General features: G+C 52.7%; 98 protein-coding genes, 1 tRNA gene and 1 pseudogene (1 of these 100 only partly in view). 64 read left to right on the top strand and 36 right to left on the bottom strand.

The genetic code is table 11. The annotated features are described in order from the left end of the window. The 6 genes from msbA to PU683_RS16705 all read left to right on the top strand — a co-directional run. Positions 1–340: the 3' end of a lipid A ABC transporter ATP-binding protein/permease MsbA gene (msbA, locus tag PU683_RS16730; RefSeq protein WP_277173435.1), read on the top strand. Its footprint begins 1,409 nt before the window's first position; only the last 340 of its 1,749 coding nucleotides appear in the window; its start codon lies off the left edge, out of view; the stop codon is at positions 338–340. Then, positions 337–1,314, top strand: a complete 978-nt coding sequence (gene lpxK / locus PU683_RS16725) for a tetraacyldisaccharide 4'-kinase (protein ID WP_277173433.1) — start codon at positions 337–339, stop codon at positions 1,312–1,314. The genes msbA and lpxK overlap by 4 nt, the downstream gene beginning before the upstream one ends. Before the next feature lie 45 nt (positions 1,315–1,359). Beyond that, positions 1,360–2,592, top strand: coding sequence for a winged helix-turn-helix domain-containing protein (locus PU683_RS16720; protein WP_277173431.1), 1,233 nt, complete (start codon positions 1,360–1,362; stop codon positions 2,590–2,592). 50 nt (positions 2,593–2,642) lie between these two features. Beyond that, positions 2,643–2,825, top strand: a complete 183-nt coding sequence (locus PU683_RS16715; RefSeq protein WP_277173429.1) for a Trm112 family protein — start codon at positions 2,643–2,645, stop codon at positions 2,823–2,825. Continuing rightward, on the top strand, positions 2,822–3,571 hold the full coding sequence (gene kdsB, locus PU683_RS16710; RefSeq protein WP_277173427.1) for a 3-deoxy-manno-octulosonate cytidylyltransferase: 750 nt from the start codon (positions 2,822–2,824) through the stop codon (positions 3,569–3,571). Before PU683_RS16715 ends, kdsB begins: the two co-directional genes overlap by 4 nt. Before the next feature lie 134 nt (positions 3,572–3,705). Next, a complete protein-coding gene (locus tag PU683_RS16705; RefSeq protein ID WP_277173425.1) occupies positions 3,706–4,599 on the top strand; it encodes a YcbJ family phosphotransferase in 894 nt (297 codons plus the stop codon). Here the strand turns inward: PU683_RS16705 and elyC are convergent. Next, positions 4,576–5,355 (bottom strand): envelope biogenesis factor ElyC, encoded by a 780-nt coding sequence (gene elyC, locus PU683_RS16700; protein WP_277173423.1) that lies wholly within the window; start codon positions 5,353–5,355, stop codon positions 4,576–4,578. The genes PU683_RS16705 and elyC overlap by 24 nt on opposite strands. Before the next feature lie 118 nt (positions 5,356–5,473). Between elyC and cmoM the strand changes: the two genes are divergently transcribed. From cmoM to PU683_RS16665, 7 genes are all read left to right on the top strand, one after another. Beyond that, positions 5,474–6,268 carry a tRNA uridine 5-oxyacetic acid(34) methyltransferase CmoM gene (gene cmoM, locus PU683_RS16695; RefSeq protein ID WP_277173421.1) on the top strand — a complete coding sequence of 265 codons (795 nt, stop codon included), beginning with the start codon at positions 5,474–5,476 and terminating at the stop codon, positions 6,266–6,268. Continuing rightward, entirely contained in the window at positions 6,261–7,583 is a 1,323-nt protein-coding gene (gene mukF / locus PU683_RS16690) for a chromosome partition protein MukF (RefSeq protein ID WP_277173419.1), read from the top strand. Before cmoM ends, mukF begins: the two co-directional genes overlap by 8 nt. Then, positions 7,564–8,268: a chromosome partition protein MukE gene (gene mukE / locus PU683_RS16685; protein ID WP_277173417.1), complete on the top strand. Its 705-nt coding sequence runs from the start codon at positions 7,564–7,566 to the stop codon at positions 8,266–8,268. Before mukF ends, mukE begins: the two co-directional genes overlap by 20 nt. Continuing rightward, positions 8,268–12,716, top strand: coding sequence for a chromosome partition protein MukB (mukB, locus tag PU683_RS16680; protein WP_277173415.1), 4,449 nt, complete (start codon positions 8,268–8,270; stop codon positions 12,714–12,716). Before mukE ends, mukB begins: the two co-directional genes overlap by 1 nt. Before the next feature lie 181 nt (positions 12,717–12,897). Next, entirely contained in the window at positions 12,898–14,703 is a 1,806-nt protein-coding gene (ldtD, locus tag PU683_RS16675; RefSeq protein ID WP_277173413.1) for a L,D-transpeptidase, read from the top strand. A 188-nt stretch (positions 14,704–14,891) separates the two neighbouring features. Continuing rightward, positions 14,892–15,440: a peptidoglycan L,D-endopeptidase MepK gene (gene mepK, locus PU683_RS16670; RefSeq protein WP_277173411.1), complete on the top strand. Its 549-nt coding sequence runs from the start codon at positions 14,892–14,894 to the stop codon at positions 15,438–15,440. Positions 15,441–15,466: 26 nt separating this feature from the next. Next, a complete protein-coding gene (locus PU683_RS16665; protein WP_277173409.1) occupies positions 15,467–16,114 on the top strand; it encodes an MBL fold metallo-hydrolase in 648 nt (215 codons plus the stop codon). 49 nt (positions 16,115–16,163) lie between these two features. Here the strand turns inward: PU683_RS16665 and PU683_RS16660 are convergent, their stop codons facing one another. From PU683_RS16660 to pncB, 4 genes are all read right to left on the bottom strand, one after another. After that, complete coding sequence (locus PU683_RS16660; RefSeq protein WP_277173406.1) at positions 16,164–17,354, bottom strand: amino acid aminotransferase; 1,191 nt, start codon at positions 17,352–17,354, stop codon at positions 16,164–16,166. Positions 17,355–17,540: 186 nt separating this feature from the next. After that, positions 17,541–18,629, bottom strand: a complete 1,089-nt coding sequence (locus PU683_RS16655; RefSeq protein WP_277173404.1) for a porin — start codon at positions 18,627–18,629, stop codon at positions 17,541–17,543. 605 nt (positions 18,630–19,234) lie between these two features. Beyond that, complete coding sequence (gene asnS, locus PU683_RS16650) at positions 19,235–20,635, bottom strand: asparagine--tRNA ligase (RefSeq protein WP_277173402.1); 1,401 nt, start codon at positions 20,633–20,635, stop codon at positions 19,235–19,237. Between the two features lie 159 nt (positions 20,636–20,794). Continuing rightward, positions 20,795–21,997 (bottom strand): nicotinate phosphoribosyltransferase, encoded by a 1,203-nt coding sequence (gene pncB, locus PU683_RS16645; RefSeq protein WP_277173400.1) that lies wholly within the window; start codon positions 21,995–21,997, stop codon positions 20,795–20,797. A gap of 263 nt (positions 21,998–22,260) precedes the next feature. On the opposite strand from pncB, the gene pepN reads away from it, so the two are divergent. Beyond that, positions 22,261–24,873, top strand: coding sequence for an aminopeptidase N (pepN, locus tag PU683_RS16640; RefSeq protein ID WP_277173398.1), 2,613 nt, complete (start codon positions 22,261–22,263; stop codon positions 24,871–24,873). A 127-nt stretch (positions 24,874–25,000) separates the two neighbouring features. On the opposite strand, the gene ssuB is transcribed toward pepN, so the two are convergent. The 5 genes from ssuB to ssuE are packed head-to-tail and all read right to left on the bottom strand — an operon-like array spanning position 25,001 to position 29,251. Beyond that, the gene (ssuB, locus tag PU683_RS16635; protein ID WP_277173396.1) at positions 25,001–25,777 is read right to left on the bottom strand and encodes an aliphatic sulfonates ABC transporter ATP-binding protein; all 777 of its coding nucleotides are present in this window, start codon (positions 25,775–25,777) and stop codon (positions 25,001–25,003) included. Next, positions 25,774–26,562 (bottom strand): aliphatic sulfonate ABC transporter permease SsuC, encoded by a 789-nt coding sequence (gene ssuC, locus PU683_RS16630; RefSeq protein WP_277173394.1) that lies wholly within the window; start codon positions 26,560–26,562, stop codon positions 25,774–25,776. Before ssuC ends, ssuB begins: the two co-directional genes overlap by 4 nt. A gap of 7 nt (positions 26,563–26,569) precedes the next feature. Then, positions 26,570–27,715: an FMNH2-dependent alkanesulfonate monooxygenase gene (ssuD, locus tag PU683_RS16625; RefSeq protein WP_277173392.1), complete on the bottom strand. Its 1,146-nt coding sequence runs from the start codon at positions 27,713–27,715 to the stop codon at positions 26,570–26,572. After that, positions 27,712–28,683, bottom strand: coding sequence for a sulfonate ABC transporter substrate-binding protein (locus PU683_RS16620; RefSeq protein WP_277173390.1), 972 nt, complete (start codon positions 28,681–28,683; stop codon positions 27,712–27,714). The genes ssuD and PU683_RS16620 overlap by 4 nt, the downstream gene beginning before the upstream one ends. Next, positions 28,676–29,251: an NADPH-dependent FMN reductase gene (ssuE, locus tag PU683_RS16615; protein ID WP_277173388.1), complete on the bottom strand. Its 576-nt coding sequence runs from the start codon at positions 29,249–29,251 to the stop codon at positions 28,676–28,678. Before ssuE ends, PU683_RS16620 begins: the two co-directional genes overlap by 8 nt. Positions 29,252–29,500: 249 nt before the next feature. Between ssuE and pyrD the strand changes: the two genes are divergently transcribed. Both pyrD and zapC read left to right on the top strand, forming a co-directional pair. Continuing rightward, the gene (gene pyrD, locus PU683_RS16610; protein ID WP_277173386.1) at positions 29,501–30,511 is read left to right on the top strand and encodes a quinone-dependent dihydroorotate dehydrogenase; all 1,011 of its coding nucleotides are present in this window, start codon (positions 29,501–29,503) and stop codon (positions 30,509–30,511) included. Between the two features lie 167 nt (positions 30,512–30,678). Beyond that, complete coding sequence (gene zapC / locus PU683_RS16605) at positions 30,679–31,221, top strand: cell division protein ZapC (RefSeq protein WP_277173384.1); 543 nt, start codon at positions 30,679–30,681, stop codon at positions 31,219–31,221. On the opposite strand, the gene PU683_RS16600 is transcribed toward zapC, so the two are convergent. Beyond that, entirely contained in the window at positions 31,218–32,327 is a 1,110-nt protein-coding gene (locus tag PU683_RS16600; RefSeq protein WP_277173382.1) for a YcbX family protein, read from the bottom strand. The genes zapC and PU683_RS16600 overlap by 4 nt on opposite strands. A 100-nt stretch (positions 32,328–32,427) precedes the next feature. Between PU683_RS16600 and rlmKL the strand changes: the two genes are divergently transcribed. The 6 genes from rlmKL (at position 32,428) to rmf (ending at position 40,361) form a co-directional block, all read left to right on the top strand. After that, on the top strand, positions 32,428–34,536 hold the full coding sequence (gene rlmKL / locus PU683_RS16595; RefSeq protein WP_277173380.1) for a bifunctional 23S rRNA (guanine(2069)-N(7))-methyltransferase RlmK/23S rRNA (guanine(2445)-N(2))-methyltransferase RlmL: 2,109 nt from the start codon (positions 32,428–32,430) through the stop codon (positions 34,534–34,536). Positions 34,537–34,548: 12 nt separating this feature from the next. Beyond that, positions 34,549–36,456 (top strand): ABC transporter ATP-binding protein, encoded by a 1,908-nt coding sequence (locus PU683_RS16590; RefSeq protein ID WP_277173378.1) that lies wholly within the window; start codon positions 34,549–34,551, stop codon positions 36,454–36,456. A gap of 11 nt (positions 36,457–36,467) precedes the next feature. Next, the gene (gene pqiA, locus PU683_RS16585) at positions 36,468–37,739 is read left to right on the top strand and encodes a membrane integrity-associated transporter subunit PqiA (protein ID WP_277173376.1); all 1,272 of its coding nucleotides are present in this window, start codon (positions 36,468–36,470) and stop codon (positions 37,737–37,739) included. Continuing rightward, the gene (pqiB, locus tag PU683_RS16580; protein ID WP_277173374.1) at positions 37,729–39,369 is read left to right on the top strand and encodes an intermembrane transport protein PqiB; all 1,641 of its coding nucleotides are present in this window, start codon (positions 37,729–37,731) and stop codon (positions 39,367–39,369) included. Before pqiA ends, pqiB begins: the two co-directional genes overlap by 11 nt. Next, a complete protein-coding gene (gene pqiC, locus PU683_RS16575) occupies positions 39,366–39,938 on the top strand; it encodes a membrane integrity-associated transporter subunit PqiC (protein WP_277173372.1) in 573 nt (190 codons plus the stop codon). Before pqiB ends, pqiC begins: the two co-directional genes overlap by 4 nt. Positions 39,939–40,193: 255 nt before the next feature. Further along, positions 40,194–40,361, top strand: a complete 168-nt coding sequence (gene rmf / locus PU683_RS16570) for a ribosome modulation factor (protein WP_023481470.1) — start codon at positions 40,194–40,196, stop codon at positions 40,359–40,361. Positions 40,362–40,431: 70 nt separating this feature from the next. On the opposite strand, the gene fabA is transcribed toward rmf, so the two are convergent. Beyond that, positions 40,432–40,950: a bifunctional 3-hydroxydecanoyl-ACP dehydratase/trans-2-decenoyl-ACP isomerase gene (gene fabA, locus PU683_RS16565; RefSeq protein WP_023481591.1), complete on the bottom strand. Its 519-nt coding sequence runs from the start codon at positions 40,948–40,950 to the stop codon at positions 40,432–40,434. A gap of 84 nt (positions 40,951–41,034) precedes the next feature. Then, complete coding sequence (locus tag PU683_RS16560) at positions 41,035–42,780, bottom strand: Lon protease family protein (protein ID WP_277173368.1); 1,746 nt, start codon at positions 42,778–42,780, stop codon at positions 41,035–41,037. A 182-nt stretch (positions 42,781–42,962) separates the two neighbouring features. Here PU683_RS16560 and matP point away from each other — a divergent pair, with 182 nt between their 5' ends. Continuing rightward, positions 42,963–43,415 (top strand): macrodomain Ter protein MatP, encoded by a 453-nt coding sequence (gene matP, locus PU683_RS16555; protein WP_277173366.1) that lies wholly within the window; start codon positions 42,963–42,965, stop codon positions 43,413–43,415. Between the two features lie 87 nt (positions 43,416–43,502). Here the strand turns inward: matP and ompA are convergent, their stop codons facing one another. Both ompA and sulA read right to left on the bottom strand, forming a co-directional pair. Then, positions 43,503–44,552 carry a porin OmpA gene (gene ompA, locus PU683_RS16550; RefSeq protein WP_277173364.1) on the bottom strand — a complete coding sequence of 350 codons (1,050 nt, stop codon included), beginning with the start codon at positions 44,550–44,552 and terminating at the stop codon, positions 43,503–43,505. A gap of 367 nt (positions 44,553–44,919) precedes the next feature. Continuing rightward, positions 44,920–45,429 carry an SOS-induced cell division inhibitor SulA gene (gene sulA / locus PU683_RS16545; protein ID WP_277173362.1) on the bottom strand — a complete coding sequence of 170 codons (510 nt, stop codon included), beginning with the start codon at positions 45,427–45,429 and terminating at the stop codon, positions 44,920–44,922. A gap of 216 nt (positions 45,430–45,645) precedes the next feature. Between sulA and PU683_RS16540 the strand changes: the two genes are divergently transcribed. Continuing rightward, positions 45,646–46,266, top strand: a complete 621-nt coding sequence (locus tag PU683_RS16540) for a TfoX/Sxy family DNA transformation protein (protein ID WP_277174319.1) — start codon at positions 45,646–45,648, stop codon at positions 46,264–46,266. Here the strand turns inward: PU683_RS16540 and yccS are convergent. Together yccS and PU683_RS16530 are read right to left on the bottom strand one after the other, a co-directional pair. Continuing rightward, complete coding sequence (gene yccS / locus PU683_RS16535; RefSeq protein ID WP_277173360.1) at positions 46,263–48,389, bottom strand: YccS family putative transporter; 2,127 nt, start codon at positions 48,387–48,389, stop codon at positions 46,263–46,265. The genes PU683_RS16540 and yccS overlap by 4 nt on opposite strands. A gap of 16 nt (positions 48,390–48,405) precedes the next feature. Then, positions 48,406–48,852, bottom strand: a complete 447-nt coding sequence (locus PU683_RS16530) for a YccF domain-containing protein (protein WP_277173358.1) — start codon at positions 48,850–48,852, stop codon at positions 48,406–48,408. Between the two features lie 122 nt (positions 48,853–48,974). Between PU683_RS16530 and helD the strand changes: the two genes are divergently transcribed. Beyond that, positions 48,975–51,029: a DNA helicase IV gene (helD, locus tag PU683_RS16525; protein WP_277173356.1), complete on the top strand. Its 2,055-nt coding sequence runs from the start codon at positions 48,975–48,977 to the stop codon at positions 51,027–51,029. A 2-nt stretch (positions 51,030–51,031) separates the two neighbouring features. Here the strand turns inward: helD and mgsA are convergent, their stop codons facing one another. After that, positions 51,032–51,490, bottom strand: a complete 459-nt coding sequence (gene mgsA / locus PU683_RS16520; RefSeq protein ID WP_042716960.1) for a methylglyoxal synthase — start codon at positions 51,488–51,490, stop codon at positions 51,032–51,034. A gap of 136 nt (positions 51,491–51,626) precedes the next feature. Here mgsA and PU683_RS16515 point away from each other — a divergent pair, with 136 nt between their 5' ends. Next, positions 51,627–52,040 carry a CoA-binding protein gene (locus tag PU683_RS16515; RefSeq protein ID WP_277173353.1) on the top strand — a complete coding sequence of 138 codons (414 nt, stop codon included), beginning with the start codon at positions 51,627–51,629 and terminating at the stop codon, positions 52,038–52,040. Between the two features lie 27 nt (positions 52,041–52,067). Here PU683_RS16515 and hspQ read toward each other — a convergent pair whose 3' ends face one another. Both hspQ and rlmI read right to left on the bottom strand, forming a co-directional pair. Next, positions 52,068–52,385 (bottom strand): heat shock protein HspQ, encoded by a 318-nt coding sequence (gene hspQ, locus PU683_RS16510; RefSeq protein WP_277173351.1) that lies wholly within the window; start codon positions 52,383–52,385, stop codon positions 52,068–52,070. A 60-nt stretch (positions 52,386–52,445) separates the two neighbouring features. After that, positions 52,446–53,636, bottom strand: coding sequence for a 23S rRNA (cytosine(1962)-C(5))-methyltransferase RlmI (gene rlmI / locus PU683_RS16505; protein ID WP_277173348.1), 1,191 nt, complete (start codon positions 53,634–53,636; stop codon positions 52,446–52,448). Positions 53,637–53,727: 91 nt separating this feature from the next. Between rlmI and yccX the strand changes: the two genes are divergently transcribed. After that, positions 53,728–54,009 (top strand): acylphosphatase, encoded by a 282-nt coding sequence (gene yccX, locus PU683_RS16500; protein WP_277173346.1) that lies wholly within the window; start codon positions 53,728–53,730, stop codon positions 54,007–54,009. On the opposite strand, the gene tusE is transcribed toward yccX, so the two are convergent. Both tusE and yccA read right to left on the bottom strand, forming a co-directional pair. Beyond that, positions 54,006–54,335, bottom strand: a complete 330-nt coding sequence (tusE, locus tag PU683_RS16495; protein WP_277173344.1) for a sulfurtransferase TusE — start codon at positions 54,333–54,335, stop codon at positions 54,006–54,008. The two genes, yccX and tusE, sit on opposite strands and share 4 nt — an antisense overlap. Positions 54,336–54,423: 88 nt before the next feature. Further along, positions 54,424–55,083 (bottom strand): FtsH protease modulator YccA, encoded by a 660-nt coding sequence (gene yccA, locus PU683_RS16490; RefSeq protein WP_277173341.1) that lies wholly within the window; start codon positions 55,081–55,083, stop codon positions 54,424–54,426. Between the two features lie 269 nt (positions 55,084–55,352). Here yccA and PU683_RS16485 point away from each other — a divergent pair, with 269 nt between their 5' ends. After that, positions 55,353–56,981: an ABC transporter substrate-binding protein gene (locus PU683_RS16485; protein WP_277173339.1), complete on the top strand. Its 1,629-nt coding sequence runs from the start codon at positions 55,353–55,355 to the stop codon at positions 56,979–56,981. A gap of 140 nt (positions 56,982–57,121) precedes the next feature. Beyond that, positions 57,122–57,209 (top strand) — tRNA-Ser (locus PU683_RS16480). Between the two features lie 126 nt (positions 57,210–57,335). Here PU683_RS16480 and PU683_RS16475 read toward each other — a convergent pair. From PU683_RS16475 to ecpA, 7 genes are all read right to left on the bottom strand, one after another. Next, positions 57,336–57,815 carry a hypothetical protein gene (locus PU683_RS16475; protein ID WP_277173337.1) on the bottom strand — a complete coding sequence of 160 codons (480 nt, stop codon included), beginning with the start codon at positions 57,813–57,815 and terminating at the stop codon, positions 57,336–57,338. After that, the gene (locus PU683_RS16470) at positions 57,808–58,671 is read right to left on the bottom strand and encodes a transcriptional regulator (protein ID WP_277173335.1); all 864 of its coding nucleotides are present in this window, start codon (positions 58,669–58,671) and stop codon (positions 57,808–57,810) included. Before PU683_RS16470 ends, PU683_RS16475 begins: the two co-directional genes overlap by 8 nt. Positions 58,672–58,957: 286 nt before the next feature. After that, positions 58,958–59,680 carry a fimbria/pilus periplasmic chaperone gene (locus PU683_RS16465; RefSeq protein ID WP_463322654.1) on the bottom strand — a complete coding sequence of 241 codons (723 nt, stop codon included), beginning with the start codon at positions 59,678–59,680 and terminating at the stop codon, positions 58,958–58,960. Then, positions 59,625–61,268: a fimbrial adhesin EcpD gene (gene ecpD / locus PU683_RS16460; protein ID WP_277173331.1), complete on the bottom strand. Its 1,644-nt coding sequence runs from the start codon at positions 61,266–61,268 to the stop codon at positions 59,625–59,627. Before ecpD ends, PU683_RS16465 begins: the two co-directional genes overlap by 56 nt. Next, on the bottom strand, positions 61,258–63,789 hold the full coding sequence (locus PU683_RS16455; RefSeq protein WP_431190948.1) for a CS1-pili formation C-terminal domain-containing protein: 2,532 nt from the start codon (positions 63,787–63,789) through the stop codon (positions 61,258–61,260). The genes ecpD and PU683_RS16455 overlap by 11 nt, the downstream gene beginning before the upstream one ends. A 16-nt stretch (positions 63,790–63,805) precedes the next feature. After that, on the bottom strand, positions 63,806–64,474 hold the full coding sequence (locus tag PU683_RS16450; protein WP_277173329.1) for an EcpB family pilus assembly chaperone: 669 nt from the start codon (positions 64,472–64,474) through the stop codon (positions 63,806–63,808). Positions 64,475–64,528: 54 nt separating this feature from the next. Next, positions 64,529–65,110, bottom strand: coding sequence for a common pilus major fimbrillin subunit EcpA (gene ecpA / locus PU683_RS16445; protein ID WP_277173327.1), 582 nt, complete (start codon positions 65,108–65,110; stop codon positions 64,529–64,531). A gap of 764 nt (positions 65,111–65,874) precedes the next feature. Here ecpA and PU683_RS16440 point away from each other — a divergent pair. The 18 genes and pseudogenes from PU683_RS16440 (at position 65,875) to PU683_RS16355 (ending at position 86,688) form a co-directional block, all read left to right on the top strand. Then, positions 65,875–66,941, top strand: a pseudogene (locus tag PU683_RS16440) (DDE-type integrase/transposase/recombinase). 451 nt (positions 66,942–67,392) lie between these two features. Then, positions 67,393–70,131: a filamentous hemagglutinin N-terminal domain-containing protein gene (locus tag PU683_RS16435; RefSeq protein WP_277173325.1), complete on the top strand. Its 2,739-nt coding sequence runs from the start codon at positions 67,393–67,395 to the stop codon at positions 70,129–70,131. A gap of 48 nt (positions 70,132–70,179) precedes the next feature. Further along, positions 70,180–71,838 (top strand): ShlB/FhaC/HecB family hemolysin secretion/activation protein, encoded by a 1,659-nt coding sequence (locus PU683_RS16430; protein WP_277173324.1) that lies wholly within the window; start codon positions 70,180–70,182, stop codon positions 71,836–71,838. Between the two features lie 4 nt (positions 71,839–71,842). Next, positions 71,843–72,226, top strand: coding sequence for a holo-ACP synthase (gene acpS / locus PU683_RS16425; protein ID WP_277174318.1), 384 nt, complete (start codon positions 71,843–71,845; stop codon positions 72,224–72,226). 18 nt (positions 72,227–72,244) lie between these two features. Continuing rightward, positions 72,245–73,000 (top strand): SDR family NAD(P)-dependent oxidoreductase, encoded by a 756-nt coding sequence (locus PU683_RS16420; RefSeq protein ID WP_277173322.1) that lies wholly within the window; start codon positions 72,245–72,247, stop codon positions 72,998–73,000. A gap of 3 nt (positions 73,001–73,003) precedes the next feature. After that, the gene (locus tag PU683_RS16415; protein WP_277173320.1) at positions 73,004–73,561 is read left to right on the top strand and encodes an ApeI family dehydratase; all 558 of its coding nucleotides are present in this window, start codon (positions 73,004–73,006) and stop codon (positions 73,559–73,561) included. Between the two features lie 4 nt (positions 73,562–73,565). Next, positions 73,566–73,847: an acyl carrier protein gene (locus tag PU683_RS16410; RefSeq protein WP_277173318.1), complete on the top strand. Its 282-nt coding sequence runs from the start codon at positions 73,566–73,568 to the stop codon at positions 73,845–73,847. Positions 73,848–73,877: 30 nt separating this feature from the next. Then, positions 73,878–75,035, top strand: coding sequence for an aminomethyl transferase family protein (locus PU683_RS16405; protein WP_277173316.1), 1,158 nt, complete (start codon positions 73,878–73,880; stop codon positions 75,033–75,035). Between the two features lie 98 nt (positions 75,036–75,133). Beyond that, positions 75,134–77,692: a beta-ketoacyl-[acyl-carrier-protein] synthase family protein gene (locus PU683_RS16400; RefSeq protein ID WP_277173314.1), complete on the top strand. Its 2,559-nt coding sequence runs from the start codon at positions 75,134–75,136 to the stop codon at positions 77,690–77,692. A 4-nt stretch (positions 77,693–77,696) separates the two neighbouring features. Next, positions 77,697–78,923, top strand: coding sequence for a beta-ketoacyl synthase N-terminal-like domain-containing protein (locus PU683_RS16395; RefSeq protein WP_277173312.1), 1,227 nt, complete (start codon positions 77,697–77,699; stop codon positions 78,921–78,923). Beyond that, positions 78,920–79,912 carry an ATP-binding protein gene (locus tag PU683_RS16390; RefSeq protein ID WP_277173310.1) on the top strand — a complete coding sequence of 331 codons (993 nt, stop codon included), beginning with the start codon at positions 78,920–78,922 and terminating at the stop codon, positions 79,910–79,912. Before PU683_RS16395 ends, PU683_RS16390 begins: the two co-directional genes overlap by 4 nt. Next, a complete protein-coding gene (locus tag PU683_RS16385; RefSeq protein WP_277173308.1) occupies positions 79,909–80,616 on the top strand; it encodes an ABC transporter ATP-binding protein in 708 nt (235 codons plus the stop codon). Before PU683_RS16390 ends, PU683_RS16385 begins: the two co-directional genes overlap by 4 nt. Before the next feature lie 40 nt (positions 80,617–80,656). Then, complete coding sequence (locus PU683_RS16380) at positions 80,657–81,256, top strand: hypothetical protein (RefSeq protein WP_277174317.1); 600 nt, start codon at positions 80,657–80,659, stop codon at positions 81,254–81,256. An 11-nt stretch (positions 81,257–81,267) separates the two neighbouring features. Then, positions 81,268–82,566 (top strand): ABC transporter permease, encoded by a 1,299-nt coding sequence (locus tag PU683_RS16375; protein ID WP_277174316.1) that lies wholly within the window; start codon positions 81,268–81,270, stop codon positions 82,564–82,566. 13 nt (positions 82,567–82,579) lie between these two features. Further along, positions 82,580–83,347 carry an outer membrane lipoprotein-sorting protein gene (locus tag PU683_RS16370; protein WP_277173305.1) on the top strand — a complete coding sequence of 256 codons (768 nt, stop codon included), beginning with the start codon at positions 82,580–82,582 and terminating at the stop codon, positions 83,345–83,347. Beyond that, positions 83,344–84,732 carry a hypothetical protein gene (locus PU683_RS16365; protein ID WP_277173303.1) on the top strand — a complete coding sequence of 463 codons (1,389 nt, stop codon included), beginning with the start codon at positions 83,344–83,346 and terminating at the stop codon, positions 84,730–84,732. Before PU683_RS16370 ends, PU683_RS16365 begins: the two co-directional genes overlap by 4 nt. 11 nt (positions 84,733–84,743) lie before the next feature. Beyond that, complete coding sequence (locus tag PU683_RS16360) at positions 84,744–85,676, top strand: ACP S-malonyltransferase (protein ID WP_277173301.1); 933 nt, start codon at positions 84,744–84,746, stop codon at positions 85,674–85,676. A gap of 10 nt (positions 85,677–85,686) precedes the next feature. After that, positions 85,687–86,688, top strand: coding sequence for a hypothetical protein (locus PU683_RS16355; RefSeq protein WP_277173299.1), 1,002 nt, complete (start codon positions 85,687–85,689; stop codon positions 86,686–86,688). 57 nt (positions 86,689–86,745) lie between these two features. On the opposite strand, the gene PU683_RS16350 is transcribed toward PU683_RS16355, so the two are convergent. Further along, positions 86,746–87,330: a helix-turn-helix transcriptional regulator gene (locus PU683_RS16350; RefSeq protein WP_277173297.1), complete on the bottom strand. Its 585-nt coding sequence runs from the start codon at positions 87,328–87,330 to the stop codon at positions 86,746–86,748. A gap of 367 nt (positions 87,331–87,697) precedes the next feature. Between PU683_RS16350 and PU683_RS16345 the strand changes: the two genes are divergently transcribed. After that, positions 87,698–89,080, top strand: coding sequence for a diguanylate cyclase (locus PU683_RS16345; protein WP_277174315.1), 1,383 nt, complete (start codon positions 87,698–87,700; stop codon positions 89,078–89,080). A 1-nt stretch (position 89,081) separates the two neighbouring features. Here PU683_RS16345 and PU683_RS16340 read toward each other — a convergent pair whose 3' ends face one another. Next, complete coding sequence (locus PU683_RS16340) at positions 89,082–89,975, bottom strand: AraC family transcriptional regulator (protein ID WP_277173295.1); 894 nt, start codon at positions 89,973–89,975, stop codon at positions 89,082–89,084. Positions 89,976–90,137: 162 nt separating this feature from the next. Between PU683_RS16340 and PU683_RS16335 the strand changes: the two genes are divergently transcribed. Further along, positions 90,138–90,854: an SDR family oxidoreductase gene (locus PU683_RS16335; RefSeq protein WP_277173293.1), complete on the top strand. Its 717-nt coding sequence runs from the start codon at positions 90,138–90,140 to the stop codon at positions 90,852–90,854. Positions 90,855–90,998: 144 nt separating this feature from the next. Further along, positions 90,999–92,243, top strand: coding sequence for a bifunctional glucose-1-phosphatase/inositol phosphatase (gene agp, locus PU683_RS16330; protein ID WP_277173291.1), 1,245 nt, complete (start codon positions 90,999–91,001; stop codon positions 92,241–92,243). 41 nt (positions 92,244–92,284) lie between these two features. Here the strand turns inward: agp and PU683_RS16325 are convergent, their stop codons facing one another. Then, on the bottom strand, positions 92,285–92,512 hold the full coding sequence (locus PU683_RS16325; RefSeq protein ID WP_023481800.1) for a YccJ family protein: 228 nt from the start codon (positions 92,510–92,512) through the stop codon (positions 92,285–92,287). An 18-nt stretch (positions 92,513–92,530) separates the two neighbouring features. Next, complete coding sequence (gene wrbA, locus PU683_RS16320; RefSeq protein WP_277173289.1) at positions 92,531–93,127, bottom strand: NAD(P)H:quinone oxidoreductase; 597 nt, start codon at positions 93,125–93,127, stop codon at positions 92,531–92,533. Between the two features lie 399 nt (positions 93,128–93,526). Here wrbA and PU683_RS16315 point away from each other — a divergent pair, with 399 nt between their 5' ends. Both PU683_RS16315 and rutR read left to right on the top strand, forming a co-directional pair. Next, on the top strand, positions 93,527–93,712 hold the full coding sequence (locus PU683_RS16315; RefSeq protein WP_187802049.1) for a con-10 family general stress protein: 186 nt from the start codon (positions 93,527–93,529) through the stop codon (positions 93,710–93,712). Between the two features lie 149 nt (positions 93,713–93,861). Further along, complete coding sequence (gene rutR / locus PU683_RS16310) at positions 93,862–94,521, top strand: HTH-type transcriptional regulator RutR (protein WP_431190947.1); 660 nt, start codon at positions 93,862–93,864, stop codon at positions 94,519–94,521. On the opposite strand, the gene PU683_RS16305 is transcribed toward rutR, so the two are convergent. Beyond that, positions 94,518–94,913 (bottom strand): lysozyme inhibitor LprI family protein, encoded by a 396-nt coding sequence (locus PU683_RS16305; protein WP_277173284.1) that lies wholly within the window; start codon positions 94,911–94,913, stop codon positions 94,518–94,520. The genes rutR and PU683_RS16305 overlap by 4 nt on opposite strands. A gap of 413 nt (positions 94,914–95,326) precedes the next feature. On the opposite strand from PU683_RS16305, the gene PU683_RS16300 reads away from it, so the two are divergent. The 6 genes from PU683_RS16300 (at position 95,327) to PU683_RS16275 (ending at position 102,104) form a co-directional block, all read left to right on the top strand. Next, positions 95,327–96,310: an autoinducer 2 ABC transporter substrate-binding protein gene (locus tag PU683_RS16300; RefSeq protein ID WP_277173282.1), complete on the top strand. Its 984-nt coding sequence runs from the start codon at positions 95,327–95,329 to the stop codon at positions 96,308–96,310. Between the two features lie 107 nt (positions 96,311–96,417). Then, complete coding sequence (locus PU683_RS16295; RefSeq protein ID WP_277173280.1) at positions 96,418–97,917, top strand: sugar ABC transporter ATP-binding protein; 1,500 nt, start codon at positions 96,418–96,420, stop codon at positions 97,915–97,917. Next, entirely contained in the window at positions 97,910–98,896 is a 987-nt protein-coding gene (locus tag PU683_RS16290) for an ABC transporter permease (RefSeq protein WP_277173278.1), read from the top strand. Before PU683_RS16295 ends, PU683_RS16290 begins: the two co-directional genes overlap by 8 nt. A gap of 1 nt (position 98,897) precedes the next feature. After that, positions 98,898–99,851 (top strand): ABC transporter permease, encoded by a 954-nt coding sequence (locus tag PU683_RS16285; RefSeq protein WP_277173276.1) that lies wholly within the window; start codon positions 98,898–98,900, stop codon positions 99,849–99,851. Positions 99,852–99,867: 16 nt separating this feature from the next. Further along, entirely contained in the window at positions 99,868–101,505 is a 1,638-nt protein-coding gene (locus PU683_RS16280; RefSeq protein WP_277173274.1) for an FGGY-family carbohydrate kinase, read from the top strand. Positions 101,506–101,555: 50 nt separating this feature from the next. Beyond that, complete coding sequence (locus PU683_RS16275; RefSeq protein WP_431190964.1) at positions 101,556–102,104, top strand: SIS domain-containing protein; 549 nt, start codon at positions 101,556–101,558, stop codon at positions 102,102–102,104. A 135-nt stretch (positions 102,105–102,239) separates the two neighbouring features. Here the strand turns inward: PU683_RS16275 and putA are convergent, their stop codons facing one another. Then, positions 102,240–106,199, bottom strand: a complete 3,960-nt coding sequence (gene putA / locus PU683_RS16270) for a trifunctional transcriptional regulator/proline dehydrogenase/L-glutamate gamma-semialdehyde dehydrogenase (protein ID WP_277173270.1) — start codon at positions 106,197–106,199, stop codon at positions 102,240–102,242. A 418-nt stretch (positions 106,200–106,617) separates the two neighbouring features. Here putA and putP point away from each other — a divergent pair, with 418 nt between their 5' ends. Both putP and PU683_RS16260 read left to right on the top strand, forming a co-directional pair. After that, positions 106,618–108,126 (top strand): sodium/proline symporter PutP, encoded by a 1,509-nt coding sequence (gene putP / locus PU683_RS16265; protein ID WP_277173269.1) that lies wholly within the window; start codon positions 106,618–106,620, stop codon positions 108,124–108,126. A 99-nt stretch (positions 108,127–108,225) separates the two neighbouring features. After that, complete coding sequence (locus tag PU683_RS16260) at positions 108,226–108,654, top strand: DUF3574 domain-containing protein (RefSeq protein WP_277173267.1); 429 nt, start codon at positions 108,226–108,228, stop codon at positions 108,652–108,654. A gap of 38 nt (positions 108,655–108,692) precedes the next feature. Here the strand turns inward: PU683_RS16260 and PU683_RS16255 are convergent, their stop codons facing one another. Continuing rightward, complete coding sequence (locus PU683_RS16255) at positions 108,693–109,877, bottom strand: NupC/NupG family nucleoside CNT transporter (RefSeq protein WP_277173265.1); 1,185 nt, start codon at positions 109,875–109,877, stop codon at positions 108,693–108,695. A 283-nt stretch (positions 109,878–110,160) separates the two neighbouring features. Between PU683_RS16255 and efeU the strand changes: the two genes are divergently transcribed. The 4 genes from efeU (at position 110,161) to phoH (ending at position 114,777) form a co-directional block, all read left to right on the top strand. After that, positions 110,161–110,994, top strand: coding sequence for an iron uptake transporter permease EfeU (gene efeU / locus PU683_RS16250; protein ID WP_277173263.1), 834 nt, complete (start codon positions 110,161–110,163; stop codon positions 110,992–110,994). Positions 110,995–111,043: 49 nt separating this feature from the next. Continuing rightward, positions 111,044–112,171, top strand: coding sequence for an iron uptake system protein EfeO (gene efeO, locus PU683_RS16245; protein WP_277173261.1), 1,128 nt, complete (start codon positions 111,044–111,046; stop codon positions 112,169–112,171). A gap of 2 nt (positions 112,172–112,173) precedes the next feature. Beyond that, the gene (efeB, locus tag PU683_RS16240) at positions 112,174–113,457 is read left to right on the top strand and encodes an iron uptake transporter deferrochelatase/peroxidase subunit (RefSeq protein WP_277173259.1); all 1,284 of its coding nucleotides are present in this window, start codon (positions 112,174–112,176) and stop codon (positions 113,455–113,457) included. Positions 113,458–113,988: 531 nt separating this feature from the next. Further along, positions 113,989–114,777, top strand: coding sequence for a phosphate starvation-inducible protein PhoH (phoH, locus tag PU683_RS16235; RefSeq protein ID WP_023481530.1), 789 nt, complete (start codon positions 113,989–113,991; stop codon positions 114,775–114,777). The last annotated feature ends 566 nt before the right edge of the window (positions 114,778–115,343 follow it).

Raw genomic sequence — 115,343 nt, 5'->3', positions numbered from 1 at the left:
CGATACCATCATTGGTGAAAATGGCGTGCTCCTCTCCGGTGGTCAGCGTCAGCGCATCGCTATCGCGCGCGCGCTGCTGCGTGACAGCCCGATCCTGATCCTTGATGAAGCGACCTCTGCACTGGATACCGAGTCCGAGCGCGCCATTCAGGCGGCGCTGAACGAGCTGCAGAAAAACCGTACCTCAATGGTCATTGCGCACCGTTTATCGACCATTGAACAGGCCGATGAAATTGTGGTAGTAGAAGATGGCCGCATTGTCGAGCGCGGCAGCCACGCCGAGCTGCTGGCGCAGCGTGGGGCATACGCGCAACTTCATAAGATGCAGTTTGGCGAATGATTGCGCGCATTTGGTCCGGTGAATCCCCGCTGTGGCTGTTGCTGCTGCCGCTCTCCTGGCTCTATGGACTGGTGAGCGGTGCGATCCGTTTTGCTTATCGCATCGGATTAAAAAAAGCCTGGCGCGCGCCGGTGCCGGTGGTGGTGGTTGGTAACCTGACGGCGGGCGGCAACGGTAAAACCCCGGTGGTTATCTGGCTGGTTGAGCAGCTCACGCAGCGCGGTGTCCGCGTTGGCGTGGTTTCACGCGGCTACGGTGGTAAGGCCGAACGTTATCCGCTCCTGTTGACGCCTGAAACTTCAACAGCGCAGGCGGGAGATGAGCCCGTTCTGATCTATCAGCGTACCGGCGTGCCGGTGGCGGTTTCGCCGGACAGATGCGAGGCGGTCAACGCTTTATTGTCGCAGCATCCGCTGCAGCTGATCGTCACTGACGATGGTTTACAGCACTACCGGCTGGCGCGTGATAAAGAGATTGTGGTGGTGGACGGCGTGCGGCGCTTCGGCAACGGCTGGTGGCTGCCGGCCGGTCCGATGCGTGAACGCGCGTCGCGCCTGAAAAGCGTCGATGCGACAATCGCGAACGGTGGCATGCCGCAGGCTGGCGAAATCGCCATGCGTTTGCGCCCGGGTCTGGCGGTCAACCTGCTGACGGGTGAACGCCGTGCGGTAAACGAGCTTGGCCAGATTATAGCGATGGCCGGGATTGGTCATCCTCCGCGCTTTTTCGCCACCCTTGGCGAGTGTGGCGCGACGCTGAAGCGCAGCGTGGCGCTGGCGGATCACCAGGCGCTGGCGCAGAAGGATGTTGATGCGCTGCTACAGCCCGGGGAGACGCTGGTGATGACGGAAAAAGATGCCGTGAAATGTCGTCCTTTTGCACAGGCTAACTGGTGGTATCTGCCGGTCGATGCAGAGCTTGCCGGCGACGCGGCCGAAAAATTATTGCTGGATCTGCTCACTCTGGTGCGCTGAGGATAGCTGCCTCGGCTGCGCCCTGTTTAATTAACAGGAACGCCTATGTCTGTGCCGCAACTTTCGCTTACCGCCGCTCGCCATCTCCATCTCGCCGCGCAGGGCCTGCTGCGAAAACCCTCCCGACGTGCGAAACCGGACGATATTATCTCGACCATCCGGCGCATGTCGCTGCTGCAGATCGATACCATTAATATTGTCGCCCGTAGCCCTTATCTGGTGTTATTCAGCCGCCTCGGCGCATTTGAGCCGCACTGGCTGGATGATGCCCTGCGTAACGGGGAGCTGATGGAGTACTGGGCGCATGAGGCCTGCTTTCTGCCACGCGAGGATTTTGCCCTCGTCCGTCACCGCATGCTGGCGCCCGACAAGATGGGGTGGAAGTACCGCCAGGCGTGGATGCATGAGCACGCGGCTGAAATCGAGCAGCTTATCGCGCACATTGAAGCGCATGGCCCGGTGCGCTCCGCAGATTTTCAACATCCGCGCAAAGGTGCCAGTGGCTGGTGGGAGTGGAAACCCCATAAGCGTCACCTTGAAGGGCTGTTTACTGCCGGAAAAGTGATGGTCATTGAGCGGCGTAATTTTCAGCGTGTCTACGATCTGACGCAGCGCGTGATGCCGCACTGGGACGATGTGCGCGATCTGCTCTCGCAGGAGCAGGCCGAAGCCATCATGCTGGAAAAGAGCGCCCGCAGCCTTGGGCTATTTCGTGCGCAGTGGCTGGCGGATTACTATCGCCTGCGTCGTCCTGCAGTGACAGAGGCGCTGGCGCAGATGCAAGAAGCGCAAACCATTCTACCGGTCAATGTTGAAGGGCTCGGCCCGGCCTGGCTACATACCTCTCTGCTGCCGCTGCTGGAGCAGGCGCTGGCGGATAAGCTGACCGCCACCCACAGCGCGGTGCTTTCGCCGTTCGATCCGCTTGTCTGGGATCGCAAGCGTGCGGAACAATTATTCGACTTCAGCTACCGGCTGGAGTGTTATACCCCGGCACCGAAGCGGCAATATGGCTACTTTGTCCTGCCTCTGCTGCACCGGGGACGGCTGGTCGGGCGGATGGATGCGAAAATGCACCGCAAAACCGGTGTGCTCGAGGTGATTGCGCTGTTTCTCGAAGAGGGCGTTGCACCGTCGCTTCAGCTGGAGAGAGATTTACAGCGTGCGATCACTGACTTCGCGCGCTGGCAAGGTGCGCGGCGCATTACGTTTTCACGTCTGCCCGATGGCCTGTTTTCATCATCGCGTGCCGGTCTGGAGATAGACGCGGCGTCATAATTGCCTATGATAAGTTCAATCTGCTCATCATCGGTTTCTCAGGAGGAAAGATGGATCACCGTTTACTCGAAATAGTTGCCTGCCCGGTCTGCAACGGCAAACTCAATTACACCCAGGATAAGCAGGAGCTGATCTGCAAAGCCGACAGCCTGGCATTCCCGGTACGCGAAGGCATTCCGGTGCTGCTGGAAAACGAAGCCCGCGCCTTAACCCCAGAAGAGAGCCGTCCATGAGCTTTGTGGTGATCATCCCCGCGCGCTACGCCTCGACGCGCCTGCCGGGTAAGCCGCTGGTCGACATCAACGGTAAACCGATGGTGGTGCATGTGCTGGAGCGCGCCCGCGAATCTGGCGCAGAGCGCATTATCGTTGCCACCGACAATGAAGAGGTGATGGCAGCAGTGCAGGCGGTCGGCGGCGAAGTGTGCATGACCCGCGCCGATCACCAGTCCGGCACCGAGCGACTGGCTGAAGTGGTTGAAAAATGCGGTTTCAGCGATGAGACAGTGATTGTTAACGTGCAGGGCGATGAGCCGATGATCCCGCCAGCGATCATTCGCCAGGTCGCAGACAATCTGGCTGCGCGCCGCGATGTGGGTATGGCAACGCTAGCCGTGCCGATCGAGAGTGCGGAAGAGGCCTTTAACCCGAATGCGGTGAAAGTGGTGATGGATGCGCAGGGCTACGCGCTCTACTTCTCCCGCGCGACCATTCCGTGGGATCGCGACCGTTTTGCCGCCTCGCGTGAGACCATCGGCGACAGCTTCCTGCGTCATATCGGCATCTACGGCTATCGCGCCGGCTTCATCCGCCGTTATGTCAGCTGGCAAACCAGCCCGCTGGAGCAGATCGAGATGCTCGAGCAGCTGCGTGTGTTGTGGTACGGCGAAAAAATCCACGTCGACGTGGCAAGCGTGGTACCCGGCACCGGTGTCGATACGCCAGACGATCTTGAGCGCGTCCGCCAGGCGATGCGTTAATCCTTTCATCCCCTCCGGCCGGAGGGGATTTGCTGTATCTCGTCAAATATTCACCCTGATTTGATCTCATTGGGGTGACATCTTCCGGTATGGCGCTCATTATAAAAGCAGTCGTTTTTGTAGGGGCATTTGCTATGGAACAACTTCGCGCCGAGTTAAGTCATCTCTTGGGAGAGAAATTAAGCCGCATGGAGTGCGTCAGTGAAAAACCTGATTCGGCGCTCTGGACTCTGTATGACAGCCGGGGAAACCCGATGCCGCTGATGGCAAGAAGCTTTTCCACACCGGGGCTGGCACAACAGCTGGCGTGGAAAATCTCTATGCTCGCCCGCAGCGGTACGGTGCGCATGCCGGTGGTTTATGGCGTGATGACTCATGAAGAGCATCCTGGTCCTGACGTGTTGCTGATTGAACGCCTGCGCGGCGTTCCGGTTGAAGCGCCCGCCCGCACGCCGGAGCGCTGGGAGCAACTTAAAGATCAGATCGTCGAGGGGCTGCTCGCCTGGCATCGTCAGGATAGCCACGGTTGCGTGGGTACCGTCGACAGCACCCAGGAGAATATCTGGCCCTCCTGGTACCGACAGCGGGTCGAAGTGCTCTGGACCACTCTCAACCAGTATCAAAACACCGGTCTGACGATGCAGGATAAGCGTCTGCTGTTTCGCACCCGCGAATGCCTGCCCGCGCTGTTCGAAGGATTCAACGACAACTGCGTGCTGGTGCACGGCAGCTTTAACCTGCGCAGCATGCTGAAAGATGCCCGCAGCGATCAGCTGCTGGCGATGGTCGGCCCCGGCATAATGCTGTGGGCACCGCGCGAGTATGAGCTCTTCCGCCTTGTGGATGGCCCGCAGGCAGAAGGGTTGCTGTGGCACTATTTACAGCGTGCGCCGGTTGCCGAGTCCTTTATCTGGCGGCGCTGGCTCTATCTGCTGTGGGACGAAGTGGCGCAACTGGTGAATACCGGGCGATTCAGCCGCGCCAATATCGATCTGGCGTCGAAATCACTCCTCCCCTGGCTGGCCTGAGCTGCCTTTTAACCATTGCCAGATGCGCCCCAGCGTCTCATACCCCACCCGGTCGCTGTGCATCAGCCACACCGGTGAGGGGATCGCGCGCTCCCAGGGGTTAAGCGGTGAGTCGATGGCCAGCTGATTTGCCGGCGCGGGCAGCGGTTTTAACCCGACGTGCTTAAAGAAGATCATTGCCCGCGGCAGATGCGAGGCGGAGGTGACCAGCAGGAAAGGCGCATCGCCAATCGCCTGCTTTACCGCCGCCGCTTCCTCTTCGGTATCCTTGGGTTGATCAAGCGTGATGATATCGCTACGCGGCACGCCAAGGCTCTCGGCAACTCTGGCACCCGCTTCTGCGGTGCTGACCGTGTTAGTAATGGCCGCCGCGCCGGTAAAGATCATTTTGGCACCAGGGTTGGCCCGCCATAAGCGGATCCCTTCATTGAGCCGCGGCAAGCTGTTACCGATCAGGTTAGAGCTTGGCGCCCAGCTCTCATTCCACGTATAGCCGCCGCCCAGCACAACGATGTACTGCACCCGCTCGCTACCGTGCCAGGTCGGGTAGCTCTCCTCTATCGGTTTGAGCAGGCGATCCGCCACCGGCTGAATGCTTAAAAGCAGCAGCATCAGCCAGCCGACGCTGATAAACACCTTGCCGGTCTTCTGCCAGCGGCTAAACCAGACCAGCGCAATTCCAGCCCCGATAACTAAAAGTAAAAGCGGCAACGGCAGCATCAGGCCACCAACGATTTTTTTCAGTGTGAAAAGCACTGTATCCGTCTCCTTTTTGAGCATACAGCAGGCGATTTCCGCGGATCTTACACCAGATAGGTTCATTATCGGCACGGCTGTGACAAAATAGCGCTTTTGCCAGGAGCGTAGGGCGGCTATGCAGGATCGCAATTTCGACGATATCGCCGAGAAATTCTCGCGCAACATTTACGGCACGACAAAAGGTCTGCTGCGTCAGGCGATCCTGTGGCAGGATCTTGATATATTACTGGCAGAAATGAATGACGGCCCGCTGCACGTGCTTGACGCGGGCGGCGGAGAGGGGCAAACGGCGATCCGTATGGCGCAGCTTGGCCATCATGTGACCCTCTGCGATGTGTCGCAGGAGATGCTTAAACGCGCGCAGGCTGCGGCAGAAGAGAAAGGCGTCAGCGGTAACATGCATTTTGTACACTGCCCGGTTCAGGATATCGCTCAGCATTTGGCATCGCCGGTTGATCTGATATTGTTCCATGCGGTTCTTGAATGGGTCGCCGATCCTCTCGCCGTGCTGCAAACATTGTGGACGGTATTAAGGTCGGGCGGCGCGCTGTCGCTGATGTTTTACAATGCCGACGGCCTGCTGATGCATAACATGGTGGCAGGGAACTTTGATTATGTGCAGGTGGGCATGCCGAAGCGGAAGAAGCGTACGCTCTCCCCGGATTACCCGCGTGCGCCCGCCGAGGTTTACCGCTGGCTTGAGCAGATTGGCTGGCACATCACCGGCAAAACCGGTGTGCGTGTCTTTCATGACTATCTGCGCGACAAAACTCAGCAGCAGCGCAGTTTCGAGATGCTGCTGGAGCTGGAAACCCGCTACTGCCGGCAGGAACCCTATATTAGCCTCGGCCGTTATATCCACGTGACAGCCCGTAAGCCGCAAATCGATGGAAGGACAAACGATGAGTGAATTTTCCCAGACAGTCCCCGAACTGGTTGCCTGGGCCAGGAAAAATGATTTCTCCATCTCGCTGCCGGTCGACAGGCTCTCCTTTTTGCTGGCTGTCGCCACCCTTAACGGCGAACGACTTGATGGCGAAATGAGCGAAGGCGAGCTGGTGGATGCCTTTCGTCATGTGAGTGAAGCGTTTGAGCAAACCAGCGAAACCGTTAACCAGCGCGCGAACAACGCCATTAACGATATGGTGCGCCAGCGTTTGTTGAACCGCTTTACCAGCGAGCAGGCAGAGGGCAACGCCATCTACCGCCTGACGCCGCTGGGCATCGGTATTACCGATTACTATATCCGCCAGCGCGAGTTCTCCACGCTGCGCCTCTCAATGCAGCTCTCGATTGTGGCAGCCGAGTTGAAGCGCGCCGCCGATGCGGCAGAAGAGGGCGGGGATGAGTTTCACTGGCATCGCAACGTCTTTGCGCCGCTGAAATACTCTGTTGCAGAGATTTTCGACAGCATCGATCTCACCCAGCGCATCATGGATGAGCAGCAGCAGCAGGTGAAAGATGATATTGCCCAGTTGCTGAACAAGGACTGGCGCGCCGCCATCTCCAGCTGTGAGTTACTGCTCTCTGAAACCTCCGGTACGCTGCGCGAATTGCAGGATACGCTCGAAGCGGCCGGGGATAAGCTGCAGACCAACTTGCTGAGCATCCAGGACGCGACGATGGGACGCGACGATCTCGAGTTCCTCGATCAGCTGGTCTTTAACCTGCAAAGCAAGCTTGACCGCATTGTTAGCTGGGGACAGCAGTCCATCGACCTGTGGATCGGTTACGACCGTCACGTGCATAAATTTATCCGTACCGCGATTGATATGGATAAAAACCGCGTCTTCGCCCAGCGTTTGCGTCAGTCGGTACAGACCTATTTCGATGCGCCGTGGACGTTGACCCACGCCAGCGCTGACCGCTTACTGGATATGCGCGATGAAGAGATGGCGCTGCGTGACGAAGAGGTGACCGGTGAGCTGCCGACGGAGATGGAGTTCGAAGAGTTTAACGAAATACGCGAACAGCTCGCGGCGCTGATTGAACAGCAGCTGGCTATCTACAAAACCAAAGGTGTGCCGCTCGACCTCGGCCTTGTGGCCCGCGAGTATCTGGCGCAATACCCGCGTGCACGTCACTTTGACATCGCGCGCATCGTAGTTGATCAGGCGGTACGTCTCGGCGTAGCGCAAGCAGATTTCACCGGCCTGCCGCCGAAGTGGCAGCCGATTAATGATTACGGAGCCAAGGTACAGGCGCATGTCATCGACAAATATTGAACAAGTGATGCCGGTAAAACTGGCACAAGCGTTGGCAAACCCGCTGTTTCCGGCGCTGGATAGCGCACTGCGCTCAGGGCGGCATATTGGCCTCGACGAGCTGGATAATCACGCCTTTTTGATGGATTTCCAGGAGTATCTCGAGGAGTTCTACGCCCGGTATAACGTGGAGCTTATCCGCGCGCCGGAGGGCTTTTTCTATCTGCGCCCGCGCTCCACCACCCTCATCCCGCGCTCGGTGCTCTCTGAGCTGGATATGATGGTCGGCAAAATTCTTTGCTATCTCTATCTCAGCCCGGAGCGTCTGGCTAACGAGGGGATTTTTACCCAGCAGGAACTCTATGACGAGTTGCTGTCGCTGGCGGATGAAAACAAGCTGCTGAAGCTGGTGAACAACCGCTCAACTGGCTCCGATCTCGATCGTCAGAAGCTGCAGGAAAAGGTGCGCTCCTCCCTCAACCGTCTGCGCCGTCTCGGCATGATCTGGTTTATGGGCAATGACAGCAGCAAGTTCCGCATCACCGAATCGGTGTTCCGCTTTGGTGCCGATGTGCGTTCGGGTGACGATGCGCGTGAAGCGCAGCTGCGCATGATCCGCGACGGTGAAGCGATGCCTGTCGAAAATCACCTGCAGCTCAATGATGAGCCTGAAGAGAACCAGCCGGATAGCTCGGAGGAAGAGTAATGATTGATCGCGGTAAATTTCGTTCGCTTACGCTGATTAACTGGAACGGCTTTTTTGCCCGCACCTTTGATCTCGACGAGCTGGTCACCACCCTTTCGGGCGGTAACGGTGCCGGGAAATCGACCACCATGGCGGCGTTTGTTACGGCGCTGATCCCGGATCTGACGCTGCTGCACTTCCGTAACACCACCGAAGCGGGCGCGACTTCAGGCTCGCGCGACAAAGGTCTGCACGGCAAGCTGAAAGCCGGCGTCTGTTATTCGGTGCTGGATGTGATCAACTCCCGCAACCAGCGTGTGCTGGTGGGCGTACGTTTGCAGCAGGTGGCCGGACGCGATCGCAAAGTGGATATCAAACCCTTTGCGATTCAGGGGCTGCCTACCGCAATGCTGCCGACGCAGCTGCTGACGGAAACCCTGAATGAGCGCCAGGCGCGTGTCCTGACGCTACAGGAAGTGAAAGATAAGCTCGATGCGATGGAAGGGGTGCAGTTTAAGCAGTTCAACTCCATCACTGATTACCACTCGCTGATGTTCGATCTGGGGATCGTGGCGCGTCGCCTGCGCTCCGCCTCCGATCGCAGTAAATTCTACCGCCTGATTGAAGCCTCGCTCTACGGCGGTATCTCCAGCGCCATTACCCGCTCCCTGCGCGACTACCTGCTGCCGGAAAACAGCGGCGTGCGTAAAGCGTTCCAGGATATGGAAGCGGCGCTGCGCGAAAACCGCATGACGCTGGAGGCGATCCGCGTTACCCAGTCCGACCGCGATCTGTTTAAACACCTGATCAGCGAAGCCACCGATTATGTGGCGGCAGACTATATGCGTCACGCCAACGAGCGCCGGGTGCATCTGGACAAAGCGCTGGAGTATCGCCGCGATCTTTTTACCTCGCGTAAACAGCTGGCCGCTGAGCAGTATAAGCATGTCGATATGGCGCGCGAGCTGGCGGAACACAGCGGTGCAGAAGGGGATCTGGAAGCCGATTATCAGGCCGCAAGCGATCACCTGAACCTCGTCCAGACCGCGCTGCGTCAGCAGGAGAAGATTGAGCGCTACGAAGCCGACCTGGAAGAGTTGCAGATCCGCCTCGAAGAGCAACAGGAAGTGGTGGCCGAAGCCGCCGAGCGGCAGGAAGATAATGAAGCCCGTGCCGAAGCCGCGGAGCTGGAAGTGGATGAGCTGAAAAACCAGCTCGCGGATTACCAGCAGGCGCTGGATGTCCAGCAGACCCGCGCGATTCAGTACAATCAGGCGCTACAGGCGCTTGAGCGGGCGAAAACACTCTGCCATCTGCCGGATCTCTCTATTGAGAGCGCCGACGAGTGGCTGGAGACCTTCCAGGCTAAAGAGCAGGAAGCGACCGAGAAGCTGCTGTCGCTGGAGCAAAAAATCAGCGTCGCGCAAACCGCACACAGCCAGTTTGAGCAGGCCTATGAGCTGGTGGCGGCCATTAATGGCCCGCTGGCACGTAACGAAGCCTGGAGCGTGGCGCGGGAGCTGCTGCGCGATGCGGTCAACCAGCGCCACCTGGCGGAGCAGGTTCAGCCCCTGCGCATGCGCCTGACGGAGCTGGAGCAGCGCCTGCGCGAGCAGCAGGACGCCGAGCGCCTGCTGGCTGAGTTCTGCAAGCGTCAGGGCAAACAGATTGATGCCGATGAGCTGGAAGCGCTGCATCAGCAGCTGGAAGCGCAGATTGCCGCGCTCTCTGACCATGTTTCTGCCGCAAGCGAGCAGCGTATGGCGTTGCGCCAGGAGCTTGAGCATCTGCAGTCGCGCATTCAGACCCTCACCAAACGCGCGCCGATCTGGCTGGCGGCGCAGAACAGCCTGTCGCAACTGTGTGAACAGAGCGGCGAGCAGTTCGAATCGGGTCAGGATGTGACCGAGTATCTGCAACAGCTGCTGGAGCGCGAGCGCGAAGCCATTGTTGAGCGTGATGAGATTGGCGCGCGTAAGCGCGCAGTCGATGATGAGATCGAACGTTTAAGCCAGCCTGGCGGTGCGGAAGATCAGCGCCTCAATGCGCTGGCTGAACGTTTTGGCGGCGTCCTGCTCTCGGAAATTTATGATGACGTCAGCCTCGAAGATGCCCCTTACTACTCGGCACTGTATGGTCCGTCGCGTCATGCTATCGTGGTGCCGGATCTCTCGCTGGTTGCGGGTATGCTCGAAGGACTGGAGGATTGCCCGGAAGATCTCTATCTGATCGAAGGGGATCCGCAATCTTTCGATGACAGCGTATTTAGCGTGGATGAGCTGGAAAAAGCGGTAGTGGTGAAAATTGCCGACCGCCAGTGGCGCTACTCCCGCTTCCCGACGCTGCCGATCTTTGGCCGCGCCGCGCGTGAAAGCCGGATTGAAAGCCTCCACGCCGAGCGGGAAACGCTGGCGGAACGTTTCGCCACCCTGTCGTTTGATGTGCAGAAAACGCAGCGCCTGCATCAGGCCTTTAGCCGCTTTATTGGCAGCCATATTGGCGTGGCATTCGAGGACGATCCGGAAGCAGAAATTCGCACCCTCAACAGCCGCCGCGGCGAGCTCGAGCGCGCCATCAGCAATCATGAAAATGATAACCAGCAGAATCGCGTTCAGTTTGAGCAGGCGAAAGAGGGCGTGGCTCAGCTTAACCGTCTGCTGCCGCGCCTGAGTCTGCTGGCCGATGAAACCCTTGCCGATCGCGTCGATGAGATCCAGGAGCGCCTGGATGAGGCGCAGGAAGCCGCGCGCTTTATTCAGCAGTTTGGCAACCCGTTGGCGAAGCTCGAGCCGATGGTCTCCGTGTTGCAGAGCGATCCGGAGCAGTTTGAGCAGCTTAAAGCCGATTACGCTGCTTCGCAGCAGGTGCAGCGTGATGCGCGCCAGCAGGCATTCGCGCTGGCGGAAGTGGTTCAGCGCCGGGCGCACTTCAGCTACTCCGACTCTGCCGAGATGTTTAACGGCAATAACGATCTCAACGAGAAGCTGCGCCAGCGGCTGGAGCAGGCCGAAGCGGAGCGTGCCCGCGCGCGCGAAGCGATGCGCAGCCATGCCGCGCAGTACGGTCAGTACAACCAGGTACTCGCCTCGCTGAAGAGTTCGTTTGATACCAAAAAAGAGCTGCTTAACGACCTGCAAAAAGAGCTGCAGGATATCGGGGTGCGCGCCGACAGCGGAGCAGAGGAGCGGGCGCGTCAGCGTCGTGACGAACTGCATGCCCAGCTCTCCGGCAACCGCTCGCGCCGCAATCAGCTGGAAAAAGCGCTCACCTTCTGTGAAGCCGAGATGGATAACCTGACGCGCAAGTTACGCCGTCTGGAGCGCGATTATCACGAGATGCGCGAACAGGTGGTGAGTGCGAAAGCGGGCTGGTGCGCGGTGATGCGCATGGTGAAAGATAACGGCGTTGAACGTCGTCTTCACCGCCGTGAGCTGGCCTACCTCTCTGCCGATGAGCTGCGTTCAATGTCGGATAAAGCGCTGGGTGCGCTGCGTCTGGCGGTGGCGGATAATGAACACCTGCGCGATGTGCTGCGCATGTCGGAAGACCCAAAACGTCCGGAGCGCAAGATCCAGTTCTTTGTCGCGGTCTACCAGCATCTGCGCGAACGTATCCGTCAGGATATTATTCGTACTGACGATCCGGTCGAAGCGATTGAGCAGATGGAGATTGAGCTGAGCCGCCTGACGGAAGAGCTCACCTCCCGCGAGCAGAAGCTGGCGATCAGCTCCCGCAGCGTGGCGAATATTATTCGCAAAACCATTCAGCGTGAGCAGAACCGTATCCGCATGCTTAACCAGGGCTTGCAGAGCGTCTCGTTCGGCCAGGTCAACAGCGTGCGCTTAAATGTAAACGTGCGTGAAACCCACGCCACGCTGTTGAATGTGCTTTCAGAGCAGCATGAGCAGCACCAGGATCTGTTTAACAGCAGCCGCCTGACCTTCTCGGAGGCGCTGGCCAAGCTCTATCAGCGCCTCAACCCGCAAATCGATATGGGGCAGCGCACGCCGCAAACCATTGGCGAGGAGCTGCTCGACTACCGCAACTATCTGGAGATGGAAGTGGAAGTTAACCGTGGCTCCGACGGCTGGCTGCGTGCTGAATCGGGCGCGCTGTCGACCGGGGAGGCGATCGGTACCGGGATGTCGATTCTGGTGATGGTGGTGCAGAGCTGGGAAGATGAAGCCCGTCGCCTGCGCGGAAAAGATATCTCGCCTTGCCGTCTGCTGTTCCTGGATGAGGCGGCCCGTCTTGACGCCCGCTCTATTGCCACGCTGTTTGAGTTGTGTGAGCGTCTGGAGATGCAGCTGATTATCGCGGCGCCAGAGAACATCAGCCCGGAGAAGGGCACGACCTATAAGCTGGTGCGTAAAGTGGTGCAGAATCAAGAACATGTGCATGTTGTTGGCCTGCGTGGCTTTGCCCCGCAGCTGCCGGAAACGCTCCCCGGGACGGCGGAGGCCTCGTAATTACAGCACAATAATAAAGAGCGGCCTCAGTGCCGCTCTTTTTGTTTGCTGAAAAAAGATTGCCAGTCGGCGTTTAATCTTTAAACTTCTTTACAGTAGGGCAGACAAATGTTTTTTTGTCTTTATATACTGAGAAAAAGGTGACATTTAGTCACATGCAAGGTGAGAACAGGGGGCAGGGATGTTGCTTTTGAAGTCGTATGGTCGTCGAATGTCGGCGTTGAGTTTATGCCTGGCATTCGCATTTGCTCCGCTGTTTAATGCGCAGGCTGATGAGCCTGAAGTTGTACCGGTTGATACCTCGGCGACGCCGGGCGATCAGCCGACCGTATTGCCGCAGCCGCTGGAACAATCTCCGGCGACGGCGATGATGATCGGCGTGAAACCCTATCCAAATGGCGTCTCCGTTGCCGACGTGCGGGCACAACTGCAATCTCAGCTACCGGCAAACTGGACACCGGTCTATATGGATCAGCTCGCGGCGCTCTATGCCGCCCGCGGTCAGAAGCCGATGTGGGAGAATCGCGAAGCGGTTCAGGCTTTCCAGCAGCAGCTGGCGGAAGTGGCCATTGGCGGCTTTCAACCGCAATTCACCACCTGGGTCGAATTGCTGACTAACCCGGATGTGTCTGGCATGGCGAGGGATGTCGTACTCTCAGACGCCATGATGGGCTACCTGCAGTTTGTGGCCGGTATCCAGGCGAAAGGCCAGCGCTGGCTCTACAGCGATAAGCCCTATGCGCTCGCGACGCCCGCCATTTCGGTGATCAACCAGTGGCAATCCGCGCTTGATAACGGCTCCCTGCCTGCTTTTATTGCCACTCTGGCACCGCATCATCCGCAATATGCGGCGATGCATCAATCTTTGTTGACGCTGGTGGCGGATTCGCGCCCGTGGCCGGAGATGACCGGTACAGCTTCACTGCGCCCGGGGCAGTGGAGCAATGACGTTCCGGCACTGCGTGAGATTCTGCAGCGTAACGGCATGCTGGAGAGCGGCGCGGAGATCGCGCTGCCGGATGGTAATGCCGCGGTCAGCACCTCGGCTGAGCCTGTGCCTAAGAAAAAGCGCGCCGCGCGCGAAGCCTATGACCGCACGCTGGTTGAGGCCGTAAAACGTTTTCAGGCCTGGCAGGGTTTGCATGCTGATGGCGTGATCGGTAAAAGCACGCGCGACTGGCTGAACGTCACACCTGCGCAGCGCGCCGGGCTGCTGGCGCTCAATATCCAGCGTCTGCGCCTGCTGCCCTCCACGCTCTCAACCGGCATTATGGTCAACATTCCGGAGTATTCACTGGTCTACTACCTCAACGGCAATGAAGTGTTGTCGTCGAGAGTGATTGTCGGCCGTCCGGATCGTAAAACGCCGATGATGAGTAGTGCGCTTAACAACGTTGTGGTTAACCCACCGTGGAACGTGCCGCCGACGCTGGCGCGCAAAGATATCCTGCCGAAGCTGTGGAACGATCCCACCTATCTTGAGCGACATGGTTACACCGTGCTGCGCGGCTGGAACAGTAAAGAGCCGATCGATCCGACGATGGTCGACTGGGCGACCATTACGCCTTCCAACTTGCCTTTCCGCTTCCAGCAGGCACCTGGCGTGACTAACTCGCTTGGGCGCTATAAGTTCAATATGCCCAGTTCTGACGCGATTTATCTGCATGACACGCCTAACCATGCTCTGTTCCAGAAACAGGCGCGTGCGCTCAGTTCCGGCTGTGTCAGGGTGAATAAATCCTCGGAGCTTGCCAATATGCTGTTGCAGGATGCGGGCTGGAGCGATACGCGTATTTCCGATGCCCTGAAGCAGGGTGATACGCGTTACGTTAATATTCGCCATGATATTCCGGTCAATCTTTACTATTTGACCGCGTTTGTTGGTGCGGATGGACGCACGCAATACCGCACAGATATTTACAATTATGATCTGACGGCGCGCACCGGTGCGCTTGTTCTGGCGAAAGCCGAAAAATTAATCAGGTAAATGAAGCAGTTTGCGATTTTCCGTTGTCATAGTGACAGGCAATTTCCGGGCGGTTCATGCTACAGAGCCCGGGATTGCAGGGGAGAGGCCGCCTTGACGCGGCGTTTGATGCCCGGTAAGGTGCCTCTCGTGCGCTAAAGCAGTGCATAAAAATCGTTCAATGCACTTTTTCTGTAGATCTGATTATCATGGATAAATTTGACGCTAATCGCCGCAAATTGCTGGCGTTGGGTGGAGCCACACTCGGTGTTGCTCTGCTGCCCACCCCCGCTTTTGCGACGCTCTCCACGCCGCGCCCGCGTATTTTAAGACTTAATAATCTTAATACCGGGGAGTCTATTAAAGCTGAGTTCTTTGATGGTAAAGGCTATATTCAGGATGAATTAGCAAAACTCAACCATTTCTTCCGTGATTACCGCGCCAATAAAATTACGCGCATGGATCCTCAGCTCTTTGATCACCTCTTCCGTCTGCAAGGCCTGTTAGGCACCAATAAACCTGTCCAACTCATCTCCGGTTATCGCTCTGTTGATACTAATAACGAGTTGCGCGCTCATAGCCGCGGTGTAGCGAAAAAAAGCTATCACACCAAAGGCCAGGCGATGGATTTCCATATTGAAGGGATTTCCCTGAGTAATATTCGCAAAGCTGCGTTATCTCTGCGCGCGGGTGGTGTAGGATACTACCCCAAAAGCAATTTTGTGCATATTGACACCGGGCCGGTAAGGCACTGGTAAAACTCAGTCTGAGCTACAGGAGCAGTATGAACTATCGTATTATTCCGGTTACCGCGTTCTCCCAGAATTGTTCGTTAATCTGGTGTGAGCAGACTCAACTCGCAGCCGTGGTTGATCCTGGCGGAGACGCAGAGCGCATTATTCAGGAAGTGGATGCGTGTGGTGTGACGGTGACGCAAATCCTGCTCACGCATGGTCATCTCGATCATGTTGGCGCAGCGGCGGAACTGGCGCAGCATTATGGTGTGCCGATTATTGGCCCGGAAAAAGAAGATGAGTTCTGGCTACAGGGATTACCGGCGCAGAGCCGCATGTTTGGCCTCGAAGATTGCCAGCCGCTGACGCCCGATCGTTGGTTAAATGAAGGCGACAGCGTAGCCGTAGGCAATATCAGCCTGCAGGTGCTGCACTGTCCGGGACATACACCGGGGCATATCGTCTTTTTTGACGCGCAGTCACGTTTGCTTATCTCCGGCGACGTGGTCTTTAAAGGCGGCGTAGGACGCAGCGATTTCCCGAAAGGGGATCACGCGCAACTGATTCACTCCATCAAGCATAAGCTGTTGCCGCTTGGTGATGACGTGACCTTTATTCCGGGTCACGGACCACTCTCGACATTGGGGAATGAGCGGTTGCATAACCCGTTCCTGCAGGATGAACAACCGGTGTGGTAAACAAAAAAAGGGTCGCGTAAGCGACCCTTTTTACTTTCCTGCGTCTTTCTTACAGGACGGCGACAATCGCCTCGCACAGCGGGGCCATATTGTCCGGCGTCATGCCGGCGACGTTAATACGCCCGGAGGCCACGGCGTAGATACCGAACTCTTCTCGCAGGCGCAGCACCTGCTCTTTGGTCAGGCCGCTGAATGAGAACATGCCATTCTGGCGGGTGATAAAGCTGAAGTCGCTGTTCGCCCCTTTCTCCTGCAGGGTATTAACAAACAGCAGACGCATACGCTGGATGCGCTGACGCATATCGGTCAGCTCCTGCTCCCAGATGGCGCGCAGGGCGGTATTGCTGAGGATAGTGGCAACCACTGACGCGCCGTGGGCTGGCGGGTTAGAGTAGTTGGCGCGGATCACGGATTTCATCTGGCTGAACGCGCGATCGGCGGTATCTGCATCAGCGCAGACCAGCGTACAAGCGCCTACACGCTCGTTGTAGAGGCCGAAGTTTTTCGAGTAGGAGCTGGCGACCAGCAGCTCTTTATGCAGCGCAGCGAAGGCACGCAGCCCCTCTGCATCCTCTTCCAGACCGCGAGCGAAGCCCTGATAGGCAAAATCGAACAGCGGCAGCCAACCTTTTTCTACAGAGAGTTTCGCCAGCGTCTGCCACTGCTCCAGCGTCGGATCGATACCGGTCGGGTTGTGGCAGCAGCCGTGGAACAGCACCACGTCGCCCGCCTGCGCCTGCTCGAGGCTGGCCAGCAGGCCGTCAAAATCGAGGGTATGGTTCTGTGCATCGTAGTAAGCGTATTCGCACACTTCCAGGCCAGCAGAGTTGAACACGCCTTTGTGGTTCGGCCAGCTCGGGTTGCTGACCCAGACGCGTTTTACGCTGGTGTTTTTGGCAAGGAAATCTGCGGCAACGCGCAGACCGCCGGTGCCGCCTGGGGTTTGTGCCGTCCGTGCGCGTTTGTCATTGATAATGGCGCTGCCTTTGCCGAAGAGTAACTCCTGGGTGCAGCGGCCAAATTCTGGAATGCCGTCGATGCCGAGGTAGTTTTTGGTGGCTTCGTTTTCCAGCAGGTAGAGCTCTGCTTTCTTCACGCTGGTCAGCACCGGCGTCTTACCGGTTTCATCTTTATAGACACCGATGCCTAAGTTAATTTTGTGCGGGCGTTCATCGGCGCGAAACAGATCGGCCAGGCCCAGAATAGGGTCGGCAGGGGCAGCGGTAATATTCTCAAACATGACGAGGTTCCATTTTGATGACAGAAGGGAATTCCGTTATCAGGTTAACGGCTGGCAGGGGAATTGCCAACCGTTTGCAATAAAAAGCGCGACGCTTTTCAAAAGTCGTCGCGCTTTTTGCCGCAGGCATAAAAAAACAGGGCCGAAGCCCTGTTTTAAATGCCTGTAACAGTCGAGGGTGACTGATTAGAACTGGTAGGTCAGACCTACAGCTGCCTGATCGTCGGTACCCACGTAGCTGCTGGAGTATTCGTTGGTGTCAAGCAGGTTGAAACGGTAGTCCAGGAACACGTTCATGTTCTTGTTGAAGTAATACGTTACGCCAGCTTCGATGTACTTAGCCAGATCTGCGCTGCTCTCACCGCCGTTCAGACCTTTGCCTTTGCTTTGTACATAGGACAGGCTCGGACGCAGTCCGAAATCGAACTGGTATTGAGCGATAGCTTCGAAGTTGGTGGTTTTGTTAGCGAACTCAGTCCCGACGAGGCTACTTTTTACGATGCTCAGGTTACGGGTTTCTGAATAAACAGTTGCCAGGTAGATATTGTTAGCGTCGTATTTCGCGCCAACAGCCCAAACTTCTGCATTTTTACCGTTACCATCAGCTTCCTGAGAGGTAGTACGGTCTGAGTTTGCATAAGAAGCAGAAACGCCGAAACCTTCTGCAAAGTCATAAGCTAAAGAGTAACCTACGCCATCACCGTTCTGTGCGATGAGGCTGTGGTCATCTTCGTTTTTAGCCTGGTACTGAACAGCCAGAGCGAGGCCATCAACCAGACCAAAGAAATCGGAGTTACGATAAGTCAGGACGCTACCAGCACGGCTGGTCATGAAGTTATCGGTGTATGCGCCACCCCAAGTTTCGCCTGAGAAGTACGGGGCCATATCGGTGTAAGACTCAACGTCATACACAACGCCGTAGTTACGGCCGTAATCCAGGGAGCCAGCATTAGCGACTTTCAGACCAGCAAATGCCAGACGCGTGTTGCCGTTCTGCTGCTCACCTTCCGCACGAGCTGCGCTGACACGGTATTCCCATTGACCGTAGCCAGTCAGATCGCTATTGATTTGCGTTTCGCCTTTGAAACCAAGCTGAGCGTAGCTGGCATCGCCGTTGGAGCTGTTATCACCAGTAGTGGTAAAAACATGACGGCCTACAGCTTTACCGTACAGATCAACTTTGTTGCCATCTTTGTTATAGATCTCAGCAGCGTTAGCTGCGCCCGCTACGAGCAGGGCAGGGATAACCACTGCCAGGATATTGCGCTTCATCATTATTTATTACCCTCATTGGTTTTTTTTGGACACCTGCCACTGCCGCCGTGTAAATCCGTCAAAAAAAATTTACGGAACTACAGATGAGAGTTTGGTGTCTTTCTGTGTCTGAGAGGCATCTTTCCAAACAAGTAAACGTTTCGCTAGCCTGAAAGTGCTACAAATGTCTTAAAGAAGTAACAAGAAGAAATAATATGTAAAAATTTGTGTATTTAACGGAACTTTGTGAACCATCTCTAACTTCCGCACCAGTCGCTTAAAAAAACAGCGCCTCCATTCCTATTTATATGAATTACTTATGTTTAATTGAGATAAAGGCATACCTTATGCACAAAAGCGGCAGATAAGGCTTTTTCTTATATTTGAATTTAGACGTCCAGATAGCTGTGCTAATTTTAACCAAATGTGCTAAACATCCGAATGAAACACTTTGAAATATTCACGGGCGTGATTTTTATTGCGAAGCAATTCATGCGTAAAAAAACGCAAAGAAACGTAGTAATGGCGATTTCACAGAGGGGAAAAGTGTGATCGTGTTAACAAAAGTTGACAGCAGAGAATAAAAAGGCCAGCAAATGTGCTGGCCTTGTTTGACATTCCTAAGATCAGAAGGTCGCGTTGCGCGGCGTACGCGGGAACGGGATCACGTCGCGAACGTTCTGCACGCCAGTAACGTAAGCGATCAAACGTTCAAAGCCGAGACCAAAACCGGCGTGTGGTACGGTGCCGTAGCGGCGCAGATCGCGATACCACCAGTAGTCCTCTTTATTGAGTCCCATTTCAGCCATACGTGCATCCAGCACATCAAGGCGCTCTTCACGCTGTGAGCCACCGATGATTTCGCCAATGCCCGGTGCCAGCACGTCCATCGCCGCCACGGTTTTTCCGTCATCGTTAAGGCGCATATAGAAAGCCTTAATGTCTTTCGGATAGTTTTTAACAACGACCGGCGCTTTGAAGTGTTTCTCAGCCAGATAGCGTTCATGCTCGGAGGCGAGGTCGACACCCCAGTAAACCGGGTTTTCGAACTTCTCACCACACTTCTCAAGGATTGCCACCGCATCGGTGTAATCGACCTGAGCGAAGTCAGCCGCAATAAAGCGCTCCAGACGACCGATAGCATCTTTATCAACACGCTCGGCGAAGAACTGCAGATCGTCCAGACGCTCTTCCAGCACCGCTTTAAAGGCGTATTTCAGCATCGCTTCAGCCAGACGGGCGTTATCCTCGAGGTTAGCGAAGGCGATTTCCGGCTCCAGCATCCAGAACTCGGCCAGGTGGCGGCTGGTGTTGGAGTTTTCCGCACGGAAAGTTGGGCCAAAGGTATAAACCTTAGAGAGCGCGCAGGCATAAGTCTCTGCGTTCAGCTGACCGGAAACCGTCAGGAACGCCTCTTTACCGAAGAAGTCTTTGTCATAATCCACTTTGCCTTCGGCGTTACGCGGCAGGTTTTCCATATCCAGCGTCGAGACGCGGAACATTTCGCCGGCGCCTTCGGTATCGGAAGCGGTGATCAGCGGAGAAGAGACCCAGAAGAAGCCCTGATCGTCGAAGAAGCGGTGCAGCGCCTGCGCCAGCGTATGGCGGACGCGCGCGACGGCGCCGATCAGGTTGGTGCGCGGGCGCAGGTGTGCGACTTCACGCAGATATTCGATGCTGTGACGTTTCGCCGCCATCGGGTAGGTATCCGGATCTTCAACCCAGCCGGTCACTTCTACGGAGGTTGCCTGAATCTCCAGGCTCTGGCCTTCGCCCGGCGAGGCCACAACTTTGCCGGTAACCACGACCGAGCAACCAGTGGTCAGGTGCAAAACGTCATCATTGTAATTGGGCAGAGAATTATTAATAACGGCCTGTACAGGATTAAAGCAGGAGCCGTCGTAAACGGCGAGGAAGGAGATACCAGCTTTAGAATCTCGGCGGGTGCGCACCCATCCGCGAACCGTCACTTCACTGTCAACGGCAACGCGACCATGGAATACGTCGGCTACAGGCACAACGCTCATAATATTCTCTCTATTAATAGTCGGAAAAAATAAACACTTGTCCACCCGAAATGGGCGGGATCACCTATGTTACCTGGCGAGCGCCATCAGACAAGCAGAATTCGCAGGCAGCATTAATAATTTGTCATGAAAAAAGGGAGCCGGCTGGCTCCCTGATGATTAACTCGCCTTTCGCACCTGCGGCAGGTCGAAGGCCTCACGCAATGCGCGAACAAACGCCTTATCGTGACAAATCGTTTTTCCGGGACTATCAGACAATTTCGCCACCGGTTTCCCGTTACACTCCACCAGCTTAATCACGATATTAAGCGGCTTAACGTCAGGAATATCGCAGGTGAGGCGCGTGCCGATGCCGAAGCCAAGCTGGATACGCGAAGCGAAATGGCGGTAGAGATCCAGCGCTTTATTGAGATCGAGGTTATCGGAGAAGACCAGCGTTTTCGACAACGGATCGATACCGAGCTTTTCATAATGCGCAATTGCTTTCTCGCCCCACTCAACGGGATCGCCGGAATCATGGCGCAGCCCCTGATAGCGGGTGGCAAACTCCGGGCCGAAATCGCGCAGGAATGCATCCATGGTGATGCAATCCGTCAGGGCGATGCCGAGTTTATCCGGGTATTCCGCGAGCCATGCAGCCAGCGCGGCACGCTGGCTGGTCGCCAGATCGGGGCTAATTTGCTGATGCGCCTGGAACCACTCATGAGCCTGGGTACCCATCGGCGTCAGCGACAGTCTGCGTGCGAGATCGTAATTGCTGGTGCCAACGAACCATGGCTCCTGTTTAAGCCGCTCAACAATCGCTTGCTGGACGTCGGCAGAGAAGCGACGGCGGGTGCCGAAATCCATCAGCCGGAAACCGGACATATCCAGCGACGCGGTGCGCGCAGCGAAATCTGCCAGTTTGCTCTCCAGATGTAGCAGAGCCTGCTGTACGCCCGCTTCAGGCGAACGGCAACGGTGGACCACTTCACTAATCAGCGCCAGCAACGGCACTTCCCACATAATCACCTCGCGCCACGGACCGGAGAGGCGAATCGAGAGCTTGCCACTCTCGTTGCTGATGGTGACCTGCTGCGGATCGTAACGGAAGTTACGCAGCCAGGCGAGGTAGTCGGGTTTGAAGAAGGGCAGGCCGGAGAGCCAGAGGAATTCGTCATCCTGCAAGCGCAGATGGCGCATGGCATCAACCTGCTCGCGGATTGCGTCGGCATAAATGCCCAGCAGATCATCGCCGCGGCAGCGAAATTCCGCCGAGACATGCACATCATAGTAGTGATGGAACACCGCTTGCTGCATGTGCAGTTTGTAGGCATCGGTATCCAGCAGCGTTTGCAGACCAGAAAAAGCGAGTTGAGTCATGGCGCGCAGTAGCATCCTCTTACAGGAGCGTTTAGTAGATTAAACAAAGCAAGTAAGTCGCTGGAGTATACCTTGTTTACTCATTTAGTGAACCCCATCACACCATATCGTCGGAAAAGGGTCGATGGCTTTTCGTGCCCACTGTTATAAAAATGTAGCAGACAGAGCTTTTCCCTCTGAAAAGATAAACATTCTGCGTGGCACGTTTGTAGCAACCGGAATAGACTGGAACCGTAACCAACAGAAGATGCTAAAGGTTTTTTATGACACAACAGCCACAAGCCAAATACCGCCACGACTACCGTGCGCCGGACTACCTGATTAGTGATATTGACTTGACCTTCGACCTTGACGCCGCCAAAACCGTCGTCACCGCGTTGAGCAACGTGTCACGCCAAAGCGCATCTGCTGCGCCGCTGCGCCTTGATGGCGGCGATCTGACCTTAATCTCCCTGCATATTAATGACCAACCCTGGACGAACTATAAAGAAGAGGGCGGTCAACTGGTGATCGACGGCCTACCGGACCGCTTTACCTTACGCATCGTTAATGAGATCAGCCCGGCGGCGAATACCGCGCTCGAAGGGCTCTATCAATCTGGTGAAGCGCTCTGTACCCAGTGTGAAGCGGAAGGGTTCCGTCATATCACCTGGTATCTCGATCGCCCGGACGTGCTGGCGCGCTTTACCACCAAACTGATTGCTGATAAAACCCGTTACCCCTTCCTGCTCTCCAACGGCAACCGAGTCGATCAGGGCGAACTGGAAAATGGCCGCCACTGGGTACAGTGGCAGGATCCGTTCCCGAAACCCTGCTACCTCTTTGCGCTGGTGGCCGGTGATTTCGACGTGCTGCGCGACACCTTTATGACCCGTTCCGGTCGTGAAGTGGCGCTGGAGCTCTATGTCGATCGCGGAAACCTCGATCGCGCACCGTGGGCGATGACCTCGCTGAAAAACTCAATGAAGTGGGACGAGCAGCGTTTCGGGCTGGAGTACGATCTCGACATCTATATGATCGTCGCCGTCGACTTCTTTAATATGGGCGCAATGGAGAACAAAGGGTTGAACATCTTCAACTCCAAATATGTTCTCGCCCGTACCGATACCGCGACTGATAAAGACTATCTCGATATCGAGCGCGTGATTGGCCATGAATATTTCCATAACTGGACCGGTAACCGTGTTACCTGCCGCGACTGGTTCCAGCTGAGCCTGAAAGAGGGGCTCACGGTGTTCCGTGATCAGGAGTTCAGCTCCGATCTCGGCTCCCGCGCCGTTAACCGCATTAATAATGTGCGCACCATGCGCGGCATGCAGTTCGCTGAAGACGCCAGTCCGATGGCGCATCCGATTCGCCCTGAAAAAGTCATTGAGATGAATAATTTCTACACCCTGACGGTGTACGAAAAAGGGGCGGAGGTGATCCGTATGCTGCACACCCTGCTGGGGGAAGAGAACTTCCAGAAAGGGATGCAACTCTATTTTGAGCGCCATGACGGCAGCGCAGCCACCTGCGATGATTTTGTGCAGGCGATGGAAGATGCTTCCAATATTGACCTCTCCCATTTCCGCCGCTGGTACAGTCAGGCCGGCACGCCGATTGTCTCGGTGCAGGATGATTACAACCCGAACACCGAGCAGTACACGCTGACCATTAGCCAGCGCACACCGCCAACGGCGGAGCAGCAGGAGAAGCTGCCGCTGCATATTCCGTTTGATATCGAACTTTACGATAACGAAGGTAAAGTGATCCCGCTGCAGAAAGAGGGTCACCCGGTTCATAACGTGCTGAACGTGACACAGGCGGAGCAGACCTTTGTGTTTGATAACGTCTACTTCCAGCCTGTCCCGTCGCTGCTGCGTGATTTCTCGGCACCGGTAAAGCTGGAGTATAAATGGAGCGATCAGCAGCTCACCTTCCTGATGCGTCATGCGAAAAATGACTTCGCGCGCTGGGATGCGGCGCAAAGCTTACTGGCGACGCATATCAAGCTGAACGTTGCCCGTCATCAGCAGGGGCTGGCGCTCTCGCTGCCGCTGCATGTTGCCGATGCGTTCCGTGCGATCCTGCTTGATGCGCAGATCGATCCGGCGCTCGCCGCCGAGATCCTGACCCTGCCTTCGGTGAATGAGATTGCCGAGCTGTTCGACATCATCGATCCGGTAGCTATCGCTGCCGTCCGTGAAGCGCTGACCCGCACGCTGGCAACCGAGCTGGCTGACGAATTCCTGGCAGTCTATAACGCTCACAAACTCGACAGCTATCGCGTGGAGCATGAGGATATTGGTAAGCGCTCCCTGCGCAATACCTGTCTGCGTTATCTCGCCTTTGGCGATGCGCAGCTGGCGGACAAACTGGTCAGCCAGCAGTATCACGAAGCGGATAATATGACCGATGCGTTGGCCGCGCTCGGGGCGGCGGTTGCCGCCCAGCTGCCGTGCCGCGATGTGCTGATGCAGGAGTATGATGACAAGTGGCACCAGGACGGTCTGGTGATGGATAAGTGGTTTATTCTACAGGCCACCAGCCCGGCGGCGAACGCGCTGGAGACGGTGCGCGGTTTGCTGCAGCACCGCTCTTTCACCCTCAGCAACCCGAACCGCATCCGTTCTCTGATTGGGGCATTTGCCAGCAGCAATCCGGCAGCGTTCCACGCCGAAGATGGCAGCGGGTATCGCTTCCTGGCCGAAATGCTGACGGAGCTGAATAGCCGCAACCCGCAGGTTGCGTCGCGTCTGATTGAGCCGCTGATCCGCTTCAAGCGTTACGATGAAGGTCGTCAGGCGTTGATGCGCAAAGCACTGGAACAGTTGAAAGCGTTACCGAATCTCTCCGGCGATCTCTACGAGAAAGTGAGCAAAGCACTGGCGTAATGGTGTGGAGCACCTTATCCGACCTACGCTCTTTATAGGCCGGATAAGGCGTCAGCCGCCATCCGGCAGTAATGCCTTATGCGCTACGCTTATCGGCCTGCGGGTTTGGTGCTCTTCGTTTATCACATCACGCGTGGCGGGTGCGGGGCATAACGCTGTTTCCCGTCTCGCCGCGCTGCATCACACGGTTCAACACCTGCTCTTCGAGTTCGGCAAGCCTTACCGATCCGAGGCGGCGCGGGCGCGGCAAATCGACACTCACATCAAGGCCAATCTTCCCCTCTTCAATCAGCAATACGCGGTCCGCCATGGCTACCGCTTCACTGACATCATGCGTCACCAACACCACCGTAAAGCCCTGCTCCTGCCACAACTGTGTGATCAGCGCCTGCATCTCCAGCCGGGTGAGGGCATCCAGTGCGCCTAACGGTTCGTCGAGCAACAGCAAACCCGGTTGATGCACCAGCGCACGCGCCAGCGCAACCCGCTGTTTTTGCCCACCGGAGAGCGCCGCTGGCCACTCAGTTGCACGCTGCTCCAGCCCCACCGAGCGTAATGCGGCTTCCGCTGCCTTGTGCCAGCCTCCTTTCAGCCCGAGGCCAACATTCGCGATCACCGATTTCCACGGCAGCAGCCGTGAGTCCTGAAACATCATGCGCGTATCGTGTTGAATGCTGGCAAGCGGCGTCGTGCCTGCCAGCAGCTCACCGCTGTTTGGCGTCTCCAGCCCGGCTAGCAGCCGCAGCAGGGTACTTTTCCCACCGCCGCTACGGCCCACCACCGCGATAAACTGCCCGGCGGCAATATGCAGATCGAGCCCATTTAACACTGTGTTGTTGCCATAACGTTTGGTGACGCCATTCAAAAGCAGCGGGATACCTTGATTCAGTCTGGCCGTATTCATACTGTCGCCTCCTTTGTGTGGTATGCGGGGTGCCAGCGCAGCCACAGCCGCTCCAGCGCCAGCGCGCTGATATCGGCCAGCTTGCCAAGCAGGGCGTAGAGAATGATGGCCACCACCACCACATCGGTTTGCAGAAATTCACGCGCATTCATCGCCAGATAGCCGATACCGGCATTAGCCGAGATCGTTTCGGCGACAATAAGCGTCAGCCACATCAAGCCAAGGGCAAAACGCACGCCAACCATAATCGACGGCAGGGCGCCGGGCAGGATGACATGGGCGAAAAGCGCAAAGCCGGAGAGGCCATAACTGCGCGCCATCTCAACAAGTCCGCGGTCGATATTGCGGATCCCGTGCCAGGTGTTGATATAGATCGGAAACAGCGTCCCGAGCGCGACGAGAAAGATCTTCGCCGTCTCATCAATACCGAACCACAAAATCACCAGCGGGATCAGCGCCAGATGCGGCACGTTACGCAGCATCTGAATCGAGGTATCCAGCAGACGCTCTCCCCAGCGCGAGAGACCGCTAATCAGCCCGAGCGTCAGGCCAATGCTGCCGCCGATGGAGAAACCAATCGCCGCGCGCCAGGCGCTGATCGCCAGATGCTGCCACAACTCACCGCTGGCGCTCAGCGTCCAGAATGCCTCGACCACCCCCTCCGGTGAGGGAAAGATGCGGCTTGAGAGCCAGCCGAAAGTTGAGGCAAGCTGCCAGACCGCAACAATCAGCGCCGGTAGCAGCCAGGGAGCCAGGCGCAACAACCACTTATTCTCTTTCGCCATCACGACCTCAGCTTTGCGCCACGTTACGCGGAATAAACTCGTTCGCCACCGTTTCGCCCTGCGGCTGTAACGGCTGCGGCTGCGGGATCTCGGGGATGGCGACATCCAGATGTGGGAAGAGCAGTTCGCCAACGCGGTACGCCTCTTCCAGATGCGGGTAGCCGGAGAGGATAAAGCTGTCGATGCCGAGAGCGGCATATTCGTTGATGCGCGTAGCAACTGTCGGGCCATCGCCCACTAACGCCGTGCCGGCGCCGCCGCGCACCAGACCGACACCGGCCCACAAGTTAGGGCTGATTTCGAGCTTGTCGCGACGGCCGTTGTGTAGGGCGGCCATACGCTGTTGACCAATTGAGTCCTGACGGGCAAAGGCTGCCTGCGCTTTTTCAATTGTTGCATCATCAAGATGGGAGATAAGGCGATCTGCTGCCTGCCACGCTTCGGCATTGGTTTCGCGCACAATCACATGCAGGCGAATACCGAAGCGCACCCTGCGCCCATGGGCAGCGGCTTTCGCGCGCACCTGCTCAATCTTCTCTTTTACCTGCTCCGGCGGCTCGCCCCAGGTAAGATAGAGATCGACTTGCTCTGCTGCCAGATCCTGCGCTACGTCGGAGGAGCCGCCGAAGTAGAGCGGCGGGCGCGGCTGCTGTACCGGTGGAAAGAGCAGCTTCGCGCCGCGTACCTGCAAATGCTTACCGGTGAAATCGACGGTATCGCCCTCCAGCAAACGGCGCCAGATATGGGTAAATTCCGCCGACACCTCATAGCGTTCACTGTGATCGAGAAATACACCATCGGCCGCCAGTTCCTGCGGATCGCTGCCCGTCACCAGGTTAAAGAGCGCCCGTCCGTTAGAGAGCCTGTCGAGTGTCGCCGCCTGACGTGCGGCAACCGTCGGTGAGATGACGCTCGGGCGCAGGGCAACCAGAAACTTCAGGCGCTGGGTGACCGGAATCAATGAGGCGGCTACCAGCCAGGCATCTTCACAGGATCGTCCGGTCGGAATGAGCACGCCGCTAAAGCCGAGCCTGTCGGCTGCCTGGGCGATCTGCTGCAAGTAGCCATGATCAACCGGTCGCGCGCCGTGGTCGGTGCCAAGATAGTGACCATCGCCGTGGGTCGGTAAAAACCAGAAGAGATTCAGACTCATGATTTTGCTCCTTCTTGGATCGGTTGCCAGATACGGCTACGGATATCGACTTTTTTCGGTACCAGATGGTTTTGATAGAAAAGATCGGCGGTCTGCTGCTGCAGCGCTGCCGTCGCTTCATTCACCGGGGTGATTTTGGTCGGCGGGCGGTGATCGAAATAGGTGGCGATTACCGGTTGCGGCAGCCCCATGGTTTTGGCAAACAGGGCAACACTCTCGTCACGCTGGCTAATCGTTAACGCGTCTGCTGCGCTGAAGGTATCGAGCACACCCTGAATAAAGGCACCGTTTTTCTCGGCGTAGGGGCGCGCGGCTAAGTAAAACGACCCGGTCTGCTTGAGGGTGGTACCATCTTTCAGCACCCGCACGCCGCCTTGTAACAGAGCGGCAGAGTAGTAGGGATCCCAGATAGCCCAGGCATCGACATTGTGTTGCTGGAACGCGGCGCGGGCATCCGCCGGGCTAAGGAACACTGGCTGAATGTCGCTGAACTTCAGCCCGGCCTGTTGCAACGCCCGCAAGAGCAAGTTATGGGAGCTGGAACCCTTCTGGAACGCGACTTTGTGGCCCTTCAAATCCGCCACGCTTTTGATCGGGCTATCTTCAGCCACGAGGATCACTTCCGCTTTCGGTTTTGGCGGCTCGACGCCGACATAGACCAGATCTGCGCCCGCGGCCTGGGCGAAAATGGGTGGTATATCGCCCGTGCTGCCAAGATCGATACTGCCGACATTCAGCGCTTCAAGCATTTGCGGCCCGGCCGGAAACTCGATCCAGGAAATGTTGGTATGGGGATAGCGCTTCTCCAGCAGGCCGTGGCTTTTCGCCAGTACCATGCTGACGCTCCCTTTTTGATAGCCAATACGCAAAGAGTCTGGCGCGGGCTCGGCGGCCTGCGCCCAGGCGGACAGGGTGAGTAGCCCGCCAAGCAGCAGCCCGGTGGCCGAAAACGAGAGGCGTTTAAACATGAGCAACTCCTTGCGGGGCGTGGAAATCCGGGGCTTTGATGTCGCGGCGATGCAGCGCCTGCCAGAAGGTCTCCAGCGCACTATCCAGCCGGCTTTGCAGATTGGGCGTCAGGCTCGGTTTATGTTGGTAATCGAGCACCTGACTGTCGTCAGCGAAGACGCCGTGGAGGATCTCCTGAGCTTTCAGGGCGCTCAGCACCGGTTTCAGGGCGTAGTCCACCGCCAGCAGATGGGCTACCGTGCCGCCCGTCGCCAGCGGCAACACGACTTTATCTGCCAGCGCGCGTTCAGGAAGCAGGTCGAGCAGGGTCTTTAGTGCACCGGAGTAGGCTACTTTATAGACTGGCGTGGCGACAATCACTCCGTCAGCCGCGCTGAGCTGCTCAATAAAGGTTTGCAGTGCCGGGCTGTCGAAGCGGGCATAGAGCAGGTCTTGCGGATCAAAATTGTGCAGATGCCAGTGGCTTACCTCGACGCCCTGTGCGGTAAGACGATCGCGGGCATATGCCAGAAGCGCGCTGGAGCGCGAGGGAAAGCGGGGACTGCCGGCCAGTGTGACAACGCGCATGCTTACTCCTTATAACCAAATGTTTGCTTTTAGGTAACATTGATAACAATTTCAGGCAGTGTGACAGAGGCGGTTTATTCCCCTAAATGATTTATTTGGGGAAAAGTTGCTGAAAATTGCATAAAGGGCAGGCATAGGAGGAAAACGATTGCGCGGAATAGGCTTTTTTTGCCACAGGTCAATTCCCTTTCGCTGCGCTTTCACTGATAATACGCCCCCGGTTTGCACACCGGGAATCCAGGAGAGTTCATGTACTACCCCTTCGTTCGTAAAGCCCTTTTCCATTTCGATCCAGAACGCGCTCATGAATTAACGTTCCAGCAGCTGCGCCGTATTACCGGTACGCCGCTCGAAGCGCTTGTCCGCCAGCGTGTACCGGCAAAACCGGTGCAGTGCATGGGCGTGACCTTTAAAAATCCGCTCGGTCTGGCCGCTGGTCTGAATAAAAACGGTGAGTGCATTGATGCGCTGGGCGCGATGGGTTTTGGCTCAATTGAGATTGGTACCGTGACGCCACGCCCGCAGCCGGGGAATGATAAGCCGAGGATCTTTCGCCTGGTGGAAGCCGAAGGGCTGATTAACCGCATGGGCTTTAACAATCTTGGCGTCGACAACCTGGTCGAGAATGTCAAAAAGGCGCATTTTGACGGCGTGCTCGGCATTAATATTGGCAAAAATAAAGATACGCCCGTTGAACAAGGTAAAGATGACTACTTGATCTGCATGGAGAAAATTTACCCCTATGCCGGTTATATCGCCATCAATATCTCTTCGCCAAACACCCCCGGGTTGCGCACGCTGCAATATGGCGAAGCGCTGGATGATTTACTCAGCGCCATTAAAAATAAGCAGAATGATCTGCAAGCCCGCCACCATAAATATGTCCCGGTGGCGGTGAAAATTGCGCCCGATCTTTCTGAGGAAGAGCTTATCCAGGTAGCCGACAGTTTAGTTCGCCACAATATTGATGGCGTTATTGCCACCAATACCACCCTTGACCGTACCCTGGTCCAGGGAATGAAACATTGTGATGAAACCGGTGGGTTAAGTGGACGTCCCCTGCAATTAAAAAGCACGGAAATTATCCGACGTCTGTCACAAGAATTATCCGGGCGTTTACCGATTATTGGCGTCGGTGGAATCGACTCGGTGATCGCCGCACGCGAGAAGATGGAAGCGGGCGCTTCGCTGGTGCAGATTTATTCCGGTTTTATTTTTAAAGGCCCACCGCTGGTAAAAGAGATCGTCACCCACCTCTGATCTTTTTCCCCGCCTGTACAACCAGGGCTTTATTTCCGGCCCTGGTTGTTTTATATTCCGTCACTGTTGCTAATTTAAACATTTCAGTCTTCAATTATTAAGTTAATAAGCGAGGCGGCAAAACGGATGAAAAAACGACAGGATGTTTAGGGGGAAAGGGGGAAACAATGCGAATTAAACCTGACGATAATTGGCGCTGGTATTTTGATGAAGAGCACGATCGTATGATGCTCGATTTAGCCAATGGCATGGTATTTCGCTCCCGATTCGCCCGTAAAATGCTGACGCCCGATGCGTTTTCCCCGTCTGGTTTTTGTGTTGATGACGCTGCGCTTTATTTCTCCTTCGACGAAAAATGCCGCGATTTAGAATTATCTAATGAGCAACGCGCCGAGCTGGTGCTCAACGCGCTGGTGGCAATCCGTTTTCTTAAACCGCAAATGCCAAAAAGCTGGCACTTTATGAGCCACACTTCCCCGTGGACGCCTGGCGTGGGCGACGGGGCCTGCGTCTGGTTAAGCGATACGCACGAGTGTGTGAATTTGCTGGTGGTTGAGCCGGGCGAGAACGCGACGCTCTGCCTGCTGGCTCAGCCCGGCGTGGTGATTGCCGGGCGCATGATGCAGCTGGGCGATGCGATCAAAATTATGAACGACCGCCTGAAGCCGCAGCTTAATGCCGCAAGCCTCGCTTTCGAGCAGGCTGTTTAAGGTTCCAGCCGCAGCGACGTTTTCGGTACGCAGCTGCAACTGAGGATGGTGCCATCCTCACCCAACGCTGATTGCTTCAGCGCACTCACTTCGCCTTCCACTAAACGTATCCTGCAGCAGCCGCAGATGCCTGCGCGGCACGAGTAGGGCACGCGGATCCCCTGATTTTCCAGCTGCTCAAGCAGCACCTGCTGGTTGTTACCGCGAAAGGTCTGCCCCTGCCACTCAATATCCACGGTACCCGCGGGTTGCACCTCCGGCTCGAGCGCTTCAACGACCGCACCCGCGCCATACACCTTCGCCGGAGCGGTGGCCAGCACCGCAACCTCATCGCCGGTGCGGATGACGCCGCTATTGCGGGCAATTAAATTCTGACCGAAATCGACATCGCCATTATCCTGTGCCGTCCGAAATTTTTGCAGCGTGGCGAGTGGCTCACCGGCAGGGTGTTTCTGGCCGCGCTCGGGGCTGACGGTGGTGAAGATGCAGCGGCTGCAGGGTTTAACCACGTCAAACACCACATCGCCAATGCGTAACACCTTCCAGGTATCTTCCTCCCACGCCTGCGCACCGGTCACCACCAGGTTGGGGCGAAACTGCTCCATCTGTACGCTGGCCGGACACCGTTTTTGCAGATCGCGCAGCGAGGCTTCATTGGTTAACAGGTAGGGAAACCCATCGGCAAAGGAGAGGGGAACCCCTTCATAACGCTTTACGCGGCGGGTCGGATTGGGGCCTACCCAGCGCAGCTGCACCTCGCGGTCGAAAAAGCCGCTCAGCCACTGGTTAATGGCCGCAGGCGCAATCAGCGCTGTGAAGTGATTACCCCACACCTCTGTGGGCGCAGCTTCGGGTGCAAAATCAGCAAAGCGGATCACCGCGCTGCTGCCGTCGGGCGCGCTCAGATGCAGACCATCGGTTAAAGGCGAGGGCAGAAAACGCACCATCTGCGGAAACTGACGCGCGGTAATAAAGGTGCCATCAGGTTGCGTGACCATAAAAACCCGATCAAACGCGAGGCCGCTGGCATCGGCAAGAGCATGCGTCAGGCCAATGCCGCGCATGGATTTCACCGGATGGATATAAAGACGTGAAAGCGTAGGCACGTCTTCCTCCCTGTTAGACGAAAATAAGCCCCCAACTTTATGACATGAGGGCGAGATTAGCTATAATGCGCAACAATTTTCGTAGAGTGTAAGTGACATTATGATTTCTCTGTTTGCCAGTACGGCCCGTGGGCTGGAAGAGCTGTTAAAAACTGAACTTGAAAAACTCGGCGCCGTGGAGTGCCGCGTCGTTCAGGGTGGTGTCCATTTTGAAGGCGACACGCGGCTCCTGTACCAAAGCCTGATGTGGAGCCGCCTGGCCTCGCGCATTATGATGCCGCTGGGAGAGTGCAAGGTCTATAGCGACCTTGATCTCTATCTCGGCGTGCAGGCGATCAACTGGACAGAGATTTTCAACCCTGGCGCGACCTTTGCCGTGCACTTCAGCGGCCTGAATGATGAGATCCGCAACAGCCAGTACGGCGCGCTGAAAGTAAAAGATGCGATTGTCGACAGCTTTACGCGTAAAAACCTGCCGCGCCCGAACGTCGAGCGTGAAATGCCGGATCTGCGCATTAACGTCTGGCTGAACCAGGAAACGGCGCATATCTCTCTCGATCTGAGCGGCGAAGGCCTGCACCTGCGCGGCTACCGCGATCGTACCGGCATCGCTCCTATTAAAGAGAACCTGGCCGCCGCAATCGTGATGCGCTCTGGCTGGCAGCCGGGTACGCCGCTGCTCGATCCGATGTGCGGTTCCGGGACACTGCTGATCGAAGCCGCCATGGCGGCAACCGATCGCGCGCCTGGCCTGCATCGTGGCCACTGGGGTTTTAGCGGCTGGGCGCAGCATGATGATGCCATCTGGGGCGAAGTGAAAGCCGACGCGCAAAACCGCGCGCGCCAGGGGCTGGCTGCCTATGAGTCCCGTTTTTATGGATCTGACAGCGATGCCCGTGTCATCGAAAATGCCCGTAAAAACGCCCGTCGCGCCGGAATTGGCGAGCTGATTACCTTTGAAGCCAAAGATGTCGCGCAGCTCAGCAACCCCATGCCGCAAGGCCCTTACGGCACCGTTATCAGTAACCCGCCTTACGGCGAGCGTCTGGAGAGCGAACCGGCGCTGATTGCCTTGCACAGCCTGCTGGGTCGTCTGCTGAAAGCCCAATTTGGCGGCTGGAACCTGTCGCTGTTTAGCGCCTCGGTTGATCTGCTTAACTGTCTGCAACTGCGCGCCGAGCGCCAGTTCAAAGCCAAAAACGGCCCGCTTGACTGTGTGCAGAAAAACTACCATCTGGCGGAAAATAGTGGCGAAGCCAAAGCGCCTGCAATGGCGGAAGATTACGCTAACCGCCTGCGTAAAAACGTTAAGAGGCTGGAGAAGTGGGCGCGTCAGGAGGGGATTGAGTGTTATCGCCTGTATGATGCCGATCTCCCGGACTACAACGTTGCTGTCGATCGCTATGCCGACTGGGTGGTGGTGCAGGAGTACGCCGCGCCGAAAACCATCGATGCGCAAAAGGCGCGTCAACGCCTGTTCGATATTATTGCCGCTACCATTCATGTGCTCGGTATTGCGCCTAACAAACTGGTGCTGAAAACCCGTGAGCGCCAGAAGGGGAATAATCAGTACCAGAAGATGAATGAGAAGGGCGACTTTATCGAGGTGAGCGAATATAACGCGCGCCTGTGGGTCAACCTGACAGATTACCTTGATACGGGCCTGTTCCTCGATCACCGTATTGCCCGCCGCATGCTGGGCCAGATGAGCAAAGGCAAAGATTTCCTCAACCTCTTCGCCTACACCGGCAGCGCCAGTGTTCATGCGGGCCTGGGCGGCGCGCGCTCCACTACCACCGTAGACATGTCCCGCACCTATCTGGAGTGGGCGGAGCGTAACCTGCGCCTCAATGGCCTGAGTGGCCGTGCGCATCGCCTGATCCAGGCGGATTGCCTCGGCTGGCTGCAGGAGAGCGATGAGCAGTTCGATCTCATCTTTATCGATCCGCCGACCTTCTCCAACTCCAAGCGTATGGAAGAGTCTTTTGATGTGCAGCGCGATCATATGCGCCTGATGGAAGACCTGAAGCGTCTGATGCGTAAAGGAGGCACCATTATGTTCTCCAACAACAAACGCGGTTTCCGTATGGATCTCGACGGGCTGGCGAAGCTGGGGCTGAAAGCACAAGAAATTACCCACAAAACGCAGTCGCAGGATTTTGCCCGCAACCGTCAAATCCACAACTGCTGGCTGATTACCGCAGCCTGAAAGGATAAATAGATGTCATTAATTAGTATGCACGGCGCGTGGCTCTCATTCAGCGATGCACCGCTTCTTGATAATGCGGAACTGCATATCGAAGAGAATGAGCGCGTCTGTCTGGTTGGTCGTAACGGCGCAGGCAAATCGACGCTGATGAAGATCCTCAACCGGGAAGTAAATCTCGATGATGGTCGCATCGTTTATGAACAGGATTTAGTCGTTGCGCGTCTGCAACAGGATCCGCCGCGCAATGTGAGCGGCAGCGTCTACGATTTCGTTGCCGAAGGTATCGAAGAGCAGGCAGAGTATCTCAAGCGTTACCACGAGGTCTCTCACCTGGTGATGACCGATCCGAGTGACAGAAACCTTGCGGAACTGGCGCGCGTGCAGGAGATGCTGGATCACCACGGCCTGTGGCAGCTGGAGAACCGTATTAATGAAGTGCTGGCGCAGCTCGGCCTGACGGCCGATATGTCGCTCTCAGCGCTCTCAGGCGGCTGGTTGCGTAAAGCGGCGCTGGGGCGTGCGCTGGTGAGCGGGCCGCGCGTGCTGCTGCTTGATGAGCCAACTAACCACCTGGATATTGAAACCATCGACTGGCTGGAAGGGTTCCTGAAATCCTTCGGCGGCACCATTATCTTTATTTCGCACGACCGTTCGTTTATCCGCAATATGGCGACGCGCATTGTCGATCTCGATCGCGGCAAGCTGGTCTCCTATCCGGGCAATTACGACCAGTATCTGCTGGAGAAAGAGGAAGCGCTGCGCGTAGAAGAGCTGCAAAATGCCGAGTTCGACCGCAAGCTGGCGCAGGAAGAGGTGTGGATCCGCCAGGGCATCAAAGCGCGCCGTACCCGCAACGAAGGGCGCGTGCGTGCGCTGAAAGCGATGCGCCGCGAGCGTAGTGAACGCCGTGAGGTGATGGGCAGCGCAAAAATGCAGGTCGAGGAGGCCTCCCGCTCCGGTAAGATCGTCTTCGAGCTGGAACATGTTAACTACGGCGTTGACGGCAAAGCGCTGGTGCGCGACTTCTCCACCCAGGTGCAGCGCGGCGATAAAATTGCGCTGATTGGCCCGAACGGCTGCGGTAAAACGACCCTGCTGAAGCTGATGCTGGAACAGCTGAAAGCGGATAGCGGTCGCGTTCACATTGGCACCAAGCTTGAAGTGGCCTATTTCGATCAGCATCGTGCCGAGCTGGATCCCGACAGAACCGTGATGGATAACCTGGCGGAAGGTAAGCAGGAGGTGATGGTTAACGGCAAGCCGCGCCATATTCTCGGCTACCTGCAGGACTTCCTGTTCCATCCGAAACGGGCGATGACGCCGGTGCGGGCGCTGTCGGGCGGGGAGCGTAACCGCCTGTTGCTGGCGCGGTTGTTCCTGAAACCCAGCAACCTGCTTATCCTTGATGAACCAACCAACGACCTGGATGTTGAAACGCTTGAGCTGCTGGAAGAGCTGATCGATAGCTATCAGGGCACTGTGCTGCTGGTGAGCCATGATCGTCAGTTTGTTGACAACACTGTGACCGAATGCTGGATCTTTGAAGGTGAAGGGCGTATTGGACAGTATGTTGGTGGCTATCACGATGCGCGTGGCCAGCAGGCTGCTTCGCAGGCGTTTAAACAAACCGCTGTGCAGAAAAGTGCCGAGGCGCCAGCCGCCAAAGCAGAAACTGTTAAACGCAGCGCCAACAAACTAAGCTATAACCTGCAGCGTGAGCTGGAACAGCTGCCGCAAAAGCTGGAACAGCTGGAAGCAGAGCTGGAAATGTTGCAGGCGCAGGTGGCCGATGCGAATTTCTTCAGCCAGCCGCACGATCATACGCAAAAAGTGCTCGCTGACATGGCGTCTGCCGAGCAGGCACTGGAAGCGGCGTTTGAACGCTGGGAGTATCTGGAGGCGCTGAAAAACGGCGCATAGAGGAAAGCGGTATGTGTGAACACCACCACCATGGCACTCGCCACATTCTCTGCTCGCAATGTGACATGCTGGTGGCGTTACCGCCCCTGCAACATGGACACCGGGCGGCGTGTCCGCGCTGCGGCACAACCCTGACGACCGAATGGAAAGAGCCGCGGCAGCGTCCGACGGCTTACGCCCTTGTCGCCCTGTTTATGCTGCTGCTCTCCAATCTTTTCCCCTTCGTCAATATGCAGGTGGCGGGCATTGCCAGCGAGGTGACGCTGCTTGAGATCCCAGGCGTCATGTTTTCAGAAGATTATGCCAGCCTTGGCACGCTCTTCCTGCTTTTCGTACAGCTTGTGCCTGCCTTTTGCCTTGTCACTATCCTGCTGCTGGTTAACCGGGTGCGGATGGATTTTCGCCTCAAAATCGCGCTGGCGCGGGTGCTGTTTCAGCTGAAAAGCTGGGGTATGGCAGAGATTTTTCTTGCCGGCGTGCTGGTGAGCTTCGTTAAACTGATGTCCTATGGCGATATCGGCATCGGCAGCAGTTTCATTCCGTGGTGTCTCTTCTGCCTGCTGCAGCTGCGCGCGTTTCAGTGTGTCGATCGCCACTGGCTGTGGGATGACATCGCACCAGCGCCTGCGCTTGAGCAACCGCTTCGTGCGGGCATCACCGGGCTCCGTCAGGGGCTGCGATCCTGTCCCTGCTGCACGGCGATAGTGCCGATGGATAATCCGGTTTGTCCGCGGTGCCATACGCGCGGCTACGTCCGGCGACGGCACAGTATTCAGTGGACGCTGGCGCTGCTGGTCACGGCGATCATGCTCTATCTGCCGGCCAATATTTTGCCGATCATGATAACGGATCTGCTGGGCGATCCTACGCCCTCGACCATACTCGCGGGGGTGGTGCTGTTATGGAGCGAGGGCTCTTATCCCGTGGCGCTGGTGATTTTTATCGCCAGCATTATGGTGCCAACGCTTAAGATGATTGGCATTGCCTGGCTCTGCATTGATGCGAAGGGCTATGGCAGACGCGACAGCGAACGGATGCACTTTATTTATGAAGTGGTCGAATTTGTCGGCCGCTGGTCAATGATCGATGTTTTTGTTATTGCGGTGCTATCTGCGTTAGTTCGCATTGGCGGGCTGATGAATATCTATCCTGCAATGGGTGCGCTAATGTTTGCGCTGGTCGTTATTATCACGATGTTTGCGGCGATGACTTTCGACCCGCGTCTCAGTTGGGATCGGGAGCCACAAACGCACCATGAGGAGTTGTCAGAGCATGGAGAATAAACAGGGGGAAGCCCAGGTGCAAAAAGTAAGGAACTGGTCGCCGGTCTGGATTTTTCCGATCGTGACTGCGCTGATTGGCGCCTGGATCCTCTTTTACCACTACAGCCATCAGGGGCCGGAAGTGACACTGATCACCACTAATGCAGAGGGCATTGTCGGCGGAAAAACGCCGATTAAAAGCCGCAGCGTGGATGTCGGCGTCGTAGAGAGTACAACGCTGACCGATGATCTAACCCACGTGGAGATCAAAGCGCGACTCAACTCCGGCATGGAAAAACTGCTGCATAACGACTCAGTATTCTGGGTGGTAAAACCGCAGGTGGGGCGTGAGGGGGTCAGCGGCCTCGGAACGCTGCTCTCGGGCGCCTATATTGAACTACAGCCTGGTGCCAAAGGCAGCGTGCCCGATCAATATACCCTGCTGGATGCCCCTCCGCTGGCACCGCCGGATGCTAAAGGGATCCGTGTGATCCTCGACAGCAGCAAGGCGGGGCAACTCTCACCGGGCGATCCGGTGCTGTTCCGCGGCTATCGCGTGGGTTCTGTTGAAACCAGTAACTTTGATACGCAAAAGCGGACCATGACCTATCAGCTCTTCATCAATGCGCCGAACGACCGGCTGGTGACCAGCAATGTCCGTTTCTGGAAAGATAGCGGTATTGCTGTCGATCTCACCTCTGCCGGCATGCGTGTTGAGATGGGGTCGCTGGCCACGCTGTTTGGCGGCGGCGTCAGTTTTGATATCCCGGATGGGCTGGACCTGGGCCAGCCGGTAGCGGAGAAGAGCGCCTTTAAACTGTATGACGATCAGCGCAGTATTCAGGACTCGCTCTATACCGACCATGTTGACTACCTGATGTTCTTTAAAGACTCAATTCGCGGTCTGCAGCCGGGTGCGCCAGTGGAGTTCCGCGGTATTCGACTTGGAACCGTGAGCAAGGTGCCATTCTTTAACCCTGGCATGCGCCAGGCGCTGAACGATGATTACCGCATTCCGGTTCTGATCCGCATTGAGCCTGAGAGGCTGGCGAATCAGCTGGGTCAGGATGCGGATATGACCGCGCACATGAAAGAGCTGCTTAATCGTGGCCTGCGCGCTTCGCTGAAGACCGGTAATATTGTGACCGGCGCGTTGTATGTCGATCTCGACTTCTACAATAATGCGCCGCCGATAAAAGAGTTCACTCAGTTTGAGGGCTACCCAATAATCCCAACGATGAGTGGCGGTCTGGCGCAGATTCAGCAGCGACTGATGGATACGCTGGATAAGATTAACAACCTGCCGCTCAATCCGATGATTCAGCAGGCGACAAACACGCTGTCGGAGAGCCAGCAAACCCTTAAACGTCTGCAGGCAACGCTGGATAACCTGAATAAATTGACCGCCAGCCAGTCAATGCAACAGCTTCCGGCCGATATGCAATCCACACTGCGCGAGCTTAATCGCAGCATGCAAGGCTTCCAGCCGGGGTCGGCCGCCTATAACAAGATGGTGGCAGATATGCAGCGTCTGGACCAGGTGTTACGGGAGCTTCAGCCGGTGCTGAAGACGCTGAACGATAAGAGCAATGCGCTGGTATTTGAAGCGAAAGGGAAAGACGATCCGCAGCCGAAGAGGGCGAAACAATGAGAAAGAGCGCACTGGCGATGCTTGTCCTGTTATTAGCCGCCTGCAGCAGCGGCGGCGATAACAAAAGTTACTATCAGCTTCCATCGCCGGCGGTAACCACGACGCAGTCGATGACCGGGCAGACGCAGGGTAACCGCCAGCTATGGGTTGAGCAGGTCTCAGTACCGGACTATCTGGCCGGCAATGGCGTAGTGTATCAAACCAGCGATGTGCAATATGTCATTGCCAACAACAATCTCTGGGCCAGCCCGCTCGATCAGCAGTTACGCAATACGCTGGTGGCGAATCTGGGCAACGCCTTACCCGGCTGGGTTGTGGCATCGCAGCCGCTGGGTAGTGAGCAGGATACGCTGAACGTGACGGTAACCGGTTTTCATGGTCGCTATGACGGGCGGGTTGTTATCAGCGGCGAATGGTTGCTTAAGCATCAGGGCAGTTTGATTAAGCGACCATTCCATATTGAGCTCAAACAGCAAGAAGATGGTTACGATGCGATGGTGAAGACGCTGGCGCAGGGGTGGCAGCAGGAAGCCGTCGCTATCGCCGCGGAGCTCAAGCGATTGCCATAAGTAGATTTAATGATCAAACAAGCCGCAGCGGGTTTTTGCCTGCCGCGGCTTTTTTTGTTTTTGAGCTCAGAAACTTAGTCAGAAGTATGTCTGTTTCTTGTACAAATGAATTTCTGTCCAGGTCACATTTATGACACTGGCGTGAATTTTGCGCATTGACGACGCGGTCTAATCAAGGTATTTGTGACCTGTGGTTGCACATTAAGTGACCACTGTTTTCTTTTCCACCAGATAAAAGAATGAGGGAAACGAGGCATGAAGAGACAAAAACGCGATCGCCTGGAACGGGCACATCAACGTGGTTATCAGGCTGGTATTACGGGGCGCTCGAAAGAGATGTGTCCGTACCAAACCCTGAATCAAAGGTCCGAGTGGCTTGGAGGCTGGCGACAGGCCATGGAGGACAGGGCAGTGACTGCCTGATTCTGTCTCTTTAGAAAAAGAAACCTCCGCATTGCGGAGGTTTCGCGTTTTGGCAAGGGCTACGCTGCTATCAGAAAGCAGAGGTATCCTGGAATAGACCAACTTTCAGATCGGATGCGGTGTAGATAAGACGATCGTCAACCAGCACTTCGCCATCAGCCAGACCCATGATCAAACGACGATTGACGATGCGTTTGAAATGAATGCGGTAAGTGACTTTTTTCGCTGTAGGCAGAACCTGACCGGTAAATTTCACTTCACCTACGCCAAGCGCGCGGCCTTTACCTTCGCCTCCCAGCCAGCCGAGGTAGAAACCAACCAGCTGCCACATGGCATCAAGACCGAGGCAGCCCGGCATAACCGGATCGCCGATAAAGTGGCAACCAAAGAACCACAGATCCGGATTGATATCCAGCTCAGCTTCAACGTAGCCTTTATCGAAGTTACCGCCGGTCTCAGACATTTTGACCACACGGTCCATCATCAGCATATTCGGAGCCGGTAATTGCGGGCCTTTTTCGCCAAACAGTTCGCCGCGACCAGAGGCAAGAAGATCTTCTTTTGTATAGGATTCGCGTTTATCTACCATGTTCTTAATAAGCCTTATTTGTAATTTCGCACGCAGGATAGCTAACACGTGTACGCTGAACAAGTCCGATCAGTTAACAGCGAACTAGTTTAGCCAGCGTAACGGCCAGGGAAAGCGATGGCGAGACTCTTGTTGCGTTGCCTGCGCGATACGTTCGAGAATAATTTGCTTAAGGTTGGTTTGCCCCTCAGCATCCCATGCAAGACCCATCAATAAGGGTAGCGCATCTATCACATCATCCACGGCCCAGATGGAAAATTGCTTCGCCTCAATGGCGTCAAGCAACTCCTGGCGTAAACATAAATGCCGAACATTGGCGGAAGGGATAATAACCCCTTGCTTGCCTGACAGCTCTCGTTGCTGGCAGATAGCAAAAAAGCCTTCAATTTTTTCGTTTAAACCACCGACTGGCTGGCAACGACCAAACTGATCAACTGATCCAGTAATAGCAATGCATTGATTAACCGGTACCTCGGCCAGCGCACTGATCAGCGCGCAAAGCTCAGCCATGGAGGCACTGTCGCCATCTACTTCGCTGTATGACTGCTCAAACGTGAGCGAGGCAGAAAAGGGGATTTGCTGATCCAGATCCAGTTCCGACATCAGGAATGCCTGCATGATCATCATCCCCTTCGCATGGATGTTGCCACCGAGCTCCGCTTTACGTTCGATATCATTGAATTCACCGTCGCCGATATGCACAACGCAGCTGATGCGTGAGGGTTCGCCAAACGCACGCGGGTGGCCCGGGAATTCAATCACGGAAAGAGCATTGACCTGGCCGATACGTTCACCTTCGGTTTCGATGAGGATCTGCTCGAGGAGGATCTCATCCTGCATGCGCTCAGCAAGGAATCCTTCTCGCCACTCACGCTGAGCTAACATTGAGGTCAGGGCATCGTTATCAAAGGTGTCGTCAGCGGTTAATGCCGCAACTTCACGCAGTTGTCGTGAAAGCCACAGCGGGCAGAGCGGCAAGGTTTCCTGATCGCCGGTAAAACGCACGGCTTCACGAATTAACGTTTCCCAGGCATCTGCTGCCGGGGTCGGTAACTGTGCAGCATAAGCGGTTTGTTCAACCCACTGCCGCCATACGCGCAGCGTGTCACTGTCTGTAACCTGGAGAGTCTCTTCGTATTCGCTATAAATCGCCTGTGCTGCAAGTTCCGGCTCCATCTCCTGGAACTCTGCCAGCGAATCGCGCTCACCGACCAGTACAATTTTCAGGTCCAGTGGCATTGCCGGTACCGACACCGGGAGCGGGCGGGATTCATCAAACGAAACCCAGTGGAAACGACGCTGAGTCACCATAGTTTTCAGGCGCATCCATAACAGAGGCTGGGCTAACAGCGGACGCAACGAAATCAGCAATACACCGCCGTTTGCCTGATGGACCAGACCCGGCTGAAGAGTAATTTCTTGATTAAACTGACGCAGGCAGCCAAAAAGCTGCTCGGCTTCAACCCAGTCAGCAACCACAACAGGTTGCTTACCGACGAAGTTACTCCGGGTATCAGTGGTGGGTTCGAAACGCACTGTTGATCCGGTAATATCGTACTGCCCGCCTGCAGGAGTGTAAGCGGCAGGTAAAAGCGAGGTAAGAGCGTCACCAATAATCGTGAGATATTCGGCTTCTTCTGGCGCTTTTGTCAGTAAAAAGCGTGAGGTCGCGCGCGGGTAGAGCAACTGCTCAAGCGCATAGTGCAATCGGGGCTGAGTATCGGCCAGTGAGAAGTCCGTTTCGCGCGCTAATGCGGACGATTCAAACACGTCCTGATAGCTGTCTGTATCAGGAACCAGGTCGTTCCATTCAAGTTTTGTAGTGGTCAAAGTCGTTTTTTTAGTCAGCTGTAAAAGGCGCGATTATACCGTAAACGCTGGCGCATCACACAATGATTACCACTTTCGGCCTGCCTTATCCGGCAGATCGGATGTTCATGGTGATTTCTTCTGAGCAGAGTCTTAAAAAACTGATATTCTGGACTCAGTTACGCGGTTACGTTGAGAGAGAAATGAAATATCAACAACTGGAAAATCTCGAAAGCGGCTGGAAATGGAAGTATCTGGTTAAAAAGCACCGTGAAGGGGAGTTAATCACACGCTATGTGGAAGCGAGCGCGGCTAAAGAGGCCGTCGATAATTTATTGACCCTCGAAAATGAACCCGTGCGCGTTAACGCCTGGATAGAGCGGCATATTAACCCGGCGTTGATTAACCGAATGAAGCAGACTATCCGTGCACGTCGTAAACGGCACTTCAATGCTGAACATCAGCATACCCGTAAGAAATCAATCGACCTGGAGTTTGTCGTCTGGCAACGACTGGCGGGACTGGCACAGCGCCGCGGGAAGACGCTTTCCGAAACGATTGTCCAGTTGATTGAGGATGCGGAGCATAAAGAGAAGTATGCGTCGAAAATGTCGACCATAAAGCATGACCTGCAGGCCCTGCTCGGCAAAGAGTAGTCCCCGGCGTTCCTGACTCCTTCCCATATCCAAACGCTACATAATAAAAAACCCCGCGCAATGGCGGGGTTTTTTCTGACGGAGAACTTAAGCCTGCGGCTGAGTTACAACGTCTTTGATACCTTTAACTTCGATCTCAACGCGACGATCCGGACCCAAGCAATCGATCAGAGCAGCGCGTGCTTTCACGTTGTCACAGGTGTTGCCGGTAACCGGGTTGGATTCACCCATGCCACGTGCGGAGATTTTGTTAGCCGGGATACCTTTGGAAACCAGGTAATCAACAACGGACTGAGCACGTTTTTCAGACAGACCCTGGTTGTAAGAGTCAGAACCGATGCGGTCGGTGAAGCCCAGAACCACTACGGAACCGTCTTTCGGATCCAGGTTGCTCAGCTGGCTGTACAGCTGATCCAGTGCCTGCTGACCTTCCGGTTTCAGGGTGGCTTTGTTGAAAGTGAACAGAACGTCAGACTTCAGAGTGAAGTGCTTGGTCTGTACTTCCGGAGCCGGAGCCGGAGTCGGAGCAACTACCGGTGCGGAATCTTCCTGCTGACCGAAACGGTAAGCAACACCTAAGCTCAGCAGACCGTTGTCCGGACGACCACCAACGGTGTTCGCGTCACCAATGTTGTTGGTCCACTGGTATTCCAGACGGGTAGCGATATCACGGGTAACTGCCCACTCAACACCACCAGCGAAGACCGGAGAAACGCCGGTATCGTGATCTTTGAAGCCCTGGTTGTTTTTAGCGTCTGCACGCCAAACCATACCACCCAGACGGGTGTACAGATCAACGTCATCAGCAATCGGGTAACCCAGTTTAGCGGTCAGCTGAACGCCCTGAGCTTTGAATGCGCCGTTTACATCGCTGCCTTTGTACGGCATGCGACCCAGCCAGTCATAGCCCATTTCAAAGCCAACGTACGGGTTAACCTGATAACCACCGAACGCACCAGCGCCTAACTGGCTCTCGTGAGTCGGGCCATTGTTAGGGATCTGGTTGTTACCAACATCGTGGAACTGAGACCAGCCCAGTTTAGCACCGGTGTACCAGGTGTTATCTTTCGGAGCGGCCTGCGCTACGGTAGCGAAGCCAGCCAGTGCCACTGCAATCGCGATAGCTGTCTTTTTCATTTTTTGCGCCTCGTTATCATCCAAAAATCGCCATGGAAATCTCGTCGAGAAGTCACGGTTAAATCCTTCACCGGGGGCATTGCTCACTGACAACTCTGCAGATATCTTTACCGATATCTTTGGCTTATGCCGAGCACCCCTGGCGATGTAAAGTCTACAACGTAGTTGGAAACTTACAAGTGTGAAGTCCGTCAGGCATATGAAAAAAAAGGCTTTGTGTACACAAAATTTAACATTTGTGCGCAAATATCGTTCATCATTGATGAGTGGCAAACCACGCCGCACAAGCTTTGCGGCTCTATTTACCTAATAAATAGGGGGTGCTGACATATGCGAAAAATAATCCCAGGAATACTCCTAAATTTACTCAATGATACAAATTTGAGTGAATTTTTATCCCGGAAAGCTGTCTCGCAGCGAGGGGATTGCGTCGAATCGGACGCATAACAAAGCCAATTGCATTCCCTTCTTCGGCTGCCGATGCCAGGCGGCGATGCTCATCTTCCGTCAACTCCTCGGTATGCCAGCCGATGACAACGCTGAAATTACCGGTACGTAACGCGCGGATCATTGAGTCCAGCGTGGCGCCCGGGGAGAGTTGATTAATCTGCATCACTTTTGTCAGCGGCAAACCCGCAGACTGAACCCATTCACGGCTTAATTTTTGTTGCGGCGTTAACCACAGCTGCCAGCGTGACTGCTGACCAAGCTGCTGCAGTAATGGCAACAATAATAACTGGGTCATCATGGGCTGGTCTTCATGGTAAACCACTTCGCTGATAAGCCCGGTAGCAAGAGCATTGGATTCGCTCTGGTTTAAGGTGTTAAGCGCGGAAGTGGATGTTTTCGAACGATTTGCATAGCCTGAAGTGTGCATAAGCAATCCAGCCCTCTGAGTTACTGTATAAACATACAGTACCTGCGCAGTGTTTAAAGATCAACCTCAATTTCTGAAAGCATCTCGCATTTTTGTTTTGTGCCTGCGGTTCAATACAAAATTTGCTTGCCGTCGCGCGCGCAGTTGCCTATGTTCCTGATTACTGGATCCGCTCATGGGAAAACGCATTACCAGGTGATTTATAAAGGAAAAATCATGGAAGACTTATCTTATCAACGGATATATCAATCGCGCGAATATCTCACTTCACTCGGTCAAATTAGCCATCGCGCCCACTTTGGTGGTTATAGCCTTGCAGTGGATAACATCGTTTTTGCGATGATAGCCGAGGGGGAACTTTACTTACGCGCCTGTGATGAAAGCGCGCAGTATGATGTAGTCCGGCGTGCACCACTTTTAAGTCTCAACAAGCGGGGGCGTCAGATATCGTTAAATTATTTTTATGTCAGCGACAGTGTATGGGGCGACCGCGGCTTGCTGCTTAAGCTCTCTACCCTTGCGCTTAATGCAGCAAAACGGGAGAAAGCGCAGCGCGAAAAACTTTTTCGTCTGCGCGATCTGCCTAATCTTTCCAGTCAACTTGAGTTTCAATTGCAGCAGGCTGGCATCAAAGATGTACAAATCCTGCGGCTACTTGGCGCGAAAGTTTGCTGGCTCCGGCTTCGGAAAATGAACAAACAACTCAGTGTGAAGGTGTTATTTGCACTGGAAGGGGCCATCGTCGGCCTTCATGAAGCAGCGCTTCCGGCAAGTCGACGCCAGGCGCTGCTTGAGTGGTCCAATGATGTGATGAATAAAGGAGCTAATCCTCTCTAGACTATTTGGCTTTTTAAACGAGAAACCTCCGGCAATAACGCTATCAACAGACCAATCTGTTGTAATACAAGCGGCTCTTTGCTTTCAGGTCGCGGATCCAGTTGCTTGATGCGCTGCGATAAATCAGCAAGCGCATCCTGCACCCGCCCCTCATCGGCAGGGGAGTGGTGGAGCGCATCGTCCACATAACACACTGCGTCATCCAGTAGGCGCAACACTTCAGGCTGGGTTAACTGCTCGCGATGAGCACCCAAAGCAGAAATGTAGCTTATAAAAGTCTGATTAAGGCAAAGCAATCTGAATGCCATTTCACGAAGCTCAGGTGAGGTACCTGGTTCCGAAGACATATTGGACACGACCGAAGCCAGTTCGGCATCGCGGTTGTAAGCGCTACGCCTGGCAATGCGATAGGCAAGCCGGTTATCACGCCCCTGATGATACTGCTCAAGAATCGCATCAAGGTAACGGCAGTTAGCGTTGAAAGCCTTCTCCGTGACGCTTGCGAGGTTCCTGAAGTGCCAGTCTGGCCAGATAAAACTCACTGCCGCCCAGGCAATAGCGCAGCCAATCAACGTATCAATGATGCGTGGGATCGCCACCTCGAACCCTTCGCCAAGCAGGTTGAAACAGAGTAATACCAGCAGCGTGATGAACATTGTGGCATGAGCATATTGCACCGTGCGGAATGAGAAAAAGAGTACACCTGTAATAACAATAAGCAGTAACTGCCCCTCCTGCGAAGGGACAAAATAGAGCACCGGCAAACCTATAGCGACACCTGTCAGCGTGCCGATGACGCGCAAGCTCAGACGGTGGCGCGTAGCATTGTAGTTTGGCTGGCAAACGAAAAGGCTGGTTAACAGGATCCAGTAGCCATGTTCTAAACCGGTGAGGTGGATAAAGGCGTAGCCGATACAGAGTACGGCCGACATACGCACCGCATGGCGAAAGAGGGCTGACTCAGGTGTCATGTTTTGGCGTAAACGTAACCAGACGTCATGCAGGCCGTTCAAACTGTCGTCTGCGAGCTGATTTTCCGTCTCGCCATTAGCCTGTGGATGAGGCTGCCCTGATTCAATCGCTGCCAGTTGTGCATCGATCGCACGCAGGTTGTCGAGTAAAAAACCGAGCGCTTTTACATGTTCGGGGGCCGTTTCTCCGCTGCCTTTGATCCGCGCCAACGCAGCATCAAGGTGAAGAAATACGCCTTCAAAACGGCTGTCATGCTGATAGGGTTCACGAAGCAAAATCGCGCGGGAGAGCTGCATACAAGCCTGCGACTGCATAAAAAGTAGGCGCTGAAAGCGGAACATAACGTCGCTATAACGAAAATGCTCGCGCAGGGTTTGATACTGAATATGCGATGAACTCGCACGTTCATGAATATCTTGCGCCGCAAAGTAGTAATGCAGCGCCTGACGCGTACTTCGCTGCCCACGATCCCCTCGTAAACGGGTGAGCATTGTGCTCTTGGTCTGATTAAGTGTGGTGACCAGTTGGCTGTTTGATAAGGCGAGTTCATATAAAGGCGCCTGGCTCGCTTCCTCAATATCAGGATCGAAAAGGCGTGACTTCAGTTTCAGATAGTGCGCAAGCTGCTCATAGCAGCGCGCCAGGTTGTCTTGCAACGCGCGAATGGGAAAAACCAGATGCCCGACCAGCGTCAGAAAGTTGAACCACACGGCGCCAGCCAGCAACAGCAAAGGTTGCTGATACCAGTGCTCGAACAGCGAGACGCCCAGCATGGTATACACGGCAATCAGCAGCGCGCCGAAGGCAATAGTGGCATACCGCTGACCTAACCCACCTAACAAGATAAAGCCGATAGTTGAACTTACCAGGCCTGGCGCGAATAGCCATGGCCAGGGGAACAGCAACTCTACCGATGCTGAGGCGATGAAAAACGAGACCAGCGTGATGACCAGGTTTTTTAACCGTCCGGTAAGACGGTCATCGAGGTCAGCCAGCGCCGCTGCCACCACGCCAAGAGTTAATGGAATGGTCAGTTTAACTTCGCCAAGGTGCCACGGTAACGCAACAGTGCCGCAAAGAGCGATAAAGATCCTGACGTTATAAAGCCAGGCGCTGTTCCATGTGTAACGGCGAAGAAAGGGGCTCAACATAGGCTAGGGGATCCGTTCACTGAAAATGACGACGTGCGTTGGCTTCGCGAGCCGCTTGTGCTGTTTCAACGGACACAACACGACGTCCTACCGGCCACAGCGCGATAGCGGCGATTTTAAAATTCGCCACGCCAACCGGGATGCCAATAATTGTCAGGCATTGAGTTACGCCAGCAATGATATGCATCACGCAAAGCCACCAACCGAACAAAATAAACCAGACAACGTTCAGCAAGGTTCCTCCCGCATTCAGCAGGCCATTCTTACCTTGCGGAGAGAGTTCATCGACGTGTACTGCCTCATTTCCCCATGGAATAAGGGAGAGTTTAGTGATCTCCCAGCATGAACGCGTTAGCGGAAGGGTCACAATGAGCAGCACGCTGACAATCGTTGCCACCAGCCAGCCCAGTGTCGTGGCGAAACCACCGAGGACAAAATTCAGAATATTCAAAATGGTACGCATAAAACCTCATTTGATTTCCGGGTACTGATTATTCCGGCAATTGTAACGATTTTTTGGACTGGAGCACCAATTCTCTGACAGGTAAACTGGCAATAATTGTCACAAGCTGAGATCACCATGAGATGGAACTGAAAGCGACTTCCCTGGGAAAACGCCTGGCGCAGCACCCGTACGATCGCGCGACCATCCTGAATGCAGGGATAAAAGTATCGGGTGACCGCCATGAATACCTCATCCCTTTTAATCAATTACTGGATATTGAGTGTAAACGGGGTTTAGTTTGGGGAGAGATGGAGTTTCAGCTGGCTGATAACAAAGTAGTGCGCTTGCATGGCACCGAGTGGAGCGACACTCAGCGTTTTCATCACCTTCTGAATGAGCGCTGGCGCAGCTGGAGCGCGGAGATGAGCGAGGTAGCGGCAGAGCTCTTATCGAGCCAGCTGGCGCTTATCTCCGCGCGTATTGATCCATCCAGATGGTTAACGCGTAATCAGTTGACAGGCGTACAGCGTCAGCTACAAGAGGCTTTTTCTGCTCTACCGATGCCCGCCAGCCGGCTGCTGGAGTTTGATAATTGCCGCACGCTGTGGCAACAGTGCCAGGCATGGCTGCAGGATGTTGAAGGGCGTCGGACAGAACATAATCAGGCTTTTACCGAAACGATGCTGAAGCAGTATGCGACCTTTTTTGAACAGGTAGAAAGCTCGCCTTTAAATCCGGCGCAAGCAAGAGCGGTGGTCAATGGCGAGCACTCTCTTCTGGTATTGGCTGGCGCTGGCAGCGGTAAAACCTCCGTGCTAGTGGCGCGCGCAGGTTGGCTATTGGTACGTGGCGAGGCCTCTGCCGATCAAATTCTTCTGCTCGCTTTTGGACGTAAAGCGGCACAGGAGATGGATGAGCGTATTCGCGAGCGTCTGCATAGCGATGAGATTACCGCGCGCACCTTCCATGCGCTGGCTCTGCATATCATTCAGCAAGGCAGCAAGAAAGTGCCCGCCCTGAGCGAACTGGAAAACGATACTGCCGCACGGTTGGCGCTGTTAACGCGAACCTGGGTAGAGCAGTGCAGTGAGAAAAAAGCGCAGGCAAAAGGGTGGCGGCTATGGCTGCAAGAGGAGCTGGGCTGGCATCTCCCGGAAGGAAATTACTGGCAAGATGAGGCGTTACAGCGGCGCATCGCGCCACGTCTGGATCGCTGGATAAGTTTGATGCGTATGCATGGCGGCACACAAGCGGAAATGATTGCCAGCGCACCGGAAGAGATACGCGATCTTTTTGCCAAACGCATCAAATTAATGGCGCCATTGCTGAAAGCATGGAAAACCGCGCTCAAGGATGAGAACGCCGTCGACTTTTCAGGGCTTATTCATCAGGCCATTAGCGTGCTGGAAAAAGGCCGTTTTATCAGCCCGTGGAAGCATATCCTCGTGGATGAATTCCAGGATATTTCACCCCAGCGCGCGGCACTGCTGGCGGCGTTACGCAAACAGAATACGCAAACGACGCTTTTTGCCGTTGGCGATGACTGGCAAGCAATATATCGCTTCAGCGGCGCGCAACTTTCGCTTACCACCGCGTTTCATCACTATTTTGGTGAAGGCGATCTCTGCGCCCTTGATACAACTTATCGCTTTAATTCCCGCATCGGTGAGGTGGCGAACCGCTTCATTCAGCAAAACCCTTCACAACTTGCCAAGCCGCTTAACAGTTTGCTGCCAGGCGATAAAAAATCCGTAACGCTGCTGGCAGACGATCAACTTGATGCGCTGCTCGATAAGCTAAGCGGTTTTGCGAAGTCGGAGGAGCGCATCCTCGTGTTGGCCCGTTATCATCACGCCAGGCCAAAAAGCCTGGACAAAGCGGCTACGCGATGGCCAAAGCTGCAGCTGGATTTTATGACTGTCCATGCCAGCAAAGGGCAACAGGCCGATTATGTGATCATTGTTGGGCTAAAAGAGGGGGCGGATGGGTTTCCTGCGCCAGCGCGGGAATCGATTATGGAGCAGGCGCTTTTGCCCGCGGAAGAGGATTTTCCCGACGCGGAGGAGCGTCGCCTGCTCTATGTTGCACTGACGCGGGCACGTAAACGCGTGTGGTTACTGTTCAACAAGGATGAGCCATCACCCTTTGTTGACATACTCAAATCGCTGGATGTGCCCGTGACCAGAAGGCCCTGAAATTACTTCAACCGCTCTGCAAGATAGCGTTGATAGTCTGGAATCAGAATATCAACGCTGTGATTAAATTGCGGGGATTCGATAATAAAATCGGCCGTTGAGAGGTTGGTTGCCACAGGAATATTCCATACAGTGGCCAGGCGAAGCAGGGCTTTTACATCCGGATCATGAGGCACCGCATTCAGCGGATCCCAGAAGAAAATGAGTACGTCGATTTTACCTTCCGAGATGAGCGCGCCTACCTGCTGATCGCCGCCCATCGGGCCACTCAGCATGGCATTCACCTCCAGCCCGGTTGCGCGTTGAATCAAATTACCGGTAGTGCCAGTTGCATAGAGTTGATGCGCGGCCAGCACGGGCTGATGCCGCTCAACCCATTTCATTAACGACTGCTTGCAGTGATCGTGCGCAACGAGGGCGATATTCTTGCGTACGGGTAGCGTGCGAGTGGTTGATTCCATGATCTATTTCCGTCAGTGATGTTTGCTACAGATTACTGGAAGCGCATGTTGCTGCAAGCGAAGCGAATAAAAAAAACAGAAAATGGTTGAGTTCCCCTGATTGATTTACACTTTGTGAAATCAAGCGGAGGAAACGATGAAAGAGACAGATATTGCCGAAATTTTACGCGCCACGCATACCATCGCTCTGGTTGGCGCAAGCGACAAACCCGATCGTCCCAGTTACCGTGTTATGAATTACCTGTTAGGTCAGGGTTATCATGTCATCCCTGTGTCGCCAAAAGTGGCAGGAAAGACGCTAATGGGACAGCAGGGCTATGCGACGCTGGCAGATGTACCAGAAAAAATTGATATGGTGGATGTGTTCCGCAACTCTGAAGCCGCATGGGACGTTGCGCAGGAGGCGATTGCCGTGGGGGCGAAAACGCTGTGGATGCAACTTGGTGTGATTAACGAACAGGCTGCTGTGCTGGCACAGGAAGCGGGGTTAAATGTAGTGATGGATCGCTGTCCGGCGATTGAAATTCCCCGCCTTGGTTTGGCTAAATAAAAATACCCCGCCGGTTGCGGGGTACCATCAGTTTCGCAATCTTGGAGCCTGCAGCTGGCGCCGAATGGTGCGCGCGAGTTCGTCCATTGAGGGCTGTTCAGGATGAACATCCGTTATTTCGCTGGTGAGCTGCGCTTCGGCCAGATAAGTGTGGACGGGTTGTCCGTCGTCATCCTCCATCACTACGTGGTACCAGGGCAGTACGCGTAACTCGTCATTGACCGCCAGCTCGTCTGCTGACGGTTCATCCAGAGAGTACTCGGGGTCGATATCGACCACTACGCCAAGATACCCCAGTAGAGAGTGGCGAACCTGCTGACCGATACCGAATTTGCTGGCTATCATTGTCACCTCCCGGGAACCTTAGATAACCCCAAATATGGGGGCGCGGCTCCAGATTTCAACTTATATGACGCGACAGGCAAACCCTTTCAGATAAAGCCCTTCCGGGTAGGTTGCGATCACCGGGTGATCGGCGGCCTGACGGAACTGGTCTATAAATTGTATATCACGCCCGGCATCTAAGGCGGCATCAGCGATGATTTTCTGAAATAAATCGGTGGTCATCAAACCTGAGCAGGAGAAGGTCAGCAGCACGCCGCCGGGGTTGAGCAACTGAATCGCCAGCATGTTGATATCTTTGTAGCCGCGGCACGCACCCATCAGCTGACTTTTGTTTTCAACGAATTTCGGCGGATCCATGACAATCACATCGAAGGTTTCACCCTGGTCGCGATATTTACGCAGCAGTTTAAATACATCATCGCGAACAAATTCCGCTTTACTCAGATCCAGCTTATTCAGAGTGACATTCTGCTTCGCAACATCCAGCGCTTCCTGTGATGTGTCTACACTAACGACCTCACGACAGCCGCCCATCAGTGCAGAGACGGCAAAGCCGCCGGTGTAAGAGAAGCAGTTAAGCACGCGTTTGTCAGCCACATAGCGCCGTGTCGCCAACCGGCTGTCGCGTTGATCAAGATAATAGCCTGTCTTGTGACCACCCTGAATATCAACATAAAGCTTCATGCCGTTCTCTTCGATTGGCAGCAGCGGCGGGGGGAGTTCGCCCAGAACCGGGCCCTGTGTCAATTCTAACCCCTCTTTTTTTCGCACCGCGACATCACTGCGATCGTAAATGGCGCACTCTGGGTAGAGCGTTTGTAGTGCCGAGAGGAGTGCCGGACGCTGATATTCCGCACCGGCGCTCAGGAGTTGCAGCACCAGAAAATTGCCGAAACGATCGATTGTTATACCCGGTAAGCCATCTGACTCGCCCGCAATCAGACGATAGCTGTCCAGGCCATCACGCCCGGCAAGCCAATCACGCCACTGCTGCGCTTGCTGTAAACGACGGGTAAAAAAGTCGATATCAATGCTTTCGTCTTTATCAAATGTCCAGACGCGTGCGCGGATTTGTGAAGCGGGAGAGAGCGCTCCGCGGGCCAGCCATTTACCCTGATGATCGACAATATCCACGGTTTCTCCGAGGCTGGCTTTGCCTTCCATTCGCGCGACGGCGCCGGAAAACACCCAAGGATGACGACGCAACAATGACTTCTCGCGTCCTTTGGCTAACACTAAACGTACACTCATATTTGGCTATTCTGTCGGCTGAAGAAAATGGGCGCTATTGTCACGGGTTAGTCGGGTAAATGCAACGCGCCCGCATTGATGGAGATAAGATATGGCTCAAGTTTGCACAATTGCCTGGGTACATGGCAGCGTACAGGGCGTTGGGTTTCGCTACACCACTCAACATGAAGCGCAGCGTCTTGGATTATCGGGATATGCACGAAATCTGGATGATGGCAGTGTTGAGGTGGTTGCCTGTGGTGAGGCTGAGAATGTCAACAAACTGATGGAGTGGTTAAAAGCGGGTGGGCCGCGCAGCGCGCGGGTCGATAAGGTTTTGACCGAGCCTCATCAACCCGACAGAGAGTGGGCCGGTTTCGGGATTCGCTACTAGATGCACTTTACCGGTTTAGGCAGGCCTGCAATTTTTGTTGCCTGCTTAGCCGGTCCTTTTGGAAAGAGGCGATAGAGATAGCGGCTATTGCCTTTCTCTTCGCCATATTTATTGGCCATAGCTTTTACCAGCATGCGAATCGCAGGCGATGTATTGAACTCAAGATAAAAGTCGCGCACAAAACGCACCACTTCCCAATGTTCTGGGGAGAGAGAAATACCCTCTTGCTCTGCGATCGCCTCTGCTAGCGGTTCGCTCCACAGCGAGGTCTCTTTCAGATAGCCTTCGCTATCAGTTTCAATTTCAATACCTTCGAAGATCAACATAGTTTCCACAATGGCTGTTTATAACGGCGGGAGTGTAACAAAAAACAAGGCCCCGCATAAGCGAGGCCTGATTGAGGTCGTGTGGTCGTTAGTCTCTGCTGGCGAAACCCAGAATGCTCAGCAGACTGACAAAGATGTTGTACAGCGATACATAGAGGCTCACTGTCGCACGAATGTAGTTCGTTTCGCCGCCATGAATGATATTGCTGGTTTCATACAAAATGGCGCCAGTGGAGATCAGGATAAACACAGCGCTGATTGCAAGATGCAGGGCAGGGAGCTGAAGGAAAATATTCGCAACCATACCGATCAGCACAACCACAATACCTGCCATCAGCATACCGCCGAGGAAGGACATATCTTTGCGTGTTGTCAGCACATAGGCTGAACAGCAGAAAAAGACCAGTGCGGTGCCGCCAAGCGCCAGTGCGATAACGTCGCCCATTCCGGCAGATAAATACGCGTTCAGCATCGGGCCGAGGATATACCCAAGGAAGCCGGTAAAGGCAAAAGCCGCCAGAATACCGCTCGGCTTATTTGCCAGTTTATAGGTTAAGAACATCAAACCATACATACCTACCAGCGTCAGAATGAGACCCGGCGAAGGTAGCATCAGAACGGTGCTCGCTGTTGCAGTCATCGCCGAAAAAGCCAGTGTCAGGCTGAGCAGAAAATAGGTATTACGAAGAACTTTGTGCGTGCTCAGCAGGGATGTGCGGTCACGCGAAGAAGTAATTAGACGATCCATAAGCCACTCCCTTATGACAGATGTAATTAGAAGTGGAGTCTAGGAAAGTCTCGCTAGCTGTAAAAGCCGTTTTACCCATCTTTACTCATCGTAGCGGCAGCTGAAGCCTGTTTTATCAATAAAAAGTGTTGCCAGATGAATGGGAGAGCAAATGTGATACAGAGCCATATTTATCTCTTATATCGCTCGAAATGTTTTGAAGTCTAATCTTTAGCACGTTAAGAGTGTAATGGCGTCGGTATATAACAAATTTCAAAGGCGAAATGGATATGAAACCACAAACACTAAACAACATAACTCACGTTTTATTTGCTGTCGGGATGATGTGCGCAACGACCCAAGTTTATGCGGCAAGCGTACCCGCTAGTGTTGAACTGGCAACAAAACAGGAACTTGTGCGCAACAATGGCAGTGAACCGGCATCGTTAGACCCGCATAAGGTTGAGAGTGACGTCGAGTTCAACATTATTCGCGATATGTTCGATGGGCTGGTGACGGTCAAAAAAGATGGCTCAATTGAGCCGCTTTTAGCCGAAAAATGGGAAAACAAAAATAATAGTGTCTGGACATTCCATTTACGTCCGGGGATCACGTGGTCGGATGGTACGGCGATTACAGCAAAAGATGTAGTCTGGAGTTGGCAGCGTCTTGTTGACCCGAAAACGGCATCGCCTTATGCCAGCTATCCTGGAAATATGCACATTCTCAATGCAGCAGATATCGCACAAGGTAAAAAGCCAGTTGATACATTGGGTGTAAAGGCGGTGAATGACTCGACGCTCGAGATTACTCTTACTCAACCGACAGCCTCTTTTTTATCTATGCTGGCGCACCCCTCTTTAGTTCCAATCGATCCAGTGCTTGTTAACCGCTTCGGTGATAAGTGGACAAAGCCAGAACATATAGTAACCAGTGGTGCTTATAAAGTGACCGACTGGGTGGTCAACGAGCGCATTGTGGCGGAGCGTAACACGCGCTACTGGAACAATAAAGCGACCGTGATTAATAAGGTCACCTACCTGCCCATCAGCGCGGAAACAGCAGATGTGAACCGATTCAAGGCAGGGGAAATTGATATTACCTATACAATTCCTGTGAATCAGTTTGCCCAGTTGCGTAAAACGTTTGGTGAGCAGGTCAGCGTTGAGCCTCAACTGGCAACCTACTATTACGAGTTCAATACCACTAAGCCCCCCTTCAACGACCCACGCCTGCGTCGTGCTCTTAATATGGGGTTAGATAAAGATATTATTGCTGACAAAGTTATGGCGCAGGGGCAAAGGCCTGCATGGGTTGTCAGTCAGCCTGAAATCGGCGGAGTGAAGTTATCTCCGCCAGATTATTCAACATGGCCGCGCGAAAAACGCCTTGCAGAGGCGAAGAGATTGTTAAACGAGGCAGGCTTTAACGAAGCCCATCCTTTAAGCTTTAATCTTCTCTATAACACGATGGAGACACACCAGCGTATTGCCATTGCTGCTAGTTCAATGTGGAAGAAAAATCTTGGGGTAGAGGCAAAGCTGCAGAATCAGGAATGGAAAACGATGTTGGATACGATGCATACCGGCAATTTTGATGCAGTGCGCTACGCATGGATTGCTGACTACGACGATGCAGCGACTTTCCTGAATAATTTCCGTACCGGAAGCAGTGAAAACACAAGTAAATACAGCAACAAGGCCTATGACGATGCGCTGGATGAGGCTGCGAAGGCGAAAAATGTCATCGAAAGAGGGAAATATTATCAGCAAGCAGAAGACATTCTGGCGCGTGATGTTCCGGCTATCCCTGTCTATCACTATGTTCGCACACATTTAGTGAAACCCTGGATCGGTGGCTTCAATCCCGATCCTCTTGGTTACTATCTCACTCAGGATATGTACATCAAAAAACATTAAATCTTTGCCGCCGCCTGCTTCTTTATTGAACATTGTGTTGGTGTTTAAAGCAATTAACGTCTTTTTGGTTGTTTTTCACGCAAACGAACATTGCCACGCTTTACATGAAGGTCGGGGATGTTTATAGTGCGCCTCACACCGGAAGTGTGGCCGAGCGGTTGAAGGCACCGGTCTTGAAAACCGGCGACCCGAAAGGGTTCCAGAGTTCGAATCTCTGCGCTTCCGCCATATCTGATAAGGGGTTACCGAAAGGTAACCACTTATTTTTTTGCTTAGAAAAGTAAATCCTCTTTATACATCGCAACAAACTACCAGATAGCCATTTGCGCCTGTAACCCTGACCCCCGGCGTTGATCACCTCGAACAGACAAACAAAGGGCGCTTGCCGACACTGAATAGAAAACCGCTGTCTCCTTGCTGATGAATCACGTAATTGACTCGTTTATTAGGATAAACATAAAAAGCGGGCAAGACAGAAGCGATAACTTCCTCAGGTAAGCTTTCAACATTATCGACCTTATTAATGTTGGTTGATAAAAGTTGAAAGGTGTTTTTGTTCTCTACCCATGTGTAAGCGACATCCCTTCTTATGGTACCCTCCGGGTAATCAGGGTGGCGATAACGTCCGCTGACAGAAACGATACCGCTGAGCGTTCGTCTGTTGTACATAAAGTCCAGGGTCAAATTAGCTTGTGCATCTTTGTTAAAGACAACTACGACCACGGTGCAGGTTTCCGCAGCGCGTATGTGTGTCGTTACCATAAGATATAAATAGCCAAATGCGAGACCTGCAAGCAGAAAAAAAAGGAATAAGCGAACCCGCTTTTTAGTCATCTCGATTGATCCCAGTGATATGGATAGAGATACACCCTGGTAAAGACTCCGTTGTGTATTTATTTTTACACGCTAGCGCGGTTAAAGTTGGTGAGGTAACGGAGAGTGGAAAATAGACCCAGGGATAGCTTTTACAACTTAATCCCGTGTTCAAAATTAGGGTCTTATATCTGGAGTAGGGATTATTGTTATCATGAATATCATTCCTGGTATGAAGATGGCAGCCATTATCCGTTTCAATGAGCTTATAAGTGTTGAAGAATGCGGGTTCATTATGCCTGTACCAAATGAAGCTTGTGACAATAAATCCGGTGACGAAAGCGATAAGAACAAGCATAAGGAGAAAAATCGAACTCTTAATTTTCTTATCATCTTCATTGAGTAATGGTTGAGGTGATTGTGGCGAGAGGGATTCGCATAGAGCCTCCTCATCTGGAGCTACTCTCTTTTCCGGCAGGTCAGTGCCTGGATTGTCGATGGTGTGATGCGCTATGCTTTTGTCGGCCTCAACAATATCATCCTGTTTAATTATTCTGACACCATCATCAATTTGAAAGCCTTTGCGAGGGATAGTGGCGATGAGTTTTTGATCCGTATCGCCTACTGCACGCAACCCACGTCGGACAATAGAAATATTCTGATATAGAGTGTTGGCTGGAACCAGCATGCCTTCCTCTTCCCATACTTTCTTAAAAAAATCTTGCTGCAAGACGATATCGGGAGAAGCTTCAAGTAATAATAGAAGACACCGACTTGCTGGGGCGGTTAAGATCACACTTACTTCAGGGTTTTTAAGGGAGGTTAATTTCTTTAAAACGGGCCTGAATTCAATATATTCGTTTATAATCCAGTGCATATGCCTTTCAACGCAGCCAAAGCTGAGTTCCTTATCAACATTCCATATTTAAGATAGCTATTACTCCATCCGGTAATTTCACCATGATAGGAGCGTAATTTCCATATTTTTTTATAAGTTAATGAATGTTGAGTAAGAAAATTTAAGTCGTTGAATTATCAACTTTTTATATAAGCTTTTAACGAGGATAACGGTAGTGTGAATTTCTGGTTAAATTGATAATTTGATTTTTAAAGAGTCAGGTATATTAAATGATAACCGCGAAAATATAAAATCCAGTGATGTGTTAGCTGCATTCATCATGTATTTTTATAAAGGTATCATTATAAAGTATGTATATTTCACCAGCTTTCTTGACATGACCACTATTCAGTACCTCCCCGGGTCGAAGATACCACGTCGTACTGGTATCCTCTGCGGCCCCACACCCCGGTTTCAATAGTAACTTAAACCATGTATTTCCTTTATTGGCTACTTTCCCGTGAGTATGATCCAGAAACCATTTGAAGTTTATCTTACGAGGCCTCACTACGAGTATCGTGTCCATGACTATGACAGGCATCATACTTATAACGCTGTCCTTGGCATTTGTTAAGGCTCTGTTTTGAGGTGGGATCTCTTCAAATGCAATACGGTAGTAACGTTCTTGATCATCCTCAGGACCATGGTAATAAAACTTGAAGAAATCGCTCTCTCCTGGTTGCAGCATCATTTGTCGCGGTGCAAACAATAACTCCCCATCAGCAGGCTGAAAATAAACTTCAGCTGTACCTGGTGTGTCAATCGCCCTGATAGTTATACGGTAAAGGCGAGGCGATTTGTTATTATTCACTACAAGCTTTGCAAACATATTACTTTCAGCATCAATTGAAAAAGTTTGGTTTCCAATATAAATGGCTTTTGCAAATAAAGGTGCTAACAAGAAAAACAAGCTGAAACAGTTTATGACCCGTTTAATTAACATTGCGCCATGTTGCCTTAATTCTAATTTCTCCCGATGCGCTAACATCCCCGAACCACGTTGACTGATTTAATGTGTACAAAGATCGCTCGTCGTTCATGGGGATTGAGAAGCGAACATTTGATTTATTCATTAACCCCATAGTGCCGTTTGAGCTAAACCACGGTGTAGTTAACCAAAATGCATCAGTCATATCACGCCACATTCCGTCGCAGCCTACATCGTAGGTTTTATTGACCCCGTTTCTCGTTTTATATGTTAGCGATGCTGGAAACGGAACTTGAGTTAATCCATTGAAAGATTTGAATATACACCATGAACGACCATTGATCTTTTGTGTCGGACCCGTCACACTAATTAGCACTTCATCGGCGGATGTCTTTCCATTTGTCGTAACTATATAATCAAAATCCAACGATGGGCTGTTTCTGCCAATTTTCCCGGTGCGGGAAGGTTTTTGCACATAATCTGTAGAAATTATGCTCACACTAAAATCTCTTGGCTTAATAATAAGTTGGCTTGAAGTGGAGAACTCATACCAACCTGATTCCGGTGCAAGAGCATTGTGCATCCTGAAATTAAACAGATCGTTTGTGTTACTGTCGCTGATACCTAGCTTAACCATTTGCTTGAAAAAGTTTTGAGAAAGAAAAATATAAACGCTTCTTTTTCCTTTCAATTCATTAAACGTAAAGTAATGGCTCGTTTTGCTCACGGTCTTCCAGGTATTGCTATCCACACTAAACTGCATGTCCTGAGCATCTATTGCTGATTCAAGGGCAGGTTTGTTAATTGATGGAAAAATTTTTATTGTTGAGTTGCTCATCCCATTATCACGTAAGGAATAAGTAAGCATTTTACAGGCCAAGCCGGAAAGCTTACCAATTACCAAGGGGTAGCAGCCAGAGTTGCCTTCACCGAGCGTCGGAATGCCATCGCTGTTAATGAATACTTCCGAAATGGCATTAGTATTTTCAAACTTGATATGAGCGCCCTTGGTATATGAAACTTTACGAACATACCATTGACCCGAACCCAGATAGCGGCAGCGTTGACCCAATTTGGCGCTATAACTTTCTGCTGTAGTACACGTATTGATGGTCATAGTGAAGTTACTTCCTACAGAAGCATTATTCAAATAATGATAAAACTGATCACTCATCATTCCATGCATCCATTTAGCGCCTCCTGAAGGAACAGACACACCATAAAATCCTGCTGCGTCTGTAGCTTCTGGCAAAATCATGCTGGTTACCATATCGCAGCCTTTATACCAGTTGATACAGCGTAACCCGGTAATCAAATGTGAGGTTGGTGCATTTTCCAGCCACATATCAAACCGGTTATTACTCATCAAAAGCGTATTATATCCGTTGTCAATATAGCCAAGGCTTTGCTGATAAATAGTTCCAGAACCATTGTATTTCAGTCCCGTCCACCGGTTGGAACCGGTCATTCGCGGATCCAATGCACCAGAAGGTGTAACAAAAAAATTATCGTTATTATTATTTTCTACAAAAACATATTCACGAGTAGGAGCATCGGGAAAGACAGTTTTAGTTACGCCTGCTTCTGCAAAATTTAAATTTGAGAGGATTAAAACAAAAGCCAGGAGAGGATAGTAATTAACCTTCATTCGTCTCTCCTTCAACCATTGTATTGGCAAATGTTTTTAATCCTTTGCAAATAATATCGCCTACCCACACTGCGCCGCGAGCGTTATTGATATCAAGATTTGCTTCGCATAGTTTATTATCGTCATAGTTGAAATCAACTGTGGGGAATTTTTTATCGATATCCATTACAAACTCACCATTGCTATCCGTGCGTGTTCTTCCTATGTGATTATTAATGTGAGCATTAGCAAGCAGCGTTCCGTCCTCTGCACGTATCCGGCCTGAAACAGTAACCATCTGTTTGATTTCAGGAATCATTGTTACAACATTACCTGGATAAAGTGTAAATTGTCCTTTTCTACCGTTTGCGATGTTATAACTATCAATAGATTTTTTGCTATTAAGAATTTCAATTTCATAACGTGAATAAGGATCCAGTGAAAGGTAGTTACGCTTACCGAGCAGAGGGAAAAGTCGACCATTCACTCTTGCCGTGAGTTGGCCATCATGTTCAATATCAGTGCGCAAAATGACGCCAGAGTTGCCCTCTGTACTGCCGCTCATACCTATCTCTTTTCCCTGCCAGCCGAGGCTACCATTAGCAGTAAAGTTTGTGCTTAAATATCCATCTAGCCCACTATTGACGCTCAATGTTCCTGTAGAAAAACGGTTCTCATACTTTGTCCATGCATTTGCACTCAGATTCTTGTTATCACTCTTATCGCCAGAGATACCGCGAGAAACATCAGCACCAATAGCCTGTATAGTGTCACCCTCATCGAACTGTTTCTGAGCTGAGATATTAGCCATAGCATAACCATTCTGCTGAGTTATGCCGGTTCGAAAAGAGCTGCCAAGGGGTAGTAGAAAATCAAAAGCGACATATTTTTGCATACGGCTTGATTGCCGGCTGTTACTGTGCTGGTAGCGCTGCAGGCCAGCTCGTAATCCTAATGATCCAAACTGCCCGTTGTAGAGCATCTGGGTATAATCACCAGTGTAATAATGGCTGTTATGTTGGCGATCTTTATTATAACTTGCGCTGATGGAACCGAGCCGTGACCAGAGCACGTTGAGATTTAACGATGCGCCAACTGCAATATTAGTAGCATTGCTACGCCGTAGAGTATTTCCTATTGAGGTTTTTTCCTGGCTCAACCATACGGAACTAAAATTTCCGGGTAAAGTTGCATTTAGACTACTAATGGAACTCCACGATCCATCTGTAGATAACATATTTTGCATACTAACCTGTAAAGCTTCGGTAATAGGCCATGAAAGCTGAAGTTCTCCGACGGTGACAGAGTCATAGTTATATGCCGAGGCCATCCAGGCTAAAGCATTAATCCCGCCGGAAGTTGACAATCCGATCAGGAAACTATTTTTAGCTGTCTGAATTTCCCTTTCGCCACTCTCCCAACGCTCCATATGTATATTGCCTCCCCAGAATTGCCAACGGAATGGCATTCCTGCGGATTTTCCACGAGCAAAAATTTTGTTAATACGCTGAATAGTCTGGCTTATATGTTGGCCATTCACGATCACATCGACTTTGATATCGTAAATGCCATAGGGTAGTCCGCTGGTGTCAACTTCATGACTGCCCATGCTGAAGTTTTGTACACTGAGAAGTTTATCATCCCGGTAAAGATGGACTTCCCCAGCAGAGGGCAGGAAAACAATGACTGGCACAACGGAGTGCGAATCATTAAAAACTGTTGATTGCGCATGGTTGCCCCATGAAAAACCATATATTTTTCCAGAAGGAAGTGCCGTGACTGATCCAAGCGATTGTAAGTTCCATGAATCTAGCATCCCACCGGCGAGACGATGGCCTGAAAAATCACGCTCGTACATGGCTCGATAGAGTTGCGCCTGCTGAGAATTTGATCCAACGCCGTATACTGTGCCATTCATCATCAAATGATGCTCTTTAAGCGCTGTAACAGAATCAAATGAAAGGTAATTCGAAGTGTTGCTTTCCCCCCCCTTCATTTTATTGTTATAAATACCAAAGTTATAACTAAGCGTACTGCTTAAATGTTCTGCACTTGATTCACCGATATCCTCAATTTTGGGGCGAAAAACGGTTTTGAGCGCTTGCTGAGTAACAATCATTTGCAACGTAAGTTGCTGGAAATTTAAATACAACCAGGCGTTAGCAGTAATAGGTATTTTAGACTCTTCGTTAAATGCAACATCTTTAATACTATTAATTTTTGACCGTGTGTGATCGTTCAAAGAAGCATTGCCATTTTGATCTTCAAGCTCAATTAGCCGCACTTTTACCCTATTATCATCTAGCCAGATGGAGGCGGTGCCGATACGCTGATCATCCTGCGTATCAGAAACCCCATTCAGGTGGATGTATAAAGGGATACTCATACCATCCTGTAACGCTTTTCTAAAAGCATCAGGAACCATTATACCTGCGACATGTAAATTTTGAAAAGAAGAGGAGTAGACTTCATTCATGCCAGCAAACAAAATGACTGTATAAGTAACGCAAGCTTGAAGGGTTTTATTCACGACAATGCGCACAGCAACAACTCCCAAACTATTTGACTGAAACGAAATGGTTCTCTTGCCAGAAAGCTACACGTCCATTTTTATGTGCAACATTAACTCGAGTGAATGTTCGCGATTTACCGGGCATGAGAAAATAATTCTCTTTGCAAGACACACCATCAGTTGGCCGCAAACAGGGACCGTAGGCGATAACGCGTAATGTCGCATTTCCCGGGTTAGTAATCTTTCCTGCTGAATATTTGTAGTCATACTTTGCTTTACGAGGTGAAACGACCAATATTGAGCTAATAAGCGCTGAGGCTGTAGCTATAGCATGACGCTTTGCATTGCTCATTTTCCCTTCGCTCAACGATTGGTCTGCCCAAAGAATACGGTAATAGCGCTCCTTATCATCATTAGGGCCATTATAAAAAAAACGAATTGTCTCGTTACTATTGGCGGGAAGTAACAAACTACCCGGCGTCAAAAGAAGTTCATTCTTACTCTCCATGGGGATGATGCTGCCACCTTCTAAAGGATTCGTTATTCTTTCAACTTTAATGTTGATAAGACGCCCAGTATCGGTAGAGTTTTTGATCTCTTTACTAATAACAGCACTATCGCTATACATAAAAGAAGAGATGTCGCCAATATCTAACGCATATGCGGGCATCAAGAAACTTAGTAAAATATTAAACGATATGAGGCTTTTTTTCATAATCAACTTTCCTACAAAAAAAGGAGCGGTCCCTCGCTCCACAATTAATGGAATTTAGCTAGTCCAGGTTGCATCAAACTGGACGCTAACATCGCCACTCCAAATACCTTCTGGCAACACGCTCAAATCTGTTGCAGGTGTTGTGCCATCAGTAGTTGCACTTGCAATTGAAAATGTAAATGCATCCTGACCAGCAAAACGACCTGCTTGATTATAATTAGAGGCAATATTGCTCAGACCACCACTTTTACCTGTAACGGTATCAACAAGAACAGTATCAGACGTTTTGTTGACCGCGTTACCAAAGTACTCGACACCTACATTCAGCGTAGATCCTGATCCATCAAGCTGCGTTAGCGTATTACTTACTAATCTTGAGGTGAGTTTGAATGCTGTTGCGCTCGAGTCTCCTTCAACTGCAACGTCGAAAAGGCCTTTTTGAGTATTGAAACCTTTAACGCCCTCAGCGTATTGGAAAGAGAGACTTCCCAGCGGCGTTACGACTAATTTACTTGTTGTATCTTTTTTTGCCGTTGCTGACCATGTCGCCACGGCTTGTGCTGTAGTATCAGCTGCCTGAACTGCACCCATGCTAAAAGAAGACAACAATACAAGCGCCAGAACTTTACGTTTCATAAATACACCTTATTCTTAATGGTTTTAACCTTGAAGGTTCCTTGTATTAACAAGGGTTTATTCCTAATCGGAGCGATCTGTCCTTTAATCCGATTATTAGAAGCAAAAAAGGTATAACTTGCAAATGAGTGTAAATAACAAGTCGATACTTTACTTTTACGCTTGATGATGAAAACAACATATTCTCGATGTGCCACAATCTTACGTAAATAATTGCTTTCGACGAAAATAATAACCTCAGCACAAGGAAATTGAATAGTAATAAAGTGTTGCTCAAGGAATAAATAATATGTGTTAAAGTTTTGATCTTTTTTACGTGAACAGATGTGCTTCGATGTCGTATTTGTTACATATTCTTAACGTATAAATGCCTCATTGAAGCGAAGATTTGACTCATTTTAAGAACAATATAAATGTTAATTACACTATAAGATTTGATTTAAGAGAGGTGCGGTGCGTTTTTTGTATGAGATTTGATACTCTATTTTTGCCCTTAAAAGAACCATGCTCGTATCGACGGTGCTCTTAACCGGAAAATGTTTGGGCGAGACATCTATTCCTCGGCCATTCCTATCTACTGCAGTTGAAGCATAATTGTTGCCACCATTCTGTATATCTGGTTTAACATTTTGAATGTATCTACTGTACTGACTATAAGAACCCCGCATAATAGTGCCATTGACATTTAGAGATATTCAGGCATGCTCAATCAGCCAACGAAGGATATCATTATGCGTAAAGCCCGTTTTACTGAGCACTAGCTCATCGCCGTGATTAAGTCAGTCGAAGCAGGACGAACTGTTATGGATATCTGCCGGAAGGCCGTTTTTTTTGACGCGACTTACTACAACTAGGAATCCAGATACGGCGGCGTGGAGGATTCTGATATTAAAAAGGTTAAGTAGCCTGAAGATGAGAACCACCGTCTCAAGCAAAGTTTGCCGATCTCAGTCCGGTGAAACAGGCACTGAAAGATGTTATCTAAAACCAGCCTTTAAGCGTGAACTGGTGACTCATCTGATAACGACGTTCGGACTCAGTACTGTTCAGGCCTGCCGGATTCTGTATCCGAGCAGAACGGTTTACCATTACCTCCCGGGTCCCGCCATAGTGAATCCATTATTTCCGCACTGCACGCTGCCGCCGTAAGATATCCACGACATGGCTTTCCAAAGTTATTTCAGAATCTGCGGCGCCAGGGTTACCTGTCATAAGAGGATTTACCGAATTTACTCTCTGCTGAAGCTGAACTTTGGCGTAAGGGTGAGCAACGTCTGCCTGTGCGTAATCCGGCACATTTGGTTACGCCTGAAGTGTTAAACCGGACTGGTCCGTTGATTTTATGCACGACCCTGTAATTTGCGGTCGCCGTTTTTGTACGTTCAACGTCGTTGATAATCTGAATCGTGAGGCGTTGTCGATTGAAACTGACCTGAATCTGCCAGCCCGCCTAGTATTTCGTGTACTCAACAGGATCGTAGCCAGCCGGGGTTATCTTGTCATGCTCCGCATGGATAATGGCCCGGCATTTATCTCTCTGATACTTGCCGAATGGGCAGAGAAGCATGCCGTAAAGCTGAAATTTATCAGGCAGGTAAACCAACGCAGATTGCTTTCATTAAGCGTTTTAACCTGACGTACTGTCCAGAAATACCCGATTTTATCTGTTCTAAACACTGAATGAAGTACGGGAAGTAATGGAAAATGGCTGTCGGAATATAATTGTGAACATCCATATGAATAACTGAACAATCTGACTCCGGAGGGAGTCTCACTACAACATTATCTGGCCGGGATCTCAAAATGCGTGGAGCCAGAACAGAGCTATTAACACTGACCTGTTAATCATCAAGGTTGTTTATATTAAATAATCTTAAATTCATTAGCGATATAAATCGTTGACTTTAATTTCTTGATATTTAAGTTAAATATTTTCTTTCTCTTAAGTTTCTATGGGAAATAATTATCTTCCCTTTAAGGATGTTTCACTTGCTTTGATGCTTCCTTTGGTAATAATTAAAAAATTCCTATTGACTCTTAATGATTTTGAAAGAATGTAGGTAAGTTATTTTTTTTTGCCTGAATTTAGGGTTTTTGTTTTCTATTTAGTGCTTCAGTTCTATATGCTGAAAAAGTGTTAAGACAAATGGCTGAAATCTAAAATTTAGAGCGGTTTGAGTTTGTCCAGTGAGTTTGGCTGTCTGCAAAAATACTATAAATGTTGATGCAGTGAGCGAATAAACTCTTCTTAATCAGTTGCATAAACTACAGGTAGGTAATCAATGAAAAGTGAGAGAAAAACAGGGGTATTATTTAGATTCAATCCGGTAGCGGCTGCTATTCTGCTCTCTTTACCGGTTCTGGCACAGGGCGCTACCCTCAATATCAAAAATGGTAACCTTGCCAGCGCTAATGATGTACCCGTGATCAATATTGCTAACCCGAATGAGAACGGCCTCTCTCATAATATTTATGATGATTTTAATGTTGGTAAGAACGGCGTAATTTTCAATAACAGCGCTTCAGGAGCTAATACCGTAATTGGCGGGGCCATTGAGGGTAATACCAATCTTATCTCTGGTAGTGCCAAAGTCATCCTCAATGAGATCACCTCTAACAAGCCAAGTTTACTTGAAGGCCAGATGGAAGTAGCGGGAGACAAGGCACATCTAATTATTGCCAACCCCAATGGCATCACCACAAACCAAGGTAGTGGTTTCATCAACACCAGTAAAGCAACGATAACGACCGGAAGACCAGATATTCAAAATGGCGCATTAAGAGGTTATTCAATTGGGGGCGGTATTATCACTGTCAAAGGTCTAGTGGGTTCTTCGCCAACAGAGATTCTTGCTCGTTCAATTGCCGTTCAAGGTCAAATAGTGACTGATGAGCTCACCGTTATTGCAGGTAATAATTATATTAATAAAAATGCAGAATTTTTAGGCCATGTAGCGGGAAGCGGTATTAAAAACACATACGCCATTGATGTGTCAGACCTGGGTGGGATGTACGCTAATCGCATTAATTTGATCAGTACTGAAAGCGGAGTAGGCGTAAGAAACACTGGCATGCTTGCAGGTGGTGTAGATGACATCCATATCGATATAAATGGTAAGTTTATAAATAACGGTGGCGATGTTCAATCGGTTGGAGCAGTTGATATTACGACTAATGATGTGCTGGAAAATATCGGCGGCACTATCTTCGGTAAAGGGAAAATATTGATCAATACGGCGAAAAATACAATAAATAATTCTAGCGCCGGTAAGATCGCCTCCGAGTCAGACGTTTATATCGATAGTGGTGAGTTTAATAATAAAAACGGAAAGATTGCGTCGGGCGGTATACTTGGTATTAATACCAATGGAAAAACGTTAATTAACATTGGTAAGGGAGATAATGCTGGCCTGGAAGCCACTATAGTCGCCCTGAAAACAGGGAAGTTAGACAATCGGGCTGGACAGATTAAAGGCGGCTATGTTGCGTCTGAAAGTACTGAGATGACAAATGTCGGCGGCGAAATTCAGTCTGCTGGCAAGATTGATATGTTCAGTGCTGGAAATATTGACAATACCAAAGGCCTTATAAGGTCTCAGGCAGGTGGTATACAGATTGAAACAGCAAAATATTTTATTAACAATGACAATATCACAGCAGATGCTACAAGTAGCGATTCTTTAGGACTACTCGCGGGCGTCGATGGTATTAAAGTAAAAGCTGGAACGATCAATAATGCAAAAGGAGCAATAAGTTCCACAGGAACTATTTCTTTACAGAGTGGAACCACGATTAATAACCGTAATGGAAAAGTAGCCGCTGATAAAGGTGTTTCGCTCTCTTCCGTTGGCAACATCGATAACTCAAATGGAAGGCTTCACTCTAAAGACACCATTTCGATTGTCGGTTCAACAATGGATAATAGCCTTTATGTTGGGCAAATTATGGGCGATCGTGGAATCAAAATCGATCTATCTGGATATTTTAATAACCATATTGGTTTGGTACACTCACAACTCGGTAATGTAGACATTAAAGCTAAAAATGTCAGAAACGTCGGTGGTATGATTGTTGGAAAAGATATTTCTATAAAAACTCAAGCTGACGTTGATAACTATCATGGGTTGATGGTGGCGAATAATATATTGAATATCGACGCTAAGACGAGTGTTAATAATACTTACGCCGGAGATTTTGGTGCGTGGTATGGTAATTACTTCGGGATACCAGGCCAAATTGGTGGGTTAATTGGCAGTAATGGCGTAACAATTAACGCTCAGTCTATTAATAATACTTATGGTCGCATTGTTGCTGAGTATGGTCCCTTAACCTTGAATGTTGCGGAAACGCTTGATAATTATCGCGCCTTGATGGTGAGTGGGGCGGACGCAAATATCAATGCAAAGCGACTGTCTAATAATTACGGAACTGTACATAGCGCTGGTGACCTTAATATTGATGTTGATTCGTTCTCAAATTACAGTTCCGGCAAAATCGAAAATAATGATGCGACAGGGATAATTTCTTCCGAACGCCATCTCTCATTAGTCGTTGGAAGTGGTTTTACAAATTATGGTTGGATTAGCAGTAAGCAGAATGCTGTAGTTCGTGCTGCAGGGGCATTGTATAATTACAATACCATCTCTGCTGATAATACGTTGGAGGTTGATACAGCTGGCACTCTTACCAACGAAAAAGATATCTCAGCAGGTACAGTGCTTTATGTTGAATCAGACGGCAATGTCTTCAATGGCGGAAATGGTAATATAGTTGGTAGTTCCGCGTTTATAAAATCAGCAGCTGATTTGACTAACTATGGTAATGTAGTTGCCTGGGATTATCTCGACGTTAACGCTGATCGCGCAATCTACAACTACAAGAATATCTATACCAAAGGCAACGCGGTAATCACTTCGAAATTAATACACAACTCCGGCTCTAATGCTGTTTTAGGAGGTGAAAAGGGCATTGTACTCACCACCCCGCAGTTGACCGGTACTGGAACTATCGTTGGTTTATAATTTAAGTAAATAATTAATAGCAGCAGCAATGCTGCTGCTATTAAATTAATGAGAGCGATTGTAATAGTGCGATTTTATAAACTTTATCTTTTTGTTTTTTTTGCTTGCTTTCAGGTGGTCGCAGCAGATAATCTCGATAAATTTGCGAAAGATCAGCAGCTTAACGACTCAAACGTTTTGCGTGAAAATAAATTAGAGAAGAAAGACGTTTTCTCCCCTAAAAGAGAACTGATTATTGATAATATACAAATCCCTGAAGATAAAGTGTGTTATCGTATTGATCAATTCACTCTCAGTAATGATTTTATAAATGATCATAATATTGATGCTATTATTCATAAATTCTCGGGGAAATGTCTTGGGGTTAATGGCATTCGAAGTATTGCTAAAATCATTCAAGATTATTTTATTAATGCCGGGTTTGTAACGACACGTGTTGACGTGCCCAATCAGGATTTAAATACTGGCAGGCTTTTCTTAACGATTGCCCCTGGTCGCATAGAGCATATTGTAGTAGAGAGCGAAGATGTTAATTCTCATGCTCTTCCTTTTAGTGAGGGTGAAATTCTTAATCTAAGAGATATAGAGCAGGGGCTGGAGAATTTGCAAAGAACTCCTGCGGTTGATGTGAAAATAAATATCGCACCCGGAAGCCGAATTGGCTATAGCAATATTGTTATCAATACCCACCGTACGAAGAAGTGGATCGCCAGGGCGAGCTATAGTAACTGGGGTGATAAAAGTACCGGGCAAAATATTTCTGGTGCCGCATTTTATTTTTTTAATATTGCAGGCCTGAGTGATGTGGGGTATTTTTCAGGATCAAGCAGTACAACGGGTGGCTACAAAAATCTAACCGGTTGGTACTCTTTCCCGTATGGTTTTTGGGATTATGAATTTGTCTATAGCACGAGCTTTTCGAATCAAAATATTGCTATTGCCGATTGGAATTATGATTATATTGGCAGGAATGAGTATTATGGCTTTAAAAGTTCACGCCTTCTTTTTCGCGACATGTCAAAAAAACTTTCTGCAAGCTTAGAAATTTTTAAGCGGAAGGCTGATTATGAATTTGGTGGTGTGAAATTGGCTATGCAAAAACGAGATATGAGCAACGTTAAGCTAGCATTAAATTATATACAGAGTTTTGATGGGGCATCGCTGGATTCAACATTAAGCTGGCAGCGATTTGTTAAATGGCCTGGGGGAAGAGAAACTCCTGATATGTTATCGGGAGACGTGGACAGTGCTAGTCATGTATTTAACTTAAATATAACATACTTAAAAGCACTGCAACTGACATCTCTTCCCAGTTGGTATGAGATGTCTTTTGGTGCGCAATACAGTCCTGAGTCATTAACTATTCAGGATCAGTTCAATATTGGCAGTCGCTGGAATGTACGAGGGTTTGAAAATAGCTCTGGTGTTGATGCTATTAATGGTTTTTACATACGAAACACTTTTAACTTTTCTACTGCGCTTAATGGAATAAACACCTTCTTCGGGGCTGATTACGGGCAAGTAGAGAGTAGCCAGACTACGAGGCAACTGTATGGTGGCGAGAAACTCGTGGGGATTACTGGTGGGGTGAAAGGACATGTCAACTCATTGGGATATGAGTTATCCCTGGCGCTCCCTTTGCTGCATCCTTCGAAAATGATTGTCGATGATTTTACGACGAGTTTTAACATTAGTTATCAGCTCTAATTTTATGACACAAAAACGTTTTCACCTTGGCACTGACATTGTTGAAGTGTGTAGGATTACCCAGGCAATAAATAATGGGGGGAGTGGATTTCTTCATCGCGTCTTTTCCCTCTCTGAAAGAGAGCAGCTAATTACAGAAGAGGTTGATTATGAGAGGGCCTCCGGGTTTTGGGCTGCAAAAGAGTCTCTTGTCAAAGCATTAGGGTTGGGGTTCCGCGAAGGCATAACCTTTCAGGATATGGAAATCATGCATGATTGTTTAGGATGCCCTTACTTTTCTCTTTCTGGCCGAATTGCGCAGATAATTAAGGAGAGAGATATTAAGCATATCTCCTTAAGTATATCGCACTGTCGAACATATGCTATTGCTGTAACAATTATTTCCTGATGAAGGATAAGGGATGAGATGTATACATATAAGGATTTGAACTCCAAAAACGTACTTATCTCCGGCGCAAGCGGAGATATTGGGTTAGCAATTTGCGAAAAATATCTTGATCAGGGATGTAACGTTTATGCATTATTTAAAAATAACGTTGAACCTCTTCGTTTATTAAGTGAAAGTCATGATCACGGTCACCGTTTGACTACCTTTCAGTGCGATCTTGCGAATCCCGAGAATGTAAGCGAGTTGGTTATCTATCTTAATAACGCTATCTCCCGACTTGATGTCCTCATTAATAATGCGGGTATTGTTAAAGATAATTTATTTTCATCAATGAGTTTTGAAGATTTTAACGTTGTCATTGAAACCAATATGTTGAGCACCTTTCAACTTACAAAAGCGATGTTGAAATTCCTGCGAGGTGCGGAAGGCGCGACGATTGTTAACGTTGCTTCTATCGCTGGCATTATTGCGAGTGTAGGGCAAGCAAATTACAGTGCTTCAAAGGGTGCCTTATTGGGTTTCACCCGGACGCTTGCTGCTGAGCTTGCGCCTCGCGGCATCCGTGTCAATGCCGTTGCGCCAGGAATGATTGCTTCAAAAATGGTAAAAAAAGTCTCCAGAACCGTGGTTCGTGATGTAACCAATTCTATCCCACTTAAGCGGCTTGGTAACTGTAATGAAGTTGCTAATGCCATTGTTTGGTTATCTTCCTCGGCATCCAGCTATATTGTTGGGCAAACCATCGTTGTTGATGGTGGGCTGGTCATGCGGTGATTTATGTCAAAATATAATATTCCGCCAAAAGTATTTCTTGAGATGGGCGCCTGGCGCCAGCCTCTTATGATGGTTGATCGCATAGAGGATTATAAATATGGCGATAATGGTTACATCAAGGTTATCAAGCATGTCACCTTTAATGACCCTTATCTTACAGGCCATTTCCCCGACAATCCTATTATGCCTGGTGTGATCGTAGCAGAAATATTTGGTCAGGCGAGCGAGTACTTCTCTTTTATTAGTGATATTTGTGATGTCTTTGCAGAACGTTTTGGAGAGTCATTAACCAGCTTGCGTAATTTGTCTAATTTTATTCACAAACCAGAATTTATCGACCTCGTTCGTGAGCGTCGAGCTCAAGTTCATGGCGTTCTGGCTTCACAGAATTTGAAATTTAAGGATATTGCTTATCCGGGAGATACTATTGAGGTAATAAGTAAACCCTCTTTTTCCGATCCTGCCGGATTCAAACACTACAACGTTACGGCAAATGTCGGTAAAAAAATGATATGCCATGGCACCATCATCAATTTTCGCGAAACTAAACAGCAGGGATGAAAATATGACAATAATGCAGAGTAAAATTGAAGAGCGTAAAGAGGTTCTCTTTACCATCAAAACAGAGATCATTCAACGTTTGAATATCCCTCGTGAGCCATCGCAAGTTGACGATGATACACCTTTGTTTGGCAATGGGCTGAAATTAGACTCTGTCGACGCCACTGAAATTATCGTTATGCTGGATAAGGTTTTTGATATCCAGGTGAGCGAAAGCGATAACCCGTCGTATATGCGCAGCATTAACAGCCTGGCTTCTTTTGTGATAACGAAACGTCAGGCTTAATTTCGGTTAATTATTTCAATAAGGACTTCTATGAAATCGCTGCATGATTTGCATCTGGCCGGCAAAGCTAAAATGGGTTTATTTAACAATCATCTGGTTCCGGCTGCTTATTACGAGCCCGCTATAGAATATAAAGCGGTGCGAGAGAGTGCCCTGCTGGTTGATTATTCTCATATGTCGATAGTAAGCGTTATGGGAGATGATGCATGGGCTTTAGTTAATCACCTGGCCTCGGCGGATGTTTCGATTATTCGCGATGAACAAGGCCTGTACTCATTGGTGCTTAACGAGGATGGCACCATTAAAGGTGATATCTATATTTTGTGTACGCCCGATGGCTATTACATCTTGTCAGAAAATATTGCCGCTTCCGATATTATCAACTCTCTTGATAACCTCCTGCAACGTGCTGAAGAGCTTGAGATCTCTGAACGTCCTGCTATTAAGTCGATGGCAGAAGAGGCGTGGGGGGCGCTCATGGTTGAGGGCCCTTATTCCTGGGAATTACTTGCTGAAGTTTACGGCTTCGATATCATCGGTTTACCGTATCATGAATATATTAATCAGGATGGTGAACTGATCCTCTTCCGCTGCGGGAAACATGGGGAGTTTGGTTACCTGTTGATCGGTCCACAGTCAACACTCGTTGATACATGGTCAATCCTTGTTGAGAAAGGTGAAAAATATCATTTAAAAACCGGTGGGCTTGATTATCTGCGCACCGTGCGCATTGAAAATATGTGCTGGGATGAGAGTATCTATGCTGATTTCAGCCGTCATCCGGTTGAGCTGCAAATGCAGTGGGCAGTGCAATATGACAAAGAGGGGTTTATCGGTAAGGACGCAGTTATCAAACATTCCCGTGAGCCTGCAAAACGTAAAATCGTCGGTATCTCTCCGCTGACGGATAGCGCCGAAATTGCCCCCCATGACAAGGTATCAGTCGATGATCAACAGGTTGGTGTCATCGTCAACTCTGCCTGGTCCCCTGCACTGGGCGCGCCAATTGCTCTCGCGCTGCTCGATTATGATTATGCATGGTCAGATATTTCAGGCTTCACGATTGAAACCGCTACCGCAAAAATCCCGGCGAAAACCCAAAACCTTCCTTTTCTTTATAACCTGAGTTTGTTGGTCAGCCCGACGGAGCACAGCTATATCGACGCCATGAAAGCGCGACACGCTTAGTCATCCGTAACGCCAGCTACCCGCAAACGCGCTGTCTGGCGTTGTTACCCGCATCGATTCAGGCGGTCTGTTTCTTACAGCCGCTGCAGGGAAGAATAATGAAGAGTACTAGAAAAAGAGTCGTCATTACCGGGATGGGCATCCTCTCGTCTCTGGCTGAAAACCTTCAGGATTTTAAATCCGCACTTCTTAATAAGAAGTGCGGCGTAACGGATAGCCAGCGTTTTGCTACCTGGTTCGAAAACGCCCGCGCAGCCGAGGTGCTGCATGACATCCATTGCCCTGAGCTGGCAGAGGAGATTGTGCAGTCATTAGATAACGCTGCACTCTGGGCCTATAAAGTGGGCAAGGATGCGTTAAGCCAGGCTGGCCTCATCGCAAACGCGCCTGCGCTTGAGGAGACGGGATTAATTGTTGGCGTCTCCTCTGCTGGCACAGAAGCCTTTCTGCCGCTATTTGAACAGCGTATTGAAGATTTCTCCCTGCGTAAGGCTCTTTATGCCGGCGGCTTCGCCTCTTGCTGCTCAAGTGTTTCAACGCTGCTTGGACTAAAAGGTGGGGTAGAACTGGTAGCAACGGCCTGTACGGCCAGCCCGAATGCTATCGGTATGGCGTTCGACTATCTGCAAAACGGCAAGAGCAAAACGATGCTTGCCGTGGGAACGGAACCCATCTATTTACCAACCTTCGCCGGTTTCTACGCCCTTAACGTCATGCATCCCGATGCCTGTACCCCTTTCTCCGGTCAGCCTGGAATGTCAATTGGCGAAGGGGCAGGAGCACTGGTTCTGGAAGAGTATGAGCATGCCATGGCACGTGGGGCGACTATCTATGGCGAAATCCTCTCCTACGCCACTTCATGCGACGCCTATCATGAGACCGGCCCCGATCCGCGTGCCAATGGGGCGGTGCAGGTTATGCTCAAGGCGATGGAGAATGCGGGCGTCACCCCTGACCAGATTGACTACGTCAATGCGCACGGTACCGGAACGGAAGCTAACGACCGTATTGAGACCATGGCGATGAACAAAGTCTTCGCCCACCGCAAGGATTTGCTTGTCAGCTCAACAAAATCCTACTTTGGTCACAATATCGGCGCGGCCGGCATCGTTGAGTTAATCGCCTGTCTGGTCACCCTGCCTGACAATATCGTTCTGCCGACTCTCAACTTCTCTACGCCACGGCCAAATTGCGATCTGGACTATGTGGCAAATGAATTCAGAGAGAAACAGGTGAATCTCTTTTTGAAGAATAACTATGCGTTCGGCGGTAATAACTGCTGCATGGTTATCAGTACCCGGCCCGGAACAGTGCCTGTCACCCATTACTCACCTAAACGCGTTGCGATAACCGGTGCTGGCGCCGTGACGGCACTCGGTCACACGGTCGGTGACCTTCTGCACAACATTTGGCAGCGTAATGCCAGCGGCACCCTTGGTAGCGTGACATTCCCGCAGGATACGCTCGCCGAAGCCCGTGAGCTATTAGCGGTTCTGGAAAAAACCGACCAGCTGAGCGACATATTCGGAAGTGAGCACGCTATGGGCGCGGGAAGGCTGCCGGAAGAGGAGGCGCATTTCAAAACATTCCAGGTGAACAACCTGGAACCCCGCAAATATCTGCGCCGATTTGATTCACGTAAAGCCACGCGCGGAGGAACCTTTGCGCTGGTCGCACTTTCAGAGGCGTTGAGCAGCGGTAAGCGCAAAATTAAGCGCGACGGCGATAACCTTGGGCTGATCATGGGGATGTCACGTGGTCCGCAGGAGACAACCTATAAATATTTGCAAAGCCTCAAACCCGATCCGCGTAAAGTTCGCACCTCGGAGTTTCCCGGTTCGCTAATGAACGCGATTGCCACTTTTTGCGGCATCTCTGAAGGGATCAAAGGCTACACCACGACGCTGGCAACCGGTGAAAACGCCGCGCTTGGCGCGTTGACATATGGCTACGAACTCGTGCGGCAGAATCTGCAGCCCCAGGTTATTGTCGGCGGCGCAGATGAGTATTTTCCCTCTATGGCGCTCTATATGGATGCCGTGACGCAGAAAATAGCCATGATCTCCGACGCGGGCGATTATCAAATTTATAGTGATAAGGCGAAAGGGTATGTACCAGGCGAAGGCGCCTGCATGCTGTTGCTTGAAGATCCGCAGGCTGCTCGCGAGCGCGGTGTAGAAGTGCTGGCCGAAATCATCGGCTATGGCAAATCCTGTGATAACAGCTGGTTTGACACAACTCAATCAGGCGAAAAATCGGCTGCCATGGCGCTGGCCATTCAACGCGCGCTTACCGACGCCGGGATGAGCTCCGACGAGATCGATCTGGTATGTGGCAGCAGCCACGGCGGACCTGCGCATTCTCAGGTTGAGATCAATGCCCTTTACGACGTATTTCATCACAGCCATCCGCAGGTGCCGGTTGTTAATTACAACGCCTGTTTCGGTTTTGTCGCCTCGGCGGCCGGTCTGTTGAACCTGTTGGTGCTTACTGAGTGCATGAAAACGCAAACCGTACCGGCAATGCCAGGCTCCTACACCTTCTTCGATAAGCGAATGAATTTTGTGCGCGAGCCGCTGAGGCTTGCTGTGCGTCATGCGCTACTGGTTGGCGCAACAGAAGGTGGGAACTACTACGCGATGATTATAAAGGGGTAGTGCCGTGGAAAATGCAGCCCTGATCTCCGGCTACAGCCTTGCACTACCTTATGCCACTCATCCTGCGCAGCTGATGGATAATTTGCGCCAGGGCATGCGCGTCAATACCGCGCACTGGTTTGCCAGTGAAGAGGAAGCAATCAAATGCGGGTTTAAGCGTAATGTCAGCGTGGCCCGGCTTAATACGACGAAAGAGAGCGATCTTGACCTCATCTGCCGCTTAGTTGAAGAGGCATTGGCACAGGCCGCATTGTCCCCCGCCGCGTTGGCGGGGGACAATGCCCGAGTCTATTTGACCGGCCTTGGGCCGCGTGTCGATGCGATGGACTATAAGTCCTTTTACGACAAAAACGATATTGAAGATGTCGCGCTCTCTGAGTCGATAAAACATCTGCATGTCCGCAATATGTCCCAGGATTATCTGGCTTTTAAACTGGCAGAGAAGTATCACCTGAAAAACCTTCCTGCTGCGCTGCACTGCACCAGTAATTCCGCTTTGACGGCCATCCATTTGGGCTGTCAGGCAATTGAGCGCGGCGGCCTTGATCTGGTTTGCGTTATTAATTGCTCCAGAATTAACACCCAGGATATCTGGTTTCTGGAAAATCAGTCGATGCTGGTAAGCAAGGTGGTGCAGCCGTTTGGTAAAAACAGTCAGGCTGTCTTATTTGCAGAAGGTTTATCGGTCATGTTGCTGGAGCGCCGCGGATACCGTGGCGGTCAGGAGGGAAAATGTCATGTCCAGTTGAAATCAAATTATACCCAGACCAGTGCCGGGCGAAGCCATGATCAAACATGGCTTAGTACCAGCCTGGTAAAAGTGATGCGCAGCGTAATGAGTGAAGCCGCGGTAACGCTGGATCAACTCTGCGCCATTATTCCGCACGGCAACGGCTCATCAACCAGCGATAAATCAGAGGCGAAAGCAATTTCATTGCTACTGGGCGACCAGAGGGTACCGGTGCTGGCCTATAAAGGCATGCTGGGATATACCGCGACCGGCTCCGGTATCGTTGATCTCATTATTGGTGCAGAGATGTTGCGACAGGGCGAGTTAATCCCGGCGGTGGCGAACGATGAGATAAGTGATGAACTCTCTCATCAGCTATTGGTGAATCAGCCGGTGGTCTCTCATCAAAAATCACACCTGTTAAAAACCGGTCTCGGCGTTGATGGTTCAATTATCGGCGTTGTCCTCTCGCTGTTTGCGCAAGAAGAGGCCACGCGATGAATAATGTAATGTTTCTCAACGCCTTTGCGATTACCGAGCCGGAAGATGATTTCTATATTTACTCACCTGGATGGTTGAATGTCTGGGAGTCTCATCTCTACAACCAGGCGCTAAAAGCAACGGCCAAGCGCGGCTGGGGTTTTAAACGCTTCGGTACCAGCAAAGCGGTCTATGCGCGAGAAATGGTGCGCAAACCGGACTATATCCACTATATCGAGGCGCTTGAGCAGGCTGCGGAAAGAGCAATGCAGGGCCTGGCCGCAAAAGAGCGGATGCTGCTATTAAAATCCCGCACCGCGTTTCTCTATGTTGATGCGTGGGGCGAGAGCGCCATTTTTGAAAATATAAGCAGCGCACTGCATACCTCCACTATCGATACCTTGCCGAAAAATCTCCTGAAGAAATTCGCCATTAAAAATGTCAGTGGCAAAATGCGCGGCGAAAAATTATCTCTCATCGCCGCGATGCGCCTGGCGCAGGATTATCTTTGCTGGAATACGTTTGATTTTGTCGTGGTGTGCGCTGCCTGGCGTGCGATTCCGCTGCTGGTCTTCTCCGAAGCCGCATTAGCGGGCGAGGCCGGGAAGAGAAGGGCGCAGCAGAAAAGCGGTATTCACCTCAGCGTTGAGCGGGCGGGCTGTTTTATCTTTAGCCGCCGCGCAGGCGGCATAAGCGTTCGCTGTGGAAATTACCATAGCTGGCAGGATGGCGCGCAAAGTCAGCGTGAACTCTACGAGAATGCGAGCGATATCGATCTGTTTGCGCAGAACGACACGACGATAAATCTCCGGCTGCCTGAACAGGCAGCAAACACACTCGATCTCAGCGCCATTTTTGGTGCCAGCGGCTGTTTAACACCCGCCCTGAGCTGGGAATACCTGCAACAGCACGCGGGCTGCGGGACAAAAATACGCACTATCGTGAACGACAGTTTTGGTGGTAGCGCCTGGTTCGACAGCTGGTTCGACATCGAAAGGGGAGAGGGATGAAAAATAGTGTGAAAGCTTTGCCTGCCATTATCCTCAGCGATATCTCAAAACAGTTTGGCGCAGGTGAAAGCCAGGTCAGCGCCTTAAAAGGCGTGAACCTTGAGATTGGTAAAGGAGAATTTGTCGCGCTGTGCGGCCCTTCTGGCAGTGGTAAAAGTACGCTACTCAATATTCTCTGCGGGATTGATCAACCGAGTGCGGGGCAGGTTATTTTTTTAAATCATCTGCTCAACGATCTTCCTGAAAAGGAGCTCGCCGCTATTCGTGGTCAACATCTCGGCATTATCTTCCAGTTTTTTAACCTGATCCCGGTGCTGAATGTGCTGGATAATATTTTTTATCCGCTGGTTCTTAACGGTTATTGCGATAAAAAAGAGGCGAAAGCGCGTGCATTAGAAGCGCTCGACAGCGTCGGCCTCACGCAACTTGCGCGGCGAAAACCCGGTCAATTATCCGGCGGCCAGCAGCAACGTGTGGCGATTGCCCGTGCACTTGCGCATCAGCCGGGCGTCGTTGTCGCCGATGAACCAACGGGTAATCTGGATTTAGCGACCGGCGAAGCGATCATGGATTTGCTATTGAAAATTAATCAGGAAACGCAAACCACCTTTATCGTTTCCACGCACTCCACCCAGCTCAAGGATCGGGCAAAGCGGGTGATTGAAATCACGGATGGAGAATTAACTTATGATTCGGCCCGGTAAACGCTATCGCCTGAACGCCATTATCATCGGCTTGTCGCTGGTGGTGAATGCGGCATTTGCCGCACCAACGTCTGAAGTGCAGAAAATAATGCAGCAGGGTTTTCCAGCACAGCAGCAGGCACTGGCGGAAACTACTTCTGCGTTATGGAGTGAATATCGGCGTGAACACCATGTCGCCTCGCTGATTTTTTACGCCTACGGCGTATTACAACAGGCAAAACACTATGCTGCGATAAATGATTTTATCCACGCCGCGGAGTCTGCAAAAACCGGTTTTTTCTTTCTCGATGAAGCGGTGGAGTCAAACGACGATAATCTGCGATTACGCTATCTGCGCGCGCGTATTGATGCTTACTTACCTGCAGAGAGCGGTCGATGCATCATTGCCCTGCATGATACCGAACGCTTGTTGAACGCAGCGGGCTTATTTGATGAGGCAATGCTCATCCCTGTTCGTTATATGCGCTACCGGGCGCTCATTAATTGCCGCCAGACGCACGATGCTCAGCGCCTGTTAAGTGAATTAAGACAATCAGGAGCGCAAGCAGAGAAATATACCCGCTTAGCACCTGGTGCCACGCCGGAGTGGGATCTGCAGGAAATGACGCAGATAGTGATGCCGCTATTAAAAGGGAAGTGAAGGAATCCACCATGTTATTTATTAATCTGGCGATGATCGCTATTCTGCTTTTTATTCTTTTCTCTTTGCTTTTCAGATTCAGAGACGCACAGTTCGCGTTACTCAATATTTTTCGCCATCGACGGCGCTCTTTCTCCACATTGGCGGCAATTATGCTTGGTGGGGTGGCGATTTTTCTTTATGGCGGTTTTATTCACTACTCCTTCTGGATTTTAAAAGAGCAAACCATTCGCACCAATATGGGTCATGTGCAAATTTATAATCCGTCCTATTTTGAGAGTTCGAAGAAAAATAAGAGCCTGATCGAGAATTATGCTGCGTTAAAACAAAACATTCTTGCGCAGCCCGATTTAGCAGCGGATATTGTGACGATTTCAGGCCAGCTTGAGTTTACTGGCGTGGCCTCACAATATGAAAACGAAACCACCAGCTACTTCTCCGGTCTCGGCGTCGAGCCCTTAGCGGCATTAAAGCTTGGTTCATTCGACAAGCTGATCGTTGGCAGCGATTTATCCCGCGTTAAAACGGACGAAGTGACCGCAGGAAGCGGGCTGGCAAAAACCCTCAATGCCGCGTATGGCGACTGGCTCGATATTATGGTGGTGAACGCCCAGGGAGGTCAGGGGGCAATCTCTTTAAAAGTTCGCGGCATCTTCTCTTCCGGCATTAAAGACTACGATGATACGGCAATGAAGATGCCGTTAACGACAGCGCAGCGCCTGATGGGAACCGAGGGCGTGAGTAAAGTGTTGATACTGCTTAATACAGAAAACGTGTCAGGCTTTGCGACAAAACTTCGACAATATATTGCCCGGCATGACTTACCGCTGATCGTAAAAGAGTGGCATAACGTCTCACCGTTTTATCAGCAAGTTGAAGATCTTCTCTCCGGGATCTACTTCTTTATCAAACTTCTTGTCGCGGTGATCGTTATTTTCATGATTGGTAACTCCCTCACCATGAATATCATTGAGCGTACGCGAGAAATTACCACCTTGCGCGCCATCGGGCTCAGACCATGGCATGTCACGCGGCTATTTATTCTGGAGGGGATCTTTGTTGGCATTATCGGTGCGGCAGGAAGTCTGGTGATAGGGTTTGCGCTGGCGTGGCTGATTAATATTAAAGGCATTGCGATGCCGCCTTCTCCGGGGCAGTCGCAGGGTTATACCGCATTTATTAAAACCACGAATATAGATACGGTCTGGTTTACCTTTTTCTTACCGATTATTACCGCGACTTTCGCCTCTCTGCGTCCCTCAGTGCGCGCAGCAAAACTCAACCTGGCGGATGCTTTTAAATTTTCATAAAACAGGACAGCTTATGAATATTTTCTCTCTCTTTTTTATCGCGCTGGCGACGCTCCCTGCCGTCTGCCATGCGACGCTGGCGGAGGATATTATTCACCGTGCAGATGAAATACGCTCACCCAATCAACCATTTCGCTATACGGTTACGGTGCGCGAATATAAAGAAAAAGCCGGTGAGGCGGTCAATACACAGATTTTCGATGTGTCGATGCGCTTTATGAAGCCCGAAAAGGGTCAGCCTGCAGATGCGCGATCCCTTGTGCGCTTTATCTATCCAGCCAGAGATAAAGGCAAGATCATGCTCTCGGATTGGTATGATTTATGGTTCTACTCACCGGAACTGCGTCGCCCGATGCCTGTTTCACCCGAGCAGCGTTTAGTCGGACAGATCGCCAACAGTGACGTCATTTTTACCAACTTCGACTATTCATATAACGCCCAACTCACTGGCGAAACAGCGTGTGGAAATAGCATCTGTTATCGACTTTCCCTTGAGCGCAAAACCGCGGCGGCAACCTATCCCAAAATTATCTATCTGGTTGAGAAGGCGACATCTCGCCCTTATACCGCCGCCTTTTATTCGCAGGATGAGAAATTACTTAAGGAGGTGAGTTATCAGGATTACCAGACCGTGCTCGGAGAAGCGCGGCCAATGAAGATCATTGTGCAGGATGCACGCCACCACAAAGGATTTACTGTTATGGAATATAGCGATGTCAGGCTTGAATCTTTACCTGAATTTTACTTTACCAGGGAAGCTATTCAGCGGGGTGTCAAGTGAGACGTCGCGTTAATACTCTGCTTATTCCATTATCTATGATCGCCTCTTTCTCGCAGGCGTCCTGTCTCTCAGGTGACGAAGTGGTCGCAAATAGCGAAACCGCACTGATGTTGCAAACCTCTTATATAAAGCGGACCGCTTCGCCGTGGAGAACCGACGGGGAAAGTTCTTATACCCCGACAAATGCTTTTCAGGATGCCGGGATAAAATTCAGTAGCAAATGTGCGGTTATCGAAAACCGTCTGGATATCGATTTCTCCCTTTCTGGCCTTGCTTATTACGCATGGCATTCGTCCGGCTCTTTTGAAGAGGATCAGCAGCGCTCGCGCCTGTTGCTCAACAGGCTGCAACTCAACTACACCCTTTCTGATCATCTTCGGCTGGAGGCCGGGAAGTTAACGACAACACCTGGCCTCTTTTTTCTCAAATCGCCCGCTGCCCTGATGAATAACTATTACGCGGGCTTCAAAAGCACGCGTCTTTACGATCCTGCCATGCGATCGAGCTATAGCGAATCCTCATGGGGGGCACGCCTGGTTGATAACCATCGCGACTATAGCCTCTCATTAACGGTTGCTCCGCAGCTGGCGACCATTAACCAGCGTTATGAAACATCCAGCCGCTGGTCAGCAAAACGGCGTGGTAATGCGCAGGCGCGCTACCTGTTGAGTTACACCGATTACCGCCTGGCGAACCATACGCCTGCCCTCAGCCTGCTGCTGGGTGACACCCGTTCTCTTGCACTCTCGGACAGCTTCAGCTACACGCCAGCGCTCACCTTTAATGGCGAAATGGCGTTGCACAACGCTCAGCAATGGCGCCACTTCTCGCCCGAACGAGCCGCAGAAGTCGTGGATTATCAATTTCCCTCTTCGCTTTATCGCGCCGATCGCAACGCTGGGGTGGAGGTGGCGTTAGGTGCGCAATACACCACCCGCGACTTCGCTGTGCTGGGGCTTGAATACTACTTCCAGAGTGAAGGTTATTCAGGGAGTGAATGGCAACAGCAGGCGCAATTTTCACGCTATCTCAACAGAGCCTCGCAGCCAGCGGTATTAGATCAGATCTCTGATGCTTACAAATATCTGATGGGGGCAGAGATGGGGAATATCGCTAACAGAGGCCAACTGCAAGGAAAACACTATTTGAGCGCCTATGGCAGTTTACGCAGCAAGCAGGGCGCAACGCTCCAGCCCTATATCACGATGAATATGCGTGATAACAGCGCTTTGCTCGGCCTGCACGTTTCGACCCCAGTGGCGGCCTTTGATGACAGCCTCAATGTCTATGCCGGCGGCTGGGCAGGGCTGGGCAAGCAGGATACGGAATTCGCTTTTTTTGGCAAAACCGTCGGATTTTATCTCGGGCTTAACTATTTCCTATAAGGACATGGCAGATGAGTAAAAAAAACACAGAAAAACCGCTTGTATTACTGTTCGCCGGACAGGGCAATCCCGCCATTGGCATGGGCGCAGACTTATGGGATCTCACCGGGGAGACCAAACATATCTGGGATTGCGCCAGTGATGTATCAGGGATGGATCTGCGTCGTCTCTGCCTGAAAGGCCCAATGAATCGGTTGATTCAGACTACGGTGCAGCAGCTGGCGGTGACGGCGATTAATGTCACGCTTTATACCCTCTGCCAGCAAAAATTCGATCCCTGTGTGATTGCCGGTTCCTGCGGACACAGCGTTGGCGAATATAGCGCCCTTTATGCTGCGGGCGCGCTCTCACTTGAGACGTTGTTTGAGGTGATCCACTTTCGCGCGAAGGTCATGCATGACATTAGCCGTCTGTACAAAGGTGAGATGGCGGCAGTGAAGGGGATTGACGTTCAGCGCCTGCGCGAGTTGATCGACAATGCCGGGTTACTTGTCGATATCAGCTGTGATAATAGTCCCAGGCAGCAGGTTATTGGCGGGGCGATCGCGCCGCTGCGTGATTTCTCTCGTCTGTTGCTGGAGAAGGGATGCGAGCCGGTCAAACTTGGTGTCAGTGGCGCGTGGCACACGCGTTTGATGACGGAGGGGGTAGCCTTGATGCGGGACTACCTTGCCGGGGTGGAGGTCACGCCGCCACGTCATGCGGTGGTGATGAATGTTTCCGGTAAGGCGGAGCACCATCCTGAGCAGATCAAAGAAAACCTCGCGCGCCATTTGACCCACACGGTTAAATGGCGTGAATCAATCGATGGGTGGCTTACGCATAAACCGGATGTGCAGTTTGTTGAGTTCAGCAATAAAGCCTATCTTGCACAGATGCTCACTGACTTTATCGGTTTTACGCCCGAAATGTCCCGCCACTGTAAAACCCTTTTGTCAGCGTGAGGGCTGCTGCGTGATACCTGATTACATGACTTTTATCCGCCACCAGGACAAAAAAATCCTGCCGCTGCTCTGCGGCATTATCTACCTGCTGCTGGGGCTATACTGGAAAAACGCGGCGTTTAGCCTGACACCACAGGATGCCATTATTATCAGCGCGATCCTCACGCTGGTGATGTTTAATTTTATCTGGGAGCTAAAAGCCTACTGGGCATATAAATGCGTGGTTAAAAATATCGATCTCTCTTACTTCATTGGCAAAAAAGCGAGTCGGATAGAGCGGGTCATATCGCGACCTGCTATCGCCAGCCTGCTGTGCGGTACCCTCTTTTGGCTGGTCACGCAGGCGGCGTTTCTGTTCTTCACGCCAGAGCAGGTGCTGCCGCTGCTGGCTGCGCTGTCGCCGCTCTTTCTCTATGTTGTATTTCGTTTTATCAGAAGCAGTTACATCAAGCTGATCGGGCAAGGGGCGAATGAAACGCTAAAGTTTAAGCATCTTCATCGGTATGTTGCCCGGTACCTGTTGATTAGCCTCTGCGTAAGCCTGCTCACCATCGTGCCGCTAAAGCATCAGCCTGCATTCTCCCTTGAGAATGGGCTGTTCTTTGCGCCGCTAATGGTCGCAATGCTTGTGCTCTGCGCGATTGTGCTGGCGATGAATCTACTCTTTGTACGCCTGTCGAGGCGCTATATATTTCTGGGACGCCTCTTTATGCGCGAAATTGACTTCTACTTCGCCAGCCCGCTCCCTTCGCTCCTCTTCAGGAGTACGCCTTTCTGGCTGCAGATTTGTAGCTTACTGGTGATTGAAGTACTGTGGATCGCACTGACCAGCTTATTACTCGATTTATCCGGCCGGGCTATCCTCTTTGAAGCCTATTTTCTGCTGTGTCTGTTGCCGTGCCTCGCGTTTAGCTTTATGCAGATATTCAGGCTGTGGCACAACGATTTTCTGATGGCGTGTGATATGTGTTTTCGCTGGGAGGAGATCAACAAGCAGTCGCAGCTCTGGTAGCGCGTCTCCGTCTGCAGCGGTTACACACTGCAGACGGAGATCATCGGGTGAGACTGGCTAAGGAGAAAGCGTCGGGGAGGGAAGGTGAGCATGCTCGAGCAAATTATCTTTTATCAGCAGAAGATCGCTGAACTTTTTTCCACCCATCTTTTTGCACGCTTTATTTCGGTAGGCATAGACCCGCTTTGGTGAAATTGAGAGTAGCTTGGCAATAAGATGAATGTTTTTTCCCTTCAGAGATTCATTCAACACAATTCTTTCAATATCGCTGAGAATATTCTCTTTATGCGCAGCCTCTTTCCTGAGCTTGGCAAGTTTTTTAATGGCGTGACTTATCTCATTTAATGAATCCTGGGCTTTAAGCACAATGTCAGCCTCGTCGATCAGGATATTCCTCGTTGTGCCGGAAATGACGAGAAGTTTGCACACCTTGTTAAGTGGGGAGATGGCTCTGGCATAAGCCATATTCTTTTTATCGAGATGGAGAATAACTACATCATCCAGAGTGAGTTCAGTAAGTAATTGCGGGTAAAATTGTTGTGCTTCGATTTTCCAGCCTCTTGCATTAGCCAATGAAATCATTCCGTTTTGAAAATATACATCATCGCTTATTGTATAGATCTTCATATGATTAATTGCCATATAGAATAATGCCTGGGAGAGTGTATCGGATTGTAAATTGCCACCTGCATGAACCCGTAATTAAATAGTCTTAAATAAGATCTTATCGCTCAGCCCGAATTATTATTCCAGGTTGTGATAGCAATTGAACGGGCTATACTCTATTTCGGTACGTTTCTACTATTGCCTTCTTACATGATTAAAATGAAATCTAAGGTTCTGTTTTGCCATGTTTTTTATAAATCGTGAGCGAGGAGCGCTCGGACGCTAACAGAGGGAATACGTGGGCGGTGCCACTGTTATTCTGGCCCTGTCGATCCGCGTTGATGGACGTTTGTTTGCAACATCCTGAACGTAAGATGTGTTAACTACCGTAAGGGTCTGAATGATGGAAACTTATCTTAAATCGATGAAGGGCGAATGGCTCTCTCTATTAGAAAAGACCGATCACAACATTCGCCGTCTCACCGCTGACGTGGCTCATACCCACGCCCACGATCTCAGTGAAACCTTCTACCGCATCGTGCTTACCGATCCCCATGCCCGTGAATTTCTCTCCAACGCCCAGGTTGAAATACATCTTAAATCCGCGCTGGAGCGCTGGATCAGAGAAGTATTAGCCTGCACACCGGATGATATCGAGCGCCTGATTCAGCAGCAGCGCACGGTTGCCGAAGTGCATGCGCGCATTGGTATCTCCGTGGAACTGGTCGAGATGGGGTTTCGCGTCCTTAAGAAACTTTTCTATCCGGTGATTATTGAAAGTCACTTCACCGCGGAAGAAAAACTGCAGGTCTATCACCATGCGATCAACAGTATCGATCTGGCCATGGAGGTGATGTCGCGAGCCTTCTCCTTCAGCGAGCATAACTCAGCCAAAGAGGATGAAAATTACCGTATCTTCTCGCTGATGGAGAATGCAGAAGAGGAGAAAGAGCGGCAGACCGCGGCGCTTCTCAGTTGGGAGATTGATCTGATTTATAAAATCATCATGGATGCTGATTTAGGCAATACGCTGACCATCAGCCAGTCCGATTTTGGTTTATGGTTTAACCACAAAGGGCGCCACTATTTTAGTGGGATTGCGGAAGTGGGCCATATTTCCCGCCTGCTGCAAGAGCTTGATGAAGTGTTTCGTTCTACCCGCGCAACCCCACGCTCATTAAGCAACCGCGCACTGCGCGTCAGTTTTCTTATTTCCGTCAGAAAAAATGTGGTGCAAATTATCACGTTACTGCGCGAGCTTTTTGAAGAGGTTTCCCGGCACGAAGTGGGCATGGATGTATTAACGAAACTGTTGAACCGTCGATTTATGCCAACCATTTTCAAGCGCGAAATTTCCCACGCGCAAAGAGCCTCAACGCCGCTGTCAGTATTAATTATTGACGTCGATAAATTTAAACAAATAAACGATACCTGGGGACATCCCATGGGGGATGAGATCCTGCGTAAAGTCTCAAATGCTTTCTATGACAACGTGCGCAGCAGTGATTATGTCTTTCGTTATGGCGGCGATGAATTCGTGATCCTGTTAACTGAAGCGACAGAGTTTGACACTCATCGCATTGCCGAACGTATTCGCTCCCGCGTTGAAAAAACCATGATTAAAACGCCTGAGGGGGAGCTTGTGCCCATTTCCCTCTCTATCGGTGCCGCCATGTTTGATGGTCATCCCGACTATGAGCGCTTTATTCAACGGGCAGACGAAGCGCTCTATATTGCGAAAGCGCGCGGCCGCAACTGTGTCCATATCTGGCAAGCCGCAGAGTAAATCAGACCGGAGGAAAGAGCGCAAAGGAGGCTCTCATCTCATTCGCCTCTTCCCGCGGGCTGCGGCCAAACTGGCGGCGAAACTCCCGGTTAAACTGCGAAGGGCTCTCATAGCCGACGCGAAAGGCCGCCCCCGCAGCGGTTGCATTATCACGGATCATCAATAAGCGTGCCTGATTAAGCCGCACAGACTTGATGTACTGCAGTGGCGAGGTGCTGGTAACGGATTTGAAGTGCTTATGAAACGCAGGCACGCTCAGACCCGCATCCTTCGCCAGCGTCGGAATATGCAGTGGCTCGGTAAAGTGCGTATGGATACGCTGCAGCACTTTCGCAATCGCCGCAAATTGACCCTGATTAACCAGCGTCGCACGCAGCGCATCGCCGCGCTTACCCACCAGCACCCGGTAATAGAGCTCCCGCACAAGCTGCGGCCCGAGAATCTGCGCCTCCTGTTTTGACAAGAGCGCTTTCAGCAACCGCACTGCCGTATCGGCAAGATCTGATTCGAGTAGCGTGGACATAATCCCCTCCGGCGCTGCCCCGGCGCGACCGGGTGGCAGATCAAGCGCCAGCACCAGCTCAGAAAGCACCGTCATATCGAGATCCACCGTCAGTGCCAGTAGTGGCTTCTCAGGGCTGGCGTCCGTCTCCGTCGAGAAGGGGAGCGGCACTGATAACACCAGAAAGTGCTGTTTATCGTAGTGATAAACGCGATTCGCCAGATACCCTCGCTTCTGCCCCTGGCAGACAATGACGATAGAGGGTTTATAAACAACCGGCGTGCGCGCCAGTGGGCGATCAGAGCGCATAAAGCAGACGCTTTCCAGCGCCGAGCGCGTACAGCCCTCATGGGGTGCCAGCGCCTGCAGCAGCGTCACCATCTCTTCCATCATTGCCCCTCAGCAGTGTTGATATTTAAGCAATCATTCTGCCGAATCACGTGTAACAAGTGAACAATGGGAAGAGAAACGGGCAATCATGGGAGAAGAATGCGCCTGTTTTGCGTGGCGCGCGCTGGTTAACCTGTTTACGTCACTTAATAGGGGAGAAGAGAGATGAGTAAGCGCAAAATTATTCTGCTCACTGGCGCAAGCAGTGGGATCGGTGAAGCTACCGCACGTCGTCTGGTGCAGGCCGGCCATCATCTGGTGATTGGCGCACGGCGTATTGAGCGTTTGCAGGCGCTGCGTGATGAGTTGGGTAATATCGACTGTCTGCCCATCGACGTAACTCAGGCGGAGGATCTGTCGCAGATGGCGCAATTTGCGCTGCAGCAGCATGGCCGCATCGATGTCCTGATCAATAATGCCGGCGTAATGCCGCTCTCACCGCTGGCAGCGTTGAAAACGGAGGAGTGGCGTCAGACTATCGACGTCAACGTTCACGGCGTGTTGAACGGGATTGCGGCGGTACTGCCCACCATGCAGCAGCAAAAAGCAGGGCAGATCATCAACGTTGCCTCTATTGGTGCGCATACAGTCTTTCCGCTCTCTGCCGTTTATTGTGCCAGCAAGTTTGCTGTCCGGGCGATTTCCGACGGGCTGCGCCAGGAGAGCGACTGCATTCGCGTCACGGTAGTAAGCCCGGGCGTGGTCGCCTCTGAACTGGCCGATCACATTACCGATCCCAGTGCGAAGGAGTCGATGGCGGGCTTTCGCCGCATCGCGTTGCCCGCAGAAGCGATTGCGGACGCCATCGCGTGGTCCATTGAGCAGCCGGACAGCGTTGATGTCAGCGAGATCATTGTTCGACATACACAGAGCCCATACTGAGAGTTACCTCGTTGCAAGGAGCCGCTCGCGGCTCCTTTTTTGTGATCCAGGGCGGCTGATGTGATTAAAACGGGGTGAGCTGCGTCCACTCGCTGCGCGGTTGTGTCACACTTGCTCCATTGGGTTGAGATACAAGGACAAAGGATGAAACGTTTATTCTGGTCAGGCGCGATCGCCACGGTGCTGGCACTCCCCACGGCGAAGGCGCAAACGACACCAGAGGGCTACAGCCTGCAACAGCTGGTGATTGTCAGCCGCCACGGTATCCGCGCACCGCTGGCAAACAACGGCAGCGCACTGGCGCAGGCCACCGCCAGGCCGTGGCCAACCTGGAAAGTGGCGGGTGGGGAGCTGACGGATCGTGGTGCGCTGGTGGAGATCTTTTTTGCCCACCAGATGCGTAAGTGGATGACCCACGAAAAAGTGCTCTCGACCGAACAGTGTCCGACAAAGCAACAGTTTTTCGCCTGGGCAAACAGTCTGCCGCGCACCCATGACACTGCGCAGTTTTTCGTCACTAACACCTTTATTGCCTGCGATGTGCCGATCTTCCATCAGCGCAAAATGGGGGAAATGGACCCGCTGTTTAACCCGGTTATCACCGAAGATAGCGACGACTTTCGCCAGAGAGCGGTAGCGGCCATGGAGAACAGCCGCCAGCATGTCGATCTGAGTGAAAGCTATAAATTGCTGGAGCAGATTGTTGATTATCCTGCCTCGCCGGCTTGCAAAGCGAAAAGCGATCGGCCCTGCAGCCTCAGTGATGAAAAGGATACCTTCCGCGCCGATTATCGGCTTGAGCCCTCGGTCAGCGGGCCGTTAAAAACGGCAAACGCGCTGGTGGATGCGTTTACCTTGCAATATTACGAAGGCTTCCCGCTGAATGAAGTTGCCTTTGGCGGGATCAAAAGTGACAAGCAGTGGCAACTGCTGGAGAAGCTGAAGAACAGCTATCAGGCGATCCTCTTTACCACGCCAGAGGTGGCGCGCAATGTGGCAAAACCGCTGCTTAACTACCTTGACCAACAGCTGGTGGAGAAGCCCGGCGCTGCGCCGAAAGTGACGCTGCTTGTCGGTCATGACTCCAATATTGCCTCGCTGCTCGCGGCGTTGGATGCCAAACCGTGGCAGCTTCCTGGGCAGTTCGAGCAGACGCCCATTAGCGGCAAAGTGGTGTTTCAGCGCTGGCATGACGGGAAGAGTAACCGCGATCTGATGAAGATGGAGTATCTCTACTTCACCGCCGAGCAGATGCGCAACGTGGCAAAAATGGGGTTTGACACGCCACTACAGCGTTACACGCTGGAGCTAACCGGCTGTCCGACTGACAGTAATGGTTTCTGTCCGATGGAGAAATTCAGTGAAGTGATGCGCAAGGTTGCGCAGTAAAAGCAGAGATGCTCCCCCACGAAGAGGGGGGAGCGAAAGCGCTAGACGTTCTGGCGCTCTATGGTCTGTTCACCCCAGAAGAGGGAGTCTTTATCTGTCTTTTCAAAGGCGCGCATCAACACTTCATCGCTGCCTTCTTCCCAAATCTTCTCGGCGAGAACCTCGTCGTAATCAGCCAGTTCGAAGATCGCCTCGGCGATTTCTGGTGATGTATTACGCAGACTGGCCCATTCACCCACGCGATGAGCTTTTGCTTCCTGAGTTGGCATAAGCGCCTCCTGTTAAAGTTAGCCGTTCAGTTTGACTGCCAGGCCGGCAACATACTCGCCCTGATAACGGGCGATGGCCAGCTCGTCGTCGCCTGGTTGACGCGAACCATCGCCACCGGCAATCGTGGTCGCGCCATAAGGCGTACCGCCGCGAACATGCGAAATATCAAACAGCTCTTTCGCGGCGTAGCCGATGGGAACAATCACCATCCCATGATGAGCAAGGGTAGTCCATGTTGAGGAAATTGTATGCTCCTGGCCACCGCCGGTACCGGTAGAGCTAAAGACGCTGGCCAGTTTGCCGTACAGTGCGCCGGAGGCCCACAGCCCGCCGGTCTGGTCCAAGAAGGTACGCATCTGCCCGCTCATGTTGCCAAAGCGGGTGGGGGTGCCGACAATAATTGCGTCATACTCCGCCAGCTCCTGCGGAGTGGCGACGGGCGCACTTTGCGTCTTACCGCCCGATTTCAAAAACAGCTCTTCAGGCATGGTTTCCGGTACACGCTTCACCACCACCTCTGCGCCATCCACCTTCTGCGCGCCTTCCGCGACGGCGTGCGCCATGGTTTCAACATGTCCATACATGGAGTAATAGAGCACCAGCACTTTAGCCATTGGCTTCTCCTCCTGACAAATTCATCGCGCAGCGATACGCTGCGTCCCCTATTAAGGGTATGACGTGATGGTGAGAGTGCAAATCGACACGTACTGATACGAATAATTAAGACTATTTCCCCAAATGAGTGTGTGGTTACGTTTTGACACACTTTTCCCGCTGCGATTTCCTGATACATAAGAGCTGCTTATGAGTTTCGCTTAAGTCCTTTCTGCCGTCCGGCTGTGAAGCTGTTGCAAAATGTTAATAGGCGCTCGCCGACGAACCGCGTTCCACTAAGCTTATTTCCACGCGGCGCAGTTAAAGGGTGAGCTTTAGCGTCGTGAGGTGAAAGAATCCTCTTTTACTGAATGCAGAAAGATGTCTGATATTTCACTTACACCGATCGGAGGTGAGAGATGGCAAATCATCGTGGTGGTTCAGGTAACTTCGCTGAGGACCGTGAAAGAGCATCGGCAGCAGGCCGCAAAGGTGGCCAGCAGAGCGGGGGGAACTTCAAAAACGATCCTCAGCGCGCCTCAGAAGCAGGTAAAAAAGGGGGCAAAAACAGTCACGGTAGCCGGAGCAATAACAGCAACAGCTAACGCGACTTGTCGGTAACCTTTGCGGTTGCCGAAGATGCCCGCCGCCGGGGAGACCCGGCGGTTTTTTTTGCTCTCATCACCAGTGGCATACTCCATTTCCCGCCGGATTAAAGATACAGAGAGGGTCGAGCCAGACGGCGACCTTTGCTATGCTGCTGCCGGGTTTGGGTCGGAGAAACGGTATGGCAAAGGAAATGGGTAAACGTACGCGGGCAGTTAGCGAGAAACGACAGGCAATTCTCAGCGCGGCGCTGGAGATCTTCTCCCGTCTCGGCTTTCACGGCGCGCGCGTGGAGCAGGTGGCTGAACAGGCTGGCGTCTCCAAAACCAATCTCCTCTACTATTTCCCCTCAAAAGAGGCGCTCTACATTGCCGTGCTGCGTCAACTGCTGGATGTGTGGCTGGCCCCGCTCAGAGCGTTTCGTTCCGATTTACAGCCGCTCGCGGCAATCAAAGAGTACATTCGTCTGAAGCTGGAAGTGTCGCGCGATCATCCACAGGCTTCGCGCCTCTTCTGCCATGAGATGTTGCAGGGCGCGCCGCTGCTGAAAGCGGAGCTGACCGGCGATTTGAAAACGCTGGTGGAGGAGAAGTCCGCCATCATTGCGGGCTGGATCGCCAGCGGCAAGCTCGTCGCCGTCGATCCATACCATCTGATCTTTATGATTTGGGCCGCCACGCAGCACTATGCTGATTTCGCCACCCAGGTGGAGGCAGTCACCGGCGCGACCCTGCAGGATGAAGCTTTTTTTCAGCGCACCGTCGACAATGTTCAGCACATGATTATTGAAGGCATCCGCGTCCGTTAATTGGCGGGTGGCAGCGGGCAGCTCATATCGCCCTCTTCACACTGCAACAGCGAGGCGAGCCACGCTTCGCGTTCACTGGTTTTATCCGCCAGGCACTGGTTCAATACCATCGGTTGACCGCTGCCGCCCTCGTTGCCGGAGCCCACAAACGCGCAGTCATTGTCGCGTACGGCTATCCAGCTTTTCTGCGCTTTTTTCAGCATTTCAGCCTGCTGTGGCGACGAACGCTTCAGCGCCTCCTGATAGGTGTGGTTGAGCTTTTTGTCTGCGGCTTCATATTGCTCAGCGGTACACATATTGAGTCCCGTCTGTGTTGTGGCGTTATCGCACTCATCGGCATATAACGGTTGGCTGAGCAGTAGCGCGCTCAGTATCAGCAAGCATCGTTTCATTCTTTTCCCTTCCTGAACACATTCAATTAGCGAGTTTATTAACATAGCCCCTAAAAAATGTCACTTCCGCATCCATCGGCATGGCTGATGGGTTGCGCTGTTTGTTTCAGCTCACAAAATTGGTATTTTTTTGCTGATGAGAAGAGCCCAAAGTATGGCTAAAAAACCATCGCAAAGGAATTTAAGTTAATTATTTGTTAATGAGTGGTTAATTAAATTCCATTTTTTAACATGTAGCATGCGTAATCAGGGCAAGATATTTCTTCTTTTAACTCTAATTTAACTATTAATTATTATTAAATTAACATTTATGGGCGTATATCACATTTATAGCATTTTCGCTGTTTTACCTCTTCCCTTCATTGTTAATCTCTCTTCCGCGACTTTCCTCTGTCCTTAAGAAAGGTACAACCATGAAATTCAAACTCGCCCTGATTAGCGCAGCGATGATTTCAGTCAGCATGCTTTCCGGTCAGGCTTTCGCCGCCGAGAAGTATGAGATCGCCGTTGTGGCTAAAGTGACCGGGATCCCGTGGTTCAACCGCATGGAAACCGGTGTTAACGAAGCGGCAAAGAAACTGGACGTCAACGCTTACCAGACCGGGCCATCCACCCCCGATCCGGCGCAGCAGGTGAAAGTGATCGAAGATCTGATCGCGAAAAACGTTAATGCCATCATCGTGGTGCCAAACGACGCGAAGGTGCTGGAGCCGGTGCTGAAAAAAGCGCGCGACAAAGGCATTGTGGTGCTGACTCATGAATCCCCGGACCAGCAGATCGGGCAGTGGGACATCGAAACGATCGACAGTGAAAAATATGCGCAGGCCAACGTCGATGAACTGGCAAAAGATATGGGCGGTAAGGGCGGTTATGCCATTTACGTCGGTTCGCTGACCGTGCCGCTGCACAACGCCTGGGCTGATTACGCCATCAAATACCAGAAAGAGAAGTACCCGGATATGTTTGAAGTCACCTCGCGTTTGCCGGTGGCAGAGAGCATTGATAAATCCTATGCCACGACCCTTGACCTGATGAAAACCTACCCGGATCTGAAAGGGGTGATTGGTTTCGGATCGCTTGGGCCGATTGGTGCAGGGCAGGCCGTTCAGAAGAAACGCGCGAAAGATAAACTGGCAGTTGTTGGCATCGCGATGCCGGCGCAGGCTGCACCTTATCTGATGCGTGGCGACATCAAAAAAGCACTGCTGTGGGATCCGCGTGATGCCGGTTACGCACTGGTGACCGTCGCCGACCAGCTACTGCAAGGAAAAGAAGTGACATCCGACCTCTCCATCGAGGGGCTGGGTAAAGCCGATGTGGATATGAATAAGAAAGTGATCCGTTTTAATAAGATCCTCGAAGTAACAAAAGAAAACGCTAAAACACTCGGTTTCTGAGCCTTTCAGGCCACACCAGGGAACCGGAACGCCGGCCTTTCAGGCCGGCTCTTCCGCCGCAGATTTCATCCTCGCGTCCTTCATGGGCGCTGGCAGAGGTATTGTCGATGACCGACCCCACCGCATTTATCACCCTTGAGAATATCAGCAAGCAATTCCCGGGCGTGCTGGCGCTGGATAGGGTGAATTTAACCCTCAAAAAAGGCGAAGTTCACTGCCTGGCAGGGCAAAACGGCTGCGGAAAAAGCACCATCATTAAAGTGATTTCCGGCGTCTATCACCCGGAAAAGGGCGGCAGCATTGAGCTTGATGGCAAGCTTTTTCACCAGTTGACGCCACAGCTCTCCGCCCATTACGGCATTCAGGTGATCTACCAGGATCTCTCTCTGTTCCCCAATTTCAGCGTGGCGGAAAATATCGCCCTCCATCGCTATCTGCCCGGCGGCGACATCTGGGTACGCCGCGGCGCGATGCGCAAACAGGCGCTGGCGGCGATGGCGCGCATTGGCGTGCGCCTCGACCCCGATAAAAAGGTCGAAAAACTCTCTATCGCCGACCGCCAGCTGGTGGCGATCTGCCGCGCGATTGCCGCCGAAGCCCGACTGGTGATTATGGATGAGCCGACCGCGTCATTAACCCGTCAGGAGGTGAATGGGTTACTACGCGTGGTCAATGAACTAAAAGCCGCCGGTATCTGCGTGGTGTTTGTCAGCCACCGCCTCGATGAGGTGATGGAAGTGGCGGATCGCATCAGCGTGATGCGCGACGGCAAGCTAGTTGGCACCTGGCCGGCCAGCGAGCTCGATAGCCACGAACTGGCGTATCTGATGACCGGGCAGCGTTTTCATTACAGTCCGCTGCCGGAAAAACCGCCGGTCGACCAGCCGCCGATGCTGGAGCTGCGCCACTTAAGCCGCAAGGGCAAGTTCCGCGATATCAATCTTTCACTGCGCAGCGGCGAAATCGTCTCAATTGTCGGGCTGCTGGGCTCCGGGCGCACCGAACTCTGCATGAGCCTGTTTGGTATGACCAGGCCGGAAGATGGCGAAATCCGCATCAATGATAAGCCGGTAAAACTGCGTAATAACCATGATGCCATCCGCCATGGCATCGGCTATGTCTCGGAAGATCGCTTAACCCAGGGGTTGATTATGGAGCAGTCGATCTATGACAACACCATTGTCACCGTTTTCGACAAGCTCCATACCCGCAGCGGCTTGCTCGATCACGCCAAAGCAGGGCAACTGGTCAATGACCTAATCAGTAACCTCAATATCAAAGTCTCCGATCCGCAGCTGCCGGTGAAAACCCTCTCCGGCGGCAATGCCCAGCGAATTGCTATCGCAAAATGGGTTGCCACGCAGCCGCGCATCCTGATCCTTGATTCGCCGACCGTTGGCGTTGATATCGCCAACAAAGAGGGCATCTACCAGATCGCCCGCCAGCTGGCGGAGCAGGGGATGGCGGTATTGATGATTTGTGATGAGATCCCGGAAGCCTATTACAACAGCCACCGCGTGCTGGTGATGCGCCGGGGGGAACTGGTGGCGGAGTTTAATCCGCACCGCTGTAGCGAAGAGGAGATCGCGGAGGTGGTCAATGCGTAACTCGCTCGCCCGCTTGATCGGGCAACATGAGTTCTGGCTTGGCGTGCTGGTGGTTGCGCTGGCGGTCGGCCTGACGATCCGTACCGATGAGTTTTTCACCCTCGGCAATTTAACGGATGTCGCCACCAGTTATGCGATCCTCGGCATTCTGGCCTGCGGGCTGTTTGTGGTGCTGATCTCCGGCGGCATCGACATCTCCTTTCCGGCGATGACGGCGATTGCGCAATACGCGATGGCCAGTTGGGTCATTGCCCACGGCGGCAACTTTCTGCTCGCGCTGGCATTAGCGATGGCGGTGGGTTTGCTGCTCGGCTTGATCAACGGCTTCCTCGTCTACTGGCTGCGCGTACCGGCCATCATTATCACCATTGCCACCCTGAACCTCTTTTATGGCCTGCTGGTCTACGCCACCAAAGGCACCTGGCTGTATGGCTTCCCGGACTGGTTTATGAACGGCGTCAGCTGGTTCACCTTTACCGGCGCGGATGGCTATGACTACGGCCTGACCCTGCCGCTGATCTGCCTTGGCGCGACGATCATTTTTACCGCCGTGCTGATGAACTACACCCGCCTGGGACGGCAAATCTACGCCATGGGCGGCAATCGCGATGCGGCGTCACGTCTCGGGTTAAACCTGCTGAAACTGCACTTCTATGTCTACGGCTATATGGGCATTCTGGCGGGCGTTGCGGCGGTGGTGCAGGCACAGATCACTCAATCGGTGGCACCCAATTCGCTCTTCGGTTATGAGTTGACGGTGCTGGCAGCGGTGGTGCTGGGCGGAACCAGTATGTCCGGCGGACGCGGCACCTTAATCGGTACGCTGCTGGGCGTTATTCTGCTCGCCTTCCTGCAAAACGGCCTCACGCTGCTTGGCGTCTCCTCTTACTGGCACACGGTCTTTAGCGGCGCGATCATTCTGGTGAGTATCAGCGCGACCGCGTGGCACGAAAAACGCAAACTCGCAAGGGAGCTATAAGATGAAATCCATCGTCCGAATCCTGCCCGGTGATGCCATCATCCGCTTGCAATGCGTGATCATCGTCGTCGTTGCACTGATCTTCTCTCTCCTGCTCGGCGGGCGCTTTTTCAGCGTGGCTAACTTCCAGTCCATCGGATCGCAGCTACCGATCCTCGGCATGCTGGCGCTCGGCATGGGGATAACCATGCTGACCGGCGGCATCAACCTGTCGATCATTGCTGGTGCCAACGCCTGTTCGCTGGTGATGGCGGCGGTGATTGTGATGCATCCGGATAATCCGCTCTTCCTGGCGTTAGCCCTGTTTGCCGGGCTGCTGACGGCGGTGGCGATTGGGGTGCTGAATGGCACCCTGGTTGCCTGGGTGGGCGTGTCGCCGATCCTTGCTACCCTTGGCACCATGACGCTCATCTCCGGGCTCAATATTCTGCTCTCTAACGGCACGGTGATCTCCGGTTTCCCGGCGGCGATCCAGTATCTGGGAAATGCCACGATCGTCGGTATTCCGGTGGCGCTGCTGCTCTTTTTAGTGGTGGCGTTACTGCTGTGGGTGCTATTAGAGCACACCACCCTCGGACGCAGCCTCTACCTGGTGGGCTCGAACGAGCAGGCGACACGCTACAGCGGTGTCAACACCGTGCGCGTGCAGATCGCGGTATATGTCATCTCCGCGCTGCTCGGGTGGGTAGCCGCCATTCTGATGATGGCGAAATTTAACTCCGCGAAAGCGGGGTATGGCGAATCCTATCTTCTGGTAACCATTCTGGCCTCGGTGCTCGGCGGCATTAACCCGGATGGCGGCTTTGGTCGCGTGCTTGGGCTGGTGCTGGCGCTGGTGGTGCTGCAGATGCTGGAAAGTGGCTTTAATTTATTAGGTATCAGCAGCTATCTGACGATGGCGCTCTGGGGCGCGGTGCTGATCCTCTTTATCGCATTACAGAATCGTAAAGCCTGATTTCGGGAGAAAAACAATGGCGAGCTACTTTATTGGTGTGGATGTAGGGACCGGCAGCGCGCGCGCGGGCATCTTTGACCTCACGGGCCGGATGGTCAGCCAGGCCAGCAGGAGCATTGAGATCTATCGCCCGCAGGCCGATTTCGTCGAGCAATCCTCCGACAACATCTGGCAGGCGGTCTGTAATGCCGTGCGCGATGCCATCAATCAGGCCGATATCAACCCGATTCAGGTCAAAGGACTGGGCTTCGACGCCACCTGTTCGCTGGTGGTGCTGGATAAACAGGGCAACCCGTTGACCATCAGCCCCTCCGGGCGCAGCGAGCAGAACATTATCGTGTGGATGGATCACCGCGCCATCGCGCAGGCGGATCGCATCAACGCCACCCATCACCGGGTGCTGGATTACGTTGGCGGCATTATCTCCCCGGAGATGCAGACGCCAAAACTGCTGTGGCTGAAACAGCATATGCCGAACACCTGGGCGAACGCCGGCTTCTTCTTCGACTTGCCCGATTTTCTCACCTGGCGTGCCACGGGCGATGATACCCGTTCTCTCTGCTCGACGGTCTGCAAATGGACCTATATGGGTCACGAAGATAAATGGGATACCAGCTACTTCCGCCAGATTGGCCTTGAAGATCTGCTCGAACATGACGCAGAGAAGATTGGTCGCTATGTGAAAACGATGGGCGAACCGCTCGGCCGCGGTCTGTCGCAGCGCGCCGCAACTGAAATGGGGCTGATGCCGGGCACGGCGGTCAGCGTGTCGATTATTGATGCTCACGCCGGCACGCTCGGTACCCTTGGTGCCAGCGGTCCCTCTGGCGAGATGGCAGATTTTGACCGCCGTATCGCGCTGATTGGCGGCACCTCCACCGGCCATATGGCGATTTCGCCGCAGGCGCGCTTTATCAGCGGCGTCTGGGGGCCTTACTACTCGGCGGTGTTGCCGGGCTACTGGCTGAATGAGGGGGGACAGTCGGCAACCGGAGCATTGATTGATCACGTGATTCAGTCTCATCCCTGCTATGAGACGCTGCTCGCGCAGGCCAAAACCCAGGGGCAGACCATTTATGAGGTGCTGAATGCGCTGCTGCGTAAAATGGCGGGCGAGCCGGAGAATATCGCCTTTTTGACCCGCGATATTCATATCCTGCCGTACTTCCACGGCAACCGCTCGCCGCGTGCCAACCCGACGCTGACCGGTGTGATCAGCGGGTTGAAACTGTCGCGCACGCCGGAAGATATGGCGCTGCACTACCTGGCAACCATTCAGGCTATCGCCCTCGGTACGCGGCATATTATCGAAACCATGAATCAAAGCGGTTACAGCATTGATACGGTAATGGCGAGCGGTGGCGGCACCAAAAACCCGATCTTTGTGCAGGAGCACGCCAATGCCACTGGCTGCGCGATGCTGCTGCCGGAGGAGAGCGAGGCGATGCTGCTTGGCGGGGCGATGATGGGCACCATTGCGGCTGGTGTCTTTGACAGCTTCCCGGAAGCGATGTCGGCGATGAGCCGCATTGGTAAAACCGTGACGCCACAGACCAACCGCATCAAGCTCTATTACGATCGCAAATACACCGTCTTCCATGAGATGTACGCAGATCATATGAAGTACCGTGCGTTGATGCAGGAGGAGGCATGAGCGAAAGCTGGGAGCAGGCATGCAATGCCTGGCGTATCTACAGCGAAGAGATGGCGGTGCTGAGCCGCCACCTTGATTCCGCGACCTGGGCTGCGCTGATGGCGGAACTGCGCGGCTGCAAAGGAAAAATTGTTGTTACCGGCGTCGGCACCTCCGGCATTGCGGCGCGTAAAATCGCCCATATGCTGGCCTGCGTCGAGCGCCCCGCCATCTACCTGAACGCCACCGATGCCGCGCACGGCGATCTGGGTTTTGTGGGGGCAGACGATCTGGTGATTATGCTCTCGCGCGGCGGCAACTCGGAGGAGTTAACGCGGCTGCTGCCTGGGCTGGCGATGAAAGAGACGCCTATTCTCTGTGTGACGGAAAACCCCGCCTCGGCGATTGCGCTGGCATCGAGGCTGGTGATCTCCACCGGCGTGCAGCGCGAGATTGATCCGCTGAATATGCTGGCCACCACCTCCATCGTGCTGGTGCTGGCGATTTTTGACGCCGCCTGTGCCTGTCTGATGAGTGAAAGCGGATACTCAAAAGAGACGTTGCTCGCCGTCCACCCCGGCGGCGATGTCGGTTTAACGCTACGAAAAAAAGCGCCGTAAGGCGCTTTTATTACAACGATTCTGTCACTCCCGACACACTGCCGGGTGGCGGCTAAGTCTTATCGGGCTATAACCGCGGCTGAAGCCCCAAACCGCATGCCCGATAAGCGCAGCGCCATCGGGCATTTTTCCCTCTTAACCAATCGTCATCAGGCTGGCGTTACCGCCGGCTGCTGCGGTGTTAACGCTGAGCGAGCGCTCCAGCCACAGGCGTTCGAGCAGGATATTGGTTTCTCCCCGCGCAAACCCCTGAACGGAGACAATCGCGCCATCGCGTGCCGCGACGCTTTCGCACAGATGCACCAGCTGATCGGAGTCGCCGTGGAAGATCACCGCGTCAAACGGCTGCGCCATCAGGCTCTCCGCTTTGGCGAATTTGATCCGCTGGCTGACGGTTTCCGGCAACTGCTTAGCCAGATCGCGATGCAGTGTGTCGTCCTGCCACAGCGCCTGGCTGCCTGATGCCAGCACGGCAGCCAGTTGCACCAGCGCATCCTGCTCGTTATCGGCCACGCAGAGAACGCGCTCGCGCGGTGCCAGCGTCCAGCTGTTACGCTCCCCGGTTGGGCCGGGCAGCAGGCGCTGCGTACCCGCCTGCGCCAGTTCGCCGAACGCCTCGCACACCTTGTGCAACTCCGGGCGTTGGGTAGCCCAGGCGGTCAGCGCCGCCAGCGGCTGGGTCAGCACGGCTTTCACCTGCGCATCCAGTGGACGCTCGGCGTCGTGGCGCGACAGCGTTTTCATCACCGCTTTCTCCGGGCGGCTACTCAGCAGGCGATAGAGATAGAGCGGCCCACCGGCTTTTGGCCCGGTGCCTGACAACCCTTCGCCGCCAAACGGCTGCACGCCAACCACTGCGCCGACCATATTGCGGTTGACGTAGAGGTTACCCACGTGAGCATTGCCGGTAACCTGAGCGATGGTTTCGTCAATACGCGTGTGCACACCCAGCGTGAGGCCGTAGCCGGAGGCATTAATCTGCTCCAGCAGCTGATCAAGCTGGTTACGTGAATAGCGCACCACGTGCAGCACCGGACCAAAGATCTCTTTTTTCAGCTCGTCGAAGCTTTCCAGTTCAATCAGCGTTGGCGGTACAAACGTACCGGTGCGCCACTCGCGGGCATCTTCGCTATTTTCACGTACCGCCTGGTAGACAGTGCGGCCTTTCGCCTGCATCGCCTGGATATGCTTCTCAATATTGGCTTTGGCTTCGGCATCAATCACCGGGCCAATGTCGGTGGAGAGACGTCCCGGATTGCCCATCCGGCACTCGGCCATCGCGCCGCGTAGCATGGTCAGCGTATGGTCAGCGATATCCTCCTGCAGACAGAGCACGCGCAGCGCCGAGCAGCGCTGACCAGCGCTGTCAAACGCCGAGGCGACCACATCAATCACCACCTGTTCCGTCAGCGCCGAGGAGTCGACAATCATCGCGTTCATGCCGCCGGTTTCGGCGATAAGCGGCGTCGGGCGGCCCTGGGCATCCAGACGGGTGGCGATGTTGCGTTGCAGGAGCGTAGCGACATCGGTGGAGCCGGTAAACATCACCCCGCGCACGCGCGCATCGCCGGTCAGCTGTGCGCCCACCGTTTCACCGCGCCCTGGCAGCAGTTGCAGTACGCCTGCCGGTACGCCTGCCTCAAGCAGGATCTTCACGCCCTGGGCGGCAATCAGCGGGGTTTGCTCCGCCGGTTTTGCCAGCACGCTGTTACCGGCCGCCAGCGCGGCGGCAATCTGCCCGGTAAAGATCGCCAGCGGGAAGTTCCACGGGCTGATACAGACCACCGGCCCAAGCGGGCGATGGGTCTCATTATCGAAATCGTTGCTTACCTGGCCGGCATAGTAGTGCAGGAAATCGACCGCTTCGCGCACTTCCGCGATGGCGTTGCTGAAGGTTTTGCCCGCTTCGCGCACCAGAATACCAATAAGCGTTTGCAGATTATCTTCCATCAGCACCGCGGCGCGCTGCAAAATGGCTCCGCGCTCCTGCGGAGGCGTTGCAAACCAGATCGGCGCATGGTTAACCGCATTCTCCAGCGCCTGGCTTACCTGCGCTTCACTCGCCTCTATCACGTAGCCGACAACATCTTTCGGCTCTGCCGGGTTGATCACCGCAATCGCTTCTCCCTCCATCACCGGCTCTTCGAGCATCGGATGGGCATACCACTTCTGCGCCGCACTGTTGAGCAGGGCAGAGGAGAGGGAGGCGAGACGGTGTTCGTTCGCCAGGTCGAGACCGGCCGAGTTGACGCGCCCTTCGCCATAGAGTGCGCGTGGCAGGGCAATTTTCGGATGTGGCAGTCCCACCTGGCCCTCCTGGGCGGCGAGTTTTTCCACTTCCGTTACCGGGTCAGCGACCAGCGCATCCAGTGGCAGAGTGTTATCCGCAATGCGGTTAACGAACGAGGTATTAGCCCCGTTTTCCAGCAGACGGCGCACCAGATACGCCAGCAGGGTTTCATGGGTGCCGACCGGGGCATAAATACGGCACGGTCGGTTGAGCTTGCCATCGGCGACCTTGCCGACCACCTGCTCATAGAGCGGTTCACCCATGCCGTGCAGGCACTGGAACTCATACTGGCCCGGATAGTAGTTCTGCCCGGCTAACTGGTAGATCGCCGCCAGCGTATGAGCGTTATGGGTCGCAAACTGCGGATAGATCAGGTTTGGCACCGCCAGCAATTTTTTCGCGCAGGCAAGATAAGAGACATCGGTGTAGACCTTGCGGGTATAGACCGGGTAGCCCTCAAGGCCTTCCATCTGCGCACGCTTAATTTCGCTGTCCCAGTACGCGCCTTTTACCAGACGGATCATCAGGCGACGACGACTGCGGGTCGCCAGTTCAATCAGGTAATCAATCACAAACGGGCAGCGTTTCTGGTAAGCCTGAATCACAAAGCCGATGCCGTTCCAGCCCGCCAGCTCTGGCTCGAAGCAGAGTTTTTCCAGCAGGTCGAGGGAGATCTCCAGTCGGTCGGCCTCTTCAGCATCGATGTTAATACCAATATCGTACTGACGCGCCAGCAGGGTTAAGGATTTCAGGCGTGGGTAGAGCTCATCCATAACGCGGTCATACTGCGCACGACTGTAGCGCGGATGCAGTGCTGACAACTTGATGGAGATGCCAGGGCCTTCATAGATGCCGCGGCCGTTGGAGGCTTTACCAATGGCATGGATGGCCTGCTGGTAAGAGACCATATAGGCCTGCGCATCGGCGGCGGTCAGCGCCGCTTCGCCGAGCATATCGTAGGAGTAGCGGAACCCTTTCTCCTCCAGCTTACGGGCGTTGGCCAGCGCTTCCGCGATGGTCTCGCCGGTCACAAACTGCTCGCCCATCAGCCGCATCGCCATATCGACCCCTTTGCGGATCAGCGGCTCGCCGCTCTTACCGATAATGCGGTTCAGGGAGCGGGAGAGATTGGCTTCGTTATGGGTAGAGACCAGGCGACCGGTAAACAGCAGACCCCAGGTGGCGGCGTTCACAAACAGTGAAGCGCTGCGGCCAATGTGGGATTGCCAGTTACCGTTACTGATTTTGTCGCGGATCAGCGCATCGCGCGTCGCTTTATCAGGAATACGCAGCAGCGCTTCGGCGAGGCACATCAGCGCCACACCCTCCTGGGAGGAGAGAGAGAACTCCTGCAGCAGGCTCTGCACCATGCCCGCGCGTCCGGTTGCGGTTTTTTGGTTACGCAATTTTTCGGCCAGCTGGTACGCCAGCTTATGGGCGCTCTCAGCTACCGGTTGCGGCAGGCGCGCCTGCTCAAGCAGCATCGGCACGGCATCGGTTTCTGCCCAGCGCCAGGCGCTGGTGATTGCGGCGCGGGAGACCGACTGCGGCAGGATCTGCTCGGCAAAGTCGAGGAACGGCTGCGGGCTTTCGTCAATCACCGCGCTGGCCTCCTCTTCATGCACGCTGTGCGCCTGGGCGCCAGCCAGCTCCGGCAATCCTTCGCTGCTCTCCAGCTTTTCGAGGAAATTAAAAATAGCTTGTTTAATTAACCAGTGCGGCGTGCGGTCAATGGTCGCTGCGGCAGCTTTAATCCTTTCGCGCGTGGCGTCGTCAAGCTTGACCCCCATGGTGGTGGTGCCCATGCGTTGCTCCTGTTTATATGGTGTTTTGCACATTAGGCTGAAATATCCACCATGTTGCAACTTTGTGCAACCTTGTTAATTGTGAGCTGGCTGGCAAGGTGAAAAATGAACGAATTGTTAATTAATAAAAGAGGTGGCTGGAACGGTACGAAGTGCTGCAAACCCAGGATTTATGCGGTTGCTAACACTTTTAAAAGGTGCAACCTTTAAAAATGTGACGGAGTGCAACCTATAACAAAATCCTATTCCCGGCGGGATATCTTCGATGTAAATGGTGTGTTAAATCAATTGTGAATAACGGAGGGTTCCGGCAGGATACGGGCGCTTCTAATAATACATACGCACCGTCGCTACGTTCCGGCGATGGATAAAAGCGGCAAAGTGATATTTGTCGATGAAGATCCTGGAGACTATTTTGATGGCAATAAGCACACCGATGATGGTGACCTTTCTTGTTTATATCTTTGGCATGATCCTGATCGGTTTTATTGCCTGGCGATCAACAAAAAACTTTGATGACTACATTCTCGGTGGCCGCAGTCTCGGGCCATTAGTGACGGCATTATCGGCCGGTGCGTCTGATATGAGCGGCTGGCTGCTGATGGGGCTGCCGGGAGCGATCTTTATCTCCGGCATCTCTGAAAGCTGGATTGCCATTGGCCTGACCGTCGGTGCCTGGGTCAACTGGAAGCTGGTGGCGGGGCGTCTGCGCGTCCATACCGAAGCGAATAATAACGCTCTGACGCTGCCGGACTACTTCACCGGCCGGTTTGAAGATAACAGCCGCCTGCTGCGCATTATCTCGGCGGTGGTGATTCTGATCTTCTTCACCATCTACTGTGCCTCCGGCATTGTGGCGGGGGCGCGTCTGTTCGAAAGCACCTTCGGCATGAGCTACGAAACAGCGCTGTGGGCCGGTGCGGCAGCAACGATCATTTATACCTTTATCGGCGGCTTCCTCGCCATCAGCTGGACCGACACCGTGCAGGCCAGCCTGATGATCTTCGCCCTGATCCTTACCCCGGTGATTGTGATTATCTCCGTCGGCGGTTTTGGTGATTCGCTGGAAGTGATCAAGCAGAAGAGCATTGAAAATATCGATATGCTGAAAGGCCTCAACTTTGTCGCCATCGTCTCGCTGATGGGCTGGGGACTGGGCTACTTCGGTCAGCCGCATATTCTGGCGCGCTTTATGGCAGCGGATTCCCACCATACCATCGTGCATGCGCGTCGTATCAGCATGACCTGGATGATCCTCTGCCTGGCGGGCGCAGTGGCGGTCGGTTTCTTCGGCATCGCCTACTTTGATACCAACCCGTCGCTGGCGGGCGCGGTAAACCAGAACGCCGAGCGCGTCTTTATTGAACTGGCACAGCTGCTGTTTAACCCGTGGATTGCCGGTATTCTGCTGTCGGCGATCCTTGCTGCGGTAATGTCAACTCTGAGCTGCCAGCTGCTGGTCTGCTCCAGTGCGATTACGGAAGATTTCTACAAAGCGTTCTTGCGTAAAGGCGCCAGCCAGAAAGAGCTGGTGTGGGTTGGCCGTGCGATGGTGCTGGTTGTTGCGCTGGTGGCAATTGCGCTGGCGGCAAACCCGGAAAACCGCGTGCTGGGCCTGGTGAGCTATGCGTGGGCCGGTTTCGGTGCGGCGTTTGGCCCGGTGGTGCTGCTCTCGGTGATGTGGTCACGCATGACGCGTAACGGCGCGCTGGCGGGGATGATTATCGGTGCGGTGACCGTTATCGTCTGGAAACACTTCGGCTGGCTGGGCCTGTATGAAATCATCCCTGGTTTCGTCTTCGGCAGCCTCGGGATTGTGGTCTTCAGCCTGATCGGCAAAGCGCCGTCTGCCGCCATGCAGCAGCGCTTCGCAGAGGCGGATGCCCATTACCGCTCTGCGCCGGCAGTTCGCGCGCAGGCGAAGTAAATCTCCCTATTAATAAAACCCGCTGCGGCGGGTTTTTTTGTTGCTAAATCATGGCGATTACGCTGATATCTCCCGACAACTAACCGTGAGGGCAGGGGAATGAAAACAATAAAATTAGGTATGGCATTGATGGTGGCCGGTCTGCTGGCGGGCTGTAATGCGCCGGCGCAAAAGCCGCAACCTATCGCGCAACAGTGCGCACCAACGGATCGCATGGAGCAAACGACGCTCTATTTCGGCCTTAATCGCCCGGCAGGTAAAGCGATTACCGCCCAGGAGTGGCAGCAGTTTGTTGATGGCGATGTGACGCCGCGTTTTCGTGAGGGGTTAACGGTGTTTGATGCGCGCGGTCAGTGGCTTGGCCGTGATGGCAAAGTGGCGCGGGAGCCGAGTAAAGCGTTGATGCTGATCCACGCTAAGGATGCGCAAAGCGATAAAAAAATCGATGACCTGCGCGGGATCTATAAATCGCGTTTCGCCCAGGAGTCGGTGATGCGCGTCGATCAAGCGGTCTGCGTCCAGTTCTGATGGACTCCCTCTCCCGCAACGGGAGAGGGGATATGCCTTTAGAGCACTACACCGGCAAACGCCGCGGAGAGCAGGCTCACCAGCGTTGCACCGTACACCAGCCGCAGGCCGAAGCGCGAAACCGCATTACCCTGCTGTTCATTCAGCCCCTTGATGGCACCCGCCACAATGCCGATGGAGGCAAAGTTGGCGAAGGAGACCAGGAAGACCGAGAGAATGCCCAGCCCGCGCGGGCTCATCTGTGGGGCAACCTTTTGCAGTTCAATCATCGCCACAAACTCATTCGCCACCAGCTTGGTCGCCATAATGCTGCCTGCCGACAGCGCATCGCTCAGTGGGATGCCAATCAGCCACGCCAGCGGGTAGAAGACGTAGCCGAGCAGTTGCTGGAAGCTGATGCCAAAAAGTGCCGAGAAGAGGGCATTAACGGCGCTGATGAGCGCAATAAAGCCAATCAGCATCGCCAGAATAATCATCGCCACTTTAAAGCCAGCGAGAATGTATTCACCAAGCATCTCGAAGAAGCTTTGCGATTCATGGAGCTTCTCCAGCTTGATCTCCGCTTCGTTCTGCCCGCGCGACGGGTTGATCACCGACAAAATGATAAAGGTGCTGAACATATTGAGGATCAGCGCCGCAACCACATATTTCGCATCGAGCATCGTCATATAGGCACCGACAATCGACAGCGATACCGTCGACATGGCCGTCGCTGCCATGGTGAACATCCGGCGCGATGAGAGATCCGCCAGAATCCCTTTATAGGCAATGAAGTTCTCCGACTGGCCGAGGATCAGCGAGCTGACGGCGTTAAAGGACTCCAGCTTACCCATGCCGTTAAGCTTTGAGAGCAGTGTCCCGATCAGGCGGATAAAGATCGGCAGAATACGCCAGTGCTGCAAAATCCCAATCAGCGCCGAGATAAAGACGATGGGGCAAAGGACGCCGAGGAAGATAAACGCCAGCCCTTTTTCGCTCATGCCGCCAAAGACGAAGCCGGTTCCTTCGGCGGCAAATTTCAGCAGCACCTCAAAGAAGCCGGAGACATATTTAATCAGCGTCAGTCCGCTCTGGGCATGTAAAAAGAACCAGGCCAGCGCCAGTTCAATCACAATCAGTTGCAGGATGAAACGAAAAGGAATGCGCTTGCGGTCGAAACTCACCAGCCAGGCCAGCGCAAGAATCGCCACCAGCGCCAGCAGAAAATGTAGAAAATTGAGCATAGTTTGGGTGTAGCCAGGGTAAACGAAACGGGCGTTTATTTAGCCACAGGCTGTGCAGGCGGTAAACAGAAAGATAATGCTTCGTTAGCTAACTTTTTTCTGCTTTTCAACGGCTTCTGCATAAGAGAAATGAGAGAATCATTAGCCTGCTAGCCGGTTACATCCGGTTATCATTCTCAACATATTTTTCGCTTGAGTTTCTTTCTGCCGTAATGATAATCACTATCAATGCAATTTACCTTTCTTTGCAACCTTTGACGGTGCATAACACAAGGGCGGTTCTATGTTTGTCCCATTCCTCATTATGTTGCGTGAGGGTCTTGAAGCGGCCCTGATTGTCAGCCTTATTGCCAGCTACCTGAAACGTACCCAACGCGGGCGCTGGATCAGCGTGATGTGGGTCGGCGTTTTTCTCGCCGCCGCGCTCTGTCTTGGGCTTGGTATCGCCATTAATGAAACCACCGGCGAATTCCCGCAAAGAGAGCAGGAGCTGTTCGAAGGTATTGTCGCGGCGATTGCGGTGGTGATCCTTACCTGGATGGTGTTCTGGATGCGCCGCGTGTCGCGCAACGTCAAAGTGCAGCTGGAGCAGGCCGTTGATACCGCGCTGGCGCGCAGTAATAACCACGGCTGGGCACTGATCCTGATGGTCTTTTTCGCCGTCGCCCGTGAAGGGCTGGAGTCGGTCTTCTTCCTGCTGGCGGCGTTCCAACAAGATGTCGGCATCTGGCCCCCGCTCGGCGCCGTGCTCGGCCTCGCCACCGCCGTAGTGCTCGGTTTTCTGCTCTACTGGGGCGGCGTTCGCCTCAATCTCGGCGCGTTCTTCAAATGGACCAGCCTGTTTATCCTCTTCGTTGCCGCCGGTCTTGCCGCAGGCGCGATCCGCGCTTTCCACGAAGCGGGCTTGTGGAACCACTTCCAGGATGTGGCCTTTGACTTAAGCAACGTGCTGACGACCCATTCGCTGACCGGCACGCTGCTGGAGGGGATTTTTGGTTATCAGGAGACGCCTAGCGTCAGCGAAGTGGCGGTCTACTTCCTCTATTTAATCCCGGCGCTGGTGCTGTTTGTGTTACCACCGCGCGCCGGTGCGCAGCCATCACGCGCGGCGCCATAAGTCTCTATAACGATTCTTAGTTACAACACACTTATAAAAGGGAAGGGTCATGGCAATTCTTTTTAGACGTAGCACAGTAGAAATCGGGCTCGCCGCGCTGATGGCGTGCGCGTTTGGGGCTCAGGCAGCGGATGTGCCGCAGGTAAAAGTGACGGTGACGGATAAGCAGTGCGAACCGATGAACCTGACGGTCAATGCCGGCAAAACCCAGTTTGTCATCCTCAACCACAGCCAGAAAGCGCTGGAGTGGGAGATCCTCAAAGGGGTGATGGTGGTTGAAGAGCGCGAAAACATCGCGCCGGGCTTCAGCCAGAAGCTCACCGCCAACCTGCAGCCGGGCGAATATGAGATGACCTGCGGCCTGTTAACCAACCCGAAAGGCAAATTGGTGGTCAAAGGTGAAGCGACGACCGATGCGGCGAAAGGGGATGCACTGCTGAGCCTTGGCGAGGCGATCACCGCCTATAAAGCCTATGTCGTTGGCGAAACCGCGCAGCTGGTCTCCGGCACCAAAGCGTTCACCGATGCGGTAAAAGCGGGCGATATTGAAAAAGCGAAAGCGCTCTACGCGCCGACGCGTCAGCACTACGAGCGCATCGAGCCGATTGCTGAACTCTTCTCCGATCTCGATGGCAGCATTGATGCCCGTGAGGATGATTACGAGCAGAAGGCCGCCGATCCGAAATTCACCGGTTTCCACCGCCTCGAGAAGGCACTGTTTGGTGATAACAGCGTCAAAGGCATGGAGAGCTATGCCGATAAGCTCAATCACGATGTGCTTGAACTGCAAACCCGCATCAATGAACTGGCCTTCCCGCCATCAAAAGTGGTGGGCGGCGCAGCCGGGCTGATTGAAGAGGTGGCGGCGAGCAAAATCAGCGGCGAAGAGGATCGTTACAGCCATACCGATCTGTGGGATTTCCAGGCCAATATCGAAGGCGCGCAGAAGATTGTCGACCTGCTGCGTCCGCAGCTGCAAAAAGAGAACGGCGCGCTATTGGCGAAAGTAGACGCCAACTTTAAGAAAGTAAACGCAATTTTAGCGAAGTACCGCACCAAGACGGGCTTTGAGACCTATGACAAGCTGACCAATGCCGATCGTAATGCGCTGAAGGGGCCAATCACCACCCTGGCGGAAGATCTGGCGCAGCTGCGCGGCGTACTTGGGCTGGATTAATCATGAAGCAGCATGATGAACACGACGTCAGCGAACCTTCGCGGCGTCGGTTATTAAAAGGGATGGGCGCGCTGGGTGGCGCGCTTGCTCTCGCGGGTGGTTGCCCGGTGGCGCATGCGGCAAAACCGCAAAGCGCGCCGGGAACGCTGTCACCCGACTCGCGCATGGAAAAGCAGCCGTTCTATGGCGATCACCAGGCGGGCATCTTAACGCCGCAGCAGGCAGCAATGATGCTGGTGGCGTTTGATGTGCTGGCGACGGATAAAGCCGATCTTATCCGCCTGTTTCGCCTGCTCACCGAGCGGATTGCCTTCCTGACCGCGGGCGGCCCGGCACCGGAGACGCCAAATCCGCGTCTGCCACCGATGGATTCCGGCATTCTGGGGCCCTTTATCGCCCCGGATAACTTAACGATGACGGTCTCTGTCGGATCTGCGCTGTTTGATGAACGCTTTGGTCTCTCGGCGCAGAAACCGAAGAAGTTGCAGAAGATGATGCGTTTTCCTAATGACTCTCTCGACGCCGCGCTCTGCCATGGCGATCTGTTGCTGCAGATCTGCGCCAACACGCAGGATACGGTTATCCACGCGCTGCGCGATGTGATCAAGCACACGCCCGATCTGCTCAGCGTGCGCTGGAAGCGGGAAGGGTTTATCTCCGACCACGCCGCGCGCAGCCGGGGGAAAGAGACGCCGGTGAACCTGCTCGGCTTCAAAGATGGCACCGCGAATCCCGACAGCAGCGATGCGCCACTGATGAATGAGATCGTCTGGGTGACCCGTGATCAGGGGGAGCCGGCATGGGCGGTAGGCGGCAGCTATCAGGCGGTGCGCATTATCCAGTTCCACGTTGAGTTCTGGGATCGCACGCCGCTGAAAGAGCAGCAGACCATTTTCGGGCGCGATAAAAAGAGTGGAGCGCCGCTCGGCATGCAGCACGAGCATGATGTGCCCGATTACGCCAGCGATCCCGAGGGCAACATTATCGCCCTCGACAGCCATATCCGCCTGGCGAACCCGCGCACGAAAGAGACGCAGGCGAACCTGATGATGCGCCGGGGCTACAGCTACTCTCTTGGCGTCACCAACTCCGGCCAGCTGGATATGGGACTGCTGTTTGTCTGTTACCAGCACGATCTGGAGAAGGGCTTCCTGACCGTGCAAAAAAGGCTCAATGGCGAAGCGCTGGAGGAGTACATTCGGCCCATTGGCGGCGGTTTCTTCTTCGCCTTACCTGGCGTAAAGTCAACGCAGAGCTATCTTGCGCAATCTCTTCTCGAAGCGTGAAGATCCTATCCTGCCCTCTCGGGCAGGATATTCTGTTATCTGTAGCAATTTGACATACTTTTTCTGCCATCCACGCATAATTTTAATGTATTAGAAAGTATCTGTTATATTTCTGTAATATTCATCGAAGAGACTCTGTGAAGCGACGCAGGGTGCGTAGCTGTTAATGTTTGGTAAAAACATTGTTGCATTGATGCTACGCTTTAGATGAGCAGTTCATTCGGTTATCCCTGCGGTGATGAAGTCTTCTGGAGATCGCGGATGGTAAAGTGCTGTAGTGGACAGACAAAAAGACCTCGCAAAACCCGGCCCGGGGAGCACTCCTCCGGCGACGACTTTTTCACCCCTGATTTCTCCTCCTGTTTTTTAACTCCTTCTGACGATGTGGCAGACGGTTTTGCTGTTCGTTGCGCCATGTCATTTTCAAAGGCAAGCCATGGCTTACAAGGAAGCCAACCCTCAGACGTTCGTGCGCATAATCGCATCGATTTCGATGCGTGTGATGTAAACCAACAACTCAAGGTGCTATCCATGGGAAGACAGAAAGCAGTGATCAAAGCTCGTCGTGAAGCGAAACGCGTGCTGAGACGTGATTCACGTAGCCATAAACAGCGTGAAGAAGAGTCGGTCACCTCGCTTGTGCAGATGAGTGGTGTAGAAGCAATTGGCATGGCGCGGGATTGCCGTGATAACTCTCCGATTGCTGCCCGCAATGAGGCTCAGGCGCATTATTTACATGCGATTGAGACTAAGCAGTTAATTTTCGCCACTGGCGAAGCGGGTTGTGGGAAAACGTGGATTAGCGCGGCGAAAGCTGCAGAGGCTCTGATCCATAAGGATGTGGAGCGGATTATTGTGACCCGGCCGGTTCTGCAAGCTGATGAAGATCTCGGCTTCTTACCCGGCGATATCTCGGAGAAGTTCGCACCCTATTTCCGGCCCGTCTATGACGTGCTGTTGAAACGTCTTGGTGCGTCCTTTATGCAATACTGCCTGCGCCCGGAAATTGGCAAGGTGGAGATCGCGCCGTTCGCCTATATGCGCGGACGTACGTTTGAAAATGCGGTGGTCATTCTTGACGAGGCCCAGAATGTCACCGCTGCGCAAATGAAGATGTTTTTAACGCGCCTCGGGGAAAACGTGACCGTGATTGTCAACGGCGATATCACCCAGTGCGATCTACCCTCCGGCGTTAAATCGGGGCTGAGTGATGCGCTGGCACGTTTTGAAGAGGACGAGATGATTGGTGTGGTGCGCTTTAATAAAGACGACTGCGTACGCTCCGCCCTCTGCCAGCGCACGTTGAAAGCCTACGATTAAGCAGCGTGCAAATTATCGTTAGCGTTAAAACCCGGGAAACCGGGTTTTATTTTTTGTGGGGCAGGGAAGGCGGAATCTTGTGGGCCGGATAAGGCGAAGTGTGTAGGCCTGATAAGGCGAAGCCGCCATCAGGCAATGGCTCCGCTGCCGACGTGTGTACCGGGAGGGATTGACTCGCTCTGCTCGCCCTGCGGGCTGTCGCCCGCTGTCGAACCCCGGTCGGGGGTTCTCATCCCCCCTGACGCGGAGGTACATGCGAAAAAAAGCCCGCATTTTCACGCGAGCTCTTCTTCGAAGAATGGCGGTGAGGGGGGGATTGACTCGCTTCGCTCGCCCTGCGGGCAGCCCACTCGCTGCGCTCGTGGTCTGTCCAGCGGGCTGTCGCCCGCTGTCGAACCCGGTCGGGGGTTCTCATCCCCCCTGGCGCGGAAGTACATGCGAAAAAAAGCCCGCATTTTCACGCGAGCTCTTCTTCGAATAATGGCGGTAAGGGGGGGATTGACTCGCTTCGCTCGCCCTGCGGGCAGCCCACTCGCTGCGCTCGTGGTCTGTCCAGCGGGCTGTCG

Origin of the sequence: Candidatus Kosakonia sp. 282A-S69, from assembly GCF_029433855.1 — a bacterium.
GTDB classification, from domain to species: domain Bacteria; phylum Pseudomonadota; class Gammaproteobacteria; order Enterobacterales; family Enterobacteriaceae; genus Kosakonia; species Kosakonia cowanii_A.
The sequence above is the reverse complement of the archived record's forward strand: the minus strand, read 5'-3'. Positions and strand labels throughout refer to the sequence as shown.

What these genes read in the sequence shown, in the direction of transcription:
- PU683_RS16375 (WP_277174316.1), top strand. Translation starts at nt 81,268, where the DNA reads ATGTTATTTATTAATCTGGCGATGATCGCTATTCTGCTTTTTATTCTT.
- PU683_RS16420 (WP_277173322.1), top strand. Translation starts at nt 72,245, where the DNA reads ATGTATACATATAAGGATTTGAACTCCAAAAACGTACTTATCTCCGGC.
- PU683_RS16620 (WP_277173390.1), bottom strand. Translation starts at nt 28,683, where the DNA reads ATGTTTAAACGCCTCTCGTTTTCGGCCACCGGGCTGCTGCTTGGCGGG.
- PU683_RS16415 (WP_277173320.1), top strand. Translation starts at nt 73,004, where the DNA reads ATGTCAAAATATAATATTCCGCCAAAAGTATTTCTTGAGATGGGCGCC.
- PU683_RS16290 (WP_277173278.1), top strand. Translation starts at nt 97,910, where the DNA reads ATGCGTAACTCGCTCGCCCGCTTGATCGGGCAACATGAGTTCTGGCTT.
- yccX (WP_277173346.1), top strand. Translation starts at nt 53,728, where the DNA reads ATGGCTCAAGTTTGCACAATTGCCTGGGTACATGGCAGCGTACAGGGC.
- asnS (WP_277173402.1), bottom strand. Translation starts at nt 20,635, where the DNA reads ATGAGCGTTGTGCCTGTAGCCGACGTATTCCATGGTCGCGTTGCCGTT.
- PU683_RS16705 (WP_277173425.1), top strand. Translation starts at nt 3,706, where the DNA reads ATGGAACAACTTCGCGCCGAGTTAAGTCATCTCTTGGGAGAGAAATTA.
- ssuD (WP_277173392.1), bottom strand. Translation starts at nt 27,715, where the DNA reads ATGAGTCTGAATCTCTTCTGGTTTTTACCGACCCACGGCGATGGTCAC.
- putP (WP_277173269.1), top strand. Translation starts at nt 106,618, where the DNA reads ATGGCAATAAGCACACCGATGATGGTGACCTTTCTTGTTTATATCTTT.
- PU683_RS16660 (WP_277173406.1), bottom strand. Translation starts at nt 17,354, where the DNA reads ATGTTTGAGAATATTACCGCTGCCCCTGCCGACCCTATTCTGGGCCTG.
- phoH (WP_023481530.1), top strand. Translation starts at nt 113,989, where the DNA reads ATGGGAAGACAGAAAGCAGTGATCAAAGCTCGTCGTGAAGCGAAACGC.
- mukB (WP_277173415.1), top strand. Translation starts at nt 8,268, where the DNA reads ATGATTGATCGCGGTAAATTTCGTTCGCTTACGCTGATTAACTGGAAC.
- PU683_RS16360 (WP_277173301.1), top strand. Translation starts at nt 84,744, where the DNA reads ATGAGTAAAAAAAACACAGAAAAACCGCTTGTATTACTGTTCGCCGGA.
- wrbA (WP_277173289.1), bottom strand. Translation starts at nt 93,127, where the DNA reads ATGGCTAAAGTGCTGGTGCTCTATTACTCCATGTATGGACATGTTGAA.
- PU683_RS16285 (WP_277173276.1), top strand. Translation starts at nt 98,898, where the DNA reads ATGAAATCCATCGTCCGAATCCTGCCCGGTGATGCCATCATCCGCTTG.
- rlmKL (WP_277173380.1), top strand. Translation starts at nt 32,428, where the DNA reads ATGATTTCTCTGTTTGCCAGTACGGCCCGTGGGCTGGAAGAGCTGTTA.
- PU683_RS16720 (WP_277173431.1), top strand. Translation starts at nt 1,360, where the DNA reads ATGTCTGTGCCGCAACTTTCGCTTACCGCCGCTCGCCATCTCCATCTC.
- pqiB (WP_277173374.1), top strand. Translation starts at nt 37,729, where the DNA reads ATGGAGAATAAACAGGGGGAAGCCCAGGTGCAAAAAGTAAGGAACTGG.
- PU683_RS16470 (WP_277173335.1), bottom strand. Translation starts at nt 58,671, where the DNA reads ATGCACTGGATTATAAACGAATATATTGAATTCAGGCCCGTTTTAAAG.
- PU683_RS16300 (WP_277173282.1), top strand. Translation starts at nt 95,327, where the DNA reads ATGAAATTCAAACTCGCCCTGATTAGCGCAGCGATGATTTCAGTCAGC.
- PU683_RS16665 (WP_277173409.1), top strand. Translation starts at nt 15,467, where the DNA reads ATGAACTATCGTATTATTCCGGTTACCGCGTTCTCCCAGAATTGTTCG.
- mukF (WP_277173419.1), top strand. Translation starts at nt 6,261, where the DNA reads ATGAGTGAATTTTCCCAGACAGTCCCCGAACTGGTTGCCTGGGCCAGG.
- PU683_RS16540 (WP_277174319.1), top strand. Translation starts at nt 45,646, where the DNA reads ATGGAAGACTTATCTTATCAACGGATATATCAATCGCGCGAATATCTC.
- agp (WP_277173291.1), top strand. Translation starts at nt 90,999, where the DNA reads ATGAAACGTTTATTCTGGTCAGGCGCGATCGCCACGGTGCTGGCACTC.
- PU683_RS16390 (WP_277173310.1), top strand. Translation starts at nt 78,920, where the DNA reads ATGAATAATGTAATGTTTCTCAACGCCTTTGCGATTACCGAGCCGGAA.
- PU683_RS16400 (WP_277173314.1), top strand. Translation starts at nt 75,134, where the DNA reads ATGAAGAGTACTAGAAAAAGAGTCGTCATTACCGGGATGGGCATCCTC.
- kdsB (WP_277173427.1), top strand. Translation starts at nt 2,822, where the DNA reads ATGAGCTTTGTGGTGATCATCCCCGCGCGCTACGCCTCGACGCGCCTG.
- ompA (WP_277173364.1), bottom strand. Translation starts at nt 44,552, where the DNA reads ATGAAAAAGACAGCTATCGCGATTGCAGTGGCACTGGCTGGCTTCGCT.
- PU683_RS16295 (WP_277173280.1), top strand. Translation starts at nt 96,418, where the DNA reads ATGACCGACCCCACCGCATTTATCACCCTTGAGAATATCAGCAAGCAA.
- PU683_RS16410 (WP_277173318.1), top strand. Translation starts at nt 73,566, where the DNA reads ATGACAATAATGCAGAGTAAAATTGAAGAGCGTAAAGAGGTTCTCTTT.
- PU683_RS16325 (WP_023481800.1), bottom strand. Translation starts at nt 92,512, where the DNA reads ATGCCAACTCAGGAAGCAAAAGCTCATCGCGTGGGTGAATGGGCCAGT.
- pqiC (WP_277173372.1), top strand. Translation starts at nt 39,366, where the DNA reads ATGAGAAAGAGCGCACTGGCGATGCTTGTCCTGTTATTAGCCGCCTGC.
- PU683_RS16590 (WP_277173378.1), top strand. Translation starts at nt 34,549, where the DNA reads ATGTCATTAATTAGTATGCACGGCGCGTGGCTCTCATTCAGCGATGCA.
- PU683_RS16260 (WP_277173267.1), top strand. Translation starts at nt 108,226, where the DNA reads ATGAAAACAATAAAATTAGGTATGGCATTGATGGTGGCCGGTCTGCTG.
- rlmI (WP_277173348.1), bottom strand. Translation starts at nt 53,636, where the DNA reads ATGAGTGTACGTTTAGTGTTAGCCAAAGGACGCGAGAAGTCATTGTTG.
- ssuC (WP_277173394.1), bottom strand. Translation starts at nt 26,562, where the DNA reads ATGGCGAAAGAGAATAAGTGGTTGTTGCGCCTGGCTCCCTGGCTGCTA.
- lpxK (WP_277173433.1), top strand. Translation starts at nt 337, where the DNA reads ATGATTGCGCGCATTTGGTCCGGTGAATCCCCGCTGTGGCTGTTGCTG.
- PU683_RS16255 (WP_277173265.1), bottom strand. Translation starts at nt 109,877, where the DNA reads ATGCTCAATTTTCTACATTTTCTGCTGGCGCTGGTGGCGATTCTTGCG.
- matP (WP_277173366.1), top strand. Translation starts at nt 42,963, where the DNA reads ATGAAATATCAACAACTGGAAAATCTCGAAAGCGGCTGGAAATGGAAG.
- efeB (WP_277173259.1), top strand. Translation starts at nt 112,174, where the DNA reads ATGAAGCAGCATGATGAACACGACGTCAGCGAACCTTCGCGGCGTCGG.
- hspQ (WP_277173351.1), bottom strand. Translation starts at nt 52,385, where the DNA reads ATGATAGCCAGCAAATTCGGTATCGGTCAGCAGGTTCGCCACTCTCTA.
- sulA (WP_277173362.1), bottom strand. Translation starts at nt 45,429, where the DNA reads ATGCACACTTCAGGCTATGCAAATCGTTCGAAAACATCCACTTCCGCG.
- tusE (WP_277173344.1), bottom strand. Translation starts at nt 54,335, where the DNA reads ATGTTGATCTTCGAAGGTATTGAAATTGAAACTGATAGCGAAGGCTAT.
- helD (WP_277173356.1), top strand. Translation starts at nt 48,975, where the DNA reads ATGGAACTGAAAGCGACTTCCCTGGGAAAACGCCTGGCGCAGCACCCG.
- PU683_RS16530 (WP_277173358.1), bottom strand. Translation starts at nt 48,852, where the DNA reads ATGCGTACCATTTTGAATATTCTGAATTTTGTCCTCGGTGGTTTCGCC.
- ecpA (WP_277173327.1), bottom strand. Translation starts at nt 65,110, where the DNA reads ATGAAACGTAAAGTTCTGGCGCTTGTATTGTTGTCTTCTTTTAGCATG.
- rmf (WP_023481470.1), top strand. Translation starts at nt 40,194, where the DNA reads ATGAAGAGACAAAAACGCGATCGCCTGGAACGGGCACATCAACGTGGT.
- ssuB (WP_277173396.1), bottom strand. Translation starts at nt 25,777, where the DNA reads ATGAATACGGCCAGACTGAATCAAGGTATCCCGCTGCTTTTGAATGGC.
- PU683_RS16315 (WP_187802049.1), top strand. Translation starts at nt 93,527, where the DNA reads ATGGCAAATCATCGTGGTGGTTCAGGTAACTTCGCTGAGGACCGTGAA.
- pqiA (WP_277173376.1), top strand. Translation starts at nt 36,468, where the DNA reads ATGTGTGAACACCACCACCATGGCACTCGCCACATTCTCTGCTCGCAA.
- PU683_RS16715 (WP_277173429.1), top strand. Translation starts at nt 2,643, where the DNA reads ATGGATCACCGTTTACTCGAAATAGTTGCCTGCCCGGTCTGCAACGGC.
- PU683_RS16335 (WP_277173293.1), top strand. Translation starts at nt 90,138, where the DNA reads ATGAGTAAGCGCAAAATTATTCTGCTCACTGGCGCAAGCAGTGGGATC.
- PU683_RS16430 (WP_277173324.1), top strand. Translation starts at nt 70,180, where the DNA reads ATGAGAGCGATTGTAATAGTGCGATTTTATAAACTTTATCTTTTTGTT.
- PU683_RS16370 (WP_277173305.1), top strand. Translation starts at nt 82,580, where the DNA reads ATGAATATTTTCTCTCTCTTTTTTATCGCGCTGGCGACGCTCCCTGCC.
- PU683_RS16655 (WP_277173404.1), bottom strand. Translation starts at nt 18,629, where the DNA reads ATGATGAAGCGCAATATCCTGGCAGTGGTTATCCCTGCCCTGCTCGTA.
- efeU (WP_277173263.1), top strand. Translation starts at nt 110,161, where the DNA reads ATGTTTGTCCCATTCCTCATTATGTTGCGTGAGGGTCTTGAAGCGGCC.
- PU683_RS16485 (WP_277173339.1), top strand. Translation starts at nt 55,353, where the DNA reads ATGAAACCACAAACACTAAACAACATAACTCACGTTTTATTTGCTGTC.
- rutR (WP_431190947.1), top strand. Translation starts at nt 93,862, where the DNA reads ATGCTGCTGCCGGGTTTGGGTCGGAGAAACGGTATGGCAAAGGAAATG.
- yccA (WP_277173341.1), bottom strand. Translation starts at nt 55,083, where the DNA reads ATGGATCGTCTAATTACTTCTTCGCGTGACCGCACATCCCTGCTGAGC.
- mgsA (WP_042716960.1), bottom strand. Translation starts at nt 51,490, where the DNA reads ATGGAATCAACCACTCGCACGCTACCCGTACGCAAGAATATCGCCCTC.
- efeO (WP_277173261.1), top strand. Translation starts at nt 111,044, where the DNA reads ATGGCAATTCTTTTTAGACGTAGCACAGTAGAAATCGGGCTCGCCGCG.
- ecpD (WP_277173331.1), bottom strand. Translation starts at nt 61,268, where the DNA reads ATGAAGGTTAATTACTATCCTCTCCTGGCTTTTGTTTTAATCCTCTCA.
- zapC (WP_277173384.1), top strand. Translation starts at nt 30,679, where the DNA reads ATGCGAATTAAACCTGACGATAATTGGCGCTGGTATTTTGATGAAGAG.
- PU683_RS16465 (WP_463322654.1), bottom strand. Translation starts at nt 59,680, where the DNA reads ATGTTAGCGCATCGGGAGAAATTAGAATTAAGGCAACATGGCGCAATG.
- PU683_RS16345 (WP_277174315.1), top strand. Translation starts at nt 87,698, where the DNA reads ATGGAAACTTATCTTAAATCGATGAAGGGCGAATGGCTCTCTCTATTA.
- PU683_RS16280 (WP_277173274.1), top strand. Translation starts at nt 99,868, where the DNA reads ATGGCGAGCTACTTTATTGGTGTGGATGTAGGGACCGGCAGCGCGCGC.
- PU683_RS16450 (WP_277173329.1), bottom strand. Translation starts at nt 64,474, where the DNA reads ATGAAAAAAAGCCTCATATCGTTTAATATTTTACTAAGTTTCTTGATG.
- mepK (WP_277173411.1), top strand. Translation starts at nt 14,892, where the DNA reads ATGGATAAATTTGACGCTAATCGCCGCAAATTGCTGGCGTTGGGTGGA.
- PU683_RS16515 (WP_277173353.1), top strand. Translation starts at nt 51,627, where the DNA reads ATGAAAGAGACAGATATTGCCGAAATTTTACGCGCCACGCATACCATC.
- PU683_RS16435 (WP_277173325.1), top strand. Translation starts at nt 67,393, where the DNA reads ATGAAAAGTGAGAGAAAAACAGGGGTATTATTTAGATTCAATCCGGTA.
- cmoM (WP_277173421.1), top strand. Translation starts at nt 5,474, where the DNA reads ATGCAGGATCGCAATTTCGACGATATCGCCGAGAAATTCTCGCGCAAC.
- PU683_RS16340 (WP_277173295.1), bottom strand. Translation starts at nt 89,975, where the DNA reads ATGATGGAAGAGATGGTGACGCTGCTGCAGGCGCTGGCACCCCATGAG.
- ldtD (WP_277173413.1), top strand. Translation starts at nt 12,898, where the DNA reads ATGTTGCTTTTGAAGTCGTATGGTCGTCGAATGTCGGCGTTGAGTTTA.
- pepN (WP_277173398.1), top strand. Translation starts at nt 22,261, where the DNA reads ATGACACAACAGCCACAAGCCAAATACCGCCACGACTACCGTGCGCCG.
- mukE (WP_277173417.1), top strand. Translation starts at nt 7,564, where the DNA reads ATGTCATCGACAAATATTGAACAAGTGATGCCGGTAAAACTGGCACAA.
- pyrD (WP_277173386.1), top strand. Translation starts at nt 29,501, where the DNA reads ATGTACTACCCCTTCGTTCGTAAAGCCCTTTTCCATTTCGATCCAGAA.
- PU683_RS16475 (WP_277173337.1), bottom strand. Translation starts at nt 57,815, where the DNA reads ATGACTAAAAAGCGGGTTCGCTTATTCCTTTTTTTTCTGCTTGCAGGT.
- PU683_RS16385 (WP_277173308.1), top strand. Translation starts at nt 79,909, where the DNA reads ATGAAAAATAGTGTGAAAGCTTTGCCTGCCATTATCCTCAGCGATATC.
- PU683_RS16305 (WP_277173284.1), bottom strand. Translation starts at nt 94,913, where the DNA reads ATGAAACGATGCTTGCTGATACTGAGCGCGCTACTGCTCAGCCAACCG.
- pncB (WP_277173400.1), bottom strand. Translation starts at nt 21,997, where the DNA reads ATGACTCAACTCGCTTTTTCTGGTCTGCAAACGCTGCTGGATACCGAT.
- PU683_RS16275 (WP_431190964.1), top strand. Translation starts at nt 101,556, where the DNA reads ATGGCGGTGCTGAGCCGCCACCTTGATTCCGCGACCTGGGCTGCGCTG.
- acpS (WP_277174318.1), top strand. Translation starts at nt 71,843, where the DNA reads ATGACACAAAAACGTTTTCACCTTGGCACTGACATTGTTGAAGTGTGT.
- putA (WP_277173270.1), bottom strand. Translation starts at nt 106,199, where the DNA reads ATGGGCACCACCACCATGGGGGTCAAGCTTGACGACGCCACGCGCGAA.
- PU683_RS16405 (WP_277173316.1), top strand. Translation starts at nt 73,878, where the DNA reads ATGAAATCGCTGCATGATTTGCATCTGGCCGGCAAAGCTAAAATGGGT.
- ssuE (WP_277173388.1), bottom strand. Translation starts at nt 29,251, where the DNA reads ATGCGCGTTGTCACACTGGCCGGCAGTCCCCGCTTTCCCTCGCGCTCC.
- PU683_RS16350 (WP_277173297.1), bottom strand. Translation starts at nt 87,330, where the DNA reads ATGGCAATTAATCATATGAAGATCTATACAATAAGCGATGATGTATAT.
- fabA (WP_023481591.1), bottom strand. Translation starts at nt 40,950, where the DNA reads ATGGTAGATAAACGCGAATCCTATACAAAAGAAGATCTTCTTGCCTCT.
- yccS (WP_277173360.1), bottom strand. Translation starts at nt 48,389, where the DNA reads ATGTTGAGCCCCTTTCTTCGCCGTTACACATGGAACAGCGCCTGGCTT.